Below are 110,950 nucleotides of genomic sequence, written 5' to 3' on the forward strand. Positions count from 1 at the left end.
CTTCGGGTTCTAACCCGAAACGCCACTCACGACCCGCTCGCCAGGTGCAAGCCGACGCGAACTTCCGACCCGGGCTTAAGCCGCGCCGACCTTGCGTTCGAAGACCAGGCCCTCGGCGGCGCGCAACCCGACGCTGATCGCGCCGGTCAGCACCCCGTCGTCGCCCAGTTCGCCCTGGACGACCGCCGGGACCAGGGGAGTGAACGAGCGCAGGGCGCGATCGATCGGGTCGAGCAGCAGATCGGCCGCAGTGCCGATCCCGCCGCCGAGCACGATCAGTTCGGGGTCGATCACCGCGGCCACCGAAGCCACGGTGTACGCGAGCCTGTCGGCCTCCGCCTCGACGGCGCGCAGGGCGAGTTCGTCGCCGTCCCGGGCGAGCCGGAAGACCTCGCGGGCCGATTTCGCCGTGCCGAGGCCGAGTTCGCGCGCGCCGCGCACGACGGACTGCGCCGCCGTCGCCTCTTCGAGGTGGCCGCGGACCGGCGGCGAGTCCTCGCCTTCGCCCGCCGCGTGCGACTGCCCGTACGGCAGGTACCCGATCTCGCCCGCCGCGCCCGTGGCGCCACGGAAGACCTGGCCGTTGACCATCACACCCATACCGACACCGGTGCCGATGGTGATGCAGCCGAACACGGACGCGCCGCGCGCGGCACCGCGTTCCCATTCGCCGACGGCGGTGAGATTCGCGTCGTTCTCGACCATCAGATCCGGGCCGAGGACGGCTTCGAGTTCGTCGAGCAGGCCCGCCTTGCCCCAGCCGGGAAGGTTCGGCGCGTGCCGGAAGCAGCGTTTGTCCGGGTCGGCGACGCCGGGGGAGCCGAGGACCCGCACGACGATGTCCGCCTGCGACAGTCCCGCTTCGCGCACGGTGGCCGCGGCGAGGGCGCCCACCGCGCTGACGAGCGCGGTGCCCGACCGCGAGGTGTTCCGCTCGTCACGGCGGGCGACCACGGTGTGGCCGAGGTCCGAGACGGCGACGCGCAGATGCTCGCGTCCGATGTCGACACCGAGGACGTAGCCCGCCGTGGGATCCGCTTCGTAGAGGACGGCGGACCGGCCGGTGCCGGTCGAGGTGTGCCCGGTCGCCCTGGCGAGACCGGCCGCTTCGAGCGCCAGTAACGCTTGGCTCACCGTGGGTTTCGAAAGTCCGGTGTCCTTCGCGACCTGGGGCCGCGTCGCCGGGCCGCTGCGGCGCAGGAGGTCCAGCACGGCGCGCTGATTGATCTTCCGCATCCCGGCGGGGGTGCCGACGGGTGGGTTTTCTGCGCCAACCACGAGCTTCGCCTCCTGTCGAACCAAGGTGTTCCACCAAAGTTATCCGCCTCCGGCCCGAAATGGGCAAGAAGGTTTACATTCGGTGGTCCAAGGCGACGATAAACGTGCCCGCGCCGCGAATCGCGCACGCCGCGCGCGAAAAACCGTGATTCACCCGGTATCCGTGCGCGTGCTCCCAGTGACCGGTAATGGTCTAGACCAGATGGTCTCAGGCCACGTGGCGGCTCGCCGGGCGCCGGAAACCCCTGTGCTGACGGGGCCGTTCGGGGACTTCGCCGGTTTCGTGGTCCGGTTCGGCGGTGTGGGAATCCGGGTAACCGGCCGTCGTCGCCGGGCTGGGGCGGTTGCGCAGCCGGTGCTGGCGGTTCACCACGAACAGCAACAACACCCCGGCGACGACCAACCCGTGCGTGAGCACCCGTCCGGCGGTCACCTGCCCGGTGACGAGGTCGCCCGCCGACAACGCCAGCAGGAGCGCGACGAAACCGGTCAGCGCGGGCAGCTGCCCGGCCGCCGCCTTCGTGCGGACGGCCGCCCAGCCGAGGCCGACACCGACGGCGAGGTTCCACGCGCTGCTTTCATGCGAAAGGTGCCCGATCAGGGATTCCGTGCCGTGTCCCGCGGTGTGGTCTTCCACGCCCAGGAGCTGGGCGAAGGCGAGGCCGAGCTGCGCGATCGCGACCAGCGCGAGCGCGATCCTGGCCGTCCAGCCCTCACTCGGCGGGGCGGGCGTGCGTTCGAGGATGACGGCGGTGAGGTCCGGGACCGGGGGAGCGGGCCGCAGCGCCATCGCCCGGTGCATCCGCTCGGCGCGCGAAAGCCACGACCGGCAGGCGGGGCAGCCGGCAACGTGCCGGTCGACCACCTCGGGCGGGGCGGGTTCGGTTTCGCCGTCGAGCCGGGCCGACAGGGCCTCGCGGCAGGTCTCGCACTTCACGTCTCACTTGTCGGGCGCGGGCCTGCCCCGGTTCCCGGGACGCTGCTACGTTTCTCGTATGGCCAGGCCGCGCAACCACGACGACGAGCGGGTGACCGGGCTCGCTCTCGCCGCCGCCCGCGGCGACCGGCGGGCGCTCGAGGACTGGGTGCGTGCCACCCAGGCCGACGTCTGGCGTTTCGTCGCGCACCTCGCCGACGTCGGCGCCGCCGACGATCTCACCCAGGAGACGTACCTGCGGGCGTTCGGCAGCCTGCGGCGGTTCGCCGGCCGGTCCTCGTCGCGGACCTGGCTCCTGTCGATCGCGCGCCGTGTCGTCGTCGACCGTATCCGGGCGGCTTCGGCACGACCGAAGCTCGCCGACGTCGACTGGGAGGCCACGGCCGAGCGGCGTGGCGCCCGCCAGGCCGAGGGTGTCGCCGGTTTCGAGGATCTGGTGGAGCTGCGGATGCTGCTCGACGGGCTCGACCCGGAGCGGCGCGAGGTCCTCGTCCTCACCCAGGTGCTGGGGCTCTCGTACGCCGAGGCCGCCGAGATCTGCGGCTGCCCGGTCGGCACCGTGCGCTCGCGTGTCGCCCGTGCCCGCGAGGACCTGCTCGAAGCGGGCCGGGAGCGCGACTCCATCTAGCCCTCGCTGTGGCGCGCCACACATTCGGGGTCGTTCGCTGTCATCTCGTCACACAGATGGGCCGACCCGACTACTCCGCGTTGACTAGGCCGAATGCCGATGCCTAGCGTGTCGCCATCCAACCCCAGGCCGCGCGAGGGTCCCCGCCTTCTCCGCGCGCTCTCGAAGGGATGTTCCCGATGGCCAGTCCCACCACTGGAACCCAAGGCGATGTTCCGGACTCAGGCGGTCTCGGCCGCCGCCGGTTCCTGAGCTTCCTCGTCGCCGCGCCCACGCTCACGATCGCCACGAAGATCGGTATCGACACCGTCGCGCCCGAAGAGGCTGAAGCCGTCATCCCGACCCCGCCCGGGCCTGCCGAGCTCCTCGACCTCGGTGACGTGCTGATCCTGTCGAACGCCCCCACCGCCGGTCTCCTGGTGCTCGAAGTCCGCGAAGACGGCCGCGTGCGGCTCGAACTGCCGCGGACCGAGGTCGGCCAGGGCATCACCACGGCGAACGCCATGCTGGTCGCCGAGGAGATGGACCTGCCGCTCGACCGCGTCGACGTCGTCCTCTCCGACGCCCGTTCCGAGTTGCTGTTCAACCAGCTGACCGGCGGTTCCAACACGATGCGCTCGCTCTACACGCCGGTGCGGACCGCGGCCGCCGCCGCGCGCGCCCGGCTGGTCGCGGCCGCCGCCCGGCAGTGGGGTGCCGAGGCCGCCCGGCTGTCCACAAGGGACGGTGCGGTGATCGCGCCCGACGGCCGCCGGGCAGGCTACGGCGCGCTGGCCAAGCCGGCCGCCCGCGCAGACCTCGGCAAGGTGACCGCGACCCCGAAGGCGGAGTCCGCGCACAGGCTGGTCGGCACGCCGCAGTCGCGCAAGGACGCCCGCGCGATGGTCACCGGGCAGCTGCAGTACACGCTCGACCTGGACATCCCCGGCGCGAAGCCGGTGATGGTCCGCCGTCCGCCGACGATCAACGGCACGGTCAAGAAGGTCAACAACGAGGCCGCCGTCCGAGCGATGCCGGGCATCATCGACATCGCCGTGATCAAGACCGGGGTCGCGGTGATGGCCGAGACCTTCGGCCAGGCGCTGGACGGCAAGAACGCGCTCGACGTCACCTGGAACGGCGGCACCGTCGACGGCGAGAACAACGCGACGATCAAGAAGAAGCTGCAGGCCGCGGCGCTCCCGTTCGTCGTGCCGCCGCTGCTGACCCAGTACGTCGACGGCGAGTTCGACTTCGCCTTCGCCAGTCACGCGCCGTTGGAGACCAACTCGGCCGTCGCCGACGTCCGGGAGGACAGCGCGACCATCTGGTCCGGGATGAAGGTCCCGATCCTCGCGAAGCAGAACATCGCGCAGGAGCTCGGGCTGCCGGAGAACAAGGTCACCGTGCACGTCCAGCAGGCGGGCGGTTCCTTCGGCCGGCGGCTGTTCTCCGACGGCGCCATCGAGGCCGCGCGTGCCTCCAAGGCGTTCAAACGGCCGGTGCGGTTGATGTGGAGCCGCATCGACGACATGCGCCACGGCCGCGCGCGGGCCGCGAGCCACCACAAGATCCGCGCCACCTTCGCGCTCGGCCAGGTGCTCACCTTCGAGCATCGTGTCGCCAGCGTGGAAACCGACTGGAGCCACGGGCTCGGCGAGGTCTTGACCGCTTTCGCCGCGGAACTGCCGGTCGGCGGCAACTTGAGCTTCGCGCAGACGGTGTTCCTGCTGACGGTGAAGTCGCCGTACAACTTCGGGGTCACCACGCAGCTGCTCAACGAGGTCCCGGTGGACTTCCACACCGGCGCCTGGCGGTCGGTGTACTCCGCGAGCACGCGGGGCGCGGAAGAGATCATGGTCGACGAGATCGCCGCGAAACTCGGCAAGGACCCGGTCGAGTTCCGGCGCGAGTTCATCAAGAACGACCGGCAGCGCGCGGTGCTGGACAAGGTCGCCGAACTCGGCGAGTGGGGCAAGAAGATGCCGAAGGGTTTCGCGCAGGGTGTCGCCGTGCACGGCGAGTACAAGTCGTACACCGCCTGCCTCGTCGAAATGGACGCCCGCGACCCGAAGAAGCCGCGTGTCACCAAGGCGACCATCGCGGTCGACGTCGGCAAGCCGATCAACCCGCGCGGGATCGAGGCGCAGATGCTCGGCGGCCTGACCGACGGCATCTCCACCACGCTGACCGCGGGTCTGCACATCGACAAGGGCCTGCCGCTGGAAGGCAGCTACTCGCAGTTCCACTACGCGCGGCAGAAGAACTCGCCGACGGACGTCAAGGTGTTCGTGATGCCGGAGACGGGCGAGATCGGCGGGGCCGGGGAGCTCGGCGTGCCCGCGCCGGTCGGCGCGATCGGGAACGCGTACGCGCGGGCCACCGGGATCAAACCGCGCAGCTTCCCGATCAACTTCCCGGTCGACTTCGAACCCTTCCCCCGCTGACCTCCAGGAGTTTTCGATGCCCAACTACACCTTCACGGTGAACGGGAAGACCGTCACCGTCGACGCCCCCGCGGATCTGCCCATGCTGTGGGCCCTGCGGGACAAGCTCGGCGTCCGCGGCCCGAAGTACGGCTGCGGGATCAACGTCTGCAAGGCCTGCACCAGTCACCTCGACGGCGAGGCGTTCAACCCGTGCGTGACGCCGGTGTCCGAGTGCTCGGGCAAGGAGGTCACCACCATCGAAGGCCTCGCCGACGGCGACGACCTGCACCCGGTGCAGGAGGCCTGGCTGGAGCAGGACGTCGCGCAATGCGGATACTGTCAGCCGGGGCAGATCATGGCCGCGGTGGCGCTGCTGAAGAAGACGAAGAACCCGACCGACGCCGAGATCGACGCGATCCAGAACGTCTGCCGGTGCGGCACCTACTTCCGGATCCGCGAAGCCATCAAGAGCGCGGCCGCGAAGCTGTGAAATCCCGCCGGTGCGGTGGAAATCCCGATTTTCCGCCGCACCGGCGGCGCCCGCCGGGTTCGACAGGCCGCCGGCGGGCAAGTCGTGTTAGATGGCGTCCCCNACGCGATCCAGAACGTCTGCCGGTGCGGCACCTACTTCCGGATCCGCGAAGCCATCAAGAGCGCGGCCGCGAAGCTGTGAAATCCCGCCGGTGCGGTGGAAATCCCGATTTTCCGCCGCACCGGCGGCGCCCGCCGGTTTCGACAGGCCGCCGGCGGGCAAGTCGTGTTAGATGGCGTCCCCAGGGGCTCGACGAGGAGTCCCTGCCCCGGAGGACGTCCATGCACTACCGAACTGTGCTCCGCGAAGGTTCGGCCGCCGTCGTCGCCGAGCTGGCCGTGGAGGTCGAGAAGCAGCTGCCGGCGCTCATCGACGGCACCGTCGGGCGGATCCGTGCCGAGATGCCGGTGTACCGCGACGCGCAGTTCGTCAGCCTCGCCGAACTGCGGACGTCGGTGCGGAACAACCTCGAGTTCGTCATGCGGACCCTCCGCGGCACGGAGGAACCCGACCTCTCCCAGGCCAGGGCGACCGGGCGCGCCCGCGCACTGCAGGGCGCGCCGCTGCCGGAGCTCCTGCGCGCCTACCGGATCGGGCTCACCGAGGTGTGGAACCGGTTCGTCGAGCTGACCGCTTCGAGCGAACACCAGGACCTCCGAGGCCTCGTCGCCGCCACGTCGGCGATCTGGGCGCTGATCGACGACTACGCCGAGGCGCTGACGACGACGTACCGCGACACCACCGCCGAAGTCATGCTGGCGCACCAAAGCAGACGCTCCGCGTTGGTCGAGGCGCTGTTCGCCGGCGGCGCGGCCACCGAGGGCACGCTGTGGGACATCGCGCGCGTGCTGGAGCTCTCGCTCGACGGGACCTATGTGGTCGTCGCCGCCGAGACCCCGCGCGTCGGGCACGAACCGTTGCCCCAGATCGAAAACCGGCTCCGCGAACGGCATCACGCGTCCGCCTGGCGGCTCACCCCGGACCTGCAGGTGGGCGTGGTCTCGATGCGGGATCCGGTGGCCTCCCAGGTGATCATCGAGCTGTTGCGGGAGAACCAGACCGGCCGGATCGGGGTCAGTCCGGTGTTCACCGGACTCGGGAACACCTCGCGCGCACTGCATCTCGCCCGCGTCGCGCTCTCCAGCATGATGCCGGGGTCGACGGGAATGGTGCAGTTCAACGAATCCCCGCTGGCCGGACTCGTCGCCAGCGCGCCGGAGGCGTCGGTCCAGCTCGCGCACCACGTGCTGCGACCGATCCTGGACCTGCCCGGCGACGACCGGAACGTGCTCCTGCTGACGTTGCGGGCGTGGTTCGAATGCCAAGGCTCCACGAAACTGACGTCCGAGCGGATGTTCTGTCACCCCAACACGATCCGGCACCGGCTGAAGCGGATTTCCGAGGAACTGGGGCGTTCGCTGACCGACCCGGCGGACATCGCCGAACTCGGCGCGGCCCTGCGCGCGCTCCACATGTTCCCGGACACCTCGCATCTGCCTTCGCCGAGGGATCCGCTGCGCTAGGTTTCTCCCATGGAACAGTTCGCCATCGGCGGAGACCTGCCCGTACGCCGGATCGGTTTCGGTGCCATGCGCCTGCCGACCGAAGCAGGACCCGGACGTGAGCATTCGATCGCCGTCGCGCGGCGCGCGGTCGAGCTCGGCATCACGCTGATCGACACCGCGCATCTCTACGGCGGGGGAGCGAACGAGGAGCTGCTCGCCGAAGCGCTGTATCCGTACCCGGACGACCTGGTGGTCACCACCAAGGTCGGCGTCGTGCGGACCGGCGACGACTGGAAGTACGACGCACGCCCGGAATCGCTGCGGGTGCAGGTCGACGAGGGCCTGCGGCGGTTGCGCGTCGAGCGGATCGAGCTGCTGCAGTTGCACCGCCTCGACCCCGAAACCCCGCTGGCCGACCAGCTCGGCGCACTGCGGGACCTGCGCGACGAAGGCAAGATCGGCCGGATCGGGCTGTCCGAAGTCACTGTGGACGAACTCGCGCGGGCACGGGAGATCGTGGACATCGCGAGCGTGCAGAACCGCTACAGCCTCCTGGACCGCTCGTACGAAGCGGTGCTGGACGCGTGCGAGGCGGCCGGAATCGCTTTCCTGCCTTGGCGTCCCGTGCTCGGCGCCGCTTCCGAGGCCGGTTCCGAGCTCACCGCCGTCGCCGCCGAACTGGGAGTGACCACGGCGCAGGTCGGGCTCGCGTGGCTGCTGGCGCGGTCGCCGGTGATCCTGCCGATCCCCGGGACGGCGAATATCGCGCACCTGGAGGAGAACTTCGCCGCGGGGGACGTGAAGCTGACCGCCGAGCACCTGGAGCGCTTGTCCTCGTGAGGGGTCGGGTGGAGGCACGTGGCGTTCGGGGCGCCGCGCTCACCGGTCCGTGAAGGCCTCCTTACCTATCCTGAAGGTAGGGAAGGGGCCCTTCACTACCAGCCGATGTGGGCCGCCCCTGTCGCGAAAGCCACTTTCGGGACACTGAGCGTCGCGAAAGTGGCTTTCGCGACACGCCCGAGCCACTTTCGGGACACTGAGCGTCGCGAAAGTGGCTTTCGCGACACGCCCGATTTGCCTTACCCCTCAAGAGAACCGACCACGAGGTTGGACCGGCACGGTGCCTGAAGTACATGAAGGCCCCCTTCCTTGCGCCTGGCGCAAGGAAGGGGGCCTTCATGTACCTGGCGAGGTCGGACCTGGGACCAACCGGACTAGAGCTTGACGGCCTCCACGAGCACCCGCCGCGAGTGCGCGACGAACTTCCCGTCGGTCTCGATGATCCGATGGAGTTCCGCGAGCCTGTCGCGGTAAGTCTGGACCTCGAACCCCGGCACGATCCAGATCACCTTCCGGAGGAAGTGGACGACGGCGGCGAGGTCGAAGAACTCCATCCGCAGTTTCGCCGGTTCGAGGCGCTCGACGCGCAGCCCGACGGCCTCCGCCTCGACGCGGAGGACGTCGGGCGTCCAGCCGCCGTAGTCCTGCGGGCCGAGGAAGAACTCCTTCAGCTCCCGCACGGTTCCGGCTCCGATCTGTTGCGACAGAAAGGTTCCGCCCGGACGCAGCACGCGGGCGATCTCCCGCCACGGGTTCGCGATCGGATGGCGGCTCGTCACCAGATCGAAGGACTCGTCGGGGAACGGCAGCGGCGCGTCGTGCTCGGCCTCGACCACCTCACCGCCCAGCGGTGCGAGATTCCTCCGGGCGACCTCGACGTTCGGCGGCCAGCCTTCGGTGGCGGCGAGGACCGGCGGCGGTTCCGGGATGCCCGCGAGCACCTCGCCGCCGCCGGTCTGCAGGTCCAGCCCGGCGGCGGCCTTCGCCATCCGCTCGCCGAGGAGCCGCGAGTAACCCCACGGCGGCCGCTCCTCGGTGGCCCGGCCCTCGAACCACGAGAAGTCCCAGCCTTCGACCGGGACGGCCTCTCCTTCGGCGAGCAGATCTTCGAAAGTCATGTTCGCAGTCTCGGCTCCCCGGCCTCGCGGGGCAACGCGATTTCGGGTGTCATCCGGCGTCGGTCGAGCGCTTCCAGAGGTTGATGTCGGCCTCTGTGGCGTAGCGGTCGATCTCGGCCAGCTCCTCATGGGTGAAGTGCAGGTTCTTCAGCGCGCCGACGTTGTCCTCCAGCTGGGCGACGCTGCTCGCGCCGATCAGCACCGACGTCATCCGCGGGTCGCGCAGGCCCCACGCGAGCGCGAGCTGCGCCAGCGTCTGCCCACGCCTCTGCGCGATCTCGTTCAGCGCCCGGATCTTGCCGAGCGTGCTCTCGGTGATCGTGTCCGGATTGAGCGACTTCCCTTGCGCCGCACGGGAATCTTCGGGAACGCCGTCGAGGTAGCGGCTGGTCAGCAGCCCCTGCGCGAGCGGCGAGAAGGCGATGCAGCCCGCGCCTTCGGCTTCGAGCGTGTCGAGCAGTTTGTCGCCTTCGAGCCAGCGGTTGAACATCGAGTACGACGGCTGGTGGATGAGCAGCGGGGTGCCCAGTTCGCGCAGGAGCCGCGCGGCCTCGGCGGTCTTCTCCGACGAGTACGACGAGATGCCGACGTACAGCGCGCGTCCGGAGCGGACGGCGGTGTCGAGCGCGCCGACCGTCTCTTCGAGCGGCGTCTCGGGGTCGAAACGGTGCGAGTAGAAGATGTCGACGTAGCCCAGGCCCATCCGGCCGAGCGACTGGTCCAAAGAGGACAGCAGGTACTTGCGCGAGCCCCATTCGCCGTACGGGCCGGGCCACATGTCGTAGCCGGCCTTGGTCGAGATGACCAGTTCGTCCCGGTAGGGCTTGAAGTCCGAAGCCAGCAGCCTGCCGAAGTTCTCCTCGGCCGAGCCGTAGGGCGGGCCGTAGTTGTTGGCGAGGTCGAAATGGGTGATGCCCAGGTCGAACGCGCGCCGCGCGATGTCCCGCTGGGTGCCGAGCGGCTTGTCGTTCCCGAAGTTGTGCCACAGGCCCAGCGAGATCGCGGGCAGCTTCAGGCCACTGCGCCCGGTGCGGCGGTAGGGGATGCTCTCGTATCGGCCCTCGGCCGCGACATAGGTGCTCACGGGCCCGATGCTAGCCGCCGGAGGCGCGCGAGAAGAGGGTGGCGACGGCGCCGAGGTGATCTTTGAATGCCGAAGGGCTCTCGACCTCGAAGGGCGCGCCGATGGCGGCGAGGATCAGGACGGGCCAGTCGAAGGTGTCGACGTTCATCGTCAGACGACACGAGGTCTCGTCGATCGCTTCGAGTGCGCCGCCGAGGTACCGCACGGCCGATTCGACCTGTGCCTTCGGCGCCTCGACCCGGACGACCAGCGAATGCGTGGTCGGCCTCGCCTTGATCTGGGCTTCGACGAACTTGACCGCGTCGCCGCCGGGGATCTCGCGCGGGCGGTAGCGGGCGCCGGTGGTGCGAGGCTCGCTGAGCCTGTCGACGCGGAACGTGCGCCAATCCACCCGATCGAGGTCCCAGGCCACCAGGTACCAGCGCCGTCCGAGTGAGACGAGCCGGTGCGGCTCGACCAGCCGTGCGGACTCCTCGCCGCCGCGCGCCGCGTAGTCGAACTTCAGCCGCTCGTCGTCCCGGCACGCCTGCGCGATCACCGTCAGGCTGGCCGCGTTGACCCGGGGGCCGGTGACGGCCGCCGGCGTCGTGTACGCCTGGAGCGCGTCGACACGTCTGCGCAACCGGGGCGGCATCACCTGGACGACCTTCGTCAGCGCCCGGACCGAGGTCTCTTCGATGCCCTCCACCGAACCGCTCGCCGCCGTCCGCAGGCCGACCGCGATCGCCACGGCCTCTTCGTCGTCCAGCAGCAACGGCGGCATGACCGTGCCCGACCGCAGCTGGTACCCGCCCGCCACGCCGCGGCTCGCGTTGACCGGATAACCCAGCTCGCGCAGCCGCTCGACGTCGCGCCGCAGCGTCCGCTCGCTCACCTCGAGCTTGTCGCTCAGCTCGGTTCCCGACCAGAAGCGGTGTGTCTGCAGCAGGGACAGCAGCCGCAGCATCCGCGCACTCGTATTCGCCATGAATCCAGGTTCGCTCGCATTCCGGTCAGAAAGTGGCCGGAATTGACTTTAGCGTTGTTCCCATGACGATGACACTGGACACCCCGAGCGGTGTGACCACGGAAAACGTGGAGAAGTCCTACCGCTGGCGCTGGCCCGCGCTGTTCGTGATCCTGACCGGGTCGGTGATGGAACTGCTCGACATGACGGTCACGAGCATCGCCGGACCGGTCATGCGTGCCTCGCTCGGCGGCGGCACGGCGATGATCCAGTGGCTCGGCGTCGCCTACACCCTCGCGATGGTGTCCGGCCTGCTCACCGGCGGGCGGCTCGGCGACATCTTCGGCCGCAAGCGCATGTTCTTGATCGGCGCGATCGGTTTCGTCGTCGGCTCGCTGTTCTGCGCGGTCGCGGTGAACCCGGAGATGATCATCACCGCGCGGGTGGTGCAGGGCCTCTTCGGCGCCGCGATGGTTCCGCAGGGCCTCGGCATGATGAAGGAGATGTTCTCCGGCAAGGAACTTCAGTCCGCGTTCGGCATGTTCGGCCCGGTGATGGGGCTCGCCGCGGTCGGCGGCCCGATCCTCGCGGGCTGGCTGGTGGACGCCGATCTCTTCGGCACCGGCTGGCGGATGATCTTCCTGATCAACCTGCCGATCGGCGCGCTGGCCGTGCTCGCCGCGCTCAAGTTCCTTCCCGAGTCCCGTCCCGGCGGTTCGCTCACCCTCGACATCCCCGGCGCGTTGCTCGCGACGACCGGCGCGCTGCTGATCGTCTTCCCGCTGGTGCAGGGCCGCGAGTACGGCTGGCCGCTGTGGACGTTCGCGATGATGGCCGCCGCGGTCGTGGTGTTCGGCGTGTTCGCGTGGTTCGAGAAGCGCAAGAGCCGCCGCGGTGGTGACCCGCTGGTCGAGCCGAGCCTGTTCCGCAAGCGCAGCTTCCTCGCCGGGATGGCGACCGGGACGATCTACTTCGCCGCGTTCTCCGGCTTCGGTCTGGTCTTCACGCTGTACCTGCAGTTCGGGCTCGGTTTCTCGCCGCTCAAGGCCGGGCTGACCGGCGTGCCGATGTCGCTGGGGATGATCGTCGGGATGGGCCTGGTGCAGGCGGTGCGCAAACACGGCCGCAAGGTGCTGCACACCGGCGCACTGATCATGACCGCCGGCGTGGTCGCGTTGCTGCTGCTTCTCGGCCCGGAGACGGGTCCCTGGCAGATCGCGCCCGCGTTGCTGGTGGTCGGGATCGGCTCGGGCCTGATCATGGGGCCGTACTTCGAGATCGCGCTGTCCGGAGTGGAACCGTCGGAGGCCGGATCGGCGTCGGGGGCGCTGACGTCGCTCCAGCAGGTCGGCGGCGCGCTGGGGCTGGCGCTGCTGGGCACGGTGTTCTTCGACGCCGGGCCCGCGGATCCGACCGGCGCCGCCCAGCGGACGTTCTGGGTGGTCGCGGTGATGGTGATGCTCACCTTCGCGGTCGGGTTCCTGCTGCCGAAGCGGATCCGCGACGTAGAGTCGGCCGGGTAGGCGATCGAGCTGGGAGGCCGCGTGGCTGGGACCGGGTACTTCACATCCGTCGAAGACGTGACGGCGAAGCTCGCCGACACCGGCTACCTGGCCTCCGCGGCCGTCGCCACCACGGTGTTCCTCGCGGACGCCCTCGGCAAGCCGTTGCTGATCGAGGGGCCCGCGGGGGTCGGCAAGACCGAGCTGGCGAAGGCTGTCGCGCAGGCCAGCGGCTCCCGGCTCGTGCGGTTGCAGTGCTACGAAGGCGTCGACGAGTCGCGTGCGCTGTACGAGTGGAACCACGCGAAGCAGCTTCTCCGGATCACCGCCGGCAAGGACGAGACCTGGGACGAAGCCCGCAACGACATCTTCGGTGAAGAGTTCCTGCTGGCCAGGCCGTTGCTGACGGCGATCAAGGGCGACGAGCCGACCGTTCTGCTCATCGACGAGACCGACAAGGCCGACGTCGAGATCGAGGGCCTGCTGCTGGAGGTGCTCGGCGACTTCCAGATCACCGTCCCGGAACTCGGCACCATCACCGCCGGGCGCAAACCGTTCGTGGTGCTGACCTCCAACGCGACGCGTGAGCTTTCCGAGGCGCTGCGACGGCGTTGCCTGTTCCTGCACATCGATTTCCCCGACGCCGCACTGGAGCAGCGCATCGTGCGGCTCAAGGTGCCGGGCGTCGACGACGCGCTCGCCGCGTCCGTGGTCAAGGTGATCACCGCGCTGCGGGCGATGGAACTGCGGAAGGCACCGTCGGTCGCCGAAACCATCGACTGGGCCCGCACCCTGCTGGCACTCGGCGCCGACAGCCTCGGCGAGGACGTCGTCCGCGCGAGCCTCGGCGTCATCCTCAAACACCAGGACGACGTCGTGAAGGCGGACGCGCGGCTGGAACTCGGCAAGGTCCTCGGCTCGTGAGCGGTGTGCCGGGCAGGCTCGTCGAATTCGTGGAAGCGTTGCGGGAGCACGGGATCCCGGCGGGTCCCAGTGAGACGGTCGACGCCGCCGCGGCACTCGTAGTGCTGGGCCTTGCCTCCCGTGAGCAGATGCGTGAAGGGCTCGCGGCGGCGCTGGTCCGGCGCGGCGGCCAGCGTGCCGTGTTCGACGCGACGTTCGACATCTACTTCCCGCTCGGCGTCGGCGCCCCGTCACAGGATCCGGTCGAAGACCTGGTCGCGTTGCGGGATCGGCTCGCCGCGGCGCTCGCCGCCAACGACCAGACGGAACTGACGCAACTGGCCGGGCTCGCCGTCGACATGCTGGGGGAGTACGGCGGTACGGCGGGAAGCGGCGGCTGGTCGGCGCACCAGACGCTGGAACGGCTTCAGCCACAGACACTCGTGGTCCGCGTCCTCGAAGCGATCCGCGCGGGCGGCCAGGAGGATTTCACCGACCGGCTGGACCGCGACGACGTCCGGCGGCGGGTCGAAGGCTTCCGTGGGCTGGTGCGGACCGAAGCCCGCCGCAGGGTGGCGGAAGTCCGTGGCAGGGAACGGGTTTCGCGGCACGCCGTGCCGCCGGCGGCCGACCGCGTCGACTTCCTGCTCGCCAGCCGCGCGCAACTCGCCGAACTCCGCCGCGTCGTCCAGCCGCTGTCGCGCAAGCTCGCCACCCGGCTGGCCGCCCGGCGACGGCGGCACGCGCGCGGGCAGATCGACCTGCGCCGGACACTGCGGCGCTCGCTGTCCACCGGCGGCGTCCCGATGCGGCCGTCGTACCGGCGGCACCGGCCGGGACGGCCGGAAATCGTGCTGCTGTGCGACATGTCGGGTTCGGTGGCCGGTTTCGCGAACTTCACCATGCTGCTGGTGCAGGCCCTGCGCGACCAGTTCAGCAAGGTGCGGGTGTTCGCGTTCATCGACGCGTGCGACGAGATCACCCATCTCGTCGACACCGGCGCCGCCGATCCGGAGGACCTCGGCGCGCGTATCCTCGCCGACGCGGAACTGACCCGCTGGGACGGGCACAGCGACTACGGGCACGCGCTCGGCGAGTTCGCCGAGCGCTATTCGGACGCCGTGGGGCCCAAGACGTCCCTGCTCATCCTCGGGGACGCCAGGACCAACGGCGGCGACCCGAATCTGGAGGCGGTGCGGGGGATCGCCGCCGCGGCGAGGCATACGTACTGGCTCAACCCGGAGCGGACCGCGCTGTGGTCCACCGGGGACTCCGAGGCGCACGCGTACGCCCAGGTCGTAGAGATGCACGAATGTCGGAACGTGCACCAGCTGTCGCGGCTGGTCACCCGGCTTCTGCCCGCCTAGGGCTTTAGGGCGACCTTGCCGTACGCGTCGGCGTTGCTGAACACTTCCTGCCCGTACGCGGTGGAGTTGTTGTAGGTCAGCACCGCGGTCCACCAGCCGGCGGGGTCTCCGAGGTCGCCGCCCCGGGCGCACATGTACCGCGCGGTCGTCATCGCCGCGTCGTCGATGTTCTGCGGGTCGGGCGCGGCGCCGTCGCCGCTCGCGCGGACGCCGTACCGCTTCCAGGTGGCGGGCAGGAACTGCATGGGCCCGACCGCGCGATCCCACTTCGCGTCGCCGTCGAGGGCGCCCTTGTCGGTGTCGACGACCGCCAGCACACCGGGGGAGCCGTCGAGCGGGATGCCGATGATCGGCGGCGTCACGACGCCGTCCTCACCGGCGCGGGAACCGTCGTGCCGGGCGTGCTGGGACTCGGTCCGGCCGATCCCGGCGATGGTCGCCCAGGTGATTTCGCAGCGTGGAGTGGTCTTCGCGGTCTTCTCGGCGGCGTTCACGTAGGCCCGCAGCGCGCGCGAGGGGATGTCCGTGTTCTCCGACACCTTCGCGATCCAGGCGTCCTTCGCGGCCTCGGCAGGCAGCGGCCCGGCGTCGCCGGGGATCGCCGAACGCGGGGCGGGCTTGAGCGCGGGGACCTCGAACGCCGGCTTGACCGGCACCGGCTCGCGGTCGTTGAGGCTGATCACCACCCAGACGGCACCGGCGACCAAGGCGCCGACGACCAGGAGCGCGAGCATCACGCAGCCACGCGGGCCACGTTTCCTGGGCGGCTGTTCCCACTGGTCCATCAGGTCCAGTGTCGAAGGGGACGAAGCGGTCACCGGTTCCACGGTACGTGACGAATGTGGAGAACTTGTGTGGCCCGCCGTGCGGGTGACCCGGCCCACCTCCGCGTTTCGTCCTCTGAATGCGGTCCTTGCGCGTGCAACTACCGCAAGTAGAGGACTAACTGCGGGGTGCGATCGCCCCTTTTGCCCGGTTGACAGCGCTTCGGGCGGGTGGTGAGACTGGTCCGCGTTAGGAAGGTTTCTTAACGAGGGCTCGCCGCGCCCCTGCTTCACGGAACGCAACGACGCTTCTGAAGGAGGCACAGAGTGGTACGCCCAAGATGGCGGGCGGCGCTGGTCACGGTGCTCGCGGCCGCCTCGGTCCCGATCTCCGCCCAGGCCGCTTCCGCGGCTCCCGTCCGCTACGAGTCCGAGAACGCGACGATCTCACGCGGCGTGGTCGAATCGAATCACACCGGCTTCACCGGATCCGGCTTCGTCAACTACGACAACGTCACCGGTAGCTACGTCGAGTACACCGTCAACGCGGCGCAGGCCGGGCAGCACACGCTGACCTTCCGCTACGCCAACGGCACGACCGCCAACCGCCCGCTAGACATCACCGTCAACGGCTCCATCGCCGTGGACGACCTCGGGTTCGCCGGCACCGGCGCGTGGACGACCTGGCGCACGGTCACCACCACGGTGAACCTCGCCGCGGGCGCCAACGAGATCCGCACCACCGCCGTCACGTCGAACGGCGGCCCGAACGCGGACTCGCTGTCGGTCGAGGCCAGCGGCGGTTCCAACGACACCGAAGCGCCGACGGCGCCGGGCTCGCCCACCACGTCGAACGTGACCTGTGGCAGCGTGACCCTGACCTGGCAGTCGTCGTCCGACAACGTCGGCGTCACCGGATACCGCGTGCTCCGGAACGGGCAAACCGTTGCCACGACGGTGAATCCGCCCGCGACGGTGAGCGGGCTCGCCGCGTCGACGGCCTACTCGTTCACGGTGGTCGCCCACGACGCGGCGGGGAACACGTCCGCACCGAGCGCCGTCGTCTCCGCCACCACCCCGGCGTGCGGTACCGGGACACCGGTGTCGATCAACGGGAAGCTCCACGTCTGCGGCGTCAAACTGTGCAACCAGTACGGCAAGCCCATCCAGCTGCGGGGGATGAGCACGCACGGGATCCAGTGGTACAGCCAATGCGTGAAGACCGCCTCGCTGGACGCGCTGGCCAACGACTGGAAGGCCGACATCCTGCGCGTCGCGATGTACATCCAGGACGACGGCTACGAGAGCAATCCGCGCAAGTTCACCGACATGATGCACAACTACATCGAAGAAGCGACGAAACGCGGGATGTACGTCCTCGTCGACTGGCACCAGCTCGACCCGGGCGACCCGAACGCGAACACCCATCTCGCGAAGACCTTCTTCACCGAGATCGCCCAGCGGCACAAGGACAAGGTCAACATCATCTACGACGTCGCGAACGAACCGAACGGCGTCAGCTGGGCGGACGTGAAGCGGTACGCCGAAGAGGTCATCCCGGTGATCCGCGCCCAGGATCCGGACAGCGTCGTCTTCCTCGGGACGCACGGCTGGTCGACCTTCGGCGTCTCCGACCAGCGTGACGAGACCGACATTCTGAACGACCCGGTGCGCGCCACCAACATCATGTACACGTTCCACTTCTACGCGGCGTCGCACCAGGACGAGCACTACGACGCACTGGCGCGGACGGCCGACAAGCTCCCGGTGTTCGTCACGGAATTCGGCACCCAGACCTACACGGGTGACGGCGGGAACGACTTCGCCTACTCGCAGAAGTACCTTGATCTGCTGGCCGCCAAGAAGATCGGCTGGACGAACTGGAACTTCTCCGACGACTTCCGCTCCGGTGCCGTGTTCAAGACCGGAACCTGCGCCGGGAACTCCTTCACCGGCACTTCGATGCTGAAGCCGGCCGGTGTCTGGGTGCGGGACCGCATCCGCACGCCGGACGACTTCCCGACCGGCTGACCTCCCGCATTTCGTCCTCTGGATGCGGTACTTGCACGGGCAAGGACCGCATCCAGAGGACTAATTGCGGTTAGAGAGCCAGGCGTCGATCTCTTGGTGGATCGAACGCTTGAGCTCGGCGGGCGCGAAGGACGCGTCGACGGACGCCCGGGCGAGGCCCGCGAGCGCGAGGTCGTCGTAGGCGAACGCCTCACGAGTGCGCAGGAACTCGTCGGTCAGCGTCGTCCCGGTGACCGAGGGGACGTCGGTGCTGAGGGTGACCACGAGCCCGGCGTCGACCAGCCGGGGGAGCGGATGCTCCTCGAACGAGGGCACGAGCCCGAGCGTCACGTTCGACGACGGGCAGACCTCCAGGGCGATACCGCGTTCCCGTACCTCGGCGACCAGCGCGACGTCCTCCAGGATCCGGATGCCGTGGCCGATCCGTTCGCTGTGCCCGACCTCCAGCGCCTCGCGGATGCTGGCCGGGCCGGCGTCCTCGCCCGCGTGGTGGATCAGGTGGAGCCCCGCCTCCTCGGCCTCGTCGCAGATCCCGGCGAACGGCGCGAGCGGGTATTTCTCCTCCCCGGCGAGCCCGATGGCGAACACCCCGTCCGGGGCGTACCGGCGGGCCAGGTCGAGGGTGAGCCGGGCACGGTCGACCGACCGGCGGCGCGAGTGGTCCAGCAGCACCCGCCAGTGGAGCCCGTGTTCGGCCGCGCCCACCGAGAGTCCTTTGAGGACGGACGCCAGCGGCATGTCCGGCTCGCCCAGCCGTTCGCCGTGCGAAGCCGCCGTGAAGGTGACCTCGGCGTAGCGGACGCCGTCGGCGACCTGGTCCTCGCAGAACTCGCGCGCCACCCGTTCGAAGTCCTCCGGCCTCCGCAGGCAGGACCGCAGCAGCCCGTTGTAGTCACCGAACGCGCGGAAGCCATCGAAAACGGGTTGTTCCGCGGGTACGGCGATGCCGTTCGCCTCGCCGATGTCACGGAGCGTGTCCGGCCGGATGGTGCTTTCGAGGTGGACGTGCAGATGGGCCTTGGGCAGCAGAGAAAGATCCCGCATGAACTCGAATTTAGTGCGCCCGGCCGCCTCGCGCGCCCGGTTTTCCGGCGGCCCGGTATCCGAAATGAGTGATTCGGCTCGCCGCGGGGAACCCTGGGGGCACCACCGGTCGTTGAGCAGGACACCAGACGACCCCGAGGAAAGGGACCACAGTGCCTCTACTGCGGAAGTTGACCGCCCTGGCCGGCACCGCCGGGGCCGTGCGCGCCTACGTGCGGAAGAACCCCGAAAAGGTCTCCAAGGTCGTGAACAAGGCGGCGACCTTCGTCGACCACAAGACCAAGGGCAAGTACCACAGCCAGATCGACGGCGCGGTGCGGAAGGTCGACGGGATGACCGGGCGGCCGCCGCGCCGGCCCTACGAGCACTAGGCGTCGGCTAGCGTCTCGAGGATCTGCTCGCCGTATTTCGCGAGCTTGTTCTCGCCGACGCCGCTGACGGTACCCAGCTCCTGCAGCGTGGTGGGCCGTTTGGTGGCGATCTGGCGCAGGGTCGCGTCGTGGAAGATCACGTACGCGGGCACCCCCTGCTCCTTCGCCGCCGCGGCCCGCCACGACCGCAGCAGCTCGAACACCGGCGCCGCCTCGGCGGGCATGTCGGCCGCCGCTGCCTTCTTCGCGCTGGACCGGGCCGCGGCCTTCGCCGCCCGCTCCGGCTCGCGCCGCAGCTGGACCTTCCGCTCCCCGTTCAGCACCTCGGCGCTGCCCTCGGTCAGCACCAGCGAGCCGTAGTCGCCCTCGACCGCCGCGAGGCCCTGCGCCAGCAGCTGCCGCACCACGGCCCGCCACTCCGGCTCCTTCAGCTCCGTGCCGATCCCGAACACCTTCAGCGAATCGTGCCGGTGCTGGGTCACCTTCGGCGTCGACTTGCCGAGCAGGATGTCGATGATCTGCCCCGCACCGAACTTCTGGCGCCGCTCGTTCTGCAGCCGGACGATGGTCGAGAGGATCTTCTGCGCCGGGATCGTGCCGTCCCAGGTCTCCGGCGGCGCCAGGCAGGTGTCGCAGTTGCCGCAGGGCTCGCTCCGCTGCCCGAAATAGTTCAGCACCTGCACACGACGGCATTCGACCGTCTCGCACAGCGCCAGCATCGCGTTGAGGTGGGCGCTCAGCTGCCGCTTGTGCGCCTCGGACCCCTCCGACATGTCGATCATCTTGCGCTGCTGCACGACGTCCTGGAGTCCGTACGCCAGCCACGCCGTCGACGGCAGCCCGTCACGGCCCGCGCGCCCGGTCTCCTGGTAGTAGCCCTCGACGGACTTCGGCAGGTCCAGATGCGCGACGAACCGTACGTCGGGCTTGTCGATGCCCATGCCGAACGCGATCGTCGCGACGACGATCAGCCCGTCTTCGCGCAGGAACCGCGACTGGTGCTTCGCGCGGGTGCGCGCGTCCAGCCCGGCGTGATACGGCACCGCCGGGATCCCGTTCTCCACCAGGAAATCCGCGGTTTTCTCGACCGAATTCCGTGACAGGCAGTAGACGATGCCCGCGTCGCCCTTGTGCTCGGTGCGCAGCAGCTCCAGCAGCTGCCGTTGCGGCGAGTTCTTGCCGACGATCCGGTACTGGATGTTCGGCCGGTCGAAGCTCGCGACGAAGTGCCGAGCGTTCTCCAAATTGAGCCGGGACGCGATCTCGGCGTGCGTCGCCTTGGTGGCGGTGGCGGTGAGCGCGATCCTCGGCACGTCCGGCCAGCGCTCGTGCACCGCGGACAGCATCAGGTAGTCGGGCCGGAAGTCGTGGCCCCACTGGGACACGCAGTGCGCCTCGTCGATCGCGAACAGCGAGATCTTGCCGCGGTCGAGCAGCCGTACCGTCGACTCCACCGAGAGCCGCTCGGGGGCCAGGTACAGCAGGTCCAGCTCGCCGGCGACGAACGCGGCCTCGACCCTGTTCCGCTCGGCGTAATCCTGCGTCGAGTTGAGGAAACCCGCGCGGACGCCGAGGTTGCGCAACGCGTCGACCTGGTCCTGCATCAACGCGATCAGCGGTGAGATCACCACACCGACACCCGGCCGCACCAGCGCCGGGATCTGGTAACACAGCGACTTGCCGCCGCCGGTGGGCATGAGGACGAGCGCGTCACCGCCCGCGATGACGTGTTCGACGATGGCGTGCTGGTCGCCGCGGAAGTCGTCGTAGCCGAAGACGCGGTTCAGCGTCGCGAGGGCTTCCGAGGTACCGATGTCGGGGGCTGCCACCCGGACGATTCTAGGGGCGGGGTCCGACAGCCGACGCGCCCGCGCACCTCAGCGCGGGAATTCCCAGTCCAGCGCCCGGTTTCCGGTGACGACCGGCCGGTAGCCGCCGTGGACCGGCCCGCCGGTCTCGAGCGCGGTCGCGGTCTGCTCCAGCAGCTCGGTCAGGGTCGGGGGCCAGTGATCGAAGCTCACCGAACCCTCGTGGTTCCAGGCGCCGAGCCGCCCGGTGCCGTCGCGCTGGTCGAGGAACAGCCCGTCGCCACCACCGTCGACGGCGACAGGTACGAATCGCCCGTGCCACCACGAGCCGACGCTGTCGTCCCACCCGCTCGAAATCAGCACGTCGCACATGACCTTCGCTTCGCCCGCGATGGTTTCCGTGGAGGCGAGGTGGTGGAACGGGGGCAAGGCGAAGCTGTCGCCGATGCCCGAAACACCGTCGTGCCGCAGCAGGAAGGCGACGAGTTCGGCGGGGAAGGCGACGCCGGTCTCGCGTTGCGCCTGGGCGATCTTCGCGAGCGTCGCGGGCGGGCGGAGGCTCGCCGCCGTCGTCGGCGCGTTGGCCGTCAGCCATCGCTCGACGCGGTCCCAGGCGGCGTTCACCCGGCGGGTGGTCGCCTCGGGTACCGGATCGAGTGCGGCAGGCCCCAGTCCCAGGCGGCAGCCGCTGTCGACGGTCAGCGTCGGCCGGGTCGTGGGCGCGGGCGCGGCGGTCGAGTAGGACGGCGTGCGCGGTGTCGTCGTCGGCGCCGCGTACCACTGCGCTCCCTTGTCCCGCCCGCCACGCACCGTGACCGCGAACACGAGCCCCAGCACGATGACGACACTCGCGACGGCGATCACGACGGCACGCCCCCACCCCTTGCGCATGGGCCGACCCTAGTCGTTCTGTTCCGCGGCCTTCCGGCGTTCGCGGCGGCCTCGCGCGATCTCGGTGGCCAGCGCGTCGAGCGGCCCGGTCCAGAACCGCCGGTACTGGTCCAGCCAGCCGTCGATCTCCTTGAGCGGGCCCGGATCGACCGAGTACAGCCGTCGCGCGCCCTCGGCGCGGACGGTGGTGAAGCCGTTCTCGCGCAGGACGCGCAGATGCTGGGAGACCGCGGGCTGCGAGATGCCGAACTCGGCGCGGACCACCGCGGTCACGTCGCCGGAACTCTGTTCCCCGTCCGCCAGCAGTTCCAGGATCCGGCGGCGTACCGGATCCCCGAGGACGTCGAACGCGTGCATCCGGCAACTATCACGGCCTGGACTTATATAAGTCAAGCGTGCAAGGCCGGGGTCACCTCGCGGTGGCATCGTGGGACGGGAGACGCCGGAAGGGGAATCGATGAAACTGGCCGAAGTGGTGGCCGACGGGTTCGGCCGCGTCCAAGAGGTCGTGCACGACGCCGTCGAGGGGTTGAGTGCCGAGCAGCTGACCGAGAGCCCGGCGCCGGGCGCGAACACGATCGCCTGGCTGGTCTGGCATCTGACCCGGGTCCAGGACGATCATGTCGCCGGCCTGATGGGCACCGAGCAGATCTGGACCGCGCAGGACTGGATGGGCCGCTTCTCGCTGCCCTTCCCGGCGTCGGACATCGGATACGGACATCGCCCCGAGGACGTCGAGGCGGTTCGTGTCCGCTCTACCGACCTGCTGACCGGCTACTACGACGCGGTGCACGAAGCGACGACGGGTTGGGTCGCCGGACTGGCCGAAGCCGACCTCGACCGTATCGTCGACGAGGCGTGGGATCCGCCCGTCACCCTCGGGGTTCGCCTGGTCAGCGTGCTCTCCGACGACCTCCAGCACGCGGGGCAGGCGGCGTACGTCCGGGGGCTCGTACTCCGCGATACGTAGGCGAGGTGCCGCTCCACGACGGACGACGGGGACGCCGCCCGCGGAAACACTGGTCGCATGAGTACTTCCACAGTGCGGCGACCGCCGATGACGCTCACCCCGCGGTGGCGGAAACTCGTCCTCGTCGTCCATGTCGTCTCCTCGCTCGGCTGGCTCGGGATCACCATGGTGAACACGGTCCTGACCTTCACCTCCGTGTTCACCGGCGACCCCCGCCGCCAGCACGCGGCCATCCTGATGATGGACCAGGTCGGCGGCTATCTCCTGCTGCCGGTCAGCATGACGGCGCTGGTCAGCGGGATCGTGCTCAGCCTCGGCACGAAATGGGGCCTGATCCGGTACAAGTGGGTCGCGATCAAACTGGTCCTGACCCTGATCGCCGCCGGGCTGACGCTGTTCTCGCTGCTGCCGGGCATCCGGGAGCTGGCGGCCGCGGCGGAGTCCACTTTGGACGGCGTGTTCGTGGAGGCGGGGCGGCGCGTGGACGGGTTCTACCCGATCATCGTGTCCACGACGATGTACGTGACCATGACCGTGCTGTCGGTGTACAAACCGGGCGGCAAGACACCGTACGGACGCAGGGTGACCGCCACCCGGGTTCGTGACCGGCAGCCGGCCTAGAACTGCTCCAGGGCTTCGTCGATCCTCTCGGCTTCGGCGCGCAGATCGTCCAAGACGGTCTGCGCGGCCGCGGTTTCACCGTTCGCCGTCTCTTCCTCCAGTTCGGCGTCGGCGAGCCGCCGCCGGAGCTCGTTCGCCTTCTCCGTGGCCTTCTCCGCCCGGCGTTCGGCGCGGGACACGTCGATCTCGGCCTGTTTGCAGGCCTTCGCGAGCTCGGCGGCCTCGCGCCGGAGCCGGTTGAACTCCGCCACCCGCTTCTGCTCGCGTTCGGCCTCTTCGCGGGCCTTGGCGATCCGCTCCTCGTCGGCCTTCTCGGCGGCCTTCTGCTTCGCCTTCCGCCGATCGTCCAAATGCGACACGGTGGCGGGTCTTTCGCGCTCCGGTGCGGGTTTCCGCTTCGGCTGCGGGATGAAGCCACTGGTCAGCCACTGGTCGCCGGTGCTGTCCGCTCCGCTGCTCAGCCGCCCGGCCAGTGCGAGCGCCGCGACCTCGGGGTCGGCCACGACGGCTTCGAGAGTGGCTTCGACTTCGCGGGCGACCGGCTCGCTCATCGAAGGTTCGTCGCGCAGGATCCGGTTCACGAGCTCCTGCCGCCGGCGGGCGAGTTTGCGCAGGTCGGCGCCGGCGAGCGCCGAATGCGCCTTGCGCAGATCGTCGCCGAGGCCCGCCAGCTCCGCCAGCTCGGGGGAGCCCGCCCGGCGGTTGAGGATCGAGGCCGCCAGCGTGGGCTTCCGCAGGGCACGGATACGCTCGGCCAAGGCGGGATCCCCCGCGGCTTTGGCCTCTTTCGCCCGCTGATTGCGCACCGAGACGAACTCGGCCGGATCGCCGCCGTAGAGCTCGTCCGCGACCTCGTCGAAGTCCATCGCCCTCCGCAGGGTAAGTGGCCGGTCAAGGCCAGGCCGGGTGGCCATGCTGCCGTACGCGTCAGCCGATGATCCCACGAGAATCCGGAGCTTTCACCTTTTCGGGGCTACCCGGCCACCTAGCGGATCGGGTCCTCCGGCGACACCCGCCGGACCGGTGAATCCGGACTGCCCGGAGCCGGTCGGACCAACGACAGATGGGCACTTTGGAGGTGGCTTCCTCCCGGTGGCGGAACAACGATGGTGATCAGGGGGGAAAGCCATCAGCCGCTGGAGGCACCGAATGTCCGTGACCGAACGCGTACCCGTTTCACCGCAGGCGAGCTTTCTCGGTTCCGGACCGTATCCGGAACACCGATGGCGGGTGGTCCTCTGGTCCGTCCTCGCGGGATTCGCGCTGACGGTGATCTGGTCGGCGCCCTTTGTGGACAGTGTGATCGGGGACAGTGTCGCCAATACGCTGCTGGGCCACGACGCCAAGGCGACCCCGATCGGCGGTGTGCTGGCCGGGACGTTCTTCGCGTTCGTTTCGGGGCTGGCCGGAACGTTCACCGCGTGCAACATCGCCGCTTTCGGTGCCGTCGCCCCGCTTGTCGGCGGGGGAGCCACCGGGCGGCCGAAGTTCACGGACACGCTGAAGCCGCTGGGCTGCATCGCCGCGGGGATGCTGACGGTTTCCGTGGTGTACGGCGTTATCGTCGCGCTCGTCGGCACCAGGATGCCACAGTTCTCGACGGCCTCGTCCGCCGGCGGGCTCTCCCCGCGGAACATCCAGTCGATGATCGTCTACGGCGTGATCGGGATCGTGTTCATCGTGCTGGGCCTGGCTTCCGTCGGCATCATCCGCAACCCGATCGCCGGGCTCACCCGCCGGTTCCCGCCCGCGCCGCTCGTGCTGATGGGCGCGCTCATCGGCGGTTTCCTGATCGGCAGGCCGTTCCCGCTGTTCCGGATGATGTTCCGCAGCGCGGCCGAAAGCCACAACGTGTTCTACGGCGCCGCCGCGTTCGCCCTCCAGTCGGTCGGCAACATCCTGGTGATGGCGCTGTTGTTCCTTCTGCTCACGCACGGCACGGGCGGGCGGCTTCAGCGATGGATGCTCGCGAAGCCCACCAGGATCGCCGTGGTGACCGGTGCCGCGTTGCTGGTCGCCGGCACGTTCACGCTGCTCTACTGGGACCTGCGCGTGCTGGGCCGGACCGGCGTCATCTGGTACCCGACGATCAAGTGGTGAAGAGCCGGGCCAGTACCTGTTCCACCGAATCCTGAAGGCACCTCGCCGCGTCCTCCCGGCCGGCGAGGTGCTTCAGCAACCCTTGCTGGAACAGGCCATCGAAGAGCGCATACGTCGTCGACGGGGAGAAGTCCGTCGGCTTGCCCAGTAGTTCCGCGTACCGGGAGACGACCCGCCAGATCATCAGTTCGAGTGTCTCGTCGATGGCGAGGACGTCAACCTGGAACAGCTTCTCGAACAGGCTCTGATTGCGCAGGTCGTACCAGAGCCGGTGCAGGCGCGCGTTTTCCCGCAGCGTGGCAGCCGTCGCGGCGCCGAAGGCCGTTCTCAGTTCTTCGGCCGTCTCCGCGGTCTCGGCTATCCGGTCGTACCGGGTGACGCATTCGGCCTTGTACTGCTTGACGCAGTAGGTGATCAGCTCGGCCTTGTCCCGGAAGTAATAGTGCAGGACCCCGTGCGAGAACTCGGAGTTCTGCGCGATCTCCCGCAGGCTCGTGCGCGCGTAGCCCAGCTCGGACAAGGTGACCAGCGCCGACCTCGCCAGCTGCGCGCGCCGTTGGCCGAACCTGTCCTCCTGGCGGGTCTCGTCACCGCTGCGGTCCGCCACGTCGGTCACAGTTCCCGGTTCCCGTCGCCTCGGGTGCCCGCCGTCCACGAGCACGTCGCCGGATTCTAGCCCGGGAAAGGGTTTTCTTGCGCCCGACAGAATTACTCGAGCCACTCGGTGATGAAATGGTCGCTTTCGTGGATGTGGACGGCTTCGTAGACTTCCGGTCCGATCACGGCGAACTTGTGCGGGGTGTCCGCGGGCACGACCAGGATGTCGCCTGTTCCTCCTTCGCGTTCGGTGTCCCCGATGGTGAACCTCGCCCGGCCGCGGATGACGACGAACGTCTCGCGGTACGGATGCTGGTGCAGCCTCGGTCCGGAACCGTCGACGTCGGTCCGCTCGCGGATGATCGAGACTCCGGAACCGATGTCGCGGCCTTCGACGTTTCCCAGGGTTTCGGTGCTCATTCCGCCACTCTAGCCCTGGTCACGGGTGCGGTGGGCCTACTCGCCGCGGTCGACCACGAACGCCGAAAGGCCGACGAGCAGCGCCCTGGCGGGCCGGTCGGGAAGGCCGAGCGAGAGGTCCCTCGCCTTGGCGGCGTATCCGTGGGCTTCGGCGAGCGCGCGCCCGACACCGGCGGATTCGCGGAGCAGCCCGAGCGCCTCCTGGCGGACCACAGGATCGGCAACCGGTCCGTGGCCGATGATCTCGCGTAGCCGAGCGGCACCGGGCCCCTCGTCGTCGAGCGCGTGGAGCATCGGCAAGGTGACGACGCCTTCACGGAGATCGGTGCCCGCGGACTTGCCGAGGTCGGTGGTGGACGCGGAGATGTCGAGGACGTCGTCGGAGATCTGGAACGCCACCCCGATCAGTTCGCCGTACTGGCCCAACGTTTCGATGATCCGCTCATCCGCGCCCGACACCTGCGCGCCGAGCCTGCCCGCCATCGCGATCAGCGACGCGGACTTGTCGGCCATCACCTGGATGTGGTGCTCGTACGGCGCGTGACGGCCGCAGTTCTCGAACGGTCCGGTCGTCTCGAGGAACTGGCCGCGCACGAGCCTGCCGAACGTCTTCGCCTGCGACCGCAACGCGTAGTCGCCGAGCCCGGCGCCGACCCGTGCCGCGCAGGCGAGCACGTAGTCTCCGATCAGGACAGCCTTCTTGTTGCCCCACAAGGAGTTCGCACTGGTGACCCCGTGCCGCATCGGCGCTTCGTCCATGACATCGTCGTGATACAGCGTCGCGACGTGAACGAGCTCGACGAGGGTGGCCGCCGAGATCGCGTCGCCTTGCCCGTCGCCGAACGCCGCCGCGGCCAGCGCCATCAACGGACGCAGCCTCTTCCCGCCCGCGCGGACGAGATGGGTGGCGGCTTCGGTGAGCTCCGGATGACCGGGGCTGCGCAACACCTCCTGAAGTCTCTCTTCGACCCGGGCGAGCCCGGCGCGGAGTCCGGTGGCGAACTCCGCGTGCCGCTCGACGGCCGGGTCCAGGCCGAGTTCCGTGATCGTCGTGGTCGTGTTCACGACCTCCAGCATCCGAGCCGGAGGCTCGCGACCGCATGGCGCCCGGGAGGGAGATCGCTCCCTCCCGAGAGGGAAACCGCCCGGTCAGAAGGGCGGCTCCGGGCTTCCGGCGGGCACCGGCGTTCGCTCCCAGGCCCCGTCCGACGGTGTGCCGCCCGAACTCCGGCCCGCTTTGTTCACCTTCGCCGTGGCGTACCGCAGCGACGGCCCGATCTCGTCGACGTCGAGCTCCACCACCGTGCGTTTCTCGCCTTCCTTGGTTTCGAAGGATCGCTGTTTCAGCCTGCCCTGCACGATGACCCTCGTCCCTCTGGTGAGGGATTCGGCCAGATTCTCCGCGGCCTGCTTCCACAGTGCGCAGCGCAGGAACAGCGGGTCTCCGTCGCGCCATTCCCCGCTCGCGCGGTCCAGGACGCGTGGTGTCGACGCGACCGTGAAGTTCGCGACCGCCGCTCCGGACGGGGTGAACTTCAGCTCCGGATCGGTCGTCAGGTTGCCGATCACCGTGAGCACCGTTTCTCCGGCCATGGGACTTTCCTCCTCGGGTCCGCGCGCGGACCCGGCCGGGCCCGCTGTCGCCTGTGAAGAGGAGACCACCGGGGTACGACAGTTTCCGGTGTCCCGCGGCGGCCGGATGTCACGAAAGGGTGGTTCAAGGCGAAAAGTGTCCTGAACTACCCTTTCGTTACCCCGCGAGCGGCCGACCCGAGCCGCGCGAGCCCCTCGTCGACGCGGTCAGAACCGACCAGGCCGTAGCCGATCACCAGCCCGCCACGTGTTCCCCCGTAGGTGGCCAGGCTTTCGACGGCCACCCCCGCGCGGGACGCTTCCGCCACCACACCGTCCACAGTGACCGTCGAATGTGGACGTAGCAGTGCGCACAGGTGGAGCCCGGCACTCGACGGAACGACTTCCAGCAGATCGCGTAGTTCCTCGCGGACGAACGCCAGGATCCGCTCCCGCCGTACCGAATACTCCCGGGTCGCCTTGCGCACGTGACGCGCGAGCAGACCCTCGTCGATGAAGCTCGCCAACGCGGCTTGTGTCACGAGATCACCGTGCCAGTCCGTGAGCTGTTTCGCCTGCCGCAACGCCGGGCGCAGCGAAGCGGGCGCGACGAGGAAACCGAGGCGCAGCAAGGGAAGAAGCGTCTTCGAGAACGACCCGACGTAGACCACCCTGCCGTCGCGGTCCAGGCTTTGGAGCGGTTCGAGCGGCCGGTCCGAGAACCGGTACTCGCTGTCGTAGTCGTCCTCGACGATCACCGCGTCGTTCCGCTCCGCCCACGCCAGCAACGCCGTCCTCCTGGCGAGTGACATCGGCGTGCCGAGCGGGAACTGGTGCGACGGCGTCGTATAGATCAGCCCGGTGCCCTTGGCGAGCGCGGCGACGTCGAGGCCTTCGGCGTCCACCGGGACCTTGGTGATCCGGGCACCGTGGGCGGCGAAGAGCCGTTCGGCCGGGGGATAGCCGGGATCTTCGACCGCGACCCGCGTGCCGGGCTCGATCAGGACCCGGCCGATCAGGTCGAGAGCCTGCTGCGCTCCCTGGGTGACCACCAGGTCCTCGCCGCCGGCCCGCACCGATCGGGCGGCGCCGATATGCCGGGTGATCGCCACCCGCAGTGCTTCGAGCCCGGCGGGGTCGGCATACCCCGACGGTGGCAGCAGCGACGGCCGCAAGGCTTGGCCGACCAGCCGTCGCCAGGTCCGCAAGGGGAACAGGGCCGGATCCGGGGCGCCGACGCGGAAGTCGAACTCGGGAGCGGACCGGTCTTCGCCGGGGAGGGCCGGAAGCGAACGCCAGCGGGCGACCGGCCGCACTCCGGAGCCCGCGGGCGCGGCGCGTTCCGCCCGCGCCACGGGATCCGCGCTGACGAACGTCCCGCGTCCGACGTGGCCGCTGAGGAACCCTTCCGCGGTGAGCCGCTCGTAGGCGACCGCGACGGTGTTGCGCGAGACGTCGAGCTCGCGGGCCAGTTCCCTGGTCGGCGGCAGACGCTCCCCGGCGCGCAGGCGCCCGTCGAGGATGCCGTCGCGGAGCTGGCGGTAGATCCGCGCGGCCAGATCGGCGTGTCCGTCGAGGCTGATGTGGAACGGCACGGGACGAGCCTATATTGGCCCAACGAGAATGGCTGATATTGGAACTGGGAAGTGGCCAATCCGGCACCTAGCTTGAGTCGTATGAAGCGACTGACCTCGGCCCAGCTGATCAGCTCCGTCGGCGACGGCGCCTACTACGTCAGCTCGGCCCTCTACTTCACGCTCGTCGTGGGGCTTTCGCCCGCGCAGGTGGGCCTCGGCCTCACCGCGGGCTGGGCGATCGGCTCGGTGGCCGGGATCGCCCTCGGACACGTGGCGGACCGTCGCGGCCCCAAGGGAACGGCCGTCTTCCTGGCGCTGGGCACGGCCGCGTCGGTGACGGCGTTCCTCTTCGTCGGCTCCGTCGTCACGTTCGTGATCGCGGCCTGCGTCTACGCCTGCTTTCAATGCGGTCTCGGCGCGGCGAGGCAGGCGTTGCTCGCCGGCCTGATCGACCCCGTCGAGCGCACGACGTTCCGCGCCCGGTTGCAGGCGCTTTCCAACGCGGGGATCGCGATCGGCGCGGCGCTCGGCGGTATCGCGCTGGCGCTCGGGACGCGAGAGGCGTTCCTGACCGTCTTCGTCCTCGACGCGCTGGCTTTCGTGGCCGCGGCTCTCGTGCTCCGCAAGGTGCCTTCGGTGGCTCCGGTACCGGCACGGGAGGGTGAGCCGTCCGTCGCCGTTCTCCGCGATCGCCCGTACGCGTTGCTGGCGCTGCTCAACATGGTCATGTTGCTCTACATGCCGCTGTTCAGCCTGGTCCTGCCGCTGTGGATCTCGACCAGGACGGCGGCCCCGAGCTGGCTGGTCTCCGCGATGCTCGTGCTCAACACGGCGAGCGTGGTGGTCTTCCAGGTCCGCGTGGCGCGCGGCGTGACCGGCCTGCGCAGCGCCTCCCGCTACGCCCGGTACGCGGGACTGCTGCTCTTCTTCTCCTGCCTGGTGTTCTCGTTCTCCGCCATGGGCGAATCCGCGTGGGCGGCGGCCCTGGTCCTGCTTCTGGGGGCCGCACTGCAGGTGGTGGGGGAGATGGCGCAGGCGGCGGGCTCGTGGGAGATCGGCTTCGGTCTCGCTCCCGAGGGCGCACAGGGCCAGTACCAAGGGCTTTTCGGCGCCGGTGCGGCCATCGCCCGCATGCTCGGCCCGGTGTTGCTGACCGGGCTGATCCTCGTCGGCGGCGCGGCGGGCTGGGTGGTGCTGGGTGGCTTGTTCCTGGTGGCGGGCACGCTCACCGGCCCGGTCGTCCGGTGGGCGGAGCGGCGCTCACAGCGGTTCGATCCGGTGGACGGCGCCGTCGCTCACGCCGAGCAGATCGATGGAGAGGCCGTTGCAGGTGACGGTGCCGTCCGGTCCGAGCGTGGCCGTGAAGTCGAGACCGTTGGTTGAAGCCTCGAGCAGGACTGGTCCCGGGGTCAGCCTTCGAGTGCTCGCCGGAAGTGATCGGCGAGATCGAGCGCCGCGGCTTCCTCGCGGGTGTACCAGGAGAAGGCGTCGTGTTCGCCGGGATCGAGCACCACTTCGTCCCCGGTCTCTTCGGAGAGCGCGTACACCGTGGCGTGGATCCGCATCGGCCTGCCCGCCACGTCGTCCCAGCTGTGGGTGCCGCGTTCGCCGGTCACGCGGACGGTCAGCCCGGTCTCCTCGGCGAACTCGCGGACCACGGTCTCGTCGGGCCGCTCGCCCGGCTCGACGGTGCCGCCCGGCATCTCCCAGCGGCCGCCGAGGAAGGCGCCCGGCCGCCGCCGGATGAACAGGATCTTCCCGTCGCGGATGAGCCTGCCGTAGGCCAAGTACTTGTCCGTCACGAGCGCATCTTCCCGTATCCGAAATGCCCGCCGAATCAAGGACCGAACCTGTCCGCAATGCCTCGTAACGTGGGCTTCATGGAAAACACCGAGATCCGCCCCTTCCGCCTCGACATCCCGCAGGAGCAGCTGGACGAGCTGCACGCGAAGCTCGACAGCGCGCGCTGGCCCGCTCCGCTCCCCGGCGACGGCTGGGACACCGGCGTGCCGGTGGCGTGGCTGCGCGGACTCGCCGAATACTGGCGCGACGGCTACGACTGGCGTGCCGCCGAACGCGAGATCAACCGTCATCCGCAGTTCACCACGGTCATCGACGGCCAGCGGATCCACTTCCTGCACGTCCGCTCGCCCGAAGCCGGCGCGACGCCGCTGATCCTCACGCACGGCTGGCCGGGTTCGGTGGTGGAGTTCCTGGACGTCATCGGCCCGCTCACGGATCCGAAAGCGTACGGCGGAGACCCGGCGGACGCTTTCCACCTCGTGATCCCGTCGCTGCCCGGCTTCGGTTTTTCGGGCCCGGTCTCGGATTCCGGCTGGACCATGCCGCGGATCGGCCGGGCATGGGCGGAGCTGATGCGCCGTCTCGGCTACGAGCGCTACGGCGTGCAGGGCGGCGACCTCGGCGCTTCGGTGTCACCGGAGGTGGCCAGGGTCGCGCCGGACAAGGTGATCGGCGTACACGTCAACGGCGGGCTGACCCCGATGCCGCCGATGTCCATGCCGGAGGAGGAGTTCGCGTCGCTCACCGACGTCGAACGTGACCGCGTCAAGCGGATCGAGGCCTTCATGCGGGAGGAGTTCGGCTACATCGCGATCCAGTCGACGCGGCCGCAGACCCTCGGCTACGGACTCGTGGACTCCCCGGTCGCGCAGCTGGCCTGGATCATGGACAAGTTCCGTGAGTGGACGCATCCGCGCCCGACGTTGCCCGAAGAGATCATCGGCAAGGACCGGTTGCTGACCAACGTGATGTTCACCTGGCTCACCGGCACGGCGGCTTCGTCCGCGTACGTCGGCTACGCGCAGGCGGAAACCTGGGGAGCCGTCGAGAAGAACTCCGGCGTGCCTACGGCGGCGCTGGTCTTCGCGCACGACGTGGGGATCCGGCGTTATTCGGAGGACGCCCACACGATCGTGCGGTGGACCGACGTCGATCGCGGCGGGCACTTCGCGGCGTTGGAGGAGCCCGAGATCCTGGTCGCGGACGTGCGGGAGTTCTTCCGCTCGCTCAAGTGAGGAGGACGGCTGTTCGCCCGAGGAAGCGGCCGTAGTCGTCCACTTCGGACTCCAGCCCGGCGATGGCGGACCGCGGCAGCGTGGCGAAGGGTTCCACGACGACCTTCGTCAGCTTCGCGGTCCGCTCGGTGTGCCAGGTTCCGGCGATCCGTCCGTCGATCAGCACGGTCGGCGCGATCATCCCGCCGCCGGAGTTGACGCGTTTCGTCTCGGCCGGATCGAGGAGCAGATCGCGGTCACGGTAACCCAGCAGGTACGTGTCGAAGGCGCCGAGCAGGCGCGGGGGACACGGGGGCGCGGACAGATCGGTCTCCGAGAGAGCGAAGGCCTTGCCGACGGGAACGGGGTCCAGCGCGGTGAAAGCCTTGCGGCAGAGGCCGATCGGGAGCCCGGACCAAGCGCTGAAGTCGTCGGCGGTCGCGATGCCATAGGCGGTCAGGTACCGGTGCGCGAGTTCGGTGTGGGGTTCGTCCGGCGTACGGCTCTCAGTGACCCATTCGTCGAGGAGCACGTACGTCGGCTCCGTGCCGGCGTCCTGGCCTCGGCACAGCAGTCCGCGATTGGCCGCGTACGCCAGGAGATGAGCCGGTGCCTGAGACTTCGCGTCGAGCGCGATGCCCTCGGCGGCCAAGCCGTCCACGATCTCCTGTCGAGTGAGTGCCTTGCCCCGCAAGAGATCCTGGAGTTTGCCGAGCGCGCGTTCGCAGAGTTCGCCGGTGAGGTCCAGCTGCTTGCGCCGTCCCTGTCCTGCCTGGGCGTTGCGGGGGCCGAACAGCCGGTTCAGCCAGCGGAGATCCGCCGTCGGCACGAGATGGAGCGTCTTGCGCATCAGCCAGGTGCGCGTCACGGCGCGGGAAGCGTCGACGTCCGGAGCGGTCAGACGCCGGCTACGGGCCCGGATCGCGAGGCGGGCGGCGGGCATCGACTGCGCCTGGACCGCGGCGACGGAGCCGACCACGGCGAGCACGTCCGCGGCCGGCGCGCTCAGCAGTTGCGCGTGGGTGCGGACGGCGCGAATGTCGTTGTCGGACAGTGTCACCCACTGACGATCTCATGGGCGTGCGCCGGTTCGGTGTGCACGACCGCTTCCGCGAGCCGCGGGAGGACCTCGCGCAGCCGCGCCTCGACCCGATGAGCCAGGTGATGCGCCTCGGTGACGCTCAGCCCGGCTTCGACCGACACCGCCAGTTCCGCGCGCAGGCTGTGCCCGATCCAGCGCATCCGCAGGTCCCGCGTGCCGAGCACGCCGGGCACCTCGGCGGCCGCGCGTTCGGCGCGATCGACGTCGGCCGGGTCGACGGCGTCCATCAGACGGCGGAAGACCTCCTTGGCCGCGTCGCGCAGGACGAACAAGATGGCGACGGTGATGGCGAGGCCGATGATCGGGTCGGCCATCGGGAACCCGAGCCCCACCCCGAGGGCACCGAGCACGACGGCGAGCGACGTGAAGCCGTCCGTGCGGGCGTGCAGCCCGTCGGCGACCAGCGCGGCCGACCCGATCTCGCGGCCGACGGTGATCCGGTACCTGGCCACGAGTTCGTTGCCCGCGAAGCCGATGACGCCCGCCGCCGCGACCACCCAGAGATGCTGGACCGGGCGTGGATCGAGCAACCGGGTGACAGACTCGTAACCGGCCAGGAAGGCCGAGGCGGCGATGAGCAGGACGACGATCACCCCGGCCAGGTCTTCGGCGCGGCCGAGGCCGTAGGTGTAGCGGCGGGTGGCGGCACGGCGGCCGAGCAGGAAGGCGATGCCGAGCGGGACCGCGGTCAGCGCGTCGGCGAAGTTGTGGATCGTGTCGCCGAGGAGAGCCACCGAACCGGTGATCAGCACGAGCGCGAGCTGGGCGACGGCGGTGACGAACAGGGCGGCGAAGGACCAGATCAGCGTCCGGACGCCGCGTTTGCTGGTCTCCAGCGCGGAGTCGACGCGGTCGGCGCTGTCGTGGCTGTGCGGAGTCAGCAGATGCCGGAGACGGCTCTTCGCGGACTGGTGGCCGTGACTGTGTCCATGCCCGGGCATCTTCGACCTCCTTGTCACAATACCTGCGCAGTCATGCAGGTACGCAGGTAGAAGGATAACGGTTATCCTCCTGGCATGCACGAGTCGGTCCCGGATTTCGAGATGCCCACCGAGGAGCAGGTCCACCTGGCCGCGGAGACGTTCCGGCTGCTCGCGGATCCGACGCGGGTCAAGGTCCTCTGGGCGCTGCTCCAAGGCGAGTCTTCGGTCGCCTGTCTCGCGGAACTGGCGGGAGCGGCGCCGACGGCGGTCAGCCAGCATCTCGCGAAACTGCGGCTCGCCGGACTGGTCAAGGGGCGTCGCGAGGGGACGTTCGTCTACTACTCGGCGGCCAACGACCACGTCCGCGGGCTGCTCGCGCAGGCCCTGTTCCACGCGGACCACATCGATCGCGACATCCCGGCGCTGCATTCGGCGGGGAAACCCCACCGTCCGGCGGCGCGCTGAATCCGGCTACGGTGGAGCCGTGACCCAGCCCGCGTACCCGGCCGCCCTGCGGTGGCTGTTGTTGTGCGTGGTGGCGCTGGGTCTGGTCGGCATGCACCACGTCGTCGCCGAATCCGGGCACGACGCTGGGCACTCCGCCGTCGCGATGGCTGATCCGTGTTGCGCGGACACGTCTTCGCACGACGGCGTTGGACATGGTGGACACAGTGGACTGCACCTGTGCCTCGCGGTGCTGGTCGCGGCCGTGCTCCTGATCGTCTCCTGGCTGCTCGTCCGGAAAGGACGGACGGTGACGACCTGGAAATCGCGTCCGCGCGGCGGTTCGGCGTCGGGCCGTGATCCGCCGCGCTGGAGACCGGTGCCCGAAAGATTGTCGCTTCTCTGCGTGTTGCGGGTGTGACAGGCGGGTTCGTCCCGTCCTGACCACGACCGATTTTTCGAGGAAGAACCATGACCAGCAGGAAACTGGCCGGGGCCGCGCTCGCCGCCCTGGCCTCCTTCGCCGTGCTCACCGGCTGTGCCAGCTCCGACACCGCGTCCACCGGACATTCCATGTCCACGGTGAAGGCGCCGGAACCCCAGCGGGCCGGCCACAACCAGGCCGACGTCACGTTCGCGCAAGGGATGATCCCGCACCACGAACAGGCGCTCGCGATGGCGAAACTCGTCGACAGCCGCACTCGTAACGCGAAGATCGTCGACCTCGCCGCGCGGATCCAGAAGGCGCAGGATCCTGAGATCCAGCATCTGAACGGATTGCTGAAGGGCTGGGGAGTGGCGCCGTCGGGCGACCACTCCGGGCACGGCTCGGCGTCCGGCATGATGACCGAGGGCGATCTGGAGAAGCTCGGCAAGGCCAAGGACGCCGCGTTCGACAAGCAGTGGCTCGAGATGATGGTCAAACATCACGAAGGCGCGCTGGAGATGGCGAAGACCGCCCTGCAGCAAGGCAGCAACGCCGAGGTCAAGGCGCTGGCGCAGAAGGTGATCGACGGTCAGCAGGCCGAGATCACCGAGATGCGCGCACTGCTCGGCTGAGCCGGGACGGTGGCGCGGGCCGAGCTCGCGCCACCGCCTCCCGGAAGTGCGCGCACCGGGTGAAGTCGTCGTGCTCGCACCCGAGCGCGCAGTCGACGATGGTGAGCGACGCCTGCGCGGCCGCGATACGTCGTTCGAGTTCTTCCTTGTGGCGCTTGAGGATCGCTTCGCGCTCGCTGGGCTTGCCGAACATCTCGCGGATGCCGTCGAGGCTCAGGCCCGCCTCCTTCGAACGCAGGATGATCGCGATCCGGTGGAGGTCGTTGTCGTCGTACCGCCTCCGGCCGCCCGCTCTCGCCGGCTCGAGCAGGCCGACGGATTCCCAATGGCGCAAGACGTGCGTCGCCAGGCCGAAGCGCTCCGCGACCTCGCCGACGCTCAAGGTGCTTGACTTCATGTCGTCATTAAGTCGGACGATCCCCGGTATGTCCATGTTGCAGCGGCTCGACGCCGCCGACGCCCTGCCGGGAGCCGCCGAACTGCGGGCCCGGACCTACGAACTGCTCCGCCTCGAACCCGGCGCCGCCGTGATCGACGTCGGCTGCGGTGCCGGGCTGGCCGTATCCGAGTTGTCGTCGCTGGGTTTCCGCGCCGTCGGTGTCGACCTGGCGGCCGAGATGGTTGAAGAGGCCCGGCGGCGTTCACCCGATCGGGAGTTCCTGGTCGGGGACGCTTACGCGTTGCCGGTCGAGGGTGGGTTCGCGGGCTATCGGGCGGACAAGGTGTTCCATGAACTCGCCGATCCCGAGGCCGCCCTCGCGGAGGCTCGGCGGGTTCTGGTCCCTGGTGGACGGATCGTGTTGTCCGGGCCCGACTGGGAGGCGCTGGTGATCGATTCCAACTATCCGGCGCTGACCCGGGAGATCGTGCGTGCGCGGGCTTCGGTGATCACCGCGCCGCGGATCGCGCGTGGGTTCCGGCGGTTGCTTGTCGGGAGCGGGTTTCGTGAGGTGTCGGTCGAGGGAGTGGTCGGGTTCCTCGGTGGGGTGGGGTTCTTGCGTGGGCTGGTGGAGGTGGCTGTTCGTGCGGGGGCGATTTCGGTGGCGGAGGGGGAGATCTGGCTGGCGGATCAGGTCGGGGAGGTGGCTGTGCCGCAGTTCTTGGCTTCGGGGGTGGTGTGAGGTGGTCGTTGCCGGGATTTGGCGACGGGGGTCGGTGGTTGTTGTGCTCTGGCGTGAGGTGGGCTGGGCGTTGCCGGAATTCGGCGACGGGCAAAGGAGTGCTGGAAGCGTTGTGGTACACGGTGGTTTGAAGGCTTCCGGTTCTATGGTGGGTGGGTTCGGGCCGTTGCCGAAATTCGACGACAGGGCAACATGGTGCCGGAACCGTTGTGGGTCAAAGGAAAAGCTCGTAGGTGCGAAAACTGTCGGTGGTCGGTTGTAGCTTCGGTGTGTGGATACACGCGACGCCATTGTGGCGGTACTCAAGGAAATCACGTCGGCTGATCTGCTTCGGGAGGTCAATGCGGCGTTGGATACGTTGGAGGACGGCGATGCTGTCGCTGCTGCGGTTGCCGCGTCGGAGGGGATCGCGCGGTTGGAGGCGGTGCGGTTCCGGGCGTTGGTGCAGCTGAGCCGTCACCGTGACGGCGCTGGCAGTGTGGTGCAGGAGGTCGCGCTGGCATTGTCCGTTGTGGACGGTCACGCCGCCGGGCTGGTTTCCACTGCCGAGGCGTTGACCACGCGGCTCCCGTGCACCCTAGGGCTCCTGGATCTCGGCAAGGTGGGTGGTTACGGGGCGATGAAGGTCGCCTCCGCGACCGCGTGGTTGTCTGATGACGACGCCCGTGCGGTGGACGCGGTTTTGGAGGATCGGTTGCCGGGCCGGAACTCCGAGCAGATCCGGAAGGCGGCGAATCATGCGGCGATGATGGCCGACCGCGAGGGCGCCGCCCGGCGTGCGGAGCGTCATCGTGCCGGGCGCCGGTTGTCGATCCGGCAGGGCGACACCGGGGTGGCGTCGATCGAGGTCGAGGACGGCCCCGTCGAGAAAGTCGCCGCCGCCTACACGAGGATCGACCGTGAAGCACGCGCCCTCAAAACCGGCGACGAACCCCGCACCCTCGATCAGCTACGTGCCGATGTGGCCCTTGATCTGTTGCTGGGCGGGCAGGGTGGGAGTGAACGGTCCGAGGTGTTCCTGTACATGGACTTGAACACCTACCTCGGGCTGAACGATGACCCCGCCGAACTCGCCGGCCACGGGCACATCCCGGCCGCCTTGGCCCGGCACATCGCCACCGGGCCCGATACCGTCCTGCGGCGGATCATCACTGATCCGCTCTCGGGGCAGGTGCTGGATCTGGGGCGTGACCGGTATCGGCCGACCGCGGGGTTGGGTGAGTTCGTGCGGGTCCGGGACCGGGAATGCCGAAGACCCGGGTGCCATCGTGTCGCCCAGGCCTGCGATCTTGACCATGCGGTGCCGTGGCAGCACGGCGGCCACACCAGCGATACCGACCTGATCGATCTGTGCCGACGGGATCACCGGTTGAAAGATGAACCCGGCTGGGTCTACCGGCTCGGCGCCGACGGCACTCTCACCATCACCACACCCACCGGGCAGACCTACGACAGCACACCACCACCCCTGCACGAACCCCGCACCGACGACCCACCGTTCTGAACCCGTCGCCGAAAAACGACCACGGTTGCCCAGGGCTGGGACCATTGCCGAATGACGGCCACGGGAGTCGATATGTGGCTCGTTCGCCGAGTCGCGGGGCTACCGCCACCTCGTTGCCGAAACTCGGTGATGGCCGGCGCGCCGACAGGACTCGGTGCGGCCGTGTGGTCTTGGGCGCCATCCTTGCGCCGCTAGGTGGAGGAACTGCTGCCTGGCGTAGGCGTTGCCGAAAAATGGCGGGGCCGCGAACAGGCACTGAGGTTCACAGTGGCGACAGTGCCCCGGTGAAGCGCCATAGCCGAATGACGGCCACCGGGTCGATGGCCCCCACCGCATTGCTCGAGTCACGGCAACGGCCGAGCGCATGCACAGGACTCGCTGCGGCTGTCGCGCCGCATGCGGTCCTGGGGTTCATCCGCACCGGGCGCACCATAGTCGTCCTTCCCGGCGGCCAAAGTGCCCCATCGCCGAAATACGGCAAAGCCCTACAGCATCAGGCATTCACAGGCGAGCGCCCAGCACCGACATGCCCAGCACCAGCTCGTTGGCAGGATCGCAGCCGAGGAGGTCCTCGACCAGTTCGTCGCGAAGCGCCGCGGTGAACGTGACGTTCAGTCCCAGCGCGGTCGCCATCAGGTACACGGTCTGGCTCAGGTGGCCGACGTCCATCAGCAGTACCCGATAGGTGCGGCTCACCGGGTACTTCCATTGGTTCCGTTCGATGACGCTGGTGTAGATCAGCAGCGCGCCGGCATTCCGGGTCCACTGCTGGTCGCCGGCGAGCGCGGTCAGTTCGTCGTCGTCGAGCTTGGCGTCCAGTGGCGTGAGGCGGTGCCGGAAACCGTCGTAGTGGTAGGCGCCCCGATCCAGGCCATCGACGTTCCTCGCGTAGACGTACACCTCGGTCGGGTGCCGGGCTCCGCCCGAAGGGCTCGTCTTGAAGACGTTCCCGGTGGCGGGGATGTCGGAATGCGTTTCGGGCCTCGTCGGCCTGGCCGCGGTGAGGAGAGTGCTCAAATCGCGCAGCCGCAAGGGTTCCTCGCCGAACTCGCGGACACTTCTGCGCTGGTTCAGCGCGGCGCCCAGCGCGATCGCGTTCAAGGGTTCCGGTGACGGTTCGGGCAGCGCTATCGCGTCGTGCTCGCCGGATGGCCTCACCGGAGAAGGCGGAGGACTGGCCTTCGCCTTCTCCAGCAAGGTTTTCGCCGTCATTTCGCTGGTCGTGAACTCGGTCTCCCGCAAGGAGCGGGTGCCGAAGTGAAACGCCCGCGCGGACGTTCCCCAAGGGCCCCAATCCCGAAGGATCTCCTCTTCCCGTTGTTGCCGGGAAGAACCTTTGACCACCAGCACGTCGTACCGGATCATCGCTCGCGCGATACGGACGAGCCTTTCCCCGATCTCGGGATTCTCGTCCGCGGTGCGGATCGATTCCGGTTCTCGCCAAGAACTGAACCAACGCAGGACGCGCTCGGTTCCTTCGGCGAGTTTCAGCTGGCGATGGCCGAGATGGTCGTCCCAGACGACGTCACCATCGGACCAATAAAGCGTTCCGCACGAGGAAACCCTGACCAGCATCGAATGTCTTGTGCCCCAGTCCCCAGTAATACGTTCCGAATACGTCAGGTCATTCAGCGTCGCGAGCGGAAAGGAGGCCCGCCGTGCGGAGGCGGCTCGAACCCGCCCCAAGTGCTCTGCGCCTTGTACTCCGCTTCGAGCTCGTACAAGAACTCGTCGTCATCCTCGTCGTGCATGCCGTCGATCCTCTCCGTGAGTGGTTACTCCGGTCAAGCGAATATACCCACACCAACAGAGTACCGGAGCAGATGGGTAATTACGCCGAGTAATCGCTCAGGCGCTGTTTGAGTTCGCGAACCTCTGGCGACTCCGAAATGCCGAGATCGCTGTAGAGGCGCAATGCGAACCGGCGATGACGGTCCGCATTCAGTCGCTCACCGAGAATGTCGAACGCGAACGCCATCTCCTTGTGGGCGATGGGCAGCATGCTGCGATTCCCGGTCGATTCGAGCACTTCCACCGCGGTCGTCAACTGACTGACCGCGAGCGCGCCGTCACCGAGTCCGCGCGAATTGATACCGAGCGCGAGAAAGCATTCCGCCTCGAGATCGGGCGACTCGTTCTCCTGCGCCAGCCTCAGCGCCTTGTCGAGTTCCTCGGCGGCTTCGGGATAACGCCTGTTCTCGGTGTGGATCAGCCCGATCCGGTGCCTGGCGCGGGCTTCGATGAGCACACTGCCATGGGCATGGGCGGTCTCGCGGACCCAGCCGAGGTGTTCGATCGCCTCGTCCGACTCGCCCTTGAGCCAGTGGGTGACCCCCGAGTTGCCCCTGGCCCGGCACTGCATCCGGATGTCGCCGGTGGTCGCGGCCAGTTCGAACACCTCGTTGAACAGCCGGTTCGCCTCGGTGAACTCGTCGAGCCGCCACAGGGTCAGCGCGTACATGTGGAGCGCCTGGTACTCGAGGACCACGTTCCCGGTGACCCGCGCCGCGGACAGGGCGAGGGTCTCCAGCTCCCTGGCCTGCCGGTAGTAGCCGCGGTTGTCGAAGTAGCGCCACACGGCCGAACAGAAGGGCACGAGGTCGGAGTACTGCTGGTGGTTGTTCATCGCGACGGCCACCGGCAGCACGTTCTGCCATTGCGCGTCCATCCAGTGCGCCGCCTGGTCGTAGTCCGCGAAGGACTGTCCGAACTCGCTCTTCGGGACCTCCAGGCCGCCCGGCTCGTCTTCGGAGTCCGGGTCGATGAACTCCATCGCGGCCGCGACGGTGCTGCGGTAGTAGTCGAACAGCCTCCGCATCATCGCTTCGCGCTGGTGCTCGGCCTCCTCGGCGAGCAGGAGTTCGCGACCGTAACTACGGAGCAGGTCGTGCATCTCGTACCGGTCCATCGACGGCTGGCGCAGGAGGTTCACGTCGACGAGGCGTTCGGCGAGACGGCGGGCCTCGCCGAGGCTCACTTCCGCCAGGGCCGCCGTCGAGTGGAGATCGAAAGCGGCGCCGGGATGATGGCTCAGCCGGCGGAACACCCGGCGCTCGGTCTCGGTCAAGTTCAGATAGGACACCCGGAACGCGCCCGCGACGTCGCGTTCCCCGGCGGTGAGCTCGCCGAACCGGTTCCGTTCGTCGCGCAGCTGCCTGGCGACGAAGTCGAGCGTCCACGACGCCCGCGCGCGCAGCCTGCTCGCCGTGACGGCCAGTGCGAGCGGGAGATCACCGCACAGGCTCGCGACCTGGTCGGCCGCGTCCGGGGATTCCCTCCTCAGCCGCGACGGCCCGACGATCCGGCCGAGCAGTTCCACGGCGTCGGCCCGGCTGAACGGTTCCAGCGAGAGCAGCTCGGCGCCGTCGAGGTCCACGAGCCGGGTTCGGCTGGTGATCAGCACGCAGCAACTCGCCGAGCCGGGCAGCAGCGGGTTCACCTGCGCCGCCCCGATGGCGTTGTCCAGCACCAGAAGTACGCGTTTGCCGGCGAGGCAGCTCCGGAAGAGCGCCGCGCGCTGTTCGGTCCCGGTGGGAATGTCCGAACCCTGGATGCCGAGCGACCGCAGGAGCGCTTCGAGCGCGGCCCCCGGGTCGACCGGGTCGCCCGCGGGCGAGAACCCTTCGAGGTTCACGAAGAGCTGCCCGTCGGGGAACAGCGGCGCGAGCCGGTGTGCGGCGTGGACGGCCAGCGCGGTCTTGCCGACCCCGGGCATCCCGTCGATGGCGATCAGTCTTGGCCCCGCCGAGGAGCCCGCCTGGCCGATCTCCAGGACGGTCCGCAGTTCCGCGGCACGGCCGCCGAACGCGGGGAGATCCGCGGGAAGTTGCGCGGGGCGGGGGAACAGCGCCTTCTGCGCGTCCGCGTCCTCGCGCCGTCCGCCGGTGTCCATTCCGGCCCGGAGCCCGCCGACGCCGTAGCGGACGAGGGCGCCGTCCGTCATCAGCTCGGCGTCGGCCCGCAGGATCTGCTGGTGGAGCGCGCTCAGTTCGGCGCTCGGGTCGACGCCGAGCTCCTCGGCGAGCGCGACCCTGGTCCGGTCGAACGTCCGGAGCGCGTCGGCGCCGCGGCCCGCCCGGTAGAGCGCCAGCATGGTGAGGCACTGCAAGGTCTCGCGCGTGGGATGCCAGGCGGCGAGGTCGAAGGCCTCGCGAGCAGCCGCTTCGGTTTCGCCGAGCCGGAGCCTGGCACCGATGAGGAGCTCGCTGGCGGCCAGGCGTTCTTCGTCGAGGCGTCGCGCGGTCTGCTCGATGGCGTCGCCTTCGAGACCGTCGAAAGCCGGGCCGCGCCAGAGCGAGAGCGCGTCCGCCAGCTTGGCGGCCGCCTGGGAGATCAGCCCGGCGGACAGGAGTTCGGCGCCCTGGTTGTAGTCCGCTTCGAAGCGGACCGAGTCGAGCGAGGCGCTGCTGACGACGACGCGGTACGCCGATCCGGTGGTGACCACGGCGGACCGGGCCACGCCGAGGTCGTGCCGCAACCGCGCGATCGCGTTGCTGACCTGGCGGACCGCGGTCTTCGGCGGATTCTCCGGCCACATCGTGCCGATCAGGTACGAGACCGGGACCAGCCTGCCCGCGTTGATCAGGAGGGCGGCGAGGAGGCGCTGTTCGCGGCGTCCGCCCAGACGGACGGGGACACCGTCGACCTCGGCTTCGAGCGGGCCGAGAACGGAGAAGCTGAGCTGGGATGGGCCGCCGGTGGGCGATCCCGCCGAATCGGGTAAACGATCAGCGGTCATATGCGACTATGTCGTCCGAGACCGTGAGCGTGCTCACGCACTACCTCCAGTCCGTTCGGCGGCTGACCGGCACCCTAGCCCACCGCTTCGGCCGCCAGCCAGGTCGGCGCGGTGCGCGCCTTACGGCATTCGGCCTAACGGACGGGCACGGGGCTGCCCTGAAACCGGTTCGATTCTACGCCGGGCCACTCCTGAACTGCGCGGATGCCATGCGGTGGAGAGCCGATGTAATTCCGATGCAGGGCCTTGGAAAGCTGAGGGCACAGCTGGCGGGTCGGAGCGACGGGGCAGCGCGCCGAACCGCGGGTAGGGGCTCCGCGGCGGTTGGCCTTCGAACTGGGGGTGGCCAACCGCCCTGGTAGCCCTTTCTTTCCGTCACAGGCTGCTCCCAGCAAAGCGCGGCACACTGGACCAAAGAGGAGTGTGCCGCCATGAGTGCTCTAGGTGATCTGCTGGGCTACCTGCTCACCCTGTTCCTGATCGTGCTCATCGTCCGCATGGTGCTGGACTGGGTCGTCAACCTCGCCACCCGTCCGCCCGGCTGGGCCTTCCGCGCCCGCGGGATCGCCCATCGGCTGACCGAGCCCGTGCTGGCGCCGGTCCGCCGCGTCGTGCGCCCGGTTCGGGCGGGCGGGGTCGCGTTCGACCTCGCCTTCACCCTCGTGTTCCTCGGGGTCGTCCTCCTGCAGTCCCTCGCGTTCAGCCTCTGACCAGGTGTGATCCGCCGCGATTCCGGGTACCAGCCCGCTGGAGGAGAGGAGTGCCCATGCGTCCGGTCTGGAGCGGTTCGCTTTCGCTCGGCTTGGTGACGGTGCCGGTCCGGCTGTACAGCGCGGTCGAGGACCATACGGTGCACTTCCGCCAGTTCCAGCGCGGGACCGAGGACCGCATCCGGTACCGGCGGGTGAACGAGCGCACCGGCAAGGAGGTCGGCTACGACGACATCGTCAAGGGATACGAGCTCGACAACGGCGAGTACGTGGTCGTCGAACCCGAGGAGCTCGACGAGATCGCCCCCGGCCGGTCGAAGTCGCTCGACATCGAGAGCTTCGTCGAGCTGGACGCGATCGACCCGATGTTCTTCGACAAGACGTACTGGCTCGCGCCCGCGAAGGACGAGTTCGAGCGTCCGTACGCGTTGCTGCTCGAGGCGATGGACTCGTCGGGCAAGGCCGGGATCGCCAAGTTCGTCATGCGCGGCCGCGAGTACCTGGCGCTCGTCCGCTCCGGGGACGGCGTGATGGTGCTCAACACCCTGCATTTCGCCGCCGACCTGCGGGATCCCGCCGAGCAGCTGCCGGACCTGCCGGGCAAGGCGAAGGCGCGCGGCAAGGAACTCGACATGGCCGTCAACCTGATCGACGCGATGAGCGACGACTGGCGGCCCGAAGATTACCGCGACACCTACACCGACCGAGTGCGGGAGCTGATCAAGGCCAAGAAGAAGGGCGACACCATCACGCCCGCGACCGAACCCGGCGAGCCGACGAAGGTCGTCGACCTGTTCGAGGCGCTTTCGAAGAGCGTGGAGAGCGGGAAGGCCAAGAAGAAATCCGGAGCGAAGAAGCCGGCCGCGAAGAAGACCGCGGCGAAGAAGGCTGCTGCGAAAGACCTGTCCTCGCTGTCGAAGGCGGATCTGGACAAGCTGGCGCGGGAGCGGAACATCAAGGGGCGGTCGAAGATGACGCGCGCCGGTCTGGAGAAGGCGCTCAAAGCGTCGTGACGACACCCGCCGTCGCCAGTTCGCTCGCGATGGCCTCGATCAGCAGCCGGACGTCCTCGGCCGCTGTCGCGTGCAGCCCTTCGGAAACGATCAGCACGTCGGACGTCGTGGCGGAGACCGCGGAGTGCCCGCTCTGCCGGTTCGTCCACCGGCGCGCGTGGGCTTGACCGTCCTCGTCGGCGAAGATCACCTCGTCGGGGTTCGGCTGTTCGACGGTCCCGGCGAAGGTCACGTACTTCTCGTCGCCCCGCGCGTGGCGGACCTCCAGCGAGCCGCTGATCTTCGCGACGTCGAGCACCGCGACCGGGATGGCGTAGGCGACCGAGACCGCGTTGCAGAGGTCGATCACCGGATGGATCCGGGGGAGCGTGCCTTCTTTCCGCAGCCTGCGCAGCAGTGACTCCGACGCGCATCGGTACTGCGTCGGCTTCAGGCCCATCTTCGCGAACGCCCGCCGCCAGGCCTGGATCTCGGGGAATTCCGATTCGGGCCCGTCCGCGAGCCGCCGCGTCGCCCGCGCGAGGAACTTCTCGAGGTCGACCGGTATTTCCGTGGTGATGCCGGTGGCCTGCAGTGTGCCGACGGCGAGATCGGGGTGAGCGGCGCGGATTTCCGGGTGGTGCTGGAGCTTCATGCTGAACCTGTCTACTGGGTGGTGAACGCGAGTTTGACGCCGAGCGCGGCGAAGGAACCGGCGAAGACCCGCCGGAGCCAGGAGAGCACGCGCGGCCGGGAAAGGACGTGGTGCCGCACGCCGGCGGCGAGGACGCCGTACACGCTGAACACCACGAAGGTCGCCAGCATGAACACCCCGCTCAGCAGCAGCATCCGAGGAATCGAACCGGGCTCGCCCGCCGGGACGAACTGCGGCAGGAACGCGAAGAAGAACAGTGTCAGCTTCGGGTTCAGCACGTTGATCAGCACGCCGGAGGTGATCGTCCGCAGGGTCGACGCGGGTTCGGGATCACCGTCCACGACGATCGCTTCGCGGTCCTTCAGCGTCGCCCATGCCATGTAGAGCAGGTAAGCGACGCCCAGGTACTTGATGATTTCGAACGCCACCGCGCTCGCGTGCAGCAGTGCCGCGAGACCGGTGATCGCGGCGATCATGTGCGGGATGATGCCGAGGGTGCACGCCAGCGCGGCGATGACGCTCGCGCTTCTGCCCCGGGCCAGCCCGGCGGAAAGGGTGTAGACCACGCCGGTACCGGGCGTGGCGACCACGACCAGCGTGGTGATCAGGAAGGCGATGCTCACGAGCTCACTGTGCGCGCTTTTTGGTCCGACGAACAGAGCCAAACACGCGTGACTCCACAGGACCAAAGCCCGGCGTGAAGGGTTCACCGGATGGAGTGGCATGATGCACGCTCGCACGTCGACGAGGAAGGCCTTGGTTTGAGCGCGCGCACTTCCCAGGTGGACGACCTCCGGCTGGTGGCACAACCGAATGCCGTGTTGTGTTCCGAGCTCTTCGTCCGTCTCATCTTGTCGGATTGGTCCTTGCGGCCGTTGCTCGATCAGGCGAAGACCGCCGCCGCCAGATTGGTGGGCACGCTGGTCGACGCGGCCGATCCGAAGGAGCCGCCCTTCCTGACGCTGAGACTGCGCCTGCGGTCGGGCGTGCTGGTCATCGAGGTCGACCACGAGCTGGACGGGCTTCCCGTGCCGACGCCCGCACCGGGTGAGCGGACCGGGGTGGCGCCGAGCCAGACCGGCGGCGTGACCCTCTGGTGCGAGCTGCCGCTGCCCGGTGGCCTGTCGGCCGGGCAGGTCCGGCTGCCGAGGCGGGGCGACCGCCGCACCCTGGTGGACGAACCCGTCTCCGGCGAGCCCGTCGGCGCCGATCCCGAAGTCCTGGAACGGCTTTTGACCCGGTTGAGCGGCTGGTCCGGCTGATGGCCACGAAGCGCGTCACCACACCGGTCCTGGAGATCGAGTATGAGCACTCCGGCGAAGCGGGCGGACCGCCGGTGGTCCTGCTCCACGGCTTTCCGTACGACGTGCGGGCCTACGACGAGGCCGCCCCGCTCCTCGCGGCGCGCGGAGCCTCGGTGTACGTCCCGTATCTCCGCGGGTTCGGCGGGACACGTTTCCTCGACAAGGCGACACCGCGCTCCGGACAGCAGGCCGCCCTCGCCCAGGACCTGCTCGATTTCATGGACGCATTGGGGCTGGAGAAGGCCGTCGTCGCGGGATACGACTGGGGCGGCCGCGCGGCGTGCATCGTGGCGGCGCTCCGGCCCGAGCGCGTGCGCGGGCTGGTCTCAGTGGACGGCTACAACGTCCAAAATCTCGCCTACGCGGGGGAACCCGCGCCGCCGGAGTGGGAACGCACGTACTGGTACCAGTTCTACTTCCATTCCGAGCGCGGCCGTCGCGGGCTGGCGGAGAACCGCGACGAGCTGTGCGCCTTGTTGTGGCGCACCTGGTCGCCGACCTGGGCCGGCGCCGGTGAGGCGTTCCCGGCCAGCGCCCCCAGCCTCCACAACCCGGACTTCGTCGACGTCGTCATCCACTCGTACCGGCACCGGTTCGGCCTGGCGGAAGGCGATCCGCGGTATCAGGCGCTCGAAGACCTCATCGCGGAGGAGCCGGCCATCACGGTGCCGACGGTGGTGCTGGAAAGCGGGGACGACGGCATCGGCGGCCCGAGCGCCGAGGGCGACCGCGAGTACTTCACCGGGCCGTACGAGCATCGGGTCCTGCCGGGGGTGGGGCACAACGTCCCGCAGGAAGCCCCCGAAGCGTTCGCGGCCGCGGTGGCGTCGCTGCTCGGGTGAGGCCGATCACCCGTCCGTGCGCGTGACGAATCGCGATCTTCGTCTGTCCTTCGGAGGTAAGGCGTTCGATCCTGAGGAGGACACGATGTCGTTGGGTGACAAGATCAGCAACAAGGCCGAGGAGTTCGGCGGTAAGGCCAAGGAGGCCGCCGGCGACGCCACCGGGAACGAGGAACTGCGCGCGGAAGGTCAGGCGGACCAGGCGAAGACCGGTCTCAAGGGCGCGGTCGAAAACGTGAAGGACGCGGTCGGCGACGCGGCGGACAAGATCCGCGACACCTTCAAGAAGTAACAGTCCTTCCGGGCCGGGGCAGCGGATTTCCGCGCCCCGGCCCGTTTTCAGTCGCGCAGGACCACCGGCAAGCTCGTGAGACGCGTCCCCTGGATGCCGCCGAGGAACGTCTGCCGGAGTTCTCCGTAGGGCACGGCCAGCCGGGCTTCGGGGAAGTCCGTGCGCAGAAGCGTCGCGACCGCCCGCAGTTCGAGCTGCGCGAGCTGGGCGCCGACGCAGAAATGCGGGCCCGCACCGAAGGTCAGGTCCGGGCCCGGTTTCCTGGCCGGGTCGGTGTTGATGCCCTGGATGTCGACGAGCACCGGGGCCCCGGTGGGGAGCCGGATCCCGGCCAGGTCGAGTTCCACGGTGGTGAACCGCCAGAGCGTGAACGGCGCGGGCGGATGTTCCCGGAGCGTTTCGCGGACGAGATCGTTCACGGAGGCGTCGTCCCCGTTCAGGAGCCGCGAGATCAGGAAACCGATCGAGGCGTCGGTGGTCAGCTGCCCGGCGAAGATCAACGCGAACAGGTGATATCCCAGGTCCTTTTCGGACGTCTCGGGCGGGAGGCTGTCGCGCAGTTCCGTCGCGAGCCCCGTCCGGTTCGGTGTCAGTCCGGCGGCGGCGAGATCCGCGATCGCGGCGATGGCCTTGCCCTGTGCGCCCGGTTCGGGGTCGGACATGCGCCGGCAGGCGTCGACCGCGGCGTCGAGCAGGTGCAGCGGGATGCCGAGCAGATCGAGCAGGACGGTCAGCGGGAAACGGGTGGAGAACCCGTCCATGAGGTCGACCGTGCCGTCGCCGAGATCCGCCAGCAGTGTTCGCGCGATCCGGTGAATCCGGTCGGATTGCGCCTGGATCCGTTTGGCGCTCAGCAAAGGAGCGTGCGCTCGCCGCAAGAGCGCGTGGCCGGGACCGTCCAACGTGGTGAGGGACGGCTGTTCGGCGGCGGTTTGTTCGAGCCCGGTCCATCCGTCCGGGGCGAGCGCGGGATCCTTCGCGAAGCGCGGGTCGGTCAGGACCTCGCGGGCCAGCTTCTCCTCGGTCACGATCCAGGCGCTTCCGCCCTCGGGGGCGGCCACTTCGACGAGGGGGCCGGCGGCCCGCAGCGCGGGGCGGACAGGGTCGGGTTCGGTGATGCCGCGGGTCGTCGCGGCGAACGGATCGGGGAGCACTAGAACTCCTTCATGAGAAAGTATCTTCACGGTGAAGGTATATTCGAGGCCGGTAAGTTGTCAAAGCACGGATCCGAGGAGGGGCTATGGAGGACGACGTCGCGGCGCGAAGCGCGTCGCTGCTGGACGGCCTCCGGAGTTTCGGGGCGAACTACACCGAGTTCACCCGGCGGTTCGCGGACTGGCTCGGCCTGCACGCCACCGACGCCGCCGCACTGGTGGAGATCCTCTACGCCGAAGACACCGGCTCACCGCTGTCCCCGGCCCGGCTCGGCGAACGCATCGCGCTGACCTCCGGCGCGACCACGAATCTGCTGAACCGGCTGGAAAGCCTCGGCTACGTGGTGCGGACCAGGGAGAACACCGACCGGCGGCGGGTGACCCTGCGCAGCGGCCCGGACATCCAGGGGCCGGCGCGCGAGTTCTTCGGCCCGTTCAGCGCCGGGCTCGCGGCGCTGGTGGCGGAGTACCCGGCGGAGGAGATCGAACGGTTCGAGGCCTTCCTGCGGCATCTGAAGTCCACAATGGACAGCGTGCTCGAAGAACAGGGGTGACCCGGACCAGTCCGATCCGCCCTCGGCACCGAATCCCTCCCGGACGTCACGGCACCGCGTAGCCGGGCGTCGGGTGAGGTGGAGGCGGCTTGATGGTCGAGGGAGTGCGGGCGAGTCCGCGCGGAAGTGGCGGCACCGGAGCGGAGCCCGCCGAGGCGAGTTTGCTGCAACGGGTCGCGGCAGGTGACGAACAGGCGTTCGCCGACCTGTACGACGTCGTGGCGGGACCGGTGTGGGGAGTGGTGAACAGAGTCGTCCGCAACGGCACGTTCGCCGAGGAGGTCACCCAAGAGGTCCTGGTGGAGGTGTGGCGGACGGCCGCCCGGTTCAAACCGGGCAAGGGGAGCACGCTTTCCTGGGTGCTCACGATCGCGCATCGGCGGGCCGTCGACCGGGTGCGTTCGCATCAGGCTGCGCTCGACCGGGACGATCGCGCGGGAAGGCTCGACTTCCGCCGGCCGTTCGACGAGGTCGCCGAGTCGACGATCAGCAACCTGGAGCAGCAACGGGTGCGCCAGTGCCTGTCCGCGCTGACCGACCTGCAACGGGAATCGGTCGTGCTGGCCTATTACAACGGCTATACGTACCCGGAAGTCGCGGAAGTGCTCAAGACCGCGCCCGGGACGGTGAAGACCCGCATCCGCGATGGCCTGATCCGGTTGCGCGACTGCTTGGGGGTCGGGCAATGACGGCGGAACTGCACACGCTGACCGGGGCCTACGCCGTGGACGCCGTCCCGGAGGAAGAGGCCGCGGCCTTCGAACAGCACCTGCGGGGCTGCCCCGCGTGCGGCCAGGAGGTCCGGGAGCTGCGGGAGGCCGCCACCCGGCTGGGGGCGGCACTCGCCACCCCGCCACCGCCGAGGCTGCGGGAAGCGACGCTCAAGGAGGTCGCCCGCACCCGTCAGTGGCCTCCGCTGGTCGCTGTCGCGCGTCAGGGCGGGCCGGTGAAGACGCGGATCGCCCTGTGGGGCGCCGCGGCGGCCGCCGTCGGGGCGCTAGTGTTCAGCCTGGTCACCACGACCACCGAGCCGGGAGCCGACCCCGCCCAGCAGCAGCTGGCCTCGGTGAACGCCGTGCTCACCGCGCCCGACGCCTCGACGGTCAAGGGCGCCGAGTCCAAGACCACCACGGTCGTCACCTCGCGGAGCCAGGGCAAGGTCGTCGTATTGGCAGGCGACCTCCCGCCGTTGGCGCCCGGCAAGACGTATCAGGTCTGGCTCCTCGGGGCGAGCGGCGTGCATTCGGCCGGGCTGCTGGCGCCGGACGGTCCACATCGGACTCGCCCGCTCCTCGCGGACCTGCCGGGCGCGATCGACCGGGTCGGCATCACCGCGGAACCGGCCGGCGGCTCGCCTGCCCCGACCGTTCCGGCGGTGGTCATGGTGGACCTGGTCTAGCGGGTCACTGAATGCGGGACCCGGTCTTCGCGGAGAAACGGAACTCGATGGTCATCGGAAGCCCGGCGAGATCCAGCGCCTGGCGCAGCCGCGGCAGGCCCTCGTCGGCGATCCGCTCGCGGATGGCGGCCAGATCGCCGTCCTGCTCGGCGCTCAGCACCACGGCCAGCACCGGCGCGTCCTGCGTTCCGCCGAGCGTGGCGTGCGCGGCGTGGACACCGGGATAGGTCGCGACCTCCGCGGTGAACGGTTCCACCGCGGTGCTCGCGGCCAGCGAGGTCTCACCGGTCTCCTGGCCGAAGCGCCAGGTGTGGGATTTCGGTTTGCGGACGGGCTGCGCGATCAGCCAGCGCAGCGCCAGCAGCCCGACGACCACCGCGGCCCCGGCGACGGCGTACCAGACCCATCCGGGCGGCATGGCGGTGCCGGGGACGAGCGTGGCACCGGGATCGAGCAGCGGGATCCGGCCGAAATGGGTACCGACGGCGAACCCGCCGACGGTGAGCAGCACGATCCCGGTGAGCACCAGCAGTGTGCGGTTCAGCCGGGCGGGACGGTTGAGGTCGGTCATGACGCGCTCCTGGTGGCCTTGACGCGGACCCGCACGGCCGGGGCCGTGGCGGGGCCGATCTGGGAGAGGCGGTGCTCGATGGCCGCGCGGACGGCGTCGGCGAGCCCCGCGGTGTTCGTCCGCCCGGTGGTGACCACCGAGACGACCTTGCTCCGTTTGACCTTCAGTTTCGCCGCCGAGACACCATCCACAGTGGACGCCGCGGTGCGGAGCGTCGACCGGTAGCTGCGCCGGGAGGCACCGGAGTCCGTGCCGCCTCCGAGCGGCAGCACGGTGGGCCGCCCGGGGACGATCGCGGCCACGAGGAGCACCAGGCCGAGCAGCGCGACCACGCCGCCGGCGATCGCCGGAAGCGGATCACTCCACCGGGTGTCGTGCAGGGCGGAGGCGACGGTGTCGTAGCTGATCCACGTTTTCTCGCCGATGATCGTCTGGATCGCGATGATGGCGGCCAGCGCGCATCCGGCGAGTACCACGAGGGCGACCAGTACGGCCGGGACGGTGCGGCGGGGGCGCCGTTTCATCGGACCCTCCTCGTTTCGGTCTCCGTGGAATGCAGGGCCGTGACGGTGATGTCGACCCGCGTGACGGCGAGGCCCGAGAGTTCGCCCACGCGGCGGATCAGATGCTCTCGCGCGCTTTCGGCGGTGGCGCGCACGGAAAGCGGGTACTTCACCGAGAGCCGGACGTCCAAAGTGGCCGTCGAGCCGGTGACGTGCGCGCTCACCTTGGCGCCCTGGTCGAGGTCTTCACCGCCGACCGCGATCCCGAGCACCCGGGAGGCCGCGCCGCCGACGCCGTCGAGTTCGGTGATCGCCTGTGCGGCGATCCGCTCGACGGCGCCGTCGGCCACGGTCAGGGCGCCGCGCCCGTCCGATGCGGGCGCGGCGGCGGTCATGGTCGTCATGGCGATCAGCCCCTGTCGCGGCCCGCCAGGGCCGAAAGGTCGAGCTTGCCGTCGAGGAACCTGCCGACCAGCAGGCCGAGGACGGCGAGCACGAGCACGACGAGGAAGGCGCCGAAGCCGCCGAACGCGCCGGCCACGCCGAGCACGAGACCGGTCAACAGGCCGAGATGGGTGGCGTTCATGAACGTTCTCCTTGTGGTCGGGCGCGAACCGGCGCCGGTGGTCACTGGACGCGGGTGGATTCGTTGTTCTCGTCGGCGTCGTCGTCGCCAGGGATGTACACGTCGGACACGTTGATGTTGACCTCGACGACCTCGAGCCCGGTCATCTGCTCGACGGCGCCGATCACGTTGCGGCGCACCGATTTGGCGAGATCCGCGATCGCGACGCCGTATTCGACGACGATCTGCAGGTCGACCGCGGCCTGGCGCTCGCCGACCTCGACGGAGACACCCTGCCCGGCGGACGCGGTGGCGCCGGGGATGCGCTCACGCAGCGCGTTGAACGCCCGGACGGCGCCGCCGCCCAGCGCGTGGACGCCGGTGATCTCGCGGGTCGCGAGGCCCGCGACCTTCTGCACGACGGTGTCGGCGATCGTGGTCACGCCCTGCGTGGAGACGAGCGCGCTGTTCTCGGCCGGGGCGGTGGAGTTCGAGTTCGGCTTGGCGGTGGTGGCGGTGTTCGTCATCGCGATCTCCTCGGTTCGGATTCCGTTGCCTGCGGTGGAAGTTCTTCGCTCCCACACTCCATAGACCCAGCCGCGCGAAGATCGTCACGACACGATCGTGTGGTCTGGATCTCACCGGTCGCGGGTATGCCTTCAGGTCGCGAACCGACCACGGGGGCACTGGCCTTCACGTGACATCTCTGTTAGGAAAGGTTCCTAACTAATGGGAGGCGATGTGCGCGGACGAGGTCTGGCGGCGGCGACGGTTCTGGTGGTCCTGTGCGGCGGCTCGGCCGCCGTCGCGGATACGACGGCGGGGTCCGGGGCGCGCGCGGCGCGCAACATCATCTACATCCAGGGCGACGGCCTCGGCCTCGGCCAGCGCGACCTGCTCCGCCTGGCGCTCAAGGGCAAGAACGGCGAGCTGGCGATGGACGGGCTCGCCGTCACCGGCCTCGTGCGGACGTCCTCGGACGACCCCGGCGAGATCGTCACCGACTCGGCCGCCGCGGCCACCGCCCTCGCGACCGGGCACAAGACGCGCAACGGCGCGGTCGGCGTGGACGTGCACGGGCGCCCGCTGGAAACGATCCTCGAACGGGCGAAACGGGCGGGGAAGTCGACCGGACTGGTGACGACCGCGCAGGTGACCGGCGCGTCGCCCGCGGCCTTCGCGGCGCACGTGCCCAGCCGGGACTCGCAGAGCGACATCGCGAAGCAGTACATCGAGAACAGCCGCCCGGACGTCCTGCTCGGCGGTGGTGAGGACTGGTGGTACCCGAAGGGGAACCCCGGGCTCTGGCCGGACAAGCCGGGGGAGGAGAGCCGCAGCCCGTACGGCAACCTGGTCGAACGCGCGCAGCGGACGGGCTACACCTACGTGCGCGACGGCGACGAGCTGCGGAACACCCGCGCGAACCGGATCCTCGGCCTGTTCGCGAACGAGGACATGGTCGACTACGGCCCCGACGGTGTGGGGAAGTACGCGCCGCGGGTGCCGCTCCAGCAGATGGCGCGCAAGGCGCTGGACACCCTCTCGAAGAACCCGCGCGGTTTCTTCCTCTTCCTGGAGGAGGAGGGAACCGACGGGATGTCGCACGAGAACAACGCGCACGGCGTGATCGACGCGGGCCGCGCGCTCGACGCCACCGTCGCCGAGGTCATGCGGTTCGTCCGCACGCATCCCGACACGCTGGTGATCATCGGCGGCGACCACGAGACCGGTGGGCTGGCCATCGAGAACTACGACGCCTCCGACACCGACCCCGACCAGGACGGCCCGTTCGACGTCCCCGGTTCGAAGCTCCGGTTCACCGTCGACTGGACGACCCACGACCACACGGGCTCCGACACCCCGGTCACCGCCGAAGGCCCCGGCGCCACCCGTTTGGGTGGCACCGTCGAGAACACCGACGTCCACTGGGTGATGCGGGCCGCAAGCGGCCTCTGAACCGGAAAAGGCCACCTCCGGCGACGGAGGTGGCCTTCACGGATGCCGGTCAGCCGATGCTTTCGACGACTGCCTCGGCGACCGCCTTCATCGTGGTCCGGCGGTCCATCGCGGTGCGCTGTATCCAGCGGAAAGCGTCCGGCTCGGTGAGCCCTTGGCGGCTCATCAGCAGCCCCTTGGCGCGGTCGATGACCTTGCGCGTCTCGAGCCGGTCCGTGAGGCCCGCGACCTCGGACTCCAGGGCCTGGAGCTCGGCGAACCGGCTCACGGCCAGCTCGATGGCGGGCACCAGGTCGCGCTTGGCGAACGGCTTGACCAGATACGCCATCGTGCCCGCGTCCCTTGCCCGCTCGACGAGGTCGCGCTGACTGAACGCGGTCAGGATGACGACCGGCGCGATCCGGTCGCCGGTGATCTTGGAGGCGGCCTCGATACCGTCGAGCTTGGGCATCTTGACGTCGAGAATCACCAGGTCGGGCTTCAACTCGGTGGCCAGGTTGATGGCCTGCTCGCCGTCCCCGGCCTCACCGACCACCTCATAACCCTCTTCACGGAGCATCTCGACGAGATCCAGACGGATGAGGGCCTCATCTTCGGCCACGAGCACCCGCCGCTGGGGTGCGGCGACGGCACCATTGGCCTCGGCAGCCTGCTCGGTCACCGGGGTCCTCCTGAAGGTCGTCGGGCAGTTCGGCTCGCGGTCTGTCCGCGAACCTGAAGCCTACCGGGAACGATCCAGACGGCTAGATGGCGTTCACCACGTCAGACGGGCATCACACCCCGGGCCCGGCGGAAGGCGCGCACCCGTGATCCCGTAAAGTTCACCGGGCACCGCCCCCGTAGCCCAACTGGCAGAGGCAACGGATTCAAAACCCGTCCAGTGTGAGTTCGAATCTCACCGGGGGCACCAACAGGAACCTCACAAGCCGAACCGGCGCGCTGCGCCGGGAGGTCTTGAGGGTTCATGGGTTCGGTGATCCTTTCCGCTACCTGAGCGATCTCCGGCAGCTTGTCTGCCGGGAGCTTGATCGTGATTGTCGCATGTTCGCCGTCGTCGTGGACCACGATGGCGAGCTGGACGGCTTCGAACAGGGCCCGCAGGTACGGTTCTGGCGCCGTTGCGAGGTTTGTCGCGAGATAGGGAAGCGCATCGATCAGAGGCACTTCATCGGCTGTCATTCCCCGAGGCGTTGCAGAGTCCGCCTCGTCCAGGGCGGCGATCTTCGCCTGGAGTTGTTTTTCGTCCTTGGCCAGTTCGTTGTAGCTGCCTCGCAATGCGGCCGTAAAGGGGTCGTCCGGGTCCCCTTGCTGTGCTTGCTTCAGGATCGATGCCTGCTTCTTGGCGATCTCGGCGAGCTGTCGTTGGATCCTGGCTCGTTCTTCCTCTCGTTCAGCAGCGGCGTGATCGTCGGCACCGGCCAGGTCGGCTTCGAGGACCGTGCGACGGTCAGGACCGAACACGCGGTCGGCGAAGAACTTGGCGACGGCGTCGAGCAGGGCGTCTTCTCGAAGGTAGAGAGCGTTCTCGTGGTCGGTGAACCTGTCCGAGCGGCCGCGGTTGTTGTTGCTGGGCCTGCAGAGGTAGTACGCCCGGTCGTGCCGCGGTACACCGACCAAACGCCTGCCGCAACCATGGAACAACCGCCCCCGGAACAGATAGGTCCTGGCGGCGGCTGGATGCGTGCTCGGTGTCTCTGCGTCGCGTGACCCCTGTTTGGTCTTCCAGCCCGCGTTGATCGCGTCGTACATCCACTTCGGGATCAAGGGCTCATGCACCGGCGCCGGTGACCAGATCCACTTGATCGGATCATTGTGCTTACCCCGGCGCGATCGGGTCGCACGTCGGTTGAAGACCTGGTAGCCGGTGTACTTGGGGTTCCGCAGGATGTCGTACACGCTGGATCGTCCCCAGACGCCGCGTGCGCGTTGCTTGCTCGGCGGCTCGGGAGGCGGGTATTTGTCCAGGTCCGCGTTCAGTCTGTCGGCGATCGTGTCGCATCCGAGGCGCTCGTAGTATCGCCACAACGCGATCTGAGTGACTGTCTCGCCCCTGAGGCCGTCAGGTTCGAGCCGTGACTTCGTGTAGCCCTTGGCTGCCTTCGCTGGGTTCGGATGCTTGAAGACTTTCGCTTTGTAGCCATGGCACGGCTTGCCGATGTTCCAGCCCTCGCGTACGTGAGTGCAGAGACCGCCCCAGGACTGTTCGAGGGTGTTGAGGACCTCGTACTCGGCCACCGATTGGTTGATGCGGCGCTGCAGGATCCGTTGAGCGCGGCTGCCCGAGACCGTGATCGGCTCGTTCGAGGCGAACAGCGGCACGTCGTTTCGCTCGAGTTCGCGCTCGACCGACAGGCCTTCGAAGGCCCGTCGGGCGACGCGTGCGATGTTCTCGCAGATGACGACGTCGAACCTGCGTTTCGGGCTGGCGGCCTCGGTCAGAAGGTCGGTGATGCCGCCGTCGCGGGCGATCGGGATATCGAACCGTTCGTAGTTCTCGCCTCGTCCGCGGGAAGCGAGGTCCATGCGTCCAGACTCGACGTCGTAGAAGTGCGCGACGATCACCCATGATTCGGGGATGGCGGCCTTGGAGTTGCCGAGCTGGCGCAGGATGGACTGGCGCGGATCTTGTTGGTCTTCGGTGGAGGTACGTGCGAGGAAGGCGACACGGACTTCGTCCCGGAGGAGCGCGGTGGGCATGCCCAGCGGTGACACCGCGTAGTCCGACAAGCCGGAGGGGCCCGATACCGGAATTTGCGTCATGCGTCCATCAGGCGTGGACAGCAGAGCCGGTGCGGCTGCGGTCAACTCGTCGGGTGAAATCATGCGGGATCGCCGTCCTCGTGTAATCCGCTATGGGCGCTTTCGCGTGCCCAGCGCAAGAGATCAGTGGTGGCGGCGGAAAGTCGTTTCCGGACCATTTCGGCTTCGGTTCCGTGGACTCGGTCTATGTGACCGGAAAAGGTGCGATCAATGCCGCGCTTGCTCGGTTGAGCGTAGCACCACGCGGCCTCTTCGGAGGACGATGTTGGGTCGGTCGCCTCGTCGTCGGCTCCTTGTCCCATCATCCCTCCGAGACCGTGATCCCGGCGGCCAACGCGGTAGCGAGACCTGCACTGGTGTGGGTCTCGCTGGTCTCACGGCCAGTCTCGCCGGGCCGAAGATGTCTCTGAAGACATGTGCGTTATCGGTGCCGAACAATTCATTGGCGTGGGACTTTGCCATTTGCGCCGCGATGAAATCTCGATGTGACGTCGAGAGTAGTCCCGCTGTCGGACGACGCACCTTTGAGATGTTGCGTCCAGTGGGGCACGCCGCATGGCGGTAGTTCAAACCATCGACGGCTTAGCCGTCAGCCTGACGTCGCCGAGGACTAGCTTTGACCAATGGCGAGACCTCGTCGCGCTAGGGGGACTGTCGAGTGGAGCCCAAAAGACCTCTGGCGCAAAAGGCATACACAGGCTTGCATTCCGCCAACCGGGGTTGACGCATCGCAAGCCCCACACGCGACCCGTGTCTCGTCGGCTTCTGGAGACTCCGAGACCGCTGCCGATGCTGGTCTCGGGCATGGCGTCAAGTCTTGCGCGAAGATGTCGTGTTCTCACCGTGGAGGACACGGAGCTCCCTCATGTACGCCCGATCGAGTGATGTACTGCCTTGCCCCGGCGCAGGGCAAGCATCTGAGCCAGGGAAAGGGCGAGGGGTGGTTTCGAGCCTCGTGGCGATCTTGTCGCCGCTCGAAAGGCCACCGCGATGTCCGCCTCCGCATCTGCCTGCAGTCCGCTCACCGCACTCCAGCGGCAGCTGACTCGGCCTAAATCGCTCGAAAGGTTCGACACAGCTCTGAGTTCTTGGTCGGGGGACGACCTGGCGCTGGCCGACGTCAGTTCACACAGCCGGCTTACTGAGGTCCTGGACAGCCGCGACTACGAACGCCACGACGAAGTCCTGTACGCCTTGCTGCAGCGGGCCGCTATCGACGGCAACGGAGGAGCCGTTGCAGCGGAACTCGTACTGAACGCCATGGTGGCCGCCGTGCCCGGCATTGTCGCCAGGGTCATTCGCGCGAGCCGAGCCGCGGTCGGGACTTTCGGCGCTCGCCGTGGGGTGACCGGAGGTGGCGTCTCTCTGAACGAAACGAATGCCGATGTCCAGGCCGCGGTCATCGGGCATTTGTGGGAGCAGATTCGTTGTTACCCCCTTCGCCGACGTCACCACGTCGCCGCCAACTTGGTTTGTGACACCCAACGGTCAGCTCTTCGAGCTCTCGGTGTCGCCACCAGCCAGGCCGCCGCCGACGTCGTGAACATTGACGATGACGCGGTCTACTGCCCCTTGGCGGAGCCACAGACTGAAAAGGACGCTTCTGAACAACTGTTGGAGCTGCTGTCATGGGCGGTCGAGCAACGGTGGCTGGACAAGCAGGAAGCGGCAATCCTCACCGCGCGATACTTCGGCGACCAGATGGGCCGGGACGGCGTGGCGACCGATCGGCAGCTCGGCGCGATGTTCGGGGTGAGCCAGCCGACAGCCACACGCCGGAGGAACCGGGCGCTCGACACCTTGGCGACCGCTGGTCGCGAATGGCAGCAACAGCGCTAACGCGGCGGTCGGGTGCATCAAAGGTCGGTGGATCGGGGCGTGCCTTGAGTGCCGCAGCCCGCCGACACCCCAGGGAGCCTCCGTGACCGGACTCCGTCCCGACCTAGCCCCCGGTGAACTCCTCCTCGCCCACGCTCGAGTCCGAGCGAGGGACCTGGGACGACGGCTTCTATCGACGATGGTCGATCGGCACTTATACGAGGAGCTCCAGCGCTTCCTCGATGAGGTCGGGTTTCCGGCTTGCGAGGTACTGGACTCGCTCGCCGATTCCGATGATCGAGAACTCCGCAAACGCCTGCATCAGGTAATGGGCATCGAGGCGCGGCCATGAAGCATCCCGAGAATCCCATTGCGCGGATGATCCCAGATGCCCGGCTGGACTCAGTCCTTCGTGGTGCAACTCGCAGGTGCGGCCGGATGTTGGGTTGGTGCGTGATCATCGCTAGCCCGTTGGCGGTGATCGTGGGCATGGCGCTGCTGCGGCCGAGTGCACCTCCTGAAACCCCGCATGCTGCGGAGCCGTTCGATGCTGGGCAACCGCAGGGCTGGGCTGAGATGTACGTCCGAGCATGGCTCTCGTCCAGCCGTGACGACTCCGCTGGGCTGGAGGCCTTCTACCCAGCGGGTATGAAGTCTACCCGGGCTGTCGGGACACAGATTCCGGTCGATACGAGCACGCTGTCGGTCGTGTCACCGCGGCCAGGTTCGTGGACAGTGATCGTCGCGGCCAACATGCTGGCCCAGCAGCCGGACGGAAAACATCGCGCGAGGCTGGCCTGTGCTCAGGTCAGCCTCGTCGGTGGTCGTCAGGGCTACGTCGCGGCGTCGCTGCCGGCGCCGGTCGCTTGCCCGCCCGCTCTCGCCGCGCCCGAACTCGGCTATGCAGAGACCGCCGAGCTGAATGGGCCGGTCGGGCAGTCGGTCCATGGCTTCCTCGCTGCGTTTCTCGCAGGTCGAGGTGAGCTGGAACGCTACATCTCGTCCGGCGCACACATCGGCGCCATAGTCCCGCCGCTGTATGCCCAGATTCAGCTGCTGGAGCTACGAACCCACGAGTCGTTCGAACCCGGGCAAGCGGCCCGGCCGCTGGACGGAACCGAGATCCACGCGACGGCGCGTGCTTGGGGCTACGACGCCATAGGTCAGGTCACCACCGTGGATTACGCCTTGACCCTCACCGCGCGGGCCGGGCGCTGGGAGGTCAGCCGGATCGACCCGGCACCGCTCCTCGCCGGGACACCGGCGACACTCTCGAAGCTGCCTGGCGAATAGGAGACGAGATGTCGACCTTCGTGCTCGCAGCCGACGTCAAGACCTGGATCGACACCAACCTCGCTTGGGGAGACCAGGCTGTTCGCCGCCTGATCCTGCTCGTGGCCGTCGTGGGCGGCATCGGCCTGCTGATCGGGACGCGGGGCAATTTCACTCGTGCGATCAAGTACGGCGTGATCGCCGCGGTCTTCCTCGGCATCCTGCTCAACCTCGATGGCGTCTCGGGAATGTTCGGCGACTGGTTCACCAAATGACCGCGCAACGCGCACGCGGGGATGTCCTGATTGGACGGTCGTACACGAGGTCGCGCCGGTTTCCGCGGATGTTCGGGCGGATGCCGGGCCGGGACGGTGGATACTTGCCTGGCGGCCCGTACACGCTCACCCAGGGCGTGGTTTTCCTCGTTCTTCTGCTGGTCGTCTGGAAGCTGCCGCTCCTGGATTGGCTTGGCCCAGCGCGCTGGGGCGTGCCGTTGTCCGCGATAGCCGTCCGCCGCGCGCGGATCGAGTCGCGGACGCCCGCTAGCTGGCTGATCGGCCTCGTTACGCATCTGCTCGCGCCGACCCCGGGAATGCTGGCAGGTCGGACCTACCGGCCGGAGCGGCCGGTGTCGTGCACGCTGCGGTTCCACCTGCACGCTGTGGACAAGGCTCAATGGCCTGTGGGTAACCCTGCGCCCAAGTCGTCCCTGCAGCGGCTGCTCGCCGGAGCCCGGTGATGGAGAACCAGATCCAGGACATCAGCGGCAACCTGGTGTTCTGCGCGGATGGGTCGGTATGGGCGGTGTGGCGGGCACATCCGCGCGAAAGTGCTCGCTCGACGGGCAAGCAGCTGCATGAGCTCTACAACCGCACTGTCACGTTCATGAAGTCCCTGCGCGGCGAGGTGATGCTGGCGTCGCTGTGTGAACAGGTCCAGCCTCACGCGATCATCCGGCGCTGCCTCGGCGGTATCGACCTCGACGAGAACCCGCACTGGGCGGAAACGGTGCACAACGCCTGGGACCAGCTCGACGACCTCGACGTGCTCGGCCGCAGCTACTGGATCGCCAAACCTCTCGCCGGCCACGGTTGGCGCGACGGAGGCCGTGCCCTGCTCCGAGCAGCAGGCGCCGCACTGAGCGCAGGCCTCGGCCTCCCGCCGCGACCCGCGTCGCCTCAAGCCGTCGCTGAGGCACAGGAACTGGCGCGCGTCATCGAGCATGAACTCGGCGGCGCGATCCCGCTTCGCCCGGCGACTGAAGCCGAACTGCTGTGGTGGTTGTGCCGCGCCCCGGTCCGGGGTGTTCGCGAGCCTCAGCTCGAACGTGCGTCGACCGTGCACAACACCGGCGTGACCCTGTCACGTGGCCGAAGCCGCGCTCGGCTGGTGACGTTGCGCGGGACCGTGTTCGACGAAGGCGCCCGCAGCGACGAAGGTAAGCGCCTGGGAAACCCGCTGCAGGTCTTGAACAAGCGGTTCCTCAAGTGCGTCACGCCCGACGACGCCGGGCTCATCGAGAGCTACCAGGCCTATCTCGTTCTCGCGGAGATGCCCCGCGCCTTCAGTTTCCCCGGGCACGAGATCTTGTCGCGACTGGCGAACATCGGCTTCGGAGTCGACTACGCCTTGCGCATCGCGGCGAAGACGAACGACGAGGCTCGCGCGGCGAACCGGCGCCGCACCCGCGACCTGATGAGCCAGGACGACGAACACGGCGGCGACACCGCAGGTGTACCTGCCGACGTTCACTCCGCTCAGGAGGAGATCCAGCACAAGAACGCCCGCCTCGGTGCAAGCACCACCGAAATCGAACTCGAGGTCGGCGTCGTCGCGTGCGTGTGGGGCGATACCGCCGACGAGTGCGACGCCCGGGCCAAAACGTTGCGGCAGATGTTCTTGGGCGGCGAGTACAAGTGGGAGCGGCCGCTCGGTGGACAGAAGCAGCTCTATCAGGCGCTGCTCCCCGGATACCGGACGCCGCTCGTAGTAAGGGAGTGCAGCCAGAACCTCCTCGCCAGCGACTGCGCGATGCTGCTTCCGATGTCGTCCGCTGAGTTCGGCGACCCCAGCGGCGCCTTGTTCGGCATGGTCCTGGACGGCGGCGCGATCACCCCGTTCCTGCTCGACCCGACCTACGGACCCACCCACGACTCGTCCGGGGGCGTCGCGGTGATCGGCGAACTCGGCTCCGGGAAATCGGTCGTACTGAAGAACATCGCTGCCGTCGTGCGGCTGATGCTCGACGGTCGTGTGATCGCCATCGACCGCACACGGAGCCGCGAATGGGAACCGGTCGCGAAAGCGCTCCCGGGCAACTGCCAGGTGGTCGACATCATCGATCCCACGCTCGACAACGAGCGTGCCGCGAACGCCGAGCTCCGGCACTCCTGTGATCCCCTGCGGGTCTTCCGAGGCAAGACGAAGTCCAGCACCGGCATCGCCGAAACCTTCTTCGCCTCCTGGCTGGACCTGGAATCCAACTCGGCCGAACGCGACGCGCTCGGCCGCGCCCTCGACCAGGTCAGCGGCTCACCGACCGCGTCCAGCAACGCCCTCATCGACGTCCTCACCGACCATGGCGCCGTAGATCCAGCGTCTCGAGGCCTCGCCGACCGACTACGGCGCCTTCGCCGCGATCCGATCACCCAGCCGATCTTCGACCCCGATCTTGAGCCCGTCGCCGTGCTCGGTGCCGACATGGTGGTCTTCTGCACCAACGAAGTCCCGCTCCCGAACACCCTGGAGATGAGCAACGAGCGCATGGCCGCCCGTATCCCGCCGAGGAAGCTCTTCGGCCGTGCCTTCCATCTCCTGATCGCCGCGATCGCCAAGGAGATCTGCTTCGGAACCCAGCGGTGGGGCCAATTCATCTGCGATGAGGCCTACAACGTCACCGGCACCCCCGAAGGACAGCAGATCGCCTTGGAGTTCGTCCGAGATGGGCGCAAGCACGGCGCCGACGCTGCCTTCGGCTCGCACTCCGAAAGCGACCTCGGTGACGAAGTCCTTCGTGGCCTGATCGCCGTCCGGATGCTCGGCCGGCACCGCGACAGCGGTCTCGCTCGACACGGACTCGCGTGGCTCGGCATCGATCCCGCCGACAGCCGCTACCAGGAGATCGTCACCAAAGACCTCTCACCGCTCAATCCCGCGGGCGGCGAAGACGAACGCCGAGCGCGCGCCGGGGAGTTCCTGGTCCGCGACCACGCCAGCCGGGTCGGCAAGGTCAAGATTCTGACCCAGCCCTATCGGACGCTGCCTCAAGCCGTCCTCACGACGCCCACCGTCCGGCGCCCCTGAATCAAACCCGCTGGTACACGCCATGTCTCGGACACCACCGGTGCGATCTCGGGAGACGTTCATGACGCTCAACGCGCGTGCCGCGAGAGCTCTCGCGTTCGCCACCATCGCGCTCGTCCTGCTGCTCGGTAACGCCGCGCCCGCCACAGCTCAGGTCGTGCCGCTGCCGCCGAACGAACCGCGGCCCTGCCAGCCGTACCCGCTGTGCCTTGTCATTCCCGATCCCCGCGCTCCGCAGCCGACCCCGCCGACCTTGGACCGCCCCGATCCGGATGCGCCGACCCTGCCCTTACAGGACGATCCCGGACACGCAGCCCACCTGAAGGGCATGTTCACCATCGACGACGGCTACGGCCGCGACCTGCGCAACTACGACCTCTTCGCCAACCTGCCCTGGCTGGTCAGCAACCCCATGCCGACGATCTGGCTCTGGCTGGCGAACATGGGCTTCGCTGTCGGTAAGTACGCGCTCGGCTTCTCCGTCTGGTTCACCGAATGGTCCATGACCGCCGGCGTCGTCGACTGGATCAAGGCACCTGCGCAGGACCTCGAGAAGATCTGGCAGACCACCGTCATCGGGGGCTTGAAGCTTCGAGAACTGGCCCTGCTCGTCGCGACCTGCTACCTCGGGCTGCTGTTCATGCGCGGTCTCACCACCCGAGCCTGGCGCGAGACCGTGTCCACGATCGCGATCAACGTCCTGGCCATCGCGATCATCACCCATCCCGTCGACTTCCTCGTCGGTGACGGGGGAGTGCTCAGCCTCAGCCGCGATCTCGGCGCCGACGTCAGCGCCGTGATCATGGGCAAGCAACCCGGCGGCACCGGAAACCCCGCGGCGCCGATCGGGCAAGCCCTCATCGACAACCTGCTCATCGCGCCCTGGGAGACCCTCAACTACGGGACGCCGGTCTCCGGCAAACAGGGCACCGGGAGCTGCCAGTACTCGATCAAACAGATCCTCGACCAGGGCCCCTGGTCCGGCAAAGACAGCACGCCGGCCCGCGAGCTGGCCGGTTGCCCCGGCGAGTACGGCAAGTACAACGAGGTCGCCGACGGCGACCGCATGCTCGGTGCCTGGCTGTACGCCATCGCGATGATCCTGTTCGCGATCCTCACCATCTGCCTCAACGCGATCCAGATCCTTGCCCCGTACTTCCTGCTCTTCGAAGGCCTCCTGCTCAGCCTCGCCTTGCTCGCAGCCCTGATCCCGACACTGCAACACCAGCTGGCCTACCGCATCAGCTCGATAGCCGGAACCATCGCCAAGCTCCTGATGGGCATGTTCTTCATCGCCGTCATGACCGTTCTCCTGCGGTCCCTCATGCTCGCCGACCTCGGCCCGCAACTGGTCAAGTTCGCCGTCATCGACATCGTCGTCTTCTCCGGCTTCCTGTTCCGCAAAAGGCTCATGGCGAACATTCAGCGAATCCGATCCGGCGTCAACACCGGTGTCCAGCGACTCGGCAGGCCACGTAGCGGGCCGAAACTCCTGCCCTCGCCCATCGTCGAGCCTGGACCGCACCGGGTCAGCCGCACGATCAAGACCGGCGCCGGCGCCTTCACCGAAGCCATCGCCCCAGCGAATGACCTGAAGAATCGGCTGGTGACTGCGAGCAAAGTGGGCGGGAAGGTCGGCAGCAAGGCCGTCTCCTTCACCCTGGGTGCCCCGGTGTCCTGGCCAGCCGCCGCCAACCGCGCGCACACCGTCCTCACCGCACGGGGCACCGCCGCGAAGGCCGCGCTTGGGCGGAAGGCGGGCGCTGTGAAGGCGTACGCCTCTACCTACGCCGGAAACATCGGCGCCGCCGCAAGCCCACTGGTGAATGTCGCGACCACCGCGGCGTCGGTTCTCGGTAGCCGCCGTTCATCTGGCGAGCCGCCAGTTGCGCCTCAGCCCGCCAGGACTTCGGCCACTCCCGAATTCACCGGGACCGACCTCGCGGCTCCCACTCCCGACAGCACAGGACCGAGAAGGCCACGCAACCAGAGCCCGGACCCGACACCGCTGCCGCCGGGGATGCTGCCGATCACGCCGACGTGGTCGCAACGCCTGCGTAGCCGGTTGAACGAGCACCGATCATGAACCCGCTGCTCGCCCTCCAAGTCGCCGAACACGTCCGCAACGAGGTCCGCGAACATCCGAAACGATGGGGCTGTCTCGCTCTCTTGCTCCTGTTCGGACCCGTCATCGCCTGCGTGCTCGTCGCTGTGCTGATCATCGTCGTCATCGCCGGGGGAGCAGACGGTTCACGCTCGACGCCAGGACACGTGCCCGGCATCCCGGACATCATGCTCACCGCCTACCAGCAGGGTGCTCAGCGCATCGGCGGCATCAGGCCCGCCTGTGCCGGGATGCGCTGGTCGATCCTCGCAGGCATCGCCGAAGTCGAGTCCCGCCACGCGTCCGGCCGGACGATCGCGCCCAACGGGGACATCAGCCCACCGATCCTCGGCCCGGCTCTCGACGGCAGCGGGGTCGGCGGCAACCGCACTCCCATCCGAAATCCCGACGGGACCTTCGCGCGCGCCGTTGGCCCGTTCCAGTTCCTCACGACCACCTGGGCCGGCGTCGAACAAGACGGCAACGACGACGGCGCCCGCAACCCGCACAACGCCTTCGACGCCGCTCTCGGCGCGGCTGCCTATCTCTGTGGAACCGGTCCTCGAGACCTGAAGGACGAAGGGCAGCTCCGGGCAGCGCTCCTCCGGTACAACGCCAGCCAGACCTACGTCACCCAGGTCCTCGCCAGAATCGAGCGCTACGACGCGGTTGATCTCCAACCTGCCGTCAACGCTTCCGGGGCAGCGAAGATCGTCATCGACGCCGCGATGTCGCAGCTCGGCGTGCCGTACGCCTGGGGCGGAGGCACAGCCGCAGGACCGAGCCGCGGGATCCGGGACGGCGGTGTCGCAGACCGGCACGGGGATTACAAGAAGATCGGCTTCGACTGCAGCGGTCTCGTCCTCTTCGCTTACGCCAAGGTCGGCATCACCTTGCCACACAACAGCCGGGCACAGTTCGTTTTAGGAACACGTGTGCCGAAGGAAGCTGGGCTGCATTCTCTGCATCCGGGAGACCTAGTTTTCTATAGCCCTGGCCTTATCCATCATGTGGGTATCTACGTCGGCGACAACAAGATGATCAACGCGCCCTATTCGGGCTCCGAAGTCCGAATAGACGAAATTGTTGTGGATGAATATGCAGGCGGTAGTCGCCTAACGCGCTAACCACTGATTTCGCTTACCTCACCTTGTACAGTTCATTGAGGCTGAGGTAGTGACTCGAACCGACATACGTCGGCTACTCTGCTACCAACGATTCGTCGTCCAACTGCTCCAGTAAGTCCTGTGCGGACGTGGAGGTCGGGACGACGACCTGGTCCCGTGCTAAACGTTGGATATCTTCACGGGCACTGCGCACGGCAGCGACGATCGCGTCTTTGGTACGGACCGTCGATCCTGAGGGATCGATGAACTCCTCACGGTCTACGTCGAATGCCAGGCATTCAATGAGGATTTCCAGGGCAGACCAGCGCGGCCAACCCCGTAGCTCACGAACCACACGAATGAGTAGTGGAACGGCCGGAACGGCGGCCGGATAGAGGCATCCGGCGTGGTTGTTGCCAATGACGAACAGCATCCTGTTGTAGGCATCCCGCCCTTCCTCTTGGTTGGAGGTGGCCACCAGGAGCCTGAACGCCGCGGGCACGTCGTCAGATCGGTACCATTGCTCGGAGGGCGGCATCGAATAGCCGCGCCAGTCGACCTTGTACGCAGCCTGAAGGATCTCGCCGCTCGCGGGATCGTGTGACACGTCCTATTGTCACACAGCGCGAATCGAGCCTGCCCACGCGACCGTGTCTGACGGTTGACCAAGATCGGCCGTCCGGTGCCGGCTGAAGTTGGCTTGTAGGGCGACAAGACGACAGGGGCCGAACCAGGCGTTACGGGCACCTCAGCCGCTGCTGGAAGTGGTCGGACCGGCAGGGCAATCGCTTGGCAGGCGACGTCGCCTGCATGAAAACGTGGCCGCACGCGCATGCCTTGTTCATGAGTATTGGGCTGCTTGTACATCGAGGCGTTGCGGTCGACCCAGCGGGCGGCCGTTCGCTCGCGGTTTTGTTGGCTGGTGACAGAGGTGCTGGTCAGACCACATGGGCACGTCCTGTTCGGAATGCCGACTTGTTCCCCCATGGCCGTCAGGCCATCCAGGGAACCAGCGCGCCGAAGGCGCTCGATCTCCACCCCGTGCTCGCCGAGCCCGCGCTGTGGTGGGTGACCACGGCGGTGGTCGCGATCCTGATCGCGGTCATCGTCCTCCACCGACACTTCCGTTCCCACCACCTCCGCTCCAGAGTCAGTTACGACCTCCTCCCGACCGCCACGTTCGACCCGTCGCTCCAGGGCGTCCTGGCGTTCGCGCACCAGCTCGGCCGCGTGCGCCCGGTGCACGGCTGGGTGCCGAAGGCCGCGGTCGGTGTCCGGGTGCGGTTCAGCACCGACGAGACGTTCGGGAAGCTGACCATGAGCGTGGAAGGCCGGGAATCGATCACCGGCGTGATCAACAAGCTGACCTACCCCGAAGTCGAAATCCGCCGCAACGTGCACGACCGAGGAGATACCTCCCGGGACCACGGACGAGGGCGAAGTGACCTCCGTGCGGGCGGGGGAGGACGATGAACTTCTTGCGAGATCTCCGGGTACGCCGAAGCGGGGAGACGTCTCCTTCCGCTGAGGGAGCGCAGGTACATGTAGCACGCGCCGAGCTCGTTCTCGCGCGACCGGCCCACCGCGCGCTGAAGGCGCTGCCCCTCCGGCCGGATGACCCGCTGCAAGCTCTGGCGAACGCGCTCGGCGACGTCCGGCCCGACCTCGGCGAGACGGTCGACGTCTGCCTCGACCTGATTCCGCTGACTCCCGCGAGGATCCGCCACCTTGCTCGTCAGACCGCAAAGCAGGAAGGGACGGTAGCGGGAGCGCTCGTTGAGGTCGCCGGCGAGATTATCGGCGAGTTCGTGCCGACGGCGCGCGGAGGCCGCTGGCCTGCGTCGCGAACGTTGACGCCGGTACCGAACAAGTTCGCCACGGATGAGCCGGTCTTCGCGGTCCAGCTGCTGATCCGCTGCCGTTCGGAGATCCCCGGCCGAGCCGAGGCACATCTGCGCAGCGTGATCGGCGCCTTCGACGTCTACCGCGGCGACAACTACTGGCGAGCTCGAGGGCCGCGAGTGCTGGGCTGGCATTTCGGCGCGGACACGGTCCTGATCCGCAGGTTTTTCGACCGGCGCTTCGACACCGGCTTGGCCAAGCCACGCAGCCGGTCCTACGTGACGGCCAGCGAGATCGCGGCACTGCTGAAGCCGCCATCCGGTCGTTGCCTGTCGCCGGTGATCGCCCGGAGCCGTGGCTGGGTCATGCCTGCTCCCAGGGAGATCCCGCGGTACAAGCCCGGCGCGGGATTGGTGCGGCTCGGCTATGTCACCGACCTCAACGGCGAGGACCGGCTCGTCGGCGTGCCGGTCCGCGAGCTGCTGTTCTCGGCGAGGTTCGGAAAGGCCGGCTTCGGCAAGACCGAGGAAGCGCTCGCGCAGGCGATTGAGATCGCCCGGCTTGGTGGCGGGGTCTGGTTCCTGGATCCGCATGCTGACGGCTGGAAGCGCGCGAAACCGTACCTTTCGGATCCTCAACTGCGGAATCGGCTGTGGGAGGTCAACCTCGACGTCCGTGGCCGAGACAAGCGGCTGCCCGGCTGGAACCCGCTCAGCATGCAGGGCTTCTCCGAAGAGGACATCGAGGACCGCGTCGACGCCGTGGTCACCTCTTTCGCCACGGCGCTGGGATGGGGAGACTCTGCGCCGCGGGCGAAGTCGATTCTGACCAAGGCGTGCGAGGCGCTCTGCTATCTCGCGATGCGACTGCCTGCCGAGTGCGCGCCCACGATCTTCCAGATCCCGACGCTCCTCGACGACGACTCCTGGCGTGACGAGGTCTTGCGCGTACTGAAGCCGAGCATCCGTCGCTACTGGACGGATTCGTTCACGAAGCTCGCACCGGACGCGACCACGGTCGTCACGAACATCATCAACCGCCTGCGCACCAGCCCGACGCTGTCCGCCTTCCTCGGCTCGTCGGTCACGACGTACAACGTCCGCCGGGCCATGGACACCGGGAAGATCGTCTTCGTCTGTACCACCGGCACCGGCGAGACGAACAAGCTGATCACCTCGTTCATGATCTACGACCTGTTCCGCGCCGGCCGCTCGCGCGCGGACACTCCGGTCGATCAGCGCCGCAGGTGCGACGCTTTCGTCGACGAGCTCGCCGCGGTCGACGGAGCGTCGCGCGGCTACCTCGCCGCGATCCTGGAACAGCTGCGGAAGTACCGCGTCGCGCTGCACGCGATGAACCAGATGCCTGACCGTCTCGCGCCGGAGACCCGCAGGGCGCTGCTGCAGAATCAGTCGCTCCTGATGACCAGCGCCGCGGCGATCGACGGCGCCCGGACCGTGGCCCGCGAGTACGGAGGCCTCGTCCAGCCCGCGACGATCACCGAGCTCGAGCAGTTCCACCACGTCGTCACTGTGACGCTCGGCGGCCAGCGCACCACGCCGTTCAAGATTCGCGGGCTCCATGTGGATGACGAGTTCGCCGAGCACTTTCACCCCGAGTGGAACGGCGACGTCGACCGGTGCCTCGACCGGAACCTCACCCGCAGGCCGATCGGCGAGGTCCTCGACGAACTCGAGGACCTCGATGACCGCATCCTCGACGCCTTGCGCGGCAACCAGCCGGCACCTCGTTCGCGGCGCGGGCGGCCTCCGTCCCGCGGGAGCGGCGCAGGCATCGAGCTGCCGGCGCCCGAGTCGACGGTGGAGTGACCGATGCAGCGACTCGACCCGTTCAAGCGCGAGGCCCTCGTAGTCCTCTACTGGCACCGCTTGGTGTCTACGGAGCAAGTGCGGCGGTTAATCGCGCCGACGAGGCCGATTCGCACCGTGCAGCACAAGCTCCTTGCCCTACAAGCAGATGGGCTTGCCGATGGCTTGCATCGGCACCATGCTCCCCGGACTTGGTACGTCACCGAGAGCGGCGCGGAACTGGTCGAGGAGTCCGGGCGAGTGGATGCCCGCCCGTACCGAATCCCGCGGGCGGCTGCGGTGGAGCTGCTGCAGGATCATGCGCTCGACGTCGTCGAAACCGGGCTCGCCTTCACGACGACGGCCCGCCGGCGTGGGGACGAGTGCGGACCGCTGTCGTGGATTCCGGAGGTCGCACACCGGTTTCGTGACGGCCGTGGACGGCGCCAGGGCGTTGTCATCGCGGACGCGGTCCTCGACTACGTCCTTGACGACGCCGGGCGGCGGTCACAGCGCACGTTCTTCATCGAGCTGGACCGCGCGACCATGCCCGTCGCCCGGCTGGCGCAGAAACTTCGCTCCTACATCCAGTACCACGACTACATCCCCGGCAAGCCGAACTCAGGTGGGCGTCCCGCATGGCGAAGCCGGTACGCGCGCTTCCCGCGGCTCCTCGTCGTCCTATCCGGCGCTGCCGAGCACGTCCTTGAGCGGCGGCTCGCGGACCTGCGGGCTTACGCACAGGCGATGCACGGCCTGGCGCTCGCCGGCGATCGCGTGTGCGCGCTGGGGACGACGCTGCGGAGACTTCGAGACCACGGACCGGCAGCCGACATCGCACTGCCGCTGCTCGCCGAGAACGGCGCGCCGGTATCCGCGTTCGCCTGGCCCAAGGCCGGCGGTGGATCGTGATGGACGAGCCCGTTGACCTCGTCGAGCAGCTCGGGTTTTCGTCCCGGTTGCGCCAGCGTCGGTTCACCTTACTTCCCTTGCGAGGCGAAGGAACTCCATTCACGGACTCGCAGGGACGAGCGCCCGGCGACAGCACTGCGCCGGAAGAACTCGCTGACCTGATCTCCTCCATCGCGACCGTCGGCGTCCTACAACCGGTTCTCGTCGAGGAGATAGACGTCGCAGACAAGGCGCCCGCCATGAGGCTCACGGCGGGGGAGCGGCGCCTGAGGGCCTGCCGGTGGGGCGCGGTCCACAAGCCGGACAACCCGCACTTCGCCGCACTCCCGGCAGTCATCTGCCCCGGACCGCTCTCCGATGAGGAACGCCGGATCTGGCAGCTGGTCGAGAATCTCGCTCGCGAGAACCTGCGCCCCGGCGAACTGGCGGCCGCACTCGTCCTCGATCGCTGCGCGGTGCTGCTGGGCAAGCTGATCGCACACGGTTACAAGGTCCCCGCCGACGTCTACGCCATCGATGATCCGATCGCCCGGTTCTCCGCCATGGAGCGGATCCGTGGCGCCGACAAGAAATGCGCGGCGCCGTGGTCTCAGGTGTTGTCCCGACTCGGCCTGCAGCTGACCCCGCGGAAGGCGCGCGAGCTGGTACGCGCGTTCGCAGAGATGCCTCGCGAGATCGCCGAAGAGATGGACGAGGCCAAGATCAGCCTCAATACCCGAATCCGGTTCATCGAGCTCAACCGCGGGCGAGCGCAGGCCGCACAGGACATCTGGGCCGCGGTGAAGAAGACCAACCGGACCCGGCTGCTGAGCTCGGCCTTGACCGCTGCGGCCGACCCGACGGTCACTCCCGAGGAAGCTCTTGCCGAAGCAGAGCACCTGCATGAACAAGCAGACAGCGCTCGTGCCGACAAGCTCCGCGCCGACTCACCGGTGACTGCTGACCCCGTTCCGATGGTGGAACAACGACTTGTCGACAACACCCTCGCCAGCCTTCGCGTCCTGGCCGCCGCGCTGGCTCGCGGTGCTCGCCTCTCCGCGCATGATCTGGCATCGCTCCGTCTTCTGACCGATCAGCTCGACAGAAAGGAGTGAATCCCCGTGTCCGTCTTCCTCGGCCTGCCCACCGCCACTGCGCCGGCCGCGCGGTGCGACTGCAGGCGCTGCCCCTGGTACGCGGGCACCGACGCCGAGCCCGGTGCGGTGATCGCGCCACTCTGTTCCGGGTGCAACTCGGACTGCAGCTACTGCGGCTGTGCACGCGCAGAGACCGCGCAGACGGGAACCGCGTGCTCGAGCTGCCCGGTTCGATGCGGTTCCCGAACCGACATCAAGGCGTGGATGACCGACGTCGGGGAGACCCTCGAATTCGACGACGTCGTCCTCCGCGGCCGCTTGCCCGAAGGCTTGCCCTCGCTCATCCCGCAGGTCGACGGATCCGGTGCCGGCGACCTCGATGCCGCGTTGGGCTGGCCTGCCTACGCTGTCGGTCTCCGTCGCGTGTTCTCTCCGCAGACGCACGCCATCTATCCGCGGTGGGATCAAGCAGTGACGTCCGCCGAAGTGCTAGGTCTCCCGGCCACGGCGCTGACCGTCCTCTCGGGGTACGGGGAGGACCCGCTGGTCGAGGCGTTCTGGACCGCACGGCACCGCGATCGGCTGCTCGACCGGCTGGCGACGCTCGAGTTCGATCTCGTCCTGGCCCCCAATTACTCGATCTACGGCAACTGGCCACGCGCCGAACACCTGATCAACATGCGCAGGTCGCTGCTGCTCGCGGAGGAATTCGTCCGGGCCGGTATGCCGGCCGTCCCGAACCTCTACTGGTTCCGGCTCGAGGACCTCCAGCGGTACGCCGCGTGGATCGCCGACACGGCACCGCCTGCCATCGCGATCAATCTCCAGACCGTGCGCGAGAACAAGAACTGGGAAACCTGGGCATTGCCCGGCCTCACCTGGCTCGCGGAGAACATCCCGGACGACCTCCCGGTCATCATCACCGGCCTGTCCCGCCAAGACCGCATCGCCACCGCCGTCGAGCTGTTCGACACCAGGCTGATTCTCGTCAGCCAGAACCCGGCGCAGTACGCGCTCCACGGTGCCGTGATGACTCCGGAAGGGCGCAAGGACCTGAAAGCCCGTATCCCCGACGCCTTCGCCAGCTCCGTGCGCTACCTGGCGTCGCTCTTGCCTGAAGGAGGCAACTGATGCAGCGGACACTGTGGATTCTGCTCGGCTGGTCACCCGAGTACGGCGCTGCCACGACCGTCGTCGCGGTGCTCGGTATCGATCAGGGAGACGACGGTCGGATCGACCGGCACATCGAATGGGTCCCGCGGGAGTATCAACGCTGCCTCACCTGGCGCGAACGCATCGCTTCGACCTCGGCGGACGACCTCCCCGCTCACATGGAGATCTGGGAGAACTCGCTCACCGCATCCGCCGCACGCACCGATCCCATCCCCTCGGCGCCTGATCTCGCTGCCGCTGTCCAGGCCCAGCTCGACGACCTGCTCGGTAGCGCCGGCTGATCGAGTCTCCATGGGAACGAATTCCAAAACCAAGCACGCAGCCTACACTGTCGGCCCGTCGGCGTCGGAAGAGTCGCCGCTCGAGGACGGTCCGAAGTGGACTGATGTTGAGATCGCCTTGTCGGTCGTAGAAGGCTTCGCTCTCAACGGAGTTGATCCCGAGAACCCCTTCGAGCCGACGACGCTCGACCTGCCCGACGACATCGAAGAGCGGTACGCGATGTTCGTGGAGGCGGTCCACGAGGCGCAAGCGGAAATCGCGAAACTCAGCGGTGATCCAACTGAGTTCGAGGATGCCCTGCACACCCAGTGCGAGCTGTTCCTGAACGGCATGACCCAGGACGAGCTCAAGGAGCTCGCAGAAGCGCACGGTTTCAAGCATCCAGCGCTGGTGGGACTGTCCGAGACCATCGGAAACCCGTTGGTGCACTGGCTCGATCCGTCCTATCCAGACGACGCGATCACGAAGCAGACGATCCAAAGCGTCGCTGTCAACAGATTCATGGCTTTGTACTCCGGCGAAACCGTCGGAGGAAAGACCCTGGAGCAGTGGCAACAAGTCGACCCGAGCCTGGTCGCAACGCCAAGCCATAGCGTGCCTCCGGGATTCACGTCCTGGACGCCGACCGCCGCCGAGGTCCAGGCGGCGCAGGAAACGATCAACTCGGCTGCGGATGCTGTCGAGACAGCCAAGGTCAACGGCTCGTGGGCTGACCCCGAACTCGTCGCGACTCTCATCGCCGCGGAAAACAAGCTGGCGACGGCCCACAATCCCGCGCTGGATGACTTGGAGACGATACGTTCCGCAGCGAAGCATCAAGTCGACCAGGCGTTCACGGATATCGGTCCACATGAACTCTCCGCCGCGATACAGGCCGCGAAGGACCACGATCAGATCGCGCCTTTTCAGACCAAGGTACTCAAGGCCCAGCAGGTTCTGAAGCTGCTGCGTGCGTCGACCGAGAAGCAGGAACGGCTCGACCTCGAGCACCTCGCCGTCGAGCGCGCAGCAACGAAAGTGACGTTCGAAGCCAACATCGCTGAGTTGCAAAAAGCGCTCGGTGCCGGTGACCTGCCCAGCCTCGCCGAACCAGGCGGCATCGCGGCGATGACCAAGTTTCTTGACCACTCGCACCAGGCGGGCGTCGCCTACATGGACTTGGGCGGTTGGAAACCGGTCGAGCCGACACTCGCGCACAACGTGACGCTCCAAGTCGCGCACACCGAGATCGCGCCGTGGGCGGACCAACAGGAACTCAAGAACCTGCGAGCCTTCGTTGTCTCCACCGGCCTCCTTACGACCGATCAAGCCGCGGTTGCGACGAAGTCTCTCTGCAAGTCGATGCTGGTCCACCAAGCCGATGGATCCACTGCGGCGGTTGCGTCACTGAAGCACAGCTTGCAAGAGAAGGTGGCTCTCAAGAACAGCACGAAATCATTGCCACCCAAGGCCGCGAAGGCGCCGATCTTGGCGGCACCGAGGAGCGCGTTCGGCCGTCAGCACGCCGAGATGCTCTCAGCGCTGAAGCAGACCAAAGCCGCTCTCTCGGCCTTGCCGAAGTCGGTCGATCCGGCTGCTGTCGAGGCTTGGGACTTCGGAGCGGGTAAACCTGCACACCTCGGCGGCACACATCCGAAGACGCTGCATACCGGGCCAGACGGCAAAACCTGGCTCGCGAAAGGAGAAGCGACTCCACGAGGCGGCGCGGTCATCGCGGCCGAGGCCGCTACTTCGCGAGCACTTCGACGTGCAGGTCTGCCCGTGGTCCCCGTATTCGCCACCAAGATTAACGGAAAACCGGTCTCCGTGCAGCCGATGCTCGTCGGCGCGACCGAGATGTCCAGCAACCCCTCCACCTGGTCGCAGACCGACGTTGACGACATCGTCCGCCTGCACGTCGCAAGTTGGGCTCTGGGGAACCACGACCCGCACACCGGCAACATCCTCCGGACCGGAGAGAGCGGTCTCGTCCCGATCGACCACGGGCAATCGTTCAAGTTCTACGGTCAGGACAAGCTGTCGATGTCGTTCCGGCCGAACAACACGACGGCCGTCTACCACCAAGCGTATGACGCCTTCAAGGCGGGCAAGCTCGCCAAAGGAGTCCGGGTCAACCCCGCGGCCGCCCACTCGGTGATCAAGCACCTCGAATCGGTTCCAGACGCGGAGTGGCGCGGGCTGCTGCGGTCGGCGGCCTACGCCGGCGCCGCGCAGAAGCAGATGAAGTGGGCTCCGGCGATGCGTGCGAGGGCGGCCAAACACCATGGCATTGCCGAAACCTCGGTGACCACGAAACAGGTCGCTGAGGCCTTCCTCGACTACGCGGTCGAGCGCAAGAAGAACCTGCGTAAGGATTTCGCGGCGTTCTTCCTCGGTGAGCTGAAGCTGGAGAACGCCGCGGCCCTTCAGCACGCGGGGACGACCTGATGGGTACCAACTCCAAGACGGCTCACGCGAGCTATTCGATCACGCCTTCGACACCGGCAGCAGAGCCGGAGCCTCCTGAAGAGGTGGTCTCCGCTGATGCACATGCGCCGGCCGAAGCGGACAGCTCCACGGAACCGGGCGCTCAACCGCTGACGCCTATCCCAGATACGCCGGACGTCGGTAAGCCCTTCGGTGAGCCGATCCTGGTGGGCGGGACCGATCTGCACGCATCGAGTGCCACCCTGGTGAGCTATGCCAGCGCCGAAGGTCCTCGCACCGTTCTGCACGCACTCGTAAGCGAGGAAGCAGAAGAGAAACTGCTTGACGCCATCAACGTCACCAAGGAGACGGCGCCTGTCCAGGTCGAGCAGGTCCTCCATGGCCGGCTGCCGGTCGACGAGCAGCACGAGCTCGCCGACAAGATCATCGCGGCCGCGAAGAGCGTGAACCACCACATCAAAGAGGGAGATCTCTCCGTCGGGAGTCTCCCGTCGACAACGGAACAGAAGATCAGTGACGCGAAGGCGGCGATGGCTGCCGCGGCAACGGATATCGGTGACAGTCCGGGGTCGGCGGACTCCGCGATGCTCACGCACTACGCGGCGAAGCTGGCCGACGTCGAGGCAGCGGCCGCCGCAGCGAAGAACGTTGGGCACGTCACCCCGTACCTGCACGAAGGCGTCGCGACCGTCACCGTGACGATGCCCGTGCTCGCGAGCGACAAGGGCGACCACCGAGTCGCCGGCCTCCTGCGTGACGCGACCCGGATCAAGCCGACCCTGGACTCTGAGACCGGCCAGGCCAGCTGGAACGGAATGGCGCGGTGGGAGAAGGTCGCCGGCAAGGAGTACGTGATCAACCTCGGCGATGGATTCCAGGCCGTCTACCGGCCTTACAGCGTCAACTCGCCGAAGACGACGGAGTTCTCCTTGCGCGGCAGGCTCGAGATCGTCGCGCCCGCCGGTGAAGGACACGGCCCGGACGTGGTCAAACGGCTCGGGCAGCTCAACCTGGCCAACCGCCCCATGACCCAAGCCGAAGGCGAATACGGCTACCTCGCCGCGAACGTCAAGGCACAGAACCTGACAGGCAAGACCGAGGTGCAGGCAGCCATCGCAACCGGTGATCAGCTCGAGGAGATGACGCGCCAAGAGCTCTTCCATGAGCGTGCTCACCTCGCCGTCGGCCTGGACGACGCTCAGCTCGCGCGGTTTGCCAAAGACATCCAGCTGGACGCACACACACAGGCGCTACCGACGAGGGTGAAGGTGCTGCGCGAAGCCGTAGCGAAGGTGACAGGGCACCAGACCGGCGAGGCACTCGCCGCCACCGCGGGCTACGACCCGGCTCCCCGGCGGTCCGGAGGCTGGCTGACGTGGAACCGATTCGATGTCGGCAACTCGATGCCGAAGCTGACCACTGCGTTCAAGGGCAAGGCTCTGGTCCACGCCACGTCGGCATCGGGGCTGAAAGCGATGCTGGCGAACGGTGTGCTCGCCTCCACCGAGCGCCGGACGTTGATGGGAGTGAGCCGCGGCGTCGGCATGAGCGAAGACCAGGACAAGTTCACCGGGGGAGCGAGTTCCGTCTTCCTGCGCGTGCTGGGCACGCCACCGTCGCATGACGGCCCGAAGCTGGTGTGGGACCAACCTGAGCGGCTGATGCACCGCGCGGACTACTACGGCGCGAACGCGGACACCTACGGGGCCGTCAACCCTGCGAAGACCGGCAAGTACGCGTCGTCCACACGAGATCCCTTCAAGATCGCCGGCTTCTCCAGCCCCGCCAACGAGGTCATGTTCGGCGACGGAATCGACCTGCTGGGCGCCGAAGGACCGTCGAGAATCCTCTGCGAGAGCAAGAAACAGCGGGACGAGATCCACGCCATGTTCACGGCCAAAGGCATCACGCATATCGCCGGCAAACCGATCGACGACGTTCTGAAGGTATGAAAGGAGAGATGACCCGTGAATCGTGAGATCGACCTCGACGAGGCCGAGCGCATCCTCAAGAACCTGGTCGCCGGCCGCGCACAGAAGCGGGCCGACGACCTGCTGCCTGGCGCCGAACTCGTCATCGACGGCGGCCAACGGGTCGCGCTGGCCAGGCACGTACGTCGGGACACGGATGAGCCCGCTCTCTTCTGGGTCCGGCCACTGAGCACGGCCTTCCAAGACCCGGAAACGCGGCTACCTGTCTTCGATCTGGCGATCATCCGACGTCGGGCGCTCCAGGTCACCGCGGCACGGCTCGATGGCCCGCGGCTCCGGCTCGACCTTGTCGGTGGTGCGACGGCGACCGTGCAGCCGGCGCGTTCCGGCCGGCTCGCCGTCCTGCAGGACTTCGACACCTGGATGACCACGATCCCCGCCGGCGAGCGCGAGGGCCTCGAGGCGCTCGACCACGACTGAGCTTCACCGCATCAAGCCGCTGATCACCGCGGCTTGTCTCGGGTATGAATGCGACTTCAGAACCTCAGCTGTGCGACGTCGAATGGGTCGCCGAACACCACGAGGCGCACGGTCAGCTGCTTGTTCGCGGCTCCTCGCTCGGCGAGATCATCACGAAGGCGACCGGGGCGCTTGCCGGACACTTCCCGCCCGTGGGCCAGGCTGGGTTGCGTGTGCGGCCCGGGTGGTGGTGCGTGACCACCTGCGAGTGCCGTCGAGGGCTCGCGGTCTCGAATCATCCGGGGTGGCACTACCGCCGTGCACGTTCGAATGAAGCCGGCTCTTGGTACGGCGCCGAGATCCGGTTCGGCCTACGGGCAAGGCGTTCACACGGTCGAGCGACGTGAAGGCCGATTCGGCGGGCCAGCCTCCTGGCTCGTGTGACGATGATCGGATGGACGAGGGTGCCGACCGTTAGATGAACGTTGACCTGCGTATCGTCGTCGGGTTCGTCCTCGGCGGTGGCTTGGCCGCGGTATCGGCACTGCTGTTCCGCGCCACTCTCAAGACGGCGCCGAAGCGCCCCCACTACATCGCGATCGTGGCCGCAGCCGCCGTGGTCGGAGCGGCTGCCGCCGTTTGGCCGCCCAATCTGGTCGCCGCAGGCGCCCTCCTTGCGATGATCGGCGTGCCGGCCGCCGCTGTCGACGTCGTCGAACACCGGGTACCGGACCGGCTCACCGCGCCCCTGGCCGCGGGGATGGCCATCACGCTGGTCACCGGGGCGCTGATCACCGATTCGGCGCCGTCGTTGACCATGGCGCTCGTCGGCGCCGTGGTGTGGGGCGGCGTGCTGCTGGTGTCGTTCGTCCTCACCGGTGATCCAGGCCCCGGCGACGTCAAGCTGGCACCGACCCTGGGGATGCTGCTTGGCTGGCTGGGGTGGAAGTGGCTCCTGACCGGGATCGTCGGTTCCTATCTGCTGGCCGCCCTGCTCGCCGGGCTCGGCCTGCTCGTGAAGCGTTGGAGTCTTCGTGACGGTCGTATGCCGCTCGCGCCGCCGATGCTGGCCGCCACCGTTCTGAGCGCGACATTGGCCGCGTGAATCGAACGCACGGGGAGAACGCCATGTTCTGAGGGCTCAGACACCAGCGAAGGAGCCCGCCGATGTACGAACCTCCGTGGTACGACCAGGATCTCGAACAAGCCGCATCGAACGCGGCCCAGCGTTTCGACCTCGATGATGATCAGGCCCGTGGGTTGGTCGAGATGGTCGTCGACGCACTGGAAGAAGGTGGCGACGCCGTCGGCGACGCGGCCTGGGACGTGGAGAACGAACATCCCGGTGTTCCAGGTGAGGACTTCGTCGAAGACGTCGCCGCGGACCTCGGTTACGAAGACCTGCTGTGAGCTGACCGGCTCAATATTCGGCGTCAGCCGTGCCCGGCTTCGATAGCCATCGTTCCCGGCCGTCGCGCGGCTGTCCGCCGATGAACCCATCCCAGCAAACCACCTCGTGGGCCACGTCCCTACCGAGAAGCCGCGGATCCAAAGTGGACGAGGCGCGGTTGTACGTCAGCACGAGGTTGCTGCCCTGCGTGATCACCTCTGCCATCTGGAGGTGGAAACGTGCCCACTCCAGATAGGTCCTGTACGAGCGCTCCAGCTTCTTGGCCAGGCGACGATGGAAGCCGTTCCGCTTCTGCGGAACATCTGCGATCTCGTCGAAAAGCTCTTTGGCGCGAGCGAAGAAGTTCTCGGCCGCGAGACAGTGATGCGCCGCCGACATGACGTCGTCGGTCGGATTCGGTCGTTTGACTGCGATCATGATTTCCTGCCTTGTTGTCCAGGTGGGGGAATGTCGATCAGGTTGACCTTCTTGCCGATCCGGATGGGTGCGTCAGCCGGGCCGCGCCAGTGGCCGGACACGACTTTCCAGCGTCGGAGCGAGTGGTTGGGTCCGTATGCCTGCCTTCGCAGGAACGGTGCGACGGGGAAGCGGACACCTACGGTGCGCCCGGTCGGCTCGAAGGCCCGTGCCGGTCGAGGAGGTGCCTTCCGGCTGACCGAGAGCACTCGGACCGGATCAGTGGAGTGACCGGCTCGCGCGGACCGCTTCCGCAACGTCTTCGGGAGGTGCTCGTCGGATACTTCCGTGAAGCCGTTCGGCTGGCAGAAGATCCAACCGGCGTGGACAACGCGTAGCCAGTCGATCGTCGTCGTGGCGGCGGCAACCTTGGTCGGGTCGAGGGCTCGTCCGCCGGGCTCATCGGGAACGACGGCTTGGGTAGCTCCCCAGGGCATGTAGATCTCGTTGTCCCAGGTCAGCTCCGCATTCTGTGCGTGAGCGAGCCGGGTCGCTTCGGCCACTGGGAAGCCCACCGCGCGGAACTTTGCGATGATCGCCGCGAAGTCGGTGGCACTCCAGAACGTCAGCCAGAGCCCGCCGTCGGGATGGCTGATGAGGGTGGTTTCTCCCCAGGAGACGGCGACGATGGCGACCTCCTTGCCGTCTTCTCTGGCGTAGGTCGCCAGCGGTTCGGCGAAGAGCATGAAGCCGGTCAGCGCGGGCAAGTCTTGAGGTTCGATGTCCCAGCGATCTCGAAGATTCCGGGCTGCATGGTGAACGAGGGGCGTGATGTCGCTGGTGACGTAGAACAGCCGCGCTTGATGGAGCCGCCGGTACTCGTCCGCCAGCATCAGCTCGGCGCCGATGTCCGGATCACCGACCGGGCGAAGCGTCCCTCGCCCCTCGCGTATCAGCGCCGAGGTGAACAGGTGAGCGGCGAAGGTCGTGAGGTACTCGGCCAGATGCTCGCGCAAGGCGGGAAGCTCACGCGGCTCGGGCGGGCGCCAGGCTGTTTCAGCGTGCTCGGCCATGGTGACGCCCCTCGAACCGCTTCCGAACAGCCAACGACCTCGTGTTGGTGTGTCGCATGGTGCCTCCTAGAAACCTCGACTACTGAGTGAACAAGGTTCAAGGTAAGCAAACTTCGCACACTTAGTCAACAAGGTTTATTCGAGGCGAGACATGCCGCGTTGCCGCTGGTCCGGGCCGGGCGTGCAGGTCCCTGTTAACTTCAGCCTGGTGAGCGGCGAAAACCATCGGGTGGAAGATGGCCGTCCGGCTGGCGAAGGACTGACCCTTCGATACCTCGGGATGGTCGAAATCGGAGAGTGGTTCGAGGTCTCGCACCGGACGGTCGCCCTGTGGCGGCGGCGCTACGTCGTGGATCACCCGTTTCCGGAGCCGGACGTTGTCGTCGGTCGGACACCCGGCTGGTCGCCCTCGCGCGAGGGTGAGATCCGGACGTGGGAGCGGGCGCGGCCGGGCCAGGGTGCAGGTGGCGGTCGGCCGAGGAAGGCTACGTAAGTCGACCTTCCGCAGTAGATGTGAGCTGACTCACGCTGTTCGTCAGGGTTCGAAATTCGCACTGTGATGGCGATCTTGCGTCAAGATCTGCTCTTTTGGTTCAAGATTACGGCGGATAAGTTTTCCGCCGGTATCCAGATGTAGCCTCAGCAATGCGCTGTGGACAACGCGTGATCGTTCACTCTGTTGGAGGCTTCTGTGCTCCCTCGAAGGTCAGGCAGAGTTGTCTTAACTGGGGAAGATTTGTGTTGCAAGTTGCGTGAGTCGGATGGGCTATCGATGAGCTCGCATGGCGACCGCGTGACGAGAGGGGGAGTGGCGGTTGGCGGCATTACTTGGCGACAGGTTGATAGATTGCCGTCGTAGCAACGATGAACGGACATCGCTGATCTTCTGGGTGGTTGGGTTAATAGATGGCGCATGGTCTAAGTCGGTCTCGAGGGGGATGCGTGGACGATCAGGAATCTGATAGAGGAAGCTTCAGTAGGCGAACCTTTGCATTGCTCGCATCGACGACGGGACTATTGCTCGTAAGCTCTGTCCCCGGCGGGGCGGAGCCGCTGCTCGACGAATTGGAAGAGCGCACGATATTGACACTGGCGCGAGTCATCTCCGTCGTGCCTGTGCCGTTCCCTACCTTTGGAGAAGCCAGTCCGGCGACGACACATGCGACGTCCCCGCGGTTGATGGCCGCCGCGGGCCGGTTGGCGCCCGAGCGGCTGAAGGCGGTACGGCAGGGAGTGAGTGCCCTCGCTGTGAGCGCGTTGAAAGGCGAGGTAGAGCACGAGCGGATCGTGCTCAAGGTCGCAGATTTCGTCCGCAATCACGGACCGGCGGCAGTCAAGGCTCCTGTTGGGCTAGCTGTGGCTACATTGTCGCGGAACTTCGATCCGAACTCCGACGCTGCAGCGGAGCTGTGGTTGTCGTTCGCGGACAAATATCGTATGCGAACCGCTGAATGACAGGCGCCGCTGATCGCTTTATCGCCGAGGTTGGCACGTATTTGAGTGACGTCGTCGGGGATTTGCCACCTTTATTACGATCTCGCGCTCTGGATCTCGCCAACAATTCTGGTAAACGGTTGCGTATCCGGATGCTTCATGCGTGCTCGCGATTCGGTCACCCGGAGAATCGGCGACTGGTGAAAATGGGTTCCCTGATCGAATTGGTTCACTTGGCGTCGCTGATGCATGACGACGTGATCGACCGGGCGACCGTTCGGCGCGGCCGCCCGGCAACACATGTCGAGGCGGGCAACGAGATCGCCGTACTGACCGGTGTCGGCTGCATGGCGTTGGTTGGGCAGGAGGCGGCCGGCCTCGGGCAAGTCGTCAGCCGAGTGGTGAGTGACTCGACCGCGGATCTGGCCTACGGCGAGCTGCTCGACATCGAGCGTGCGTTCGACACCGACCTGAGCGACGACGACTACCTGAGCTTGGTGTCGCACAAGACCGGAGCGCTGTTCAAGCTCGCCGCAGTGCTCGGGGCCGGAGAAGCTGGGATCGCACCGGAACTCGTGGACCGTCTCGCCGTGTTCGGTGAGCAAGCCGGTGTGGCGTTCCAGATCGCGGATGACTGTCTCGATCTCTGGGTGGCCACCTCGGGGAAATCTCGTGGCACGGACCACTTGCTGGGGCTGTTCGGGCTGCCGACCCTGTATGCGTTGCGTGCCGGGGTCCCCGGTTTGAAGGAACTGCTGCTGTCCCCAGGCCTGCACGCCGGAGACCTCGACATCATCCGAGAACTCGTCGCGAACTCGGACGGGGTTGACAAGGCGACGGCCGTCGCTCGCGAGTATTACGGTCGCGCGCTTCGTGGTCTGGGGCCGTTGGCGAACACCGCTGCGGGGTCGGTGCTTGTCGGACTGACCGACGCCATGTGGCAGAAATGACCGGGGTCGTGGTGATCGGCGCGGGTGTCGCGGGTGCGATCTGTGCTGAAGAGATCGCGCGAGGGGGCCGTCCCGTCACGTTGATCGGTTCGCCGACCGCGGGCAGTACCTACGACTTGCTGCTGCCTGCGGGCTTTCCGGTGCGGGGGGTGGGCGAGCGGGACGTCGCGAGCTATCTCGTGCGGTTCGGGAAGGAAAGCTCGGTTCGGTGGCAGACCCCCGGGTTGTCGATCTGTGACAGGCACGTCATGGAGTCGGCTTTGGTTGCTCGGGCGGTCGACGCAGGGGCAAGGTATGTCCCGGCGACCGTGGACGCGATCGAACCGGCCGAGGATCGATGGCGATTGGCCGTGTCGCTCGGCGGCGGTCGCCAAGACCTGGAAGCCGATGCCCTAGTGCTGGCGACCGGTGCCGGCGCCGGGCCTTACTCGGCCAAAGCCGGGGGAATCGCCTGCGCGCAGGCCTTCACCGGAATCGACGACGACCAGGTCACCCTCCACCTAGCGGCCCCCGACCACCATGACGCACACAGCGCGCCTTGGTCGATCCGTGTACTACCGTCCGGCGACGGCACAACAGTGACGATCTCCGTGACGACGTTGGCCGCCAACCCGCCCGCGAACCTGATCGAACGTGCCGTCGAGGAGCTCGTGGCAGCGGACGGCCGGTACTCGCGGCTCGAACCGATCGGTGATCTCAAAGTGAGCGCGGTGAACGGCGCCTTCGACCCGGAGGCCGCCATCGAATCCCCTGGCCTGCGGATCGGCTCGGCCGCAGGGCTGGTCAACCCGTTCACCGGTGAGGGGATCAGCTACGCGGTTCGTAGCGCCCGCCTGGCGAGCCAGGCGCTCGCCGGTGGCGAAGGTGCTGCTGCCCGGTACTCGCGGTCGCTCTCGCGGACTTTCGTCGGGCAGTTGGGCACCGCAGAGCACGCCGCCCGCCGCTATCACCTTGCATGGCGCATGCTCGCCCATACCGCCACCCAGGACAACCCGTTCTTCGCGCAAGGGCGCCGAGCGGTCCTCTTGCCCGGAGGCTTCGGTCAGCTCACCCCGCCACTGCCGATCCGCGCCGAACGGGCCGAGCCCTTCATGCTCGCGTGCGCGGAGGTGCTCATGGTGTCGGTGCGCCCGCACTGGCCCTTTCTCGCGTCCTTGGCGGCCGGACGCGATGACCACGACCAGCAAACCCTCCGACCGGCGGCATTGTTCGTCGCGGCCGTCCTCGCCTGCGGAGCCAGGCCCAAGGTGGCCTGGGCACCCGTCTCGGCGGCCATCGAACTCGTCGGGCTCGGCATGCTCGCCTTGACCGCCACGAAATCGACGATAGCCGCGGAATCTACCGGCATGGACTGGTCGTCCGCCACGGCGATCCTCGCCGGAGACTTCCTGCTGTCCAAGGGGGCGCAGCTGATCGCCCGAAACGCTCCTGACCTTTCGGGGCCGTTCGCCGCTTGGATGAACGAACTCGTCGAGCTTCGGGCCAGGGAGGTCGCGGAGCCTGGTTGCTGGGCCGCTTCGTTCTTCGGGGCGCTCTTCGAGTTCCCGGCGAGAATCGGCGCCGGGCTGGCCGGCGCAAACAGCGAAGAAACCGCGCGGCTCAGGGAGATCGGCTACGAATGCGGCATCGCCTTCGTGTACACCGAAGACACTCTCGCGCTGAATGGCGAGCAGACCCGCCTCGACACCACACTCGACGGACTCCGCGCCGCGCGGTTGTCCACGGTCCCGCCACTTGTCGACGGGGTGGCCCAAGAGGGTTTTCGAGACAGCTGCCGACAGGAAGCCACCGCAGCATACGGTCGCGCGATGGTCCTTCTGCGAGAAGTCGGCACAGGCGTCACACGCGCGTTCTTCGAAGAAATCGTTTCCGAAATAGCCGGACCGGTTCTACGGAAAGGGAGAAAAGAATGAAGATTCCTCGTCTGGTCGTTCTGGCCACCGCTGTCTGGGGAGGGCTCGCTCTACTCAACGTGGCGCCGGCCGCGGCGGCGGACACGATCACGCTTCCGTCGTTGTCCGCGGACGCGGCGCAGGTGGTACGAGAAGCCGCCAAGCACTCGAGATTACTGGCAGCCACGCACCCGGTCCCGGACCTCACCGGGGATCACATCGCCGATGTGCTCACGGTAACGGCCAGTGGCAACGCACTCGAAGCGCACGCCGGAACGGGAGCCGCCGCCGGCGCCGGGGCCTTTGGTACCAAGGTCGGCGTCGGCAGTATCGCCGCCGATCGGCGCTACGTCGGCCAGGCCGACTTGAACGGCGACGGCTACAACGACGTCATGAGCCTCAGTACTGGAGGTGCGCTCTACTTCGCGCAACACAGCGGAACCGTGAACGGCGCCGCTACCTTCCGCCCGGAAAAGAACATAGCCAACGGGTGGCAGACCGCCGCACTGCTGACGTTCACCGATTTTCTGGGCAAGGACAAGGAAAACCCGACGGAACTCGACGGGCTGGCCGACATCCTCTTCCGCGTGCCGACCGACAACAGCGTGTACCTCTACGTCAACCAAGGTGTCGACGCCAATGGCAACATCACCTTCTTCAGCTGGGGAAAGCTGCTCAACAACGCGCAGGCCGTGACGAGCATCGCCGTCGCCGACGTGACCGCCGACGGATTCCCCGACTTCTACACGACCTTCACCGACGGAAGCACCCGCCTGCTGGACTTCTTCGCCGAACAGGATGCGAGCGGGAACTGGGTCGCGAAGTGGTACACGATCGCCGCGACCGGCGCGGCTGTCCACGATGTCCGGTTGACGACCGACGTCAATGACGACGGCTTCCCCGACCTGGTCACCCGGACGAAGGCGACCGGTCAGCTGGAAGTCGCCCTGCATACCAAGAACTGGAACCCGGCCTCGCCAGCGACCGTTTTCGACACCACGAACCGGAAGGTGCTGGCCACGGGCTGGAACATATATCGAGCGGTCGCCTGACGCGCCACGCAGGACAATGGGGAGGAACATTGCTCGACGACGCACGGACGCTCGGCGACCTTGAGCGCGGGAAGTCCGAAATACTCGGCCGCTTCTGGCAGGGCAGGAATATCGTTTCCGTGGGGATCAGCACGCGATTCCGGGCCGGTGAACGAACCGATCAGCCCGCGGTCCGGGTGGGGGTCGCCAAGAAAAGAAAGCCGTCCCACGTCCGATCCGACGAGATGCTGCCCTCGACCATCGACATCGACGGCAAGACCTATGCCGTGGACGTCGTGGAAGTCGGCGAAGCGATCTCCTATGAGTCACCGCCTGGTTGGACCTTCGACTACACAATGCGTCCCATGCGCCCTGGGCTCGCAGTGGCCAACGCCGGGAACGATACCGAGCAGGGTCACAGCAGGGGAACGCTCGGCTGCTTCATTCGCGACAACGGACGGCTTTCCATCCTGTCGAATGCGCACGTGCTTGTCGATTACAGTGCCAATACCGAAAGGGACATAACTCAGCCGGGACCGACCTGGGACAGTGACGGCAACTTGACCAACCGTGTCGCGACCCTTGAACGAAGTGTGCCTTTCAAGGGTGGGGTCTTGTCGAGGAACATCGCCGATGTCGCTACTGCGGTGCTCACCGACTCGGAGAACTACAACGTGGCACCGTTGGATCCGCGGATGCACCCGCTGTCGCCCGAGCATAAGGCGGTGGGCCTGTTCTTCGCGGGGAACGAACATTGCTCCACAGGATGGATCTGCAAGATCCACAATGTTCTCGCGGCCTTGGGGCCGGGTATCGAGCTGCTGACACCGAATTCGGCGCTCCTTGCAGGTGAGTACCGTTATCAGGCGAATATTCAAAAAGTGGGGGCGCGCAGCGGGTACTCGTCCACGCAGATCGACGATATCTCCGCCAGTGTCAAGGTCACCTATCACGACGGTCGCAGGATCAACTTCGTGGACTGCATCGGCACCGGGAGGCTGGGATGGCCTGGAGATTCCGGATCCCTCGTCAGCCTCGGTGGGTCCGGCTACGACTGGGTTCCGCTAAACAATCCCGACGGCGATTGCGCAATTCTCGGCGCGGTCGGGAACATGTACGATCTTCCGGTGGCGTCGGAGGTCCCATATGCAGACCGGATCCGTGACGACTTCTTGTCACTGACGCGTCTGGGCAGCCTCTTGATCGACCTGTTCTATCTCAATGCCGAAACGGTTCGCACCCGCGCCGAAGTCTCGCCGACGAACAACTACGAGAAGGCGGGCGCGCGTACCCTTTACGACAAGTACTATGGATTCGTAAAGGGGGTACTCGACAACCCTCGCGACCCAGCGAACGTCGTCAAGCAGGAACATCTCGACGATACCGCGCAGGCGATCAACGGCGCGGCAATGCACATGACCACCGAGGAGTCCCAGGCACTCGCCGACATCTACCAGCAGGTGATCAAGAAGACGCTGGGGATGAATTACGACCAGATCCTGGCCTACATGAATGATCAAGCGGTGTGCGCCTCCGTGCTCAACCGGCTAAAGTCGGTGCCGACCATCGTGACCCAGGGGGTAATCGGAGGGTGAACGACAGTGGTGGGCCGTCCGACGAAGACCGGCGCTGGCTCGAAGAGATGGTGCTGCGGGACACCACGCTCGATGGCGGCGGCTTCATCATGGAGGGGCGAAGCTGGGCGATCTGGCTCATGACGGCTGAGCCCGATGCGGAGGAGAGCAGGCCGCAGATGTTACGCGGATACCCGGTGCGTTACCGGAAGGGCCCGATACGGTGGATGCGTGACGGTAATGGTGAGGCGTAGTCGGCAGATGGCCCTCGTTGCCCTCGTTGCCGCCACGGTGGTGGGCTGCAGCGATGGCTATGCCATCGACCCGATTGTGCCGCCGGAGCCGATACCGCTCGTGGGATCGAAGGGTGACTTCGCGATCGACACATCGAATCCGGCGGCGGTCTGGGTCGAACGCAATCAGAGTTCACCGCTCGCCGCGACTGTGCGGGATCGCATCGTCGGCAAGCCCAACGCGCATCTGGTGAAGGCCCCTGAATCCGGCGTCGCCGCTGACGTCACGCCGTATCTCGACGCGGCACGAGTCAGCGGTCGGCAGGCGATTCTGCTGGCCGATACCGACGCCGGCGCTGCCTGCGGTACGACCTCACCCACTGCCTACTCCAACTGGGGGAGCGCTTTGGGGACCACGATCGGTAACCGTGACGTGATCGTTGTCCTCCGGCTGGGCGGAACGGCTTGCAAGCCGGTTTTCCCCGCAGAAGTCCGACAGCGCCTGACCGATGAAGTCGTGTCGAAACTGCGTGCGACAGCCGGAAACGTCCGGATCGTCCTCGACGTCAGCGATCTCGCGGCGCAGGAGCCGGCGGCGGTGACGCGGTTCCTCGCCACGGTCGCCGTCGAGAACCTCACCGGAATCGCGGTCAACGTCGGTCTCAACGCGGGCGATGCGGAGGTCGAGGCGATGGTGTCTAAGATCCAACTCGGTCGTCTCGTGGCTCTTCAGGACTCGAGTCGGAGCGGAGCCAGCGGACAGAACTCCTGCAATCGCCGGGAGGCAAGGGTCGGTCCATGGCTGCATTTGGACCCTGACCCGGGCACCGTGCAGCGAATGTGGCTCACCACACCTGGTGTGTCGGATGGCCCGTGTGGAGCCGCCCCGAACAGCACTGCGGGAGAGTTCGTGCCTGAACTTGCGGATTTACTGGTCAGTCAGCAGCGGTAGCAGCCGGCGTGACGTCGATGAAGCCGGCTTCCGGGGCAGTTGCGGCCCGTGGAACGCCGGCTGACGCCGTCGAGGTTGTGCTGTTCAGGCGTGGCTTGGAGAGCACGGTCATCGCGTCGCCACGCTGCCCCTTCTCGCCTCTGCGACCGCGGGTCAGGACGGTTGGTCTTCGAGGCTGGCTTTGGATACGCATTCTCGACCTGGCGAACTGCTTGTCATCGACGAGTTCGAGCAATGGTCTGGATCGTCTTGGCCGTAGAAGGGGGCGTTATTTCGGTGGAGCGGCCCTCTGCATCATAGGCGGGTTGTCGAAGTGAATATTTTTATGGACGCCTTTTCGCTCAGGGCGCTCTCGCGTAGCTCATTCAGCTTTCGCAGATACGGCGCTGTGTCTTCGGTGCCTTCCAGTACCAGCATCGCGGTGGCAGTGTGAACGACGAGGACGGAGTTGCCGTCGTAGTCCTCGAAGAGGCCGAATGCTGTTTGAAGGTCTTCATCGAAGCTGTCGGACGGAATGATGTGTATGTTGCAGTGCGGGACGCTCGAGGTGATCACCAACTGAAGGAGTTGTTCATCCAGGACGCTGTGCATCGTCGGGTCGTGGAGAGCGATCTCATCGATGTAGAAGGTGGCGTCGAAGCCATACCTCGCACCCTTGAGTACTTCCTGCCGCGAGAGTCGTGCCTGCACGGCTTCCTTGACGAGTGGGTCCTTGGGGTTCCGGTTGTGTCGCAGCATCACTTCCGCGTACTGCTCGCTCTGCAGCAATGAAGGGATCCGCCGCGGTTCATAGAACGTCATGGTCTTGGCGCTCGCGTGCAGGAAGTCGAAGGTCGGGAGCAGATCAGGCATGTTCTCCGGGTGGCGTTGGAGGTCGTAGCCATTGGCTGGTGCCTCGGCCAATTTCTTCAGGCGATCGAACTCGGCCGGTGCCGTCTTAGCCTTCGCCAAGTAGGCGACGACCTCTAGAACAGATCCCTCGCGTTGTCCGCTCTCCATGCGAGAGACTTTCGGAGCTCCCCAGCCGAGTGGGCGGCAAATATCGACTTGAGCCAGGTTGGAAGCTTCTCGTGCGCGCCGCAACGCGGCGCCGAGCTCTCGGCTTTTGGCTGTTGACTCCTCGGCACGCTTGGATCGTGCGGGTGGTTCAGGTGCCGATTTGAACACGACGGATCACTTTCTCAAGTCGGGCTTGGTCACGGCCACTGAGGGACTTTGTGGCCAGAGTCGGTGGTGGAGTTCGGGAGGGACGAGTGCTGCCAGCGAGAGCCGGGCGGTGAGCACTTCCCTTGCAGCGAGGTCAAACCGTTCGCACGGCCACTGCTGGCCAAAGCAGATTGAGCAGCGGAACGTGACGTCGGGGTCGGGCAGATGTGCGGTCAGGTCGCATACCGAGGAGGCGACCTTGCCCAACGGGCTGTCGCTGTCGACGATCACGCAGCTCCACGACCGGATCGGTGGTGGTTCGTCCATGACCGGGTCACCCGCCTCGGCGTCGTCACGGGAATGGGTAAGTCTTGTTCGGGCCGCGCGGCAAGCCGCCCTACGGCCTCCTGCCTTCTTGTGGCAGCGGAAGTAGGGCTTCCAGGTACGGCCGTGGCTGTGGCGGGAGAACGATGACTTCGGTCGGCTCGTCGTCCAGCAACTCAGGCTCGGCCGAAGGCCATTCGACTTCCTCATCCTTTCGCCGCCGTCTGACCCTGGCGACGATCGCCAAAGCCGCCCAGTACGGCTGCCCTTGGAACAGGTGGATTCGTCGGCGCCTTCTGATGTGGCTGATGATGAGCCAGATCAGGCAGACGGTGACTACGGCAGCGCTGACGGACCAGAACATCGACATGGCGGCCTCCTGGACGGCATTCGCTTAGAAGCCTTCGCGAAGCCGGTAGGCCAGCCTGACGGAGACGCACGGCCAGATCTGTCCGCAGCACGAGCATCGGCCGTGGAGCGGGACGGTGTCGGGGAAAGGCGCGTGTACGGCGAGATACAGCGTCAGCAAGCTATACAACTGGACGGGTTCAGGATCCTGCGATCGGTTGGCTCGCGATTTGGTCGGCCAGAACGGCATCCGGCGCTTCGAATGGCGGCGCATCGAGTTGTTGCAGACGGTTGTCGTCATTGCTGACCTCCGGACGCGGGTGGTTTTCCTGGACTTTCACCACTCTGGCGTGACCGGTATAGTTACGTAACGGGGTAACGTCGCTACGTTTGGTACTTACCCTCATTTACCCCCTGGCAGAGCCGGAGACCACATGGCCGACGAGAGTGTCACCGCCGAGACGGCGCAAGCCCGTCTCGCTGGGGAGATCAAGCGGCTCCGGGGTGCGGCCGACCTGAGTCAGTCCGGCTTGGGTGAGCGGGTGGGATACACCCGGAACTACGTTTCCATGGCCGAGCGGGCCGGTGGGAATCTCCCGTCGCAGAACCTCGTCGAGGCGCTCGATCAGGCCCTTGGTGCCGCAGGGCGGCTGTGCGCGCTTTGGCGCGAAGCCAAGGAGGAGCAACAGGTTCGTCGTCGCTTGGCGCAAGTTACGGTCCTGACCAGTTCGCCAGAAGGGGTTGAAGATGCGGAACTCAGCCGGCAGGCAGTCGCCGAGGACGCACGCGATGCCGCGCGGACTGCGCGCATGATCGCGTCTTCGGGAACGACGAACGAGGCCGTCGAGCAGTTCGATTCCGAGATCCGCAGGATCGCCGCGGCCTACATCTCCCGGCCGCTGGTCGACGTCTTCGGCGAAATTCGGGAACTACGCCAAGAGGTCTTCCGGCTGCTCGACAGCAACCGGATCCCGAACCAGCTTCGTGACCTCTATCTGCACGCGAGCAGGCTCGGCGGCTTGCAGGCACACGTGTCGCTGGACCTCGGCGACTACCGTGCCGCCGACATCCACGCACAGACCGCGTGGCTGTACGCCAAACTCGCCGGACATCAGGACATGCTCGGCTGGATCAAGGCGCTCCAGAGCCTGATCGCCTACTGGGATGACCGGCTCGAGGACGCTGTCGAACGGGCACGGGAAGGAGCATTGTTTCGGCCCCGTGGAACGACTGGAGCTCGCCTGGCGAGTCTGGAAGCGCGGGCCTGCGCGGCACGCGGTGACGAAGAGGGAACGCTGACCGCACTCGATGTCGCGGAGACCGCGCGCGCCGACGCGACCATGGACGAGTACTCCGGCGTCTTCACCTTTCCGGCGGCGAAGCAGTCGGTGTACGCCGGAACCACGCTGCTGACCTTGAAGAGCAGTCCGGCACTGGCGAAACAGGCCATCGGAAAGTCGCAGTTCGCGCTCGACGTCTACCAGGCGGCGGCCCCCGCCGATCGTTCCGCGGGAGACATCTTCGCTGCCCGCCTCGACTTGGCTGGCGCACATATGGTCCTGGGCGATCTGGATGCCACGCAGTCGTTCCTGGTTCCCGTTCTCGCCGCGCCTCAGGTGCGCCGAACGGCCAGCATCATCAAGAGGGCCCGCGACATCGGAGATCGATTGAGCTCCACGAAGTACCTGACAACGGCCAGCGCCAAGGGGCTGCGCAACGAGATCCGGGAGTTCTGCGCGCCGCCACCCGCGCTTCCGCCCGGATCGGCGGTGGTCGCGAAGTGACATCGCGACCTGAAGGTGTGGACACGACGAGCCGTGCCAAGCTCGCTGGAAGTGCGTACAAGGACGAGGCCGATCTGGCCGCACGGCAGTCGCTATACAGCTGGCAGCAGCCGCGCTACGACCTGCCTGGCATCGTCCTCGAACACCTGCCGGCGTCAGCGACGAGCGTGCTCGACCTGGGCTGCGGGAACGGGAAGTTCCTCGACCGCATCCGGCGTGAGCGTCCGCAGGCGCTCGTCATCGGAGCTGACATCTCGCCGGGAATCCTGGCGCCCTTGCCACCGCCGACCGTGGCGGCGGACGCGGCGGCCCTGCCGTTCGCGTCCGGACGGTTCGATGTCGTCCTGGCACTGCACATGCTGTACCACGTCGCCGACCTGCCTGCGGCGCTCGAAGAGATCCGCCGGACGCTCGTTCCCGGCGGCCTCGTGTTCGTCTCGACGAACGCGCACAGCGACAAGGTTGAGCTGGACGACCTCTGGTCAGCGGCCGCCGGCGACGTCCTCGGCATCGACAACGGACCGAGGCGGGTGGCGCTCAGCGAACGGTTCGCGCTCGAAGACGCGCATCGCTTCCTCGAGCCATACTTCGAGCAGGTCACCGCGGTCGATCTTCCCGGCGTGATCACCGTCCGCGAATCCGACCCTGTGCTCGCGCACCTCCGTTCGTATCGGGCTTGGGCCGACGAAGGCGGGGTTCCCTTCGGCGCGACGATCGATCGCGCGCATGAGCTGCTCGTCCAGCACATCGACCGGCACGGCGAGTTCACGATCTCCTGCCGCGGCGGCGTCATCGTCGCGCGAAAGCGCCTCTGACCAGGCAACTCACAAGTTGATCACCTTGGGTAGTCACGTACTACAAACGGGCGAAAAGTTGCTGATCGTGGTCACCTGACGACACTCCGGGCATACCGTGAGTTTCGGGAGAGGGACGAACGACCCGGCATGGTCAGTCCGGCGGGAGCGTGACCGCGCGACCGCATGCTGAGTTGTCGCCTGGGAGTTGCGTGTAGGGGGAACGGATATGGCGGAGCGCCGCCGTGCCGGCTTTGCCGTGCCATTGCGAAACCCGGAATTCCGGGCGCTTTGGGTCGCCGAGCTGCTGTCGATCGGCGGCGACCAGATCGCCCGGGTCGCGTTGTCGTTGCTGGTGTTCAAGGAGACATCGTCCGCGGCGTTGACCGCGTTGACCTACGCCTTGACCTTCATCCCATCCGTACTCGGCGGCTTCCTGCTGTCCGGTCTCGCCGACCGCTTTCCGCGGCGAGCGATCCTTGTCGTCACCGACGTCGTTCGCGCGGTCCTCGCTGCGGCCATGGCGCTGCCAGGGCTTCCGCTGCCTGTGCTCTGGGCGTGTGTCGCGGTGCTCAGCGCGGCGGCGGGCCCGTTCAAAGCGGCGCAGTCAGCGTTGCTGCCACAGGTCCTCGGACGCGAGGACTTCCCGGCCGGGCTCGCACTGCGGCAGTTCACCGGTCAGGTCGCTCAGGTGGTCGCTTTCGGATCCGGCGGGCTCGTGCTGACGCTGATCGAGCCGCATCTTGGAATGCTCGTGAACGCGGGCACCTTCATGCTGAGCGCCGTGATCATCCTCAAAGGCGTGTCATCGAGGTCGGTCAGCGGAACCGACATCGAGCAAGCGGAGCCAGCGCAAGCGCCTGCCCGAACGTGGTTCCTGCTTTACGCCCTGGTCCTGCTGGTGGGTGTCTACGTCGTGCCCGAGGGCTTGGCGGTGCCGTACGGACACGCGCTGGGGATCTCCGCCTTCGGCATCGGTTTGCTGCTCGCTGCCGACCCGCTGGGAAGCGCCATCGGTGCCTGGCTCACGACGCGGTTTCGCTTGCCCGCTACGCCGCTCACCGCGTTGCTGTTCGCGGTGGTGGCCGGCCTGCCTCTCGCCGCCTGCGTCTTCGAACCGGGAGTGGTCACTTCGATCGTCCTTTGGGCAGCGTCCGGTGCCGTCTCGACCGCCTTCCTCATCCAGGTGCAGACCGTCGTCGTCGACCTGGTGCCGGATGCTCGGCGCGGGGGAGTGATGGGTCGGATGTCGACGTGCCTGCAGTGTTCGCAGGGCGTCGCGATCCTGGGCGGCGGGCTGGCCGCGCAGCAGTTCGGGCCGTTCAGAGCCGTTGCCGCCGCGGGCGCTGTCGCGATCGGAGCGGCGGCGGGGATCAGTGTGCTGTGGGCCCTTACCCGCTCCCGGCGGCGCGCCGGGAGCGAGCGTGGTTCAGCGAATGAGGACGCGCGAGATCACCAGTCCTTGTTGGTCATCGATGAACCCTCCTCCCAGCGAACGGACTGCCTGGACGGCCCGCCCGCTGAGAACACCCCGACGACGGCGTCCGCCGGAGGACCGCCTGGGGACGCAAGCGACTCAAGTATGCAGGTCAGGGCCTCCACTGTGACCAGGGAGGCCTCCGGTGATACAGAACGTATTTGGAATGTCACACGGTGGAAGCTCTGGTCGCTGCAGGGACGGGTGATCACCTTCGTTCTGGCAGTCGAGATCGTCGCGGTCGTCTTCACGCTTCTGCTGGACGGGTTCACGCCGGTGAACCGATCCGATCTCTTCCGGTTCGGTGTCCTCGTGGTGCTCGGTCTCCTCGCGGCGGAAGTGACCCGGGCTGTCGAGCAGATGCGGCGCCGGTTCTCAGATACTCCGCACGTCAACATGAGCTCGGTCTGGACACTCGCGGCGGCCTTGCTGGTCACGCCGGCTTTGGCGGCGGCGATCGCGGTCATCCTCTATGGGCACATGTGGTGGCGCAGCTGGCGTCGAGTGTCCGGTATGTGCCTTTACCGGGTGGTGTTCAGCGCGAGTTCGGTGGTCATCTCCTGTTGTTCGGCCATCGCGGTGGCCCGCTTGCTCCCCACTGTCCAAGCTCTCGAACGCATCGACGACGGCGCCCTGTTGGGTCTGGCCGTGGTGGTCGTCTGCTATTGGCTGGTGAACTCGGCATTGGTCGCCGGGGTGATCGCGTTGTCGCCCGGCAAGCGTTCGGTCGGGACACTGGTCGGCAGCTGGAGCGAGAACAGCCTCGAATTCGCGACATTGTGCGTCGGCGTCCTGGTCACGTTGTTGATGGTCTGGCATCCGCTCGCGCTGGTCTTCGTCATGCTGCCGCTGTATGTGCTGACGCGCAGCGTTCTCGTTCGGCAGCTCGAAGCCGCGGCGACGACGGACAGGAAGACCGGCTTGCTCAACGCCGAGACGTGGAAGACTCTCGCGGAGAACGAGGTGGCCAAAGCTCGGCATCACCATGCGCCGATCGGCGTCCTGATGATCGATGTTGACAAGTTCAAGTCGGTAAACGACACCTTCGGACACATTGCCGGGGACAGGGTCCTGCGCGAGATCGCACAGGCGATCGTCGAAAACGTTCGGTCGTACGACATCGCCGCGCGATTCGGAGGAGAAGAGTTCGTCGTTCTGCTGCCGGGCGCTGATACGACGGCCTCGGTCGACATCGCGGATCGTGTCCGCGAGGCCGTTCGCGGGATGAGGTTCGATGACGAATTGGGTGATTTACGCCTTAGTGTCTCAATCGGCGTAGCTTCCTATCCGGAAGCGGGCGAAGCTCTCAACGATGTGCTCGTGGCGGCGGACAACGTCCTGTTCGCAGCGAAGGATGCGGGCCGGGACAGGGTTCGTTCGTTGATTCCGGATCCTCGCCGGACGGCATCCGCCAGGGCGTATTAAGCGCCTCGGCGGTCGGCCTCGTCAGCTTGGCGGTCCGCTTGATAAACCTGAGCCCACTCGGCCAGCGGCCGGACGGCGCGGAGCAGCGAGCGTCCCGTCGGGGTGAGTACATAAGAGACTGTCGCGAAGTTGCCCGATGCGGCGTGCCGTTCGATGAGACCGTCCTCGCGAGCGCGCTGAAGAGTGTCGCTCAGTACTCGATTCGACAGCATGCGATCTCGGTCGGTGCGCTTTTCGACGTCGTTGATCGCTGCCAGCAGTTCCTTGAACTGCGTTTCACCGCGAGCAAGCCCGGCCAAGACGGCGACGGTCCACCTGCCTCTCAAGAGATCCAAGGCGATCTGAACGCTGTGCCGGTACGGCATTTCCCACCCGTCCATACCGACCAGCTAACACGATTCACCACCGCTTGCGCGCGAGCAATTCTACTTATTCCTACACCCGGACGAGTGACAAAGCCCCTGATGAGCCAAGGCTCACCCGGTGTTGAGCTTGCCCTCACCGGGCCGGAAAGCGGTATTCCTGATTTGCCAGGAACGGACTGCCTGGCGACGCAGGAGAAAGAAACGAAGGCCGGCTGGACAACCTCCCCTCGCTCGAGGAACTCGCAAGCGCCTCGGGCAGTTCCAGCCGGCCTTCGCCTTCAGGTAGGTCCACGGAGGGAGGCCGGATGTCAGCCGAATACGTTCTCGACTGCGGTGATCGAGCGAAGCTCCCCGCGGGCGAAGAAGAGGAAGAACTGTTGAGCCGGTACGTCTGGTGTGACGAGTGCCGGATCTGGCGGCGCGTCATCGAGCAGGTGGATCCCTCCGATCTGGATGCCGAGGTCGGAGGATGACCGTCACCGATTTCACCGAGCGGTTGAGGAAGGCTCGACGACGTGTGTCCGATCCGAGGCCGCCGTCGAAGAGTTCGTCGCGTTGGCTCAACCTCGCCACGGTGGTCGTCGCCCTGGTGTTCGCTCTGGTCATCGTCCATCTCGTCGCGGTCCTCAGAGACAGGACGGTGCCCGCGCTTGTGCTCGCTAGGGATGTCGGCGCGACTCAGCCGTTCACCGAGGCAGACCTGGCCGCTGTCGACCTGGTCCCTGACCACGACGTCCGCTTCATCCGAGCGGCCGACCGAGCCGCTGTCATCGGTCGCGCGCCCGCCGTCGGCCTTCAGAAGGGGACGCTCCTCGCCGCGGCCAGCCTCATACCGGAGGGCGTACCGGGAACCGGATTTCAGGTAGTCGGCCTGCGGGTCGAAGCCGGCCACCGACCGAGTCAGCCTCTTTGGCCGCATGCGCGGGTCTGTGTGTCGCCTCTGCCGCAACCGCTGCCCTGTGACTCGCTCCCATCGGCGGGAAACGCGTTCGTCGCCAGGGTCGCTGGAGTCGGGTCACCTGACTCTGACGGGACGGTCGTGGTCGACGTGATCGTCGATTCCGAGCACATCAGTCCGGCTCTGGCTGCGGCAAGCGGGTCCGTGATCATCAGCCTCAGGGGAGCATGACATGAAGTCCAAGCTCGTGATCGCCTTGCTCATCGCGGCCAGCACGGCCGGGTGCAGTGAGAGTGGAAATACGCCCTCGACCGCGCCGGCCGCACCTACGGTTTCCCCGACGTCAAGCCAGGCCCCGACAGCTGAGGACGTGGCGAAGCAGAAAGCGCTCGAGGCTTACGAAGGCTACTGGCGCGTCAGCACCGCTGCGGAGAAGGCGCCGCAATCGAAGGACTGGCGCTCAACGCTGGGCGAGTACCTCGTCGACCCGGAGCTGACGCGTCACCTCGCGGAAATCCAGAACCTGGCCTCCGTGCCGTCGCATATGGAAGGTGACTACCGGCGGTCCCCCGCGGTGACCGCGGTGTCGCTCGACGAGCGCGATCCCCGGATCAAGATCACCGACTGTCTGGATCGGACTGGACTCCACCTGGTCAGCGACAAGCCGGGCGAACAGGGGCGGGTTCTCGACAACCCGGACCAGCCGCGGCGGTACGAGTTCCGTGCCGAGGTCGCCCGGTACGCAAGTCTGAACGACCGGTGGCTGGTCCAGGTCGTCGAAGCCGCCTTGGAGAAGCCATGCTGACGAAGACGATCGGCTCGGCGCTGCTGGTGACCGCGATGGTCAGCCCGGCGGCGGCCTGGGCCAGCCCGGCGCCAGGCCCAGGCGGTTGCCAATCCTCGGGGGTGCGCGGGACCTGCTGGGTCGGTGCGACGGATCCCGGCCGGCCGGGCCGCGAGGGAGGCCAGCCGGGGATCGGACCAGCCAGCTCGGGAAAGCGCGCCGGACCGGCACCTCAATGCGTTCCGATGGCGATTCCACAGCCAGCGAGCGGCGACCCGATGTGGGCGGGAAAGGACCCGTCGAAGGGGCGGCTGGTCGTGATGATCTGCGGCGTCGGAGGGCCCGGCGGTGGGTATCCCGGCGAGGCTCGTGTGGCTTATGTGCCTAACGGAACCGAGGCTCCCGTTGTCCCGCAGGTTTCGCCCGCCGAACTCGCTCAGCAGGCGATCGACCAGATGGGACTCTCCGCGCCCGACATCAGGCTGGCGCCGCCCGCCGATTCGCCGCACGGAGCCACGATCGGCTTTCCGGTGTGGATGTGGAGCGCACGAAGCGAGGCAACCACCGGTCCGGTCACTCGGACGGCAACCGCCGGAACCGTCAGCGTGATGGCCACCGCAAGGCTCGCTCGCATCACCTGGTCGATGGGCGACGGCGCGACGAAAGCCTGTGCTGGACCGGGCACGCCGTTCACCGAAGACAAAGCTGGCCTCGCGTCACCTGACTGCGGGCACGTCTACCTGGCAAAGGCTTCGTCCGGTGCCTTCTCCATCGCCGCGACCGGCCACTGGGAGATCAGCTGGTCCGGCGGCGGGATATCCGATTCCGAGGCGATGGACCTGACATCGAGCGCCAGGTTGCCCGTCCGCGAAATCCGCACGCTGAACTCCGGGGAGGACGGCCATGAATGACCCGGCTCAACTCGAGAAGCCACCGCTCGCGCCAGAGGTCCGCCCACTTCGGCGGCGCCCCTCGAAGCTCCTGATCCTCGTGGGGCTCGTACTGGCAGCGCTGTGCGCGACCGGGACCGTGTTCATCTACCGGAACATCGACACGACGATCGCCGCGGTAGGTGTCGCCGCTCCTGTCCGATACGGGCAGGTCGTCCTCGACAGCTCCGTGCGCGAGGTCCAGGTCCGACCTGATCCTGGCGTCACGCCGGTGCTGTGGAGGGACCGTTCGCACCTCATCGGGCGGAAGGCCACCACGAATCTCTGGCCGGGGAGCGTGCTGACCGCGCAAGCGGTCGGAGGAGAGCTCCCACCCAGGCCGGGAGAGCAACTGCTGGGCATCGCTGTCAAGCCGGCTCAGCTCCCGGCGACTCCGTTGGAGCCGTTGAAGCCTGTTCTCCTCGTTCCCTCCGGCCAGGGCGCCACAGTGACCGAAACCTGGGAACCGGTGCAAGGGACGGTCGTCCGCGTGGGGGAGCGGGATCAGACCGGACTCCGCGTTGTCGATGTCGTCGTGGCCGAGCAGCAGGGCCCCAAGCTCGCGACCAAGGGATCCGTGGGCACGGTCGCGATCGTTCTGCTGCCGGGGAGTTGAGCCATCCATGCTGATCACATTCACTTCCCTACGCGGAAGTCCGGGAACGTCTGCCGCGACGCTGGCCCTGACTTGGGCTTGGCCGCGCCACGCTGTCGCCGCGGAGTGCGATCCGTCCGGCGGCCAGGCGCTGGCGGTGTTCGACCCGGGTGGCTCGCTCGGCCACCGAGGGATGTTCGAAGCGATGCTGGCCGCGCGGACGATGCCGTTGCCGCAGGCGTTGTGGCAGCAGGCGATCACGCTGCCGGACGGCACCGGGCGACATTTTCTCCTGCCTGGGCCGCAAACGACTCGGATAGCGGAAAGCCTGCAATGGCAGCGACTGGCGCTGGCGTTCCGGACCTGGGAGTCGGTCGACGTCCTGGCGGACTGTGGTCGACTTCGTTCTCGCGCTATGCCGCATGCTGTCCTGGGGAACGCCGACCTGACGGTGCTGGTCGTACGCAACGACCGGCATTCGCTCCGAGCATTGTCGTCCTCTGTGGACTTGGTTCGCGAAGAGATCGGCCTACTCGGCACAGCGGACGACGGTTTGGTGGTCGTTGTTGCGGCTACTCCCGCTGGGTTTCCAATCAAGGAGATCGAGAGGCAGTTCGGGAAACTCGGCCTGCCGGTGGTCGGTGAGATGCCGTGGGATCCGTCCTCCGCCACGCAGTTCACGGACACTTTCAAGCCAGGCAAACGCTTCGAGACCTCGTCGTTGCTTGAAACGTCCCGGAAGCTCGGGTTCGAAATCGGCAAGCGAGCCTTCACTCGGTCGCGAAGGCTTCGAGGGCGTGCGATCCATGAGCAGGCCCCTGCCAGGCAAGAGAGGCCACGACGTGAACTCGTGCGGAGGCCGCCCCCACCTTCGATCCCGCGGCCCGCCGCGTCTGCTGGCGAAGGGGACCGCCATGTTGGTTGAACAGGACTTCGCAGGAGCGGACGAACTTGTCGATCATGTCCAACAGGCTCTCGCGAAACAGGTCGAAGAAGAGATGGCACGCCATAGCGAGCCGGAATCGGGAAGTTACGAGCGTGCACTCGCAGGAAAACTGATCGACGAAGTCCTCTCGGCCGCGATCAAGGAGTGGGCTGGCCGAGGCCGGCCGTTCCTGGATCCTGGCAAGGAGTGGTTCGTCAAGAAGGCCGTGATGGCGGAGATGTTCGGCCTGGGACGGTTGGAACCGTTGCTGGCCGAGGAAGGCGTCGAGAACATCGACATCATCGGCAACGAGCCCGTCTGGCTGTCCTATGCGGACGGCACGGTCATGCGTGCACCCCGGATCGCGCCGACCGATGAAGCCTTGCTTCGCTGGCTGCAGCGCCTGGCCGCTCGCCACGGCCGGACCGAGCGATCCATCAACAGCACGTCACCGCTGCTGAACATGGAACTACCGGGCGGGGAGCGCCTGGCCGCCACCACCGAAGTCAGCGACCGCCCGCACGTCTCCATCCGACGGCACCGGCTGTCCAAGACCGGGCTGGCGGACCTCCACAAGTGGAGGATGATCTCGACGGCGCAGCTCGCGCTCTTGCGCGCGGCAGTGCGAGCGGAGAAGAACATCGTCGTCTGTGGCCGGCAACGGGCGGGGAAGACGACGCTCCTGCGGGCCCTCTGCTGGGAGATTCCTCCGGACGAACGGTTCGCGACACTCGAGACGGAGTTCGAACTCGGCTTGCACCGGCATCGCGATCGCTTTCCTGCCGTGGTCGCGTTCGAAGAACGGATCGGCAATTCGGAGCGGTCCGGCAGCACCGTCGCCGACCTGTCGCACTTGGTGTGGCAGTCGCTGCGCATGCACACCACGCGCACGATCGTGGGCGAGGTTCGCGGCCGCGAGATCATTCCGATGCTCGACGCGCTGTCGACAGGCGGGTCGGGCTCGCTGTCCACGCTGCACGCCCGCAACGCGGGGGACGCCATCAACCGAATGGCCCGCCTCTGCCTGGAGGGGAACTCGGCATGGACCCCCGAACTGGCGCACGAAACCGTGGCACACGCGATCGATCTCATCGTGCATGTCGAGCTCGTCGCCGACGGAAGCAGCCTCGATCGCTACGTTGCCGAGATCATCTCCGTCGAGGCCGGTGAGTATGGGCGACCCGCGCGGACCTATCTCTTCCAACGTGCTGCAGGTCGCCGATCGGTTCCTACCGGGAATCTGCCGACCGACGTCGAGGACTACGAGCGTGCCGGGTTCGACCGGAACTGGCTGACCTGTGGCAGCGATGGGGAGTGGGCCCATGCCTGAACTCGTCCTTGTTCTGCTCGGCGTCGGTCTCGCCGGCGGCTTGGCCCTCGTCGTCGCCGGATGGTTCGGTATCGGCCGACGGCGACAGCTTGTTTTCCAGCCGAAGGTACTTCGGCGGCATCGTGGCCTGCGCTGGCGAGGACCGCTCGCGCTGGCCGTCGGCGCTCTGGTCTGGTTTGTTTCCGGCTGGCCGATCGCCGGGGTGGCCATCACGATCTTCATCGTCTTCCTGCCGTGGCTCTTCTCAGCGGGAGCGATCGCCAAGCAGCGTATCGAGCGACTGGAAGCGCTGGAATCGTGGCTGCGACGTCTCAGCGACGTCATGGCGGCGGGCAGCACGGGGCTCGTCAGCGCCATACAGGGTTCCACCCGTGAAGCGCCTGCTTGCCTCGCCCGCGAGCTGACCACGCTGGCGCATCGCCTGCGGACCTGGGACGTGCAGGAAGCCTTGCTCGAGTTCGCCGACGACATCGACGACCAGATCGGGGATGCCGCGGTGGCCGGCCTCTGCGTCGCACACCGCCAAGGCTCAGGGGTCGCCGATCTGCTGCGTGCGCTCGCTCGCCAGGTTGCCGAGGACATCGTCGCTCGCCGGACCGCGGAGTCCGAACGGGCCCGGAGGCGGTCCACCGCGCGTGTCCTGCTCGGCATCTGGGCGGCGATGTTCGTGGGGGTCGCTCTCTTCGGTAGCTCGATGTACACCTCGGCCTATGCCACGCCGGTTGGGCAGGTTGTCCTGGCTGTGATGCTCGGGTTGGTAGGTGCCTCTGCGGTATGGCTGCGGCAGTTGGGTCTCGAGCCGCCGGCCGCCCGATTCCTCGCCCGGCGGCGGACATGAATACGTTCGGCCAACTCATCCTGCTGGCGCTGGGAATCGCCGGCGGCACGACACTGATCGTCGCGGCGTGCGTGCCCGGCCGTCTTCGGCTCGGCGATGTCCTGAACGGTCCGCCTGTCGTTTCGCACAGCTCGTCGCTGAATCCGGCCTTACGAGCCGTGATCCGGCTCGCCGACCGCTGCGGAGCAAGGACGCCGACTACAGATCTCGACCTTGTCGGCCAGACACGCGAATCCTTTATGCTGAACCGCATCGGCTATGCGTCCACGGGAGCCCTGGCGGTTCCGCTGACGAGCGCGGTACTCGTCTCCCTCGGCGCTGGGGCACCGGTCTTCCTGACGGGAGCGATGTCGCTGTGCGCGGCAGCATGCGGCTGGGCGTTTCCGCGGCTCTTGCTTCGCGCCAAGGCGCAGAAGGCACGGGCGGCGTTCCGAGGGGCTCTGGTCGCCTACGCGCACCTCGTCGCTCTCGGGCGTCTCGGTGACCGCGGTCCGGTCGAAGCGATGCGCTATCCGGCTTCGTTGGGCGAAGGCTGGGCGTTTCACCGGATCCGGCTGGCGATGAACGAAGCGTCCCTGCGTGGCCGGATGCCTTGGGAAGGTCTTGAGCGCCTCGCCGATGAGCTGGGTGTCCGTGAACTCAGGGATCTCGGCCACATCATCACCAGCGCGAGCGAGGGCGGAGCGAGTATCGCGGACACCCTGCGCTCGAAAGCGGCATCGATTGCCCAGCAAGGCCTGGCGGATCAGAAGGCCGGCTCGTCGATCCGTTCGGATCGGATGGGCATGCCGATCGCCGTGATGGGCCTGGCGTTCATCGTCTTTCTCGCCTTCCCTGGGATCTTCACGATGCTCGGCACTTGAAACAGAGGAGAAGCCCATGCTCAAAACAGTGGTGACCCGCCTGCAGTTCGCGGTACTCACGATCGCATGCGTGCTGCAGAAGCGCGGAGCGCAGTTCGCGCGACAAGGCGAGCGCGGCGACGAGAACATCACCAAAGCCATCTACGCCGTACTCGGTCTCGTGCTGGCCACCGCGATCGCCGGGGCGGTCACGGCCTTCGTGAACGGCAAGCTGCCACTGATCGGAGGGCAATGAACCTCCGGCGCCGCACTGCCCAGCTGACCGGCGAGCGCGGCGACGAGAACGTGTCGGCCATCCTCGGCCTAGGAGCACTTCTTCTGGTCACGTGGTTCGTCCTGCAAGCCGTTGTGCTCTTCCTGGGACGAAACGTGGCCTTGGAAGCAGCGCGGGACGGTGTCAACGCCGCACGGCTGCCGCCCGTCGACGTGGTGGCCGCCGAGCAGCACGCACAGAATTACGTCAGCCGGGTGACCGGAACTTGGCTGTCCAATGTGGATTCCGAAGCCACCAGCGACGGCAGGAACGTCACCGTCATCGTCACCGCCGAGGCCGCCTCACTCATACCGTTCGCACGGTTCTCGGTGAGCCAACGCGCGTCCGGGCCGATCGAGCAGCTGACGCCATGATGCGCGGGGACCGCGGCGATGTGAACGTCGAAGTCGCGATCGGCGTGTCGGCGTTGATCGCCCTCTTCGCACTCGCACTGGTCGGAATGCGGGTCATCACCGCGGAATCCGCAGTGGACGAGGCTGCCCGCTCTGCCGCACGCGCGGCTTCCATCGCCCGTGACGGCCATGCCGCAGCGTCGGTTGCCGAGGTGCGGGCGCGAGCTGTCATCGCTCAGCAGGGCTTGAACTGCGCCCAGCTCAACATCGCTGTCGATGCTCGAGACTTCGCCAGGCCGCTGGGCGAGACCGGTTACGTGATCGCCAGTATCAGCTGTGAGATCTCGTTCGGTGATCTCTTGATCCCGGGTTCGCGACTGGCTGTTTCCGAGTTCCGATCACCCATCGATCGCTATGGAGCCCGTCGATGATCCGCTTGCGTGGTGAACGAGGCTCAGTCTCGGTGTGGCTGGTAGGGTTGAGCCTCGCTCTGATCATCGCCATCGGATGGGCGGTCGACGGCAGTCGAAAAGCTCAAGCTCATTCGGAGGCGACGTCGATCGCCGAAGAAGCCGCGCGCGCAGCGGGGCAAGCACTCCGCGTTCAGGCTCTCGCCGCTGGCCAAGTCGCAGACGTCAACCCGCAGCAAGCCGTCGCCGAAGCAGAGCGCTATCTCGCGGCGATGGCCACTACCGGAACTGTTGCCGTACAGAGCAACCGAATCGTCGTCGACACCACGATCACCAGAACCACCATCTTCCTCAGCGTCATCGGAGTATCGGAGTTCTCCGTGCGCGGCCACGGCGCCGCGGATCTGGTCTCCGACGGATAGGAGCACCGCTATGAGAAGGCTCGCGCGAATCCTCCTCGGTGTCATGGGTCTCGCTCTGCTCATCGTCGGGCCGCCGCTCCTCCTCTGGACGTTCAGGCCGGTCTTCCTGCCAGACCACGTCCCGGCCTTCCCCGAAGTCGTCGCCTGGATCACCGAGCGAGATACCGGTCAGGTGTTCCTTCTCGTGGTGGCGGTCGTAGGGGCGATCGCCTGGTTGCAACTTGTCGTCGCTGTCGTGCTGGAATGCGTCGCACTCGCGCGTGGAGTCGCAGCGCCGCGACTGCCTGGATTCCGCTGGGCTCAACGACTCGTAGCCGGTGTCCTCTTCGGTCTGGTGGTCGGTACGACGGCTGCGGAGGCCGCGCAGCCTGCTGCCCCGACCACCATCGTCGCCCCGCAGGTCTCCGAACAGAGAATCCACCAGACCGCGGAGGACGCCGATCCTCCGGTGGCCGACGGGTACACGGTCGTTCCCGGCGACTCGCTGATGAGCATCGCGGCTGAGCACCTCGGCGACGAGAGTCGCTACCAGGAGATCTTCAATCTGAACCGGGGCCGACGTCAGGCAGACGGGGCAGCTCTTCGAAGCGTCGACTTGATCAAGCCCGGTTGGCATCTTGCGCTACCTACCGAGTCGCAGTGCGTCGAAGTCGTCGTCGGCGCAGGTGACACGCTGACACAGATCGCGCAGAAGCACCTCGGCTCCGCTTCCCGGTACGTCGAGATCTTCGAACTCAATCGAGGTCGACCACTGCCTGGCGGCCGGGTTTTGGACAACCCGGATCGGATCTATCCTGGCGATGTCCTACAACTTCCTGGAGCGGCAGCGCCTGAACACGGTGGGGGAGCAGCGTCTGGAAGCTCGACTTCGGCTCAGATCGCTCCGCCTGGCTGTGGGCCAGAGCCGGCACCGCCAGCTGCCCGGCCTGCGGAACCGACTTTGCCTTTGCCGGAGCGAGTGCCAGCGTCGACCCCCGCTCCGGCGCCCGTCGAGGTCGCTCCTGTGAGCGACGACAGCGTTGTACCCCTCGTCGCCGTCGGGCTCGGAGGGCTTCTTGCCGCCGGCGTTCTGGCGACCCTTGCCCGGCGCAGGATGCTCGCTCAACGACGTCGTCGTCCTGGAACACGAATCCGCCGTCCACCGCCCACAGACCTGGAGACTGCACTCAGGAAAGCAGAAGAACCTGCCACGGCCGAAGCTCTCGACGTCGCGCTGCGCAGTCTCGCCTATCGCACCCGGGAAGAGGGTGTCCCGCTGCCTGTCGTCCGGTCCGCAGTGGTAGGCAGCCGTAGCGTGGTCCTGCACCCGCCGGGACACAGTGAATCCTTTGCTGATTCGCTGGATGTCGATGAGCTGGACGGAGCTCCAGCGCCCTATCCGGCTCTTGTCACAGTCGGCCATGACTCTCGTCGCGACCTTGTGATGGTCAACCTCGCGGAGGTCGGCACGATCGTCCTCGACGGGAGCGCGGAAGAAGTCGAACCGGTCCTGTTGGCCATGGCCTGGGAACTGGCGACGTCAGCTTGGTCCGAGTCCGTCGTCGTGACATTGGTGGGCTTCGGGCGTTCGACCGCTGCGCACCATCCTGCTCGCTTCCGTCACTTCACGTCGGTGGACGGGCTTTCTGAGGCAGCCGTGACTCCAACGAGCGTGGTTCTGTCCGCTGATCCTTTCGACGTGGAGCAGCACGAGTGCCTTGCCGCGGTGGTCGCTGCGGGTACGTCGACCTCGGATGGCTGGAGGCTCGATGTTTCCGCGAAGTCCACGTTGATCGACGAACTCGGCATCGAAGTCGAGCTCCAGCGCCTTGACGCCGGTCAAGCGGAAGAACTCGTCGCGACGCTCACTGCCGAGGCCGAGGCCGAACAGGTGCCCGCCAGGGACTATCCGGATGTCCCGCCTGAACCACCGTCGACGACGGGACCCGAACTGAGGCTTCTCGGACCGGTCGGGCTGCACAACGTCGACCCGACGAAGGTCGAGGGCAAGAAGATCAACCGGCTCACCGAACTCGCTGCGTTCCTGCTCCTCCACCCGGGCGCGACCGCCGACGAAATCTCCCGGCAGCTCGGGACGGACACCCGGCCGTGGTCCCCGGCGACGAGGCAGGGCTACATCTCCCGCCTGCGGACTTGGCTCGGTCACGACGAGAACGGTGACCTTTACCTCCCGAACGTCGCGGGGGACGGAGGCGGCTACCGCCTGTCGAAGTCGATGAACAGTGACTGGCATCGTTTCAGGCAGCTTGCCGGCGCCGGTACGAACCATGACACCTCCGATCGGCGGGCTCGACTCGAAGCGGCACTCGCGCTCGTCACCGGAATGCCCTTCAGCAACATCGGTCCTGGCCGATACGCCTGGAACTCGTGGCATCAGCGAGAAATGATCGATGCCATCGTCGACGCCGCCCACACCCTGGCCGATTTCTGCCAACGGGCCAGCGATCTATCAGGGGCTCGCCGTGCGATCCTCCGGGGTCTTCTCGCCGAACCCGTCAGCGAACTCCTCTATCGAGATCTTCTTCGTGTGGAGCACCGAGCGGGAAACCGCGCTGCGGTGAAAGCCACCGCCGACAAGTTGACCGATCTCGCGGCCGCGCTCGATGTCGACCTCGACGTGGAAACCGCCGCGCTAGTGGACACCCTGCTCGGGCCCCAGTGAAGGCAGACTCACCAGGGATTTACGTTGCACTCACCCGAATACGTCACGATAGGCATGGTCTCGCCTCCATTCGAAGGCAACAGACCGTTAGGAGAACCCCATGTCTATCGTGACAAGAATTCTTTTCACCGGCCTCGCATGTGTCGCCGCCCTGGGAGTCGGTGGTGTAGAAGCTTCTGCGTCGCCGCGCGAGGAGCTCTATCAGTGCATTATCCAGGACAACACGCCACTTTGGTACCACGGTGTAATCCTCGGGTACTCCAACAAAGGGCAGGGCGTATACGACATACACGACTTCGGTGGTTTCCAGATCTGGGCAACGCTCTGGGGCGGCGGCATGTCATATCAGATCGACCGATGGAACGTCGGCTGGTGCTAGGGCCGTGTAGGGACTTTCGGCAGTCAACGCCGAAAATTCCCCCACGGCCGCGGGAAGATGCACTCTTGCAACGATCGGCCTTGGGAGCGCGGTGCTACCTCTCTGGCGAAGTTGCTCTGAGAGGGGAGCGAAGGCAAACGGCTAGCGGTGCTCACACTAACATATGAGTCTCGAGGGCCTGCTGCTGGCCTGTCCCGCGAACCCGCTGGTTAAGAGCCAGCGACACTCCGTGTCGGATGGTGCCGAGTGATGTCGAACAAGACCTTTTCGTCTGGTCGCGGCGCATCCATGGTGTCGGGGTGTGTCGCCTGGTGCCGGACTGTTTCGGACCTCTCGGGCTCGTCTCGGGCTCGCGGATGCCGGATTCTGTCGCTTGGTCCAGCCGCCTTGGATGCCTGCGTTGCCGGGTGGTGTGGACGATGACGGTGGGGGATCGGCGCGATCCGGTTGTGTCGGCGGTGAGCACGATGGTGGGGATCGTGGTCGGGCTGACGTTCCTCTTCGGGTTCGGCAATGTATTCGCGCTCGCTCTTCGACTCGGTGTCCCGGTGTGGGTCGCACCGTTGGTCGCGCCCGCGGTGGACCTGACGGTCGTGGCCTTGCTTGTGGCGATCCGCCGCCTCTCGGCGCATGGAGCAGCTCCTGAGGTGCAGCGCTCGGCGCGGCGGCTCCTGGTTCTCGCGAGCGCGGTGACACTGGCGTTGAACGTGGCCGAGCCGCTGATCGCGGGAGAGATCGGCAAGGCGCTGTTCGATGCGGTAGGACCGCTGTTGCTGATCGGCTGGTCCGACGTAGGACCGGGCTTGCTGCAGGCGCTCGCTGATCTGCGACAAGCCATGCAGTCTCCTGCTGTCGTTGCATCGACGAACACGGTGTTGAGAGTTTCGTCGGAGGCGGCGAACGAGAGCCTGTCAGGTGTCGACGACGACTTGGTGGAGCGGGCGAAGCAGATTGATGCCCGGCATCGAGAGTTGCACCAGCGGCCAATCTCGGCCGAAGCGCTTCGAAAAGCGTTAAGTGTTGGGGCAGAGCGTTCCCGGATCCTGACTCGTGTGGTGCGTTCAGAATGGCGCGGACCAACGCTCGCGGCAGCAAAGGTAAGTTCCTAAACAGACCGCTGTTGTACATGTCGGTCACAGCGGTTGTTCGCTGTCGGCCTTGGCTTTGACGCAGATGACAGCTCATTTTGAGCGACTTGTCATGAGCGT

115 protein-coding genes, 1 tRNA gene and 2 pseudogenes are annotated in these 110,950 nt (G+C 67.3%); 78 read left to right on the plus strand and 40 right to left on the minus strand.

What is annotated here, in order from left to right; all coding sequences use genetic code 11:
- Positions 1-75: 75 nt before the first annotated feature.
- A complete protein-coding gene (locus ACXIZN_RS03855) occupies positions 76-1,278 on the minus strand; it encodes an ROK family transcriptional regulator (protein ID WP_126733660.1) in 1,203 nt (400 codons plus the stop codon).
- 208 nt (positions 1,279-1,486) lie between these two features.
- Positions 1,487-2,215: a zf-HC2 domain-containing protein gene (locus ACXIZN_RS03860; RefSeq protein ID WP_457952576.1), complete on the minus strand. Its 729-nt coding sequence runs from the start codon at positions 2,213-2,215 to the stop codon at positions 1,487-1,489.
- A gap of 58 nt (positions 2,216-2,273) precedes the next feature.
- Between ACXIZN_RS03860 and sigC the strand changes: the two genes are divergently transcribed.
- The 6 genes and pseudogenes from sigC (at position 2,274) to ACXIZN_RS03890 (ending at position 8,128) form a co-directional block, all read left to right on the plus strand.
- Complete coding sequence (gene sigC / locus ACXIZN_RS03865; protein WP_457952577.1) at positions 2,274-2,843, plus strand: RNA polymerase sigma factor SigC; 570 nt, start codon at positions 2,274-2,276, stop codon at positions 2,841-2,843.
- 179 nt (positions 2,844-3,022) lie between these two features.
- The gene (locus ACXIZN_RS03870; RefSeq protein WP_457952578.1) at positions 3,023-5,269 is read left to right on the plus strand and encodes a molybdopterin cofactor-binding domain-containing protein; all 2,247 of its coding nucleotides are present in this window, start codon (positions 3,023-3,025) and stop codon (positions 5,267-5,269) included.
- A 16-nt stretch (positions 5,270-5,285) separates the two neighbouring features.
- The gene (locus ACXIZN_RS03875; protein WP_034324549.1) at positions 5,286-5,741 is read left to right on the plus strand and encodes a (2Fe-2S)-binding protein; all 456 of its coding nucleotides are present in this window, start codon (positions 5,286-5,288) and stop codon (positions 5,739-5,741) included.
- Between the two features lie 105 nt (positions 5,742-5,846).
- Positions 5,847-5,924 (plus strand): annotated as a pseudogene (locus ACXIZN_RS03880) ((2Fe-2S)-binding protein); the annotation flags it as partial.
- A 140-nt stretch (positions 5,925-6,064) separates the two neighbouring features.
- Positions 6,065-7,306 carry a PucR family transcriptional regulator gene (locus ACXIZN_RS03885; RefSeq protein ID WP_457952579.1) on the plus strand — a complete coding sequence of 414 codons (1,242 nt, stop codon included), beginning with the start codon at positions 6,065-6,067 and terminating at the stop codon, positions 7,304-7,306.
- Positions 7,307-7,315: 9 nt separating this feature from the next.
- On the plus strand, positions 7,316-8,128 hold the full coding sequence (locus ACXIZN_RS03890; RefSeq protein ID WP_457952580.1) for an aldo/keto reductase: 813 nt from the start codon (positions 7,316-7,318) through the stop codon (positions 8,126-8,128).
- A 374-nt stretch (positions 8,129-8,502) separates the two neighbouring features.
- Here ACXIZN_RS03890 and ACXIZN_RS03895 read toward each other — a convergent pair whose 3' ends face one another.
- From ACXIZN_RS03895 to ACXIZN_RS03905, 3 genes are read right to left on the minus strand one after another with little or no spacing between them, the layout of a single operon-like run.
- Entirely contained in the window at positions 8,503-9,246 is a 744-nt protein-coding gene (locus tag ACXIZN_RS03895; RefSeq protein WP_457952581.1) for a class I SAM-dependent methyltransferase, read from the minus strand.
- Between the two features lie 49 nt (positions 9,247-9,295).
- Positions 9,296-10,330, minus strand: coding sequence for an L-glyceraldehyde 3-phosphate reductase (mgrA, locus tag ACXIZN_RS03900; protein WP_457952582.1), 1,035 nt, complete (start codon positions 10,328-10,330; stop codon positions 9,296-9,298).
- 10 nt (positions 10,331-10,340) lie between these two features.
- Complete coding sequence (locus ACXIZN_RS03905; RefSeq protein WP_457952583.1) at positions 10,341-11,297, minus strand: helix-turn-helix transcriptional regulator; 957 nt, start codon at positions 11,295-11,297, stop codon at positions 10,341-10,343.
- Positions 11,298-11,359: 62 nt separating this feature from the next.
- On the opposite strand from ACXIZN_RS03905, the gene ACXIZN_RS03910 reads away from it, so the two are divergent.
- From ACXIZN_RS03910 to ACXIZN_RS03920, 3 genes are read left to right on the plus strand one after another with little or no spacing between them, the layout of a single operon-like run.
- Positions 11,360-12,799 carry an MFS transporter gene (locus ACXIZN_RS03910; RefSeq protein ID WP_457952584.1) on the plus strand — a complete coding sequence of 480 codons (1,440 nt, stop codon included), beginning with the start codon at positions 11,360-11,362 and terminating at the stop codon, positions 12,797-12,799.
- Between the two features lie 21 nt (positions 12,800-12,820).
- Positions 12,821-13,702: an AAA family ATPase gene (locus tag ACXIZN_RS03915; RefSeq protein ID WP_192741216.1), complete on the plus strand. Its 882-nt coding sequence runs from the start codon at positions 12,821-12,823 to the stop codon at positions 13,700-13,702.
- Positions 13,699-15,048 carry a vWA domain-containing protein gene (locus tag ACXIZN_RS03920; protein ID WP_457952585.1) on the plus strand — a complete coding sequence of 450 codons (1,350 nt, stop codon included), beginning with the start codon at positions 13,699-13,701 and terminating at the stop codon, positions 15,046-15,048. Before ACXIZN_RS03915 ends, ACXIZN_RS03920 begins: the two co-directional genes overlap by 4 nt.
- Here the strand turns inward: ACXIZN_RS03920 and ACXIZN_RS03925 are convergent.
- Complete coding sequence (locus tag ACXIZN_RS03925; protein WP_457952586.1) at positions 15,045-15,866, minus strand: lytic transglycosylase domain-containing protein; 822 nt, start codon at positions 15,864-15,866, stop codon at positions 15,045-15,047. The genes ACXIZN_RS03920 and ACXIZN_RS03925 overlap by 4 nt on opposite strands.
- Before the next feature lie 273 nt (positions 15,867-16,139).
- Here ACXIZN_RS03925 and ACXIZN_RS03930 point away from each other — a divergent pair, with 273 nt between their 5' ends.
- The gene (locus ACXIZN_RS03930) at positions 16,140-17,843 is read left to right on the plus strand and encodes a cellulase family glycosylhydrolase (RefSeq protein ID WP_457952587.1); all 1,704 of its coding nucleotides are present in this window, start codon (positions 16,140-16,142) and stop codon (positions 17,841-17,843) included.
- 60 nt (positions 17,844-17,903) lie between these two features.
- Here ACXIZN_RS03930 and add read toward each other — a convergent pair whose 3' ends face one another.
- Positions 17,904-18,887 (minus strand): adenosine deaminase, encoded by a 984-nt coding sequence (gene add / locus ACXIZN_RS03935; RefSeq protein ID WP_457952588.1) that lies wholly within the window; start codon positions 18,885-18,887, stop codon positions 17,904-17,906.
- A 152-nt stretch (positions 18,888-19,039) separates the two neighbouring features.
- Between add and ACXIZN_RS03940 the strand changes: the two genes are divergently transcribed.
- Positions 19,040-19,258: an antitoxin gene (locus ACXIZN_RS03940; RefSeq protein ID WP_016335889.1), complete on the plus strand. Its 219-nt coding sequence runs from the start codon at positions 19,040-19,042 to the stop codon at positions 19,256-19,258.
- Here the strand turns inward: ACXIZN_RS03940 and recQ are convergent.
- Genes recQ through ACXIZN_RS03955 form a run of 3 tightly spaced genes read right to left on the minus strand, consistent with a single transcriptional unit; the run spans position 19,255 to position 22,314 of the window.
- Entirely contained in the window at positions 19,255-21,087 is a 1,833-nt protein-coding gene (gene recQ, locus ACXIZN_RS03945; protein WP_457952589.1) for a DNA helicase RecQ, read from the minus strand. The two genes, ACXIZN_RS03940 and recQ, sit on opposite strands and share 4 nt — an antisense overlap.
- A gap of 48 nt (positions 21,088-21,135) precedes the next feature.
- Positions 21,136-21,957 carry an SMI1/KNR4 family protein gene (locus ACXIZN_RS03950; RefSeq protein WP_457952590.1) on the minus strand — a complete coding sequence of 274 codons (822 nt, stop codon included), beginning with the start codon at positions 21,955-21,957 and terminating at the stop codon, positions 21,136-21,138.
- A 9-nt stretch (positions 21,958-21,966) separates the two neighbouring features.
- On the minus strand, positions 21,967-22,314 hold the full coding sequence (locus ACXIZN_RS03955; protein WP_457952591.1) for an ArsR/SmtB family transcription factor: 348 nt from the start codon (positions 22,312-22,314) through the stop codon (positions 21,967-21,969).
- Between the two features lie 100 nt (positions 22,315-22,414).
- On the opposite strand from ACXIZN_RS03955, the gene ACXIZN_RS03960 reads away from it, so the two are divergent.
- Positions 22,415-22,927: a mycothiol transferase gene (locus ACXIZN_RS03960; RefSeq protein ID WP_457952592.1), complete on the plus strand. Its 513-nt coding sequence runs from the start codon at positions 22,415-22,417 to the stop codon at positions 22,925-22,927.
- 57 nt (positions 22,928-22,984) lie between these two features.
- On the plus strand, positions 22,985-23,548 hold the full coding sequence (locus tag ACXIZN_RS03965; protein ID WP_457952593.1) for a hypothetical protein: 564 nt from the start codon (positions 22,985-22,987) through the stop codon (positions 23,546-23,548).
- Here ACXIZN_RS03965 and ACXIZN_RS03970 read toward each other — a convergent pair.
- Positions 23,545-24,414, minus strand: coding sequence for a hypothetical protein (locus ACXIZN_RS03970; protein WP_457952594.1), 870 nt, complete (start codon positions 24,412-24,414; stop codon positions 23,545-23,547). The genes ACXIZN_RS03965 and ACXIZN_RS03970 overlap by 4 nt on opposite strands.
- 283 nt (positions 24,415-24,697) lie before the next feature.
- Here ACXIZN_RS03970 and ACXIZN_RS03975 point away from each other — a divergent pair, with 283 nt between their 5' ends.
- Positions 24,698-25,648 (plus strand): hypothetical protein, encoded by a 951-nt coding sequence (locus ACXIZN_RS03975; protein WP_457952595.1) that lies wholly within the window; start codon positions 24,698-24,700, stop codon positions 25,646-25,648.
- Here ACXIZN_RS03975 and ACXIZN_RS03980 read toward each other — a convergent pair.
- The 5 genes from ACXIZN_RS03980 to pdxR all read right to left on the minus strand — a co-directional run bounded on the left by ACXIZN_RS03980 (position 25,638) and on the right by pdxR (position 29,832).
- Entirely contained in the window at positions 25,638-26,264 is a 627-nt protein-coding gene (locus tag ACXIZN_RS03980) for a TetR/AcrR family transcriptional regulator (protein WP_457960451.1), read from the minus strand. The two genes, ACXIZN_RS03975 and ACXIZN_RS03980, sit on opposite strands and share 11 nt — an antisense overlap.
- Before the next feature lie 92 nt (positions 26,265-26,356).
- Entirely contained in the window at positions 26,357-26,665 is a 309-nt protein-coding gene (locus tag ACXIZN_RS03985) for a cupin domain-containing protein (RefSeq protein WP_126733643.1), read from the minus strand.
- Between the two features lie 36 nt (positions 26,666-26,701).
- Positions 26,702-27,730 carry a polyprenyl synthetase family protein gene (locus ACXIZN_RS03990; protein ID WP_457952596.1) on the minus strand — a complete coding sequence of 343 codons (1,029 nt, stop codon included), beginning with the start codon at positions 27,728-27,730 and terminating at the stop codon, positions 26,702-26,704.
- 84 nt (positions 27,731-27,814) lie between these two features.
- Positions 27,815-28,258, minus strand: a complete 444-nt coding sequence (locus ACXIZN_RS03995) for a single-stranded DNA-binding protein (RefSeq protein WP_457952597.1) — start codon at positions 28,256-28,258, stop codon at positions 27,815-27,817.
- A gap of 146 nt (positions 28,259-28,404) precedes the next feature.
- Entirely contained in the window at positions 28,405-29,832 is a 1,428-nt protein-coding gene (gene pdxR / locus ACXIZN_RS04000; RefSeq protein ID WP_457952598.1) for a MocR-like pyridoxine biosynthesis transcription factor PdxR, read from the minus strand.
- 81 nt (positions 29,833-29,913) lie between these two features.
- Between pdxR and ACXIZN_RS04005 the strand changes: the two genes are divergently transcribed.
- The gene (locus ACXIZN_RS04005; protein ID WP_457952599.1) at positions 29,914-31,197 is read left to right on the plus strand and encodes an MFS transporter; all 1,284 of its coding nucleotides are present in this window, start codon (positions 29,914-29,916) and stop codon (positions 31,195-31,197) included.
- Positions 31,198-31,223: 26 nt separating this feature from the next.
- Here the strand turns inward: ACXIZN_RS04005 and ACXIZN_RS04010 are convergent, their stop codons facing one another.
- On the minus strand, positions 31,224-31,616 hold the full coding sequence (locus tag ACXIZN_RS04010) for an NUDIX hydrolase (RefSeq protein WP_457952600.1): 393 nt from the start codon (positions 31,614-31,616) through the stop codon (positions 31,224-31,226).
- Positions 31,617-31,694: 78 nt separating this feature from the next.
- Here ACXIZN_RS04010 and ACXIZN_RS04015 point away from each other — a divergent pair, with 78 nt between their 5' ends.
- Complete coding sequence (locus tag ACXIZN_RS04015) at positions 31,695-32,852, plus strand: epoxide hydrolase family protein (protein WP_457952601.1); 1,158 nt, start codon at positions 31,695-31,697, stop codon at positions 32,850-32,852.
- On the opposite strand, the gene ACXIZN_RS04020 is transcribed toward ACXIZN_RS04015, so the two are convergent.
- Together ACXIZN_RS04020 and ACXIZN_RS04025 are read right to left on the minus strand one after the other, a co-directional pair.
- Complete coding sequence (locus ACXIZN_RS04020; protein WP_457952602.1) at positions 32,845-33,891, minus strand: winged helix DNA-binding domain-containing protein; 1,047 nt, start codon at positions 33,889-33,891, stop codon at positions 32,845-32,847. The two genes, ACXIZN_RS04015 and ACXIZN_RS04020, sit on opposite strands and share 8 nt — an antisense overlap.
- Positions 33,888-34,874 carry a cation diffusion facilitator family transporter gene (locus tag ACXIZN_RS04025; protein WP_457952603.1) on the minus strand — a complete coding sequence of 329 codons (987 nt, stop codon included), beginning with the start codon at positions 34,872-34,874 and terminating at the stop codon, positions 33,888-33,890. The genes ACXIZN_RS04020 and ACXIZN_RS04025 overlap by 4 nt, the downstream gene beginning before the upstream one ends.
- Positions 34,875-34,949: 75 nt before the next feature.
- Between ACXIZN_RS04025 and ACXIZN_RS04030 the strand changes: the two genes are divergently transcribed.
- Genes ACXIZN_RS04030 through ACXIZN_RS04040 form a run of 3 tightly spaced genes read left to right on the plus strand, consistent with a single transcriptional unit; the run spans position 34,950 to position 36,359 of the window.
- Positions 34,950-35,321: an ArsR/SmtB family transcription factor gene (locus tag ACXIZN_RS04030; RefSeq protein WP_192741235.1), complete on the plus strand. Its 372-nt coding sequence runs from the start codon at positions 34,950-34,952 to the stop codon at positions 35,319-35,321.
- 19 nt (positions 35,322-35,340) lie between these two features.
- Positions 35,341-35,721, plus strand: coding sequence for a DUF6153 family protein (locus ACXIZN_RS04035; protein ID WP_457952604.1), 381 nt, complete (start codon positions 35,341-35,343; stop codon positions 35,719-35,721).
- Between the two features lie 50 nt (positions 35,722-35,771).
- On the plus strand, positions 35,772-36,359 hold the full coding sequence (locus tag ACXIZN_RS04040) for a DUF305 domain-containing protein (RefSeq protein WP_457952605.1): 588 nt from the start codon (positions 35,772-35,774) through the stop codon (positions 36,357-36,359).
- Here the strand turns inward: ACXIZN_RS04040 and ACXIZN_RS04045 are convergent.
- The gene (locus ACXIZN_RS04045) at positions 36,331-36,756 is read right to left on the minus strand and encodes a helix-turn-helix domain-containing protein (RefSeq protein ID WP_457952606.1); all 426 of its coding nucleotides are present in this window, start codon (positions 36,754-36,756) and stop codon (positions 36,331-36,333) included. The genes ACXIZN_RS04040 and ACXIZN_RS04045 overlap by 29 nt on opposite strands.
- Before the next feature lie 28 nt (positions 36,757-36,784).
- Here ACXIZN_RS04045 and ACXIZN_RS04050 point away from each other — a divergent pair, with 28 nt between their 5' ends.
- Together ACXIZN_RS04050 and ACXIZN_RS04055 are read left to right on the plus strand one after the other, a co-directional pair.
- On the plus strand, positions 36,785-37,480 hold the full coding sequence (locus ACXIZN_RS04050) for a methyltransferase domain-containing protein (protein WP_457952607.1): 696 nt from the start codon (positions 36,785-36,787) through the stop codon (positions 37,478-37,480).
- Positions 37,481-37,751: 271 nt separating this feature from the next.
- On the plus strand, positions 37,752-38,984 hold the full coding sequence (locus tag ACXIZN_RS04055) for a DUF222 domain-containing protein (RefSeq protein WP_457952608.1): 1,233 nt from the start codon (positions 37,752-37,754) through the stop codon (positions 38,982-38,984).
- Between the two features lie 501 nt (positions 38,985-39,485).
- Here the strand turns inward: ACXIZN_RS04055 and ACXIZN_RS04060 are convergent.
- From ACXIZN_RS04060 to ACXIZN_RS04070, 3 genes are all read right to left on the minus strand, one after another.
- Positions 39,486-40,559, minus strand: coding sequence for a SagB/ThcOx family dehydrogenase (locus ACXIZN_RS04060; protein ID WP_457952609.1), 1,074 nt, complete (start codon positions 40,557-40,559; stop codon positions 39,486-39,488).
- A 53-nt stretch (positions 40,560-40,612) separates the two neighbouring features.
- Entirely contained in the window at positions 40,613-40,735 is a 123-nt protein-coding gene (locus tag ACXIZN_RS04065) for a hypothetical protein (RefSeq protein WP_255432121.1), read from the minus strand.
- A gap of 80 nt (positions 40,736-40,815) precedes the next feature.
- The gene (locus tag ACXIZN_RS04070) at positions 40,816-43,722 is read right to left on the minus strand and encodes an AfsR/SARP family transcriptional regulator (RefSeq protein ID WP_457952610.1); all 2,907 of its coding nucleotides are present in this window, start codon (positions 43,720-43,722) and stop codon (positions 40,816-40,818) included.
- A gap of 431 nt (positions 43,723-44,153) precedes the next feature.
- Here ACXIZN_RS04070 and ACXIZN_RS04075 point away from each other — a divergent pair, with 431 nt between their 5' ends.
- Both ACXIZN_RS04075 and ku read left to right on the plus strand, forming a co-directional pair.
- On the plus strand, positions 44,154-44,432 hold the full coding sequence (locus tag ACXIZN_RS04075) for a YggT family protein (RefSeq protein ID WP_126736729.1): 279 nt from the start codon (positions 44,154-44,156) through the stop codon (positions 44,430-44,432).
- A gap of 56 nt (positions 44,433-44,488) precedes the next feature.
- Positions 44,489-45,445: a non-homologous end joining protein Ku gene (gene ku, locus ACXIZN_RS04080; RefSeq protein WP_457952611.1), complete on the plus strand. Its 957-nt coding sequence runs from the start codon at positions 44,489-44,491 to the stop codon at positions 45,443-45,445.
- Here the strand turns inward: ku and ACXIZN_RS04085 are convergent.
- Positions 45,432-46,079 carry a B3/B4 domain-containing protein gene (locus tag ACXIZN_RS04085; protein WP_457952612.1) on the minus strand — a complete coding sequence of 216 codons (648 nt, stop codon included), beginning with the start codon at positions 46,077-46,079 and terminating at the stop codon, positions 45,432-45,434. The two genes, ku and ACXIZN_RS04085, sit on opposite strands and share 14 nt — an antisense overlap.
- Before the next feature lie 11 nt (positions 46,080-46,090).
- On the minus strand, positions 46,091-46,702 hold the full coding sequence (locus ACXIZN_RS04090) for a LysE family translocator (protein ID WP_457952613.1): 612 nt from the start codon (positions 46,700-46,702) through the stop codon (positions 46,091-46,093).
- Between the two features lie 138 nt (positions 46,703-46,840).
- Here ACXIZN_RS04090 and ACXIZN_RS04095 point away from each other — a divergent pair, with 138 nt between their 5' ends.
- The 3 genes from ACXIZN_RS04095 (at position 46,841) to ACXIZN_RS04105 (ending at position 48,517) form a co-directional block, all read left to right on the plus strand.
- Positions 46,841-47,341 carry an ATP-binding protein gene (locus tag ACXIZN_RS04095; RefSeq protein ID WP_457960452.1) on the plus strand — a complete coding sequence of 167 codons (501 nt, stop codon included), beginning with the start codon at positions 46,841-46,843 and terminating at the stop codon, positions 47,339-47,341.
- Entirely contained in the window at positions 47,341-48,225 is an 885-nt protein-coding gene (locus ACXIZN_RS04100; protein WP_457952614.1) for an alpha/beta fold hydrolase, read from the plus strand. The genes ACXIZN_RS04095 and ACXIZN_RS04100 overlap by 1 nt, the downstream gene beginning before the upstream one ends.
- 85 nt (positions 48,226-48,310) lie before the next feature.
- Complete coding sequence (locus tag ACXIZN_RS04105) at positions 48,311-48,517, plus strand: CsbD family protein (protein ID WP_457952615.1); 207 nt, start codon at positions 48,311-48,313, stop codon at positions 48,515-48,517.
- 47 nt (positions 48,518-48,564) lie between these two features.
- On the opposite strand, the gene ACXIZN_RS04110 is transcribed toward ACXIZN_RS04105, so the two are convergent.
- On the minus strand, positions 48,565-49,671 hold the full coding sequence (locus tag ACXIZN_RS04110; RefSeq protein ID WP_457952616.1) for a cytochrome P450: 1,107 nt from the start codon (positions 49,669-49,671) through the stop codon (positions 48,565-48,567).
- Positions 49,672-49,757: 86 nt separating this feature from the next.
- Here ACXIZN_RS04110 and ACXIZN_RS04115 point away from each other — a divergent pair, with 86 nt between their 5' ends.
- The 3 genes from ACXIZN_RS04115 to ACXIZN_RS04125 all read left to right on the plus strand — a co-directional run bounded on the left by ACXIZN_RS04115 (position 49,758) and on the right by ACXIZN_RS04125 (position 51,624).
- Positions 49,758-50,225: a MarR family winged helix-turn-helix transcriptional regulator gene (locus ACXIZN_RS04115; RefSeq protein WP_457952617.1), complete on the plus strand. Its 468-nt coding sequence runs from the start codon at positions 49,758-49,760 to the stop codon at positions 50,223-50,225.
- Positions 50,226-50,317: 92 nt separating this feature from the next.
- Positions 50,318-50,914, plus strand: a complete 597-nt coding sequence (gene sigK / locus ACXIZN_RS04120) for an ECF RNA polymerase sigma factor SigK (RefSeq protein WP_457952618.1) — start codon at positions 50,318-50,320, stop codon at positions 50,912-50,914.
- The gene (locus ACXIZN_RS04125) at positions 50,911-51,624 is read left to right on the plus strand and encodes an anti-sigma factor (RefSeq protein ID WP_457952619.1); all 714 of its coding nucleotides are present in this window, start codon (positions 50,911-50,913) and stop codon (positions 51,622-51,624) included. The genes sigK and ACXIZN_RS04125 overlap by 4 nt, the downstream gene beginning before the upstream one ends.
- Positions 51,625-51,628: 4 nt before the next feature.
- Here the strand turns inward: ACXIZN_RS04125 and ACXIZN_RS04130 are convergent, their stop codons facing one another.
- Genes ACXIZN_RS04130 through ACXIZN_RS04150 form a run of 5 tightly spaced genes read right to left on the minus strand, consistent with a single transcriptional unit; the run spans position 51,629 to position 53,790 of the window.
- Complete coding sequence (locus ACXIZN_RS04130; protein WP_457952620.1) at positions 51,629-52,195, minus strand: alkaline shock response membrane anchor protein AmaP; 567 nt, start codon at positions 52,193-52,195, stop codon at positions 51,629-51,631.
- Entirely contained in the window at positions 52,192-52,719 is a 528-nt protein-coding gene (locus tag ACXIZN_RS04135; protein WP_457952621.1) for a DUF6286 domain-containing protein, read from the minus strand. Before ACXIZN_RS04135 ends, ACXIZN_RS04130 begins: the two co-directional genes overlap by 4 nt.
- Positions 52,716-53,102, minus strand: a complete 387-nt coding sequence (locus ACXIZN_RS04140; protein ID WP_457952622.1) for an Asp23/Gls24 family envelope stress response protein — start codon at positions 53,100-53,102, stop codon at positions 52,716-52,718. Before ACXIZN_RS04140 ends, ACXIZN_RS04135 begins: the two co-directional genes overlap by 4 nt.
- A gap of 5 nt (positions 53,103-53,107) precedes the next feature.
- Positions 53,108-53,284 (minus strand): hypothetical protein, encoded by a 177-nt coding sequence (locus ACXIZN_RS04145; protein ID WP_005154991.1) that lies wholly within the window; start codon positions 53,282-53,284, stop codon positions 53,108-53,110.
- 41 nt (positions 53,285-53,325) lie between these two features.
- A complete protein-coding gene (locus ACXIZN_RS04150; protein ID WP_192741251.1) occupies positions 53,326-53,790 on the minus strand; it encodes an Asp23/Gls24 family envelope stress response protein in 465 nt (154 codons plus the stop codon).
- Between the two features lie 214 nt (positions 53,791-54,004).
- Here ACXIZN_RS04150 and ACXIZN_RS04155 point away from each other — a divergent pair, with 214 nt between their 5' ends.
- Complete coding sequence (locus ACXIZN_RS04155) at positions 54,005-55,219, plus strand: alkaline phosphatase (protein WP_457952623.1); 1,215 nt, start codon at positions 54,005-54,007, stop codon at positions 55,217-55,219.
- 49 nt (positions 55,220-55,268) lie between these two features.
- On the opposite strand, the gene ACXIZN_RS04160 is transcribed toward ACXIZN_RS04155, so the two are convergent.
- Entirely contained in the window at positions 55,269-55,880 is a 612-nt protein-coding gene (locus ACXIZN_RS04160; protein ID WP_005157321.1) for an ANTAR domain-containing response regulator, read from the minus strand.
- Between the two features lie 172 nt (positions 55,881-56,052).
- Here ACXIZN_RS04160 and ACXIZN_RS04165 point away from each other — a divergent pair.
- Together ACXIZN_RS04165 and ACXIZN_RS04170 are read left to right on the plus strand one after the other, a co-directional pair.
- A tRNA-Leu gene (locus tag ACXIZN_RS04165) sits at positions 56,053-56,129 on the plus strand.
- A gap of 131 nt (positions 56,130-56,260) precedes the next feature.
- The gene (locus tag ACXIZN_RS04170; RefSeq protein ID WP_457952624.1) at positions 56,261-56,926 is read left to right on the plus strand and encodes a hypothetical protein; all 666 of its coding nucleotides are present in this window, start codon (positions 56,261-56,263) and stop codon (positions 56,924-56,926) included.
- A 33-nt stretch (positions 56,927-56,959) separates the two neighbouring features.
- Here the strand turns inward: ACXIZN_RS04170 and ACXIZN_RS04175 are convergent.
- Positions 56,960-57,454: pseudogene (locus ACXIZN_RS04175) on the minus strand (recombinase family protein); the annotation flags it as partial.
- Between ACXIZN_RS04175 and ACXIZN_RS04180 the strand changes: the two are divergent.
- From ACXIZN_RS04180 to ACXIZN_RS04215, 8 genes are all read left to right on the plus strand, one after another.
- Positions 57,359-57,787: a hypothetical protein gene (locus ACXIZN_RS04180; protein ID WP_457952625.1), complete on the plus strand. Its 429-nt coding sequence runs from the start codon at positions 57,359-57,361 to the stop codon at positions 57,785-57,787. The pseudogene ACXIZN_RS04175 and the gene ACXIZN_RS04180 overlap by 96 nt on opposite strands.
- A gap of 1,182 nt (positions 57,788-58,969) precedes the next feature.
- Positions 58,970-59,818 (plus strand): hypothetical protein, encoded by an 849-nt coding sequence (locus ACXIZN_RS04185; RefSeq protein ID WP_457952626.1) that lies wholly within the window; start codon positions 58,970-58,972, stop codon positions 59,816-59,818.
- A gap of 555 nt (positions 59,819-60,373) precedes the next feature.
- On the plus strand, positions 60,374-61,090 hold the full coding sequence (locus ACXIZN_RS04190; protein ID WP_457960454.1) for a conjugal transfer protein: 717 nt from the start codon (positions 60,374-60,376) through the stop codon (positions 61,088-61,090).
- 8 nt (positions 61,091-61,098) lie between these two features.
- The gene (locus ACXIZN_RS04195; RefSeq protein ID WP_457952627.1) at positions 61,099-61,344 is read left to right on the plus strand and encodes a hypothetical protein; all 246 of its coding nucleotides are present in this window, start codon (positions 61,099-61,101) and stop codon (positions 61,342-61,344) included.
- 80 nt (positions 61,345-61,424) lie between these two features.
- Positions 61,425-61,808 (plus strand): hypothetical protein, encoded by a 384-nt coding sequence (locus tag ACXIZN_RS04200; RefSeq protein ID WP_457952628.1) that lies wholly within the window; start codon positions 61,425-61,427, stop codon positions 61,806-61,808.
- Positions 61,808-64,372 carry an ATP-binding protein gene (locus tag ACXIZN_RS04205; protein WP_457952629.1) on the plus strand — a complete coding sequence of 855 codons (2,565 nt, stop codon included), beginning with the start codon at positions 61,808-61,810 and terminating at the stop codon, positions 64,370-64,372. The genes ACXIZN_RS04200 and ACXIZN_RS04205 overlap by 1 nt, the downstream gene beginning before the upstream one ends.
- Before the next feature lie 61 nt (positions 64,373-64,433).
- The gene (locus ACXIZN_RS04210) at positions 64,434-66,458 is read left to right on the plus strand and encodes a hypothetical protein (protein WP_457952630.1); all 2,025 of its coding nucleotides are present in this window, start codon (positions 64,434-64,436) and stop codon (positions 66,456-66,458) included.
- Positions 66,455-67,603 carry a C40 family peptidase gene (locus tag ACXIZN_RS04215; RefSeq protein WP_457952631.1) on the plus strand — a complete coding sequence of 383 codons (1,149 nt, stop codon included), beginning with the start codon at positions 66,455-66,457 and terminating at the stop codon, positions 67,601-67,603. The genes ACXIZN_RS04210 and ACXIZN_RS04215 overlap by 4 nt, the downstream gene beginning before the upstream one ends.
- Before the next feature lie 73 nt (positions 67,604-67,676).
- Here ACXIZN_RS04215 and ACXIZN_RS04220 read toward each other — a convergent pair whose 3' ends face one another.
- A complete protein-coding gene (locus ACXIZN_RS04220) occupies positions 67,677-68,189 on the minus strand; it encodes a hypothetical protein (RefSeq protein ID WP_457952632.1) in 513 nt (170 codons plus the stop codon).
- 368 nt (positions 68,190-68,557) lie between these two features.
- Here ACXIZN_RS04220 and ACXIZN_RS04225 point away from each other — a divergent pair, with 368 nt between their 5' ends.
- The 11 genes from ACXIZN_RS04225 (at position 68,558) to ACXIZN_RS04275 (ending at position 80,902) form a co-directional block, all read left to right on the plus strand.
- Positions 68,558-69,055 carry a hypothetical protein gene (locus ACXIZN_RS04225; RefSeq protein WP_457952633.1) on the plus strand — a complete coding sequence of 166 codons (498 nt, stop codon included), beginning with the start codon at positions 68,558-68,560 and terminating at the stop codon, positions 69,053-69,055.
- Positions 69,052-71,253: an ATP-binding protein gene (locus tag ACXIZN_RS04230; protein WP_457952634.1), complete on the plus strand. Its 2,202-nt coding sequence runs from the start codon at positions 69,052-69,054 to the stop codon at positions 71,251-71,253. Before ACXIZN_RS04225 ends, ACXIZN_RS04230 begins: the two co-directional genes overlap by 4 nt.
- Before the next feature lie 3 nt (positions 71,254-71,256).
- Positions 71,257-72,144, plus strand: coding sequence for a replication-relaxation family protein (locus ACXIZN_RS04235; RefSeq protein ID WP_457952635.1), 888 nt, complete (start codon positions 71,257-71,259; stop codon positions 72,142-72,144).
- The gene (locus ACXIZN_RS04240; RefSeq protein ID WP_457952636.1) at positions 72,144-73,238 is read left to right on the plus strand and encodes a ParB/RepB/Spo0J family partition protein; all 1,095 of its coding nucleotides are present in this window, start codon (positions 72,144-72,146) and stop codon (positions 73,236-73,238) included. Before ACXIZN_RS04235 ends, ACXIZN_RS04240 begins: the two co-directional genes overlap by 1 nt.
- A gap of 246 nt (positions 73,239-73,484) precedes the next feature.
- Positions 73,485-74,351 (plus strand): DUF4417 domain-containing protein, encoded by an 867-nt coding sequence (locus ACXIZN_RS04245; protein WP_457952637.1) that lies wholly within the window; start codon positions 73,485-73,487, stop codon positions 74,349-74,351.
- Complete coding sequence (locus tag ACXIZN_RS04250; protein WP_457952638.1) at positions 74,351-74,674, plus strand: hypothetical protein; 324 nt, start codon at positions 74,351-74,353, stop codon at positions 74,672-74,674. Before ACXIZN_RS04245 ends, ACXIZN_RS04250 begins: the two co-directional genes overlap by 1 nt.
- A 10-nt stretch (positions 74,675-74,684) precedes the next feature.
- Positions 74,685-77,102: a hypothetical protein gene (locus tag ACXIZN_RS04255; RefSeq protein ID WP_457952639.1), complete on the plus strand. Its 2,418-nt coding sequence runs from the start codon at positions 74,685-74,687 to the stop codon at positions 77,100-77,102.
- 245 nt (positions 77,103-77,347) lie between these two features.
- Entirely contained in the window at positions 77,348-79,054 is a 1,707-nt protein-coding gene (locus ACXIZN_RS04260) for a hypothetical protein (RefSeq protein ID WP_457952640.1), read from the plus strand.
- Between the two features lie 15 nt (positions 79,055-79,069).
- Positions 79,070-79,513, plus strand: a complete 444-nt coding sequence (locus ACXIZN_RS04265) for a hypothetical protein (protein ID WP_457952641.1) — start codon at positions 79,070-79,072, stop codon at positions 79,511-79,513.
- A 457-nt stretch (positions 79,514-79,970) separates the two neighbouring features.
- The gene (locus tag ACXIZN_RS04270) at positions 79,971-80,597 is read left to right on the plus strand and encodes a prepilin peptidase (protein ID WP_457952642.1); all 627 of its coding nucleotides are present in this window, start codon (positions 79,971-79,973) and stop codon (positions 80,595-80,597) included.
- A gap of 62 nt (positions 80,598-80,659) precedes the next feature.
- Positions 80,660-80,902 carry a hypothetical protein gene (locus ACXIZN_RS04275; RefSeq protein ID WP_400563116.1) on the plus strand — a complete coding sequence of 81 codons (243 nt, stop codon included), beginning with the start codon at positions 80,660-80,662 and terminating at the stop codon, positions 80,900-80,902.
- 10 nt (positions 80,903-80,912) lie between these two features.
- On the opposite strand, the gene ACXIZN_RS04280 is transcribed toward ACXIZN_RS04275, so the two are convergent.
- Together ACXIZN_RS04280 and ACXIZN_RS04285 are read right to left on the minus strand one after the other, a co-directional pair.
- Positions 80,913-81,320, minus strand: a complete 408-nt coding sequence (locus ACXIZN_RS04280) for a hypothetical protein (RefSeq protein WP_457952643.1) — start codon at positions 81,318-81,320, stop codon at positions 80,913-80,915.
- On the minus strand, positions 81,317-82,192 hold the full coding sequence (locus ACXIZN_RS04285) for a hypothetical protein (RefSeq protein ID WP_457952644.1): 876 nt from the start codon (positions 82,190-82,192) through the stop codon (positions 81,317-81,319). Before ACXIZN_RS04285 ends, ACXIZN_RS04280 begins: the two co-directional genes overlap by 4 nt.
- 1,122 nt (positions 82,193-83,314) lie before the next feature.
- Between ACXIZN_RS04285 and ACXIZN_RS04290 the strand changes: the two genes are divergently transcribed.
- Genes ACXIZN_RS04290 through ACXIZN_RS04320 form a run of 7 tightly spaced genes read left to right on the plus strand, consistent with a single transcriptional unit; the run spans position 83,315 to position 90,438 of the window.
- Positions 83,315-83,827 (plus strand): hypothetical protein, encoded by a 513-nt coding sequence (locus tag ACXIZN_RS04290; protein WP_457952645.1) that lies wholly within the window; start codon positions 83,315-83,317, stop codon positions 83,825-83,827.
- Positions 83,824-84,756 (plus strand): polyprenyl synthetase family protein, encoded by a 933-nt coding sequence (locus tag ACXIZN_RS04295; RefSeq protein ID WP_457952646.1) that lies wholly within the window; start codon positions 83,824-83,826, stop codon positions 84,754-84,756. The genes ACXIZN_RS04290 and ACXIZN_RS04295 overlap by 4 nt, the downstream gene beginning before the upstream one ends.
- Entirely contained in the window at positions 84,753-86,669 is a 1,917-nt protein-coding gene (locus ACXIZN_RS04300) for a lycopene cyclase family protein (RefSeq protein WP_457952647.1), read from the plus strand. Before ACXIZN_RS04295 ends, ACXIZN_RS04300 begins: the two co-directional genes overlap by 4 nt.
- Positions 86,666-87,700, plus strand: a complete 1,035-nt coding sequence (locus ACXIZN_RS04305) for an FG-GAP repeat domain-containing protein (protein WP_457952648.1) — start codon at positions 86,666-86,668, stop codon at positions 87,698-87,700. The genes ACXIZN_RS04300 and ACXIZN_RS04305 overlap by 4 nt, the downstream gene beginning before the upstream one ends.
- Before the next feature lie 29 nt (positions 87,701-87,729).
- Positions 87,730-89,274, plus strand: coding sequence for a hypothetical protein (locus tag ACXIZN_RS04310; RefSeq protein WP_457952649.1), 1,545 nt, complete (start codon positions 87,730-87,732; stop codon positions 89,272-89,274).
- Positions 89,271-89,507 (plus strand): hypothetical protein, encoded by a 237-nt coding sequence (locus ACXIZN_RS04315; protein ID WP_457952650.1) that lies wholly within the window; start codon positions 89,271-89,273, stop codon positions 89,505-89,507. The genes ACXIZN_RS04310 and ACXIZN_RS04315 overlap by 4 nt, the downstream gene beginning before the upstream one ends.
- Positions 89,485-90,438 (plus strand): hypothetical protein, encoded by a 954-nt coding sequence (locus ACXIZN_RS04320; RefSeq protein WP_457952651.1) that lies wholly within the window; start codon positions 89,485-89,487, stop codon positions 90,436-90,438. The genes ACXIZN_RS04315 and ACXIZN_RS04320 overlap by 23 nt, the downstream gene beginning before the upstream one ends.
- Before the next feature lie 294 nt (positions 90,439-90,732).
- Here the strand turns inward: ACXIZN_RS04320 and ACXIZN_RS04325 are convergent, their stop codons facing one another.
- Together ACXIZN_RS04325 and ACXIZN_RS04330 are read right to left on the minus strand one after the other, a co-directional pair.
- Complete coding sequence (locus ACXIZN_RS04325) at positions 90,733-91,605, minus strand: helix-turn-helix domain-containing protein (RefSeq protein WP_457952652.1); 873 nt, start codon at positions 91,603-91,605, stop codon at positions 90,733-90,735.
- A 6-nt stretch (positions 91,606-91,611) separates the two neighbouring features.
- Positions 91,612-91,875 (minus strand): hypothetical protein, encoded by a 264-nt coding sequence (locus ACXIZN_RS04330; RefSeq protein ID WP_457952653.1) that lies wholly within the window; start codon positions 91,873-91,875, stop codon positions 91,612-91,614.
- A 179-nt stretch (positions 91,876-92,054) separates the two neighbouring features.
- Between ACXIZN_RS04330 and ACXIZN_RS04335 the strand changes: the two genes are divergently transcribed.
- On the plus strand, positions 92,055-92,306 hold the full coding sequence (locus ACXIZN_RS04335; RefSeq protein WP_457952654.1) for a hypothetical protein: 252 nt from the start codon (positions 92,055-92,057) through the stop codon (positions 92,304-92,306).
- A 150-nt stretch (positions 92,307-92,456) separates the two neighbouring features.
- Here the strand turns inward: ACXIZN_RS04335 and ACXIZN_RS04340 are convergent, their stop codons facing one another.
- Complete coding sequence (locus ACXIZN_RS04340; protein ID WP_457952655.1) at positions 92,457-92,597, minus strand: hypothetical protein; 141 nt, start codon at positions 92,595-92,597, stop codon at positions 92,457-92,459.
- A gap of 93 nt (positions 92,598-92,690) precedes the next feature.
- On the opposite strand from ACXIZN_RS04340, the gene ACXIZN_RS04345 reads away from it, so the two are divergent.
- The 3 genes from ACXIZN_RS04345 (at position 92,691) to ACXIZN_RS04355 (ending at position 97,736) form a co-directional block, all read left to right on the plus strand.
- Positions 92,691-94,040, plus strand: coding sequence for a helix-turn-helix domain-containing protein (locus ACXIZN_RS04345; protein WP_457952656.1), 1,350 nt, complete (start codon positions 92,691-92,693; stop codon positions 94,038-94,040).
- Positions 94,041-94,057: 17 nt separating this feature from the next.
- On the plus strand, positions 94,058-94,855 hold the full coding sequence (locus ACXIZN_RS04350; RefSeq protein WP_457952657.1) for a class I SAM-dependent methyltransferase: 798 nt from the start codon (positions 94,058-94,060) through the stop codon (positions 94,853-94,855).
- 208 nt (positions 94,856-95,063) lie between these two features.
- A complete protein-coding gene (locus ACXIZN_RS04355) occupies positions 95,064-97,736 on the plus strand; it encodes an MFS transporter (protein ID WP_457952658.1) in 2,673 nt (890 codons plus the stop codon).
- On the opposite strand, the gene ACXIZN_RS04360 is transcribed toward ACXIZN_RS04355, so the two are convergent.
- On the minus strand, positions 97,733-98,116 hold the full coding sequence (locus tag ACXIZN_RS04360; RefSeq protein WP_192742956.1) for a winged helix-turn-helix transcriptional regulator: 384 nt from the start codon (positions 98,114-98,116) through the stop codon (positions 97,733-97,735). The genes ACXIZN_RS04355 and ACXIZN_RS04360 overlap by 4 nt on opposite strands.
- Before the next feature lie 290 nt (positions 98,117-98,406).
- On the opposite strand from ACXIZN_RS04360, the gene ACXIZN_RS04365 reads away from it, so the two are divergent.
- The 16 genes from ACXIZN_RS04365 to ACXIZN_RS04440 all read left to right on the plus strand — a co-directional run bounded on the left by ACXIZN_RS04365 (position 98,407) and on the right by ACXIZN_RS04440 (position 110,851).
- On the plus strand, positions 98,407-98,574 hold the full coding sequence (locus tag ACXIZN_RS04365; RefSeq protein ID WP_457952659.1) for a hypothetical protein: 168 nt from the start codon (positions 98,407-98,409) through the stop codon (positions 98,572-98,574).
- Positions 98,571-99,230 carry a hypothetical protein gene (locus tag ACXIZN_RS04370; protein ID WP_457952660.1) on the plus strand — a complete coding sequence of 220 codons (660 nt, stop codon included), beginning with the start codon at positions 98,571-98,573 and terminating at the stop codon, positions 99,228-99,230. Before ACXIZN_RS04365 ends, ACXIZN_RS04370 begins: the two co-directional genes overlap by 4 nt.
- A 139-nt stretch (positions 99,231-99,369) precedes the next feature.
- A complete protein-coding gene (locus tag ACXIZN_RS04375) occupies positions 99,370-99,804 on the plus strand; it encodes a hypothetical protein (RefSeq protein ID WP_457952661.1) in 435 nt (144 codons plus the stop codon).
- A gap of 224 nt (positions 99,805-100,028) precedes the next feature.
- Positions 100,029-100,694: a hypothetical protein gene (locus ACXIZN_RS04380; protein WP_457952662.1), complete on the plus strand. Its 666-nt coding sequence runs from the start codon at positions 100,029-100,031 to the stop codon at positions 100,692-100,694.
- On the plus strand, positions 100,687-101,328 hold the full coding sequence (locus ACXIZN_RS04385) for an SAF domain-containing protein (protein ID WP_457952663.1): 642 nt from the start codon (positions 100,687-100,689) through the stop codon (positions 101,326-101,328). The genes ACXIZN_RS04380 and ACXIZN_RS04385 overlap by 8 nt, the downstream gene beginning before the upstream one ends.
- Before the next feature lie 7 nt (positions 101,329-101,335).
- On the plus strand, positions 101,336-102,232 hold the full coding sequence (locus tag ACXIZN_RS04390) for a hypothetical protein (RefSeq protein ID WP_457952664.1): 897 nt from the start codon (positions 101,336-101,338) through the stop codon (positions 102,230-102,232).
- Entirely contained in the window at positions 102,222-103,562 is a 1,341-nt protein-coding gene (locus tag ACXIZN_RS04395) for a CpaF family protein (RefSeq protein WP_457952665.1), read from the plus strand. Before ACXIZN_RS04390 ends, ACXIZN_RS04395 begins: the two co-directional genes overlap by 11 nt.
- Positions 103,555-104,400: a type II secretion system F family protein gene (locus tag ACXIZN_RS04400; RefSeq protein ID WP_457952666.1), complete on the plus strand. Its 846-nt coding sequence runs from the start codon at positions 103,555-103,557 to the stop codon at positions 104,398-104,400. The genes ACXIZN_RS04395 and ACXIZN_RS04400 overlap by 8 nt, the downstream gene beginning before the upstream one ends.
- Positions 104,397-105,263, plus strand: a complete 867-nt coding sequence (locus tag ACXIZN_RS04405) for a type II secretion system protein (RefSeq protein WP_457952667.1) — start codon at positions 104,397-104,399, stop codon at positions 105,261-105,263. The genes ACXIZN_RS04400 and ACXIZN_RS04405 overlap by 4 nt, the downstream gene beginning before the upstream one ends.
- Before the next feature lie 16 nt (positions 105,264-105,279).
- A complete protein-coding gene (locus ACXIZN_RS04410; protein ID WP_457952668.1) occupies positions 105,280-105,498 on the plus strand; it encodes a hypothetical protein in 219 nt (72 codons plus the stop codon).
- Complete coding sequence (locus tag ACXIZN_RS04415) at positions 105,495-105,890, plus strand: hypothetical protein (protein WP_457952669.1); 396 nt, start codon at positions 105,495-105,497, stop codon at positions 105,888-105,890. Before ACXIZN_RS04410 ends, ACXIZN_RS04415 begins: the two co-directional genes overlap by 4 nt.
- Positions 105,887-106,300, plus strand: coding sequence for a hypothetical protein (locus tag ACXIZN_RS04420; protein ID WP_457952670.1), 414 nt, complete (start codon positions 105,887-105,889; stop codon positions 106,298-106,300). The genes ACXIZN_RS04415 and ACXIZN_RS04420 overlap by 4 nt, the downstream gene beginning before the upstream one ends.
- A complete protein-coding gene (locus ACXIZN_RS04425) occupies positions 106,297-106,701 on the plus strand; it encodes a pilus assembly protein TadG-related protein (RefSeq protein WP_457952671.1) in 405 nt (134 codons plus the stop codon). Before ACXIZN_RS04420 ends, ACXIZN_RS04425 begins: the two co-directional genes overlap by 4 nt.
- A gap of 10 nt (positions 106,702-106,711) precedes the next feature.
- Complete coding sequence (locus ACXIZN_RS04430; RefSeq protein ID WP_457952673.1) at positions 106,712-109,363, plus strand: LysM peptidoglycan-binding domain-containing protein; 2,652 nt, start codon at positions 106,712-106,714, stop codon at positions 109,361-109,363.
- A 100-nt stretch (positions 109,364-109,463) separates the two neighbouring features.
- Positions 109,464-109,742, plus strand: a complete 279-nt coding sequence (locus tag ACXIZN_RS04435) for a hypothetical protein (protein WP_457952674.1) — start codon at positions 109,464-109,466, stop codon at positions 109,740-109,742.
- 419 nt (positions 109,743-110,161) lie between these two features.
- The gene (locus ACXIZN_RS04440) at positions 110,162-110,851 is read left to right on the plus strand and encodes a hypothetical protein (RefSeq protein ID WP_457952675.1); all 690 of its coding nucleotides are present in this window, start codon (positions 110,162-110,164) and stop codon (positions 110,849-110,851) included.
- Positions 110,852-110,950 lie beyond the last annotated feature (99 nt).

Source organism: Amycolatopsis sp. TRM77291 (assembly GCF_054166285.1).

Bases quoted from the DNA above. Each gene is read 5' to 3' on its own strand.
- ACXIZN_RS03875 (WP_034324549.1), top strand. From the start codon at position 5,286: ATGCCCAACTACACCTTCACGGTGAACGGGAAGACCGTCACCGTCGAC.
- ku (WP_457952611.1), top strand. From the start codon at position 44,489: ATGCGTCCGGTCTGGAGCGGTTCGCTTTCGCTCGGCTTGGTGACGGTG.
- ACXIZN_RS04070 (WP_457952610.1), bottom strand. From the start codon at position 43,722: ATGACCGCTGATCGTTTACCCGATTCGGCGGGATCGCCCACCGGCGGC.
- ACXIZN_RS04195 (WP_457952627.1), top strand. From the start codon at position 61,099: ATGTCGACCTTCGTGCTCGCAGCCGACGTCAAGACCTGGATCGACACC.
- ACXIZN_RS04245 (WP_457952637.1), top strand. From the start codon at position 73,485: ATGACCGACGTCGGGGAGACCCTCGAATTCGACGACGTCGTCCTCCGC.
- ACXIZN_RS04030 (WP_192741235.1), top strand. From the start codon at position 34,950: ATGCACGAGTCGGTCCCGGATTTCGAGATGCCCACCGAGGAGCAGGTC.
- ACXIZN_RS03885 (WP_457952579.1), top strand. From the start codon at position 6,065: ATGCACTACCGAACTGTGCTCCGCGAAGGTTCGGCCGCCGTCGTCGCC.
- ACXIZN_RS04150 (WP_192741251.1), bottom strand. From the start codon at position 53,790: ATGACGAACACCGCCACCACCGCCAAGCCGAACTCGAACTCCACCGCC.
- ACXIZN_RS04410 (WP_457952668.1), top strand. From the start codon at position 105,280: ATGCTCAAAACAGTGGTGACCCGCCTGCAGTTCGCGGTACTCACGATC.
- sigK (WP_457952618.1), top strand. From the start codon at position 50,318: ATGGTCGAGGGAGTGCGGGCGAGTCCGCGCGGAAGTGGCGGCACCGGA.
- ACXIZN_RS04065 (WP_255432121.1), bottom strand. From the start codon at position 40,735: ATGCACGACGAGGATGACGACGAGTTCTTGTACGAGCTCGAAGCGGAG.
- ACXIZN_RS03970 (WP_457952594.1), bottom strand. From the start codon at position 24,414: ATGGACTTCGACGAGGTCGCGGACGAGCTCTACGGCGGCGATCCGGCC.
- ACXIZN_RS04075 (WP_126736729.1), top strand. From the start codon at position 44,154: ATGAGTGCTCTAGGTGATCTGCTGGGCTACCTGCTCACCCTGTTCCTG.
- ACXIZN_RS04135 (WP_457952621.1), bottom strand. From the start codon at position 52,719: ATGAAACGGCGCCCCCGCCGCACCGTCCCGGCCGTACTGGTCGCCCTC.
- ACXIZN_RS04405 (WP_457952667.1), top strand. From the start codon at position 104,397: ATGAATACGTTCGGCCAACTCATCCTGCTGGCGCTGGGAATCGCCGGC.
- ACXIZN_RS04230 (WP_457952634.1), top strand. From the start codon at position 69,052: ATGAACTTCTTGCGAGATCTCCGGGTACGCCGAAGCGGGGAGACGTCT.
- ACXIZN_RS03985 (WP_126733643.1), bottom strand. From the start codon at position 26,665: ATGAGCACCGAAACCCTGGGAAACGTCGAAGGCCGCGACATCGGTTCC.
- ACXIZN_RS04185 (WP_457952626.1), top strand. From the start codon at position 58,970: ATGTCCGCCTCCGCATCTGCCTGCAGTCCGCTCACCGCACTCCAGCGG.
- ACXIZN_RS03975 (WP_457952595.1), top strand. From the start codon at position 24,698: ATGTCCGTGACCGAACGCGTACCCGTTTCACCGCAGGCGAGCTTTCTC.
- ACXIZN_RS04275 (WP_400563116.1), top strand. From the start codon at position 80,660: ATGTACGAACCTCCGTGGTACGACCAGGATCTCGAACAAGCCGCATCG.
- ACXIZN_RS03960 (WP_457952592.1), top strand. From the start codon at position 22,415: ATGAAACTGGCCGAAGTGGTGGCCGACGGGTTCGGCCGCGTCCAAGAG.
- ACXIZN_RS04045 (WP_457952606.1), bottom strand. From the start codon at position 36,756: ATGAAGTCAAGCACCTTGAGCGTCGGCGAGGTCGCGGAGCGCTTCGGC.
- ACXIZN_RS04190 (WP_457960454.1), top strand. From the start codon at position 60,374: ATGTACGTCCGAGCATGGCTCTCGTCCAGCCGTGACGACTCCGCTGGG.
- ACXIZN_RS04365 (WP_457952659.1), top strand. From the start codon at position 98,407: ATGTCAGCCGAATACGTTCTCGACTGCGGTGATCGAGCGAAGCTCCCC.
- ACXIZN_RS04390 (WP_457952664.1), top strand. From the start codon at position 101,336: ATGCTGATCACATTCACTTCCCTACGCGGAAGTCCGGGAACGTCTGCC.
- ACXIZN_RS04235 (WP_457952635.1), top strand. From the start codon at position 71,257: ATGCAGCGACTCGACCCGTTCAAGCGCGAGGCCCTCGTAGTCCTCTAC.
- ACXIZN_RS04255 (WP_457952639.1), top strand. From the start codon at position 74,685: ATGGGAACGAATTCCAAAACCAAGCACGCAGCCTACACTGTCGGCCCG.
- ACXIZN_RS03905 (WP_457952583.1), bottom strand. From the start codon at position 11,297: ATGGCGAATACGAGTGCGCGGATGCTGCGGCTGCTGTCCCTGCTGCAG.
- ACXIZN_RS03955 (WP_457952591.1), bottom strand. From the start codon at position 22,314: ATGCACGCGTTCGACGTCCTCGGGGATCCGGTACGCCGCCGGATCCTG.
- ACXIZN_RS04105 (WP_457952615.1), top strand. From the start codon at position 48,311: ATGTCGTTGGGTGACAAGATCAGCAACAAGGCCGAGGAGTTCGGCGGT.
- ACXIZN_RS04370 (WP_457952660.1), top strand. From the start codon at position 98,571: ATGACCGTCACCGATTTCACCGAGCGGTTGAGGAAGGCTCGACGACGT.
- ACXIZN_RS04285 (WP_457952644.1), bottom strand. From the start codon at position 82,192: ATGCTGGCGGACGAGTACCGGCGGCTCCATCAAGCGCGGCTGTTCTAC.
- ACXIZN_RS04015 (WP_457952601.1), top strand. From the start codon at position 31,695: ATGGAAAACACCGAGATCCGCCCCTTCCGCCTCGACATCCCGCAGGAG.
- ACXIZN_RS04305 (WP_457952648.1), top strand. From the start codon at position 86,666: ATGAAGATTCCTCGTCTGGTCGTTCTGGCCACCGCTGTCTGGGGAGGG.
- add (WP_457952588.1), bottom strand. From the start codon at position 18,887: ATGCGGGATCTTTCTCTGCTGCCCAAGGCCCATCTGCACGTCCACCTC.
- ACXIZN_RS03890 (WP_457952580.1), top strand. From the start codon at position 7,316: ATGGAACAGTTCGCCATCGGCGGAGACCTGCCCGTACGCCGGATCGGT.
- ACXIZN_RS04025 (WP_457952603.1), bottom strand. From the start codon at position 34,874: ATGCCCGGGCATGGACACAGTCACGGCCACCAGTCCGCGAAGAGCCGT.
- ACXIZN_RS04085 (WP_457952612.1), bottom strand. From the start codon at position 46,079: ATGAAGCTCCAGCACCACCCGGAAATCCGCGCCGCTCACCCCGATCTC.
- ACXIZN_RS04400 (WP_457952666.1), top strand. From the start codon at position 103,555: ATGCCTGAACTCGTCCTTGTTCTGCTCGGCGTCGGTCTCGCCGGCGGC.
- ACXIZN_RS04215 (WP_457952631.1), top strand. From the start codon at position 66,455: ATGAACCCGCTGCTCGCCCTCCAAGTCGCCGAACACGTCCGCAACGAG.
- ACXIZN_RS04115 (WP_457952617.1), top strand. From the start codon at position 49,758: ATGGAGGACGACGTCGCGGCGCGAAGCGCGTCGCTGCTGGACGGCCTC.
- ACXIZN_RS03950 (WP_457952590.1), bottom strand. From the start codon at position 21,957: ATGCGCAAGGGGTGGGGGCGTGCCGTCGTGATCGCCGTCGCGAGTGTC.
- ACXIZN_RS04380 (WP_457952662.1), top strand. From the start codon at position 100,029: ATGGCGATTCCACAGCCAGCGAGCGGCGACCCGATGTGGGCGGGAAAG.
- ACXIZN_RS04170 (WP_457952624.1), top strand. From the start codon at position 56,261: ATGTTCGCCGTCGTCGTGGACCACGATGGCGAGCTGGACGGCTTCGAA.
- ACXIZN_RS04425 (WP_457952671.1), top strand. From the start codon at position 106,297: ATGATCCGCTTGCGTGGTGAACGAGGCTCAGTCTCGGTGTGGCTGGTA.
- ACXIZN_RS04040 (WP_457952605.1), top strand. From the start codon at position 35,772: ATGACCAGCAGGAAACTGGCCGGGGCCGCGCTCGCCGCCCTGGCCTCC.
- ACXIZN_RS04050 (WP_457952607.1), top strand. From the start codon at position 36,785: ATGTCCATGTTGCAGCGGCTCGACGCCGCCGACGCCCTGCCGGGAGCC.
- ACXIZN_RS04240 (WP_457952636.1), top strand. From the start codon at position 72,144: ATGGACGAGCCCGTTGACCTCGTCGAGCAGCTCGGGTTTTCGTCCCGG.
- ACXIZN_RS04385 (WP_457952663.1), top strand. From the start codon at position 100,687: ATGAATGACCCGGCTCAACTCGAGAAGCCACCGCTCGCGCCAGAGGTC.
- ACXIZN_RS04005 (WP_457952599.1), top strand. From the start codon at position 29,914: ATGAAGCGACTGACCTCGGCCCAGCTGATCAGCTCCGTCGGCGACGGC.
- ACXIZN_RS04145 (WP_005154991.1), bottom strand. From the start codon at position 53,284: ATGAACGCCACCCATCTCGGCCTGTTGACCGGTCTCGTGCTCGGCGTG.
- ACXIZN_RS04125 (WP_457952619.1), top strand. From the start codon at position 50,911: ATGACGGCGGAACTGCACACGCTGACCGGGGCCTACGCCGTGGACGCC.
- ACXIZN_RS04180 (WP_457952625.1), top strand. From the start codon at position 57,359: ATGGCACGGCTTGCCGATGTTCCAGCCCTCGCGTACGTGAGTGCAGAG.
- ACXIZN_RS04295 (WP_457952646.1), top strand. From the start codon at position 83,824: ATGACAGGCGCCGCTGATCGCTTTATCGCCGAGGTTGGCACGTATTTG.
- ACXIZN_RS03895 (WP_457952581.1), bottom strand. From the start codon at position 9,246: ATGACTTTCGAAGATCTGCTCGCCGAAGGAGAGGCCGTCCCGGTCGAA.
- ACXIZN_RS03965 (WP_457952593.1), top strand. From the start codon at position 22,985: ATGAGTACTTCCACAGTGCGGCGACCGCCGATGACGCTCACCCCGCGG.
- ACXIZN_RS04300 (WP_457952647.1), top strand. From the start codon at position 84,753: ATGACCGGGGTCGTGGTGATCGGCGCGGGTGTCGCGGGTGCGATCTGT.
- ACXIZN_RS04100 (WP_457952614.1), top strand. From the start codon at position 47,341: ATGGCCACGAAGCGCGTCACCACACCGGTCCTGGAGATCGAGTATGAG.
- sigC (WP_457952577.1), top strand. From the start codon at position 2,274: ATGGCCAGGCCGCGCAACCACGACGACGAGCGGGTGACCGGGCTCGCT.
- ACXIZN_RS04280 (WP_457952643.1), bottom strand. From the start codon at position 81,320: ATGATCGCAGTCAAACGACCGAATCCGACCGACGACGTCATGTCGGCG.
- ACXIZN_RS04355 (WP_457952658.1), top strand. From the start codon at position 95,064: ATGGCGGAGCGCCGCCGTGCCGGCTTTGCCGTGCCATTGCGAAACCCG.
- ACXIZN_RS04395 (WP_457952665.1), top strand. From the start codon at position 102,222: ATGTTGGTTGAACAGGACTTCGCAGGAGCGGACGAACTTGTCGATCAT.
- ACXIZN_RS04345 (WP_457952656.1), top strand. From the start codon at position 92,691: ATGGCCGACGAGAGTGTCACCGCCGAGACGGCGCAAGCCCGTCTCGCT.
- ACXIZN_RS04435 (WP_457952674.1), top strand. From the start codon at position 109,464: ATGTCTATCGTGACAAGAATTCTTTTCACCGGCCTCGCATGTGTCGCC.
- ACXIZN_RS04210 (WP_457952630.1), top strand. From the start codon at position 64,434: ATGACGCTCAACGCGCGTGCCGCGAGAGCTCTCGCGTTCGCCACCATC.
- ACXIZN_RS03995 (WP_457952597.1), bottom strand. From the start codon at position 28,258: ATGGCCGGAGAAACGGTGCTCACGGTGATCGGCAACCTGACGACCGAT.
- ACXIZN_RS04250 (WP_457952638.1), top strand. From the start codon at position 74,351: ATGCAGCGGACACTGTGGATTCTGCTCGGCTGGTCACCCGAGTACGGC.
- ACXIZN_RS04415 (WP_457952669.1), top strand. From the start codon at position 105,495: ATGAACCTCCGGCGCCGCACTGCCCAGCTGACCGGCGAGCGCGGCGAC.
- ACXIZN_RS04420 (WP_457952670.1), top strand. From the start codon at position 105,887: ATGATGCGCGGGGACCGCGGCGATGTGAACGTCGAAGTCGCGATCGGC.
- ACXIZN_RS03870 (WP_457952578.1), top strand. From the start codon at position 3,023: ATGGCCAGTCCCACCACTGGAACCCAAGGCGATGTTCCGGACTCAGGC.
- ACXIZN_RS04060 (WP_457952609.1), bottom strand. From the start codon at position 40,559: ATGCTGGTCAGGGTTTCCTCGTGCGGAACGCTTTATTGGTCCGATGGT.
- ACXIZN_RS04430 (WP_457952673.1), top strand. From the start codon at position 106,712: ATGAGAAGGCTCGCGCGAATCCTCCTCGGTGTCATGGGTCTCGCTCTG.
- ACXIZN_RS04360 (WP_192742956.1), bottom strand. From the start codon at position 98,116: ATGGACGGGTGGGAAATGCCGTACCGGCACAGCGTTCAGATCGCCTTG.
- ACXIZN_RS04270 (WP_457952642.1), top strand. From the start codon at position 79,971: ATGAACGTTGACCTGCGTATCGTCGTCGGGTTCGTCCTCGGCGGTGGC.
- ACXIZN_RS03910 (WP_457952584.1), top strand. From the start codon at position 11,360: ATGACGATGACACTGGACACCCCGAGCGGTGTGACCACGGAAAACGTG.
- ACXIZN_RS04205 (WP_457952629.1), top strand. From the start codon at position 61,808: ATGGAGAACCAGATCCAGGACATCAGCGGCAACCTGGTGTTCTGCGCG.
- ACXIZN_RS04440 (WP_457952675.1), top strand. From the start codon at position 110,162: ATGACGGTGGGGGATCGGCGCGATCCGGTTGTGTCGGCGGTGAGCACG.
- ACXIZN_RS04140 (WP_457952622.1), bottom strand. From the start codon at position 53,102: ATGACGACCATGACCGCCGCCGCGCCCGCATCGGACGGGCGCGGCGCC.
- ACXIZN_RS04335 (WP_457952654.1), top strand. From the start codon at position 92,055: ATGACTTCGGTCGGCTCGTCGTCCAGCAACTCAGGCTCGGCCGAAGGC.
- ACXIZN_RS04130 (WP_457952620.1), bottom strand. From the start codon at position 52,195: ATGACCGACCTCAACCGTCCCGCCCGGCTGAACCGCACACTGCTGGTG.
- ACXIZN_RS04200 (WP_457952628.1), top strand. From the start codon at position 61,425: ATGCCGGGCCGGGACGGTGGATACTTGCCTGGCGGCCCGTACACGCTC.